103 protein-coding genes (2 of these 103 running past the window's edge) are annotated in these 114,772 nt (G+C 71.5%); 55 read left to right on the plus strand and 48 right to left on the minus strand.

Going from position 1 to position 114,772, the window contains the following annotated elements:
- A protein-coding gene (locus AB0L91_RS23960) for a methyltransferase domain-containing protein (RefSeq protein ID WP_365013375.1) crosses the window boundary here: on the plus strand, nt 1-506 show its 3' portion. The gene continues 172 nt to the left of window position 1, outside the view; only the last 506 of its 678 coding nucleotides appear in the window; the start codon falls outside the window, past its left edge; the stop codon is at nt 504-506.
- A 47-nt stretch (nt 507-553) separates the two neighbouring features.
- Here the strand turns inward: AB0L91_RS23960 and AB0L91_RS23965 are convergent, their stop codons facing one another.
- Nucleotides 554-1,774 (minus strand): DUF418 domain-containing protein, encoded by a 1,221-nt coding sequence (locus AB0L91_RS23965; protein WP_365013378.1) that lies wholly within the window; start codon nt 1,772-1,774, stop codon nt 554-556.
- A gap of 144 nt (nt 1,775-1,918) precedes the next feature.
- Here AB0L91_RS23965 and AB0L91_RS23970 point away from each other — a divergent pair, with 144 nt between their 5' ends.
- The 9 genes from AB0L91_RS23970 to AB0L91_RS24010 all read left to right on the plus strand — a co-directional run bounded on the left by AB0L91_RS23970 (nt 1,919) and on the right by AB0L91_RS24010 (nt 9,809).
- The gene (locus AB0L91_RS23970; RefSeq protein WP_365013380.1) at nt 1,919-2,326 is read left to right on the plus strand and encodes a hypothetical protein; all 408 of its coding nucleotides are present in this window, start codon (nt 1,919-1,921) and stop codon (nt 2,324-2,326) included.
- A 79-nt stretch (nt 2,327-2,405) separates the two neighbouring features.
- The gene (locus AB0L91_RS23975; RefSeq protein WP_365013382.1) at nt 2,406-3,392 is read left to right on the plus strand and encodes a zinc-binding dehydrogenase; all 987 of its coding nucleotides are present in this window, start codon (nt 2,406-2,408) and stop codon (nt 3,390-3,392) included.
- Nucleotides 3,393-3,476: 84 nt separating this feature from the next.
- Nucleotides 3,477-4,403, plus strand: a complete 927-nt coding sequence (locus AB0L91_RS23980) for an acyl-CoA desaturase (RefSeq protein WP_365013385.1) — start codon at nt 3,477-3,479, stop codon at nt 4,401-4,403.
- Between the two features lie 9 nt (nt 4,404-4,412).
- Nucleotides 4,413-4,676, plus strand: a complete 264-nt coding sequence (locus tag AB0L91_RS23985) for an acyl carrier protein (RefSeq protein WP_355275747.1) — start codon at nt 4,413-4,415, stop codon at nt 4,674-4,676.
- Nucleotides 4,673-5,569: a class I SAM-dependent methyltransferase gene (locus AB0L91_RS23990; protein ID WP_365013390.1), complete on the plus strand. Its 897-nt coding sequence runs from the start codon at nt 4,673-4,675 to the stop codon at nt 5,567-5,569. Before AB0L91_RS23985 ends, AB0L91_RS23990 begins: the two co-directional genes overlap by 4 nt.
- Nucleotides 5,566-6,807: a cytochrome P450 gene (locus tag AB0L91_RS23995; RefSeq protein WP_365013392.1), complete on the plus strand. Its 1,242-nt coding sequence runs from the start codon at nt 5,566-5,568 to the stop codon at nt 6,805-6,807. The genes AB0L91_RS23990 and AB0L91_RS23995 overlap by 4 nt, the downstream gene beginning before the upstream one ends.
- The gene (locus tag AB0L91_RS24000; protein WP_365013395.1) at nt 6,804-8,516 is read left to right on the plus strand and encodes a fatty acyl-AMP ligase; all 1,713 of its coding nucleotides are present in this window, start codon (nt 6,804-6,806) and stop codon (nt 8,514-8,516) included. Before AB0L91_RS23995 ends, AB0L91_RS24000 begins: the two co-directional genes overlap by 4 nt.
- Entirely contained in the window at nt 8,513-8,956 is a 444-nt protein-coding gene (locus tag AB0L91_RS24005) for a PaaI family thioesterase (RefSeq protein WP_365013398.1), read from the plus strand. Before AB0L91_RS24000 ends, AB0L91_RS24005 begins: the two co-directional genes overlap by 4 nt.
- 19 nt (nt 8,957-8,975) lie before the next feature.
- Nucleotides 8,976-9,809 (plus strand): alpha/beta fold hydrolase, encoded by an 834-nt coding sequence (locus tag AB0L91_RS24010; protein ID WP_365013712.1) that lies wholly within the window; start codon nt 8,976-8,978, stop codon nt 9,807-9,809.
- A 79-nt stretch (nt 9,810-9,888) separates the two neighbouring features.
- On the opposite strand, the gene AB0L91_RS24015 is transcribed toward AB0L91_RS24010, so the two are convergent.
- Complete coding sequence (locus AB0L91_RS24015) at nt 9,889-10,854, minus strand: EamA family transporter (RefSeq protein ID WP_365013401.1); 966 nt, start codon at nt 10,852-10,854, stop codon at nt 9,889-9,891.
- Nucleotides 10,855-10,933: 79 nt separating this feature from the next.
- Here AB0L91_RS24015 and AB0L91_RS24020 point away from each other — a divergent pair, with 79 nt between their 5' ends.
- Nucleotides 10,934-11,815, plus strand: a complete 882-nt coding sequence (locus AB0L91_RS24020; protein ID WP_365013403.1) for a LysR family transcriptional regulator — start codon at nt 10,934-10,936, stop codon at nt 11,813-11,815.
- 51 nt (nt 11,816-11,866) lie between these two features.
- On the opposite strand, the gene AB0L91_RS24025 is transcribed toward AB0L91_RS24020, so the two are convergent.
- Genes AB0L91_RS24025 through AB0L91_RS24040 form a run of 4 tightly spaced genes read right to left on the minus strand, consistent with a single transcriptional unit; the run spans nt 11,867 to nt 16,907 of the window.
- On the minus strand, nt 11,867-13,123 hold the full coding sequence (locus AB0L91_RS24025) for a cytochrome P450 (protein ID WP_357345356.1): 1,257 nt from the start codon (nt 13,121-13,123) through the stop codon (nt 11,867-11,869).
- Between the two features lie 30 nt (nt 13,124-13,153).
- Nucleotides 13,154-14,452, minus strand: a complete 1,299-nt coding sequence (locus AB0L91_RS24030) for an FAD-dependent monooxygenase (RefSeq protein WP_365013405.1) — start codon at nt 14,450-14,452, stop codon at nt 13,154-13,156.
- Nucleotides 14,449-15,672, minus strand: a complete 1,224-nt coding sequence (locus AB0L91_RS24035) for a cytochrome P450 (protein ID WP_365013407.1) — start codon at nt 15,670-15,672, stop codon at nt 14,449-14,451. The genes AB0L91_RS24030 and AB0L91_RS24035 overlap by 4 nt, the downstream gene beginning before the upstream one ends.
- Nucleotides 15,669-16,907, minus strand: a complete 1,239-nt coding sequence (locus AB0L91_RS24040; protein ID WP_365013410.1) for a cytochrome P450 — start codon at nt 16,905-16,907, stop codon at nt 15,669-15,671. The genes AB0L91_RS24035 and AB0L91_RS24040 overlap by 4 nt, the downstream gene beginning before the upstream one ends.
- A 211-nt stretch (nt 16,908-17,118) precedes the next feature.
- Between AB0L91_RS24040 and AB0L91_RS24045 the strand changes: the two genes are divergently transcribed.
- The 6 genes from AB0L91_RS24045 to AB0L91_RS24070 all read left to right on the plus strand — a co-directional run bounded on the left by AB0L91_RS24045 (nt 17,119) and on the right by AB0L91_RS24070 (nt 22,158).
- On the plus strand, nt 17,119-18,771 hold the full coding sequence (locus AB0L91_RS24045) for an AMP-binding protein (RefSeq protein ID WP_365013413.1): 1,653 nt from the start codon (nt 17,119-17,121) through the stop codon (nt 18,769-18,771).
- Between the two features lie 40 nt (nt 18,772-18,811).
- Nucleotides 18,812-19,600 (plus strand): ferritin-like domain-containing protein, encoded by a 789-nt coding sequence (locus tag AB0L91_RS24050; RefSeq protein WP_355275769.1) that lies wholly within the window; start codon nt 18,812-18,814, stop codon nt 19,598-19,600.
- On the plus strand, nt 19,600-20,145 hold the full coding sequence (locus AB0L91_RS24055; protein WP_365013415.1) for a PaaI family thioesterase: 546 nt from the start codon (nt 19,600-19,602) through the stop codon (nt 20,143-20,145). The genes AB0L91_RS24050 and AB0L91_RS24055 overlap by 1 nt, the downstream gene beginning before the upstream one ends.
- On the plus strand, nt 20,142-20,405 hold the full coding sequence (locus AB0L91_RS24060; RefSeq protein WP_355275772.1) for an acyl carrier protein: 264 nt from the start codon (nt 20,142-20,144) through the stop codon (nt 20,403-20,405). Before AB0L91_RS24055 ends, AB0L91_RS24060 begins: the two co-directional genes overlap by 4 nt.
- A gap of 73 nt (nt 20,406-20,478) precedes the next feature.
- Complete coding sequence (locus AB0L91_RS24065) at nt 20,479-21,312, plus strand: class I SAM-dependent methyltransferase (protein WP_365013418.1); 834 nt, start codon at nt 20,479-20,481, stop codon at nt 21,310-21,312.
- 3 nt (nt 21,313-21,315) lie between these two features.
- Nucleotides 21,316-22,158, plus strand: a complete 843-nt coding sequence (locus AB0L91_RS24070; protein WP_365013421.1) for an acyl-ACP desaturase — start codon at nt 21,316-21,318, stop codon at nt 22,156-22,158.
- Nucleotides 22,159-22,218: 60 nt separating this feature from the next.
- On the opposite strand, the gene AB0L91_RS24075 is transcribed toward AB0L91_RS24070, so the two are convergent.
- Entirely contained in the window at nt 22,219-22,680 is a 462-nt protein-coding gene (locus AB0L91_RS24075) for a PaaI family thioesterase (protein ID WP_355275778.1), read from the minus strand.
- Between the two features lie 153 nt (nt 22,681-22,833).
- On the opposite strand from AB0L91_RS24075, the gene AB0L91_RS24080 reads away from it, so the two are divergent.
- Entirely contained in the window at nt 22,834-24,060 is a 1,227-nt protein-coding gene (locus tag AB0L91_RS24080) for a cytochrome P450 (RefSeq protein ID WP_365013425.1), read from the plus strand.
- A gap of 13 nt (nt 24,061-24,073) precedes the next feature.
- Here the strand turns inward: AB0L91_RS24080 and AB0L91_RS24085 are convergent, their stop codons facing one another.
- Nucleotides 24,074-24,991, minus strand: a complete 918-nt coding sequence (locus AB0L91_RS24085) for a hypothetical protein (RefSeq protein ID WP_365013428.1) — start codon at nt 24,989-24,991, stop codon at nt 24,074-24,076.
- A gap of 74 nt (nt 24,992-25,065) precedes the next feature.
- Nucleotides 25,066-26,001, minus strand: a complete 936-nt coding sequence (locus tag AB0L91_RS24090) for a PDR/VanB family oxidoreductase (RefSeq protein ID WP_365013430.1) — start codon at nt 25,999-26,001, stop codon at nt 25,066-25,068.
- Nucleotides 26,002-26,147: 146 nt separating this feature from the next.
- Here AB0L91_RS24090 and AB0L91_RS24095 point away from each other — a divergent pair, with 146 nt between their 5' ends.
- Genes AB0L91_RS24095 through AB0L91_RS24130 form a run of 8 tightly spaced genes read left to right on the plus strand, consistent with a single transcriptional unit; the run spans nt 26,148 to nt 33,864 of the window.
- Nucleotides 26,148-27,308, plus strand: a complete 1,161-nt coding sequence (locus AB0L91_RS24095; RefSeq protein WP_357345334.1) for an acyl-CoA dehydrogenase family protein — start codon at nt 26,148-26,150, stop codon at nt 27,306-27,308.
- Between the two features lie 12 nt (nt 27,309-27,320).
- Nucleotides 27,321-27,848: a YiiD C-terminal domain-containing protein gene (locus tag AB0L91_RS24100; protein ID WP_365013432.1), complete on the plus strand. Its 528-nt coding sequence runs from the start codon at nt 27,321-27,323 to the stop codon at nt 27,846-27,848.
- Nucleotides 27,845-28,711 (plus strand): alpha/beta fold hydrolase, encoded by an 867-nt coding sequence (locus tag AB0L91_RS24105; RefSeq protein ID WP_365013435.1) that lies wholly within the window; start codon nt 27,845-27,847, stop codon nt 28,709-28,711. The genes AB0L91_RS24100 and AB0L91_RS24105 overlap by 4 nt, the downstream gene beginning before the upstream one ends.
- Nucleotides 28,712-28,720: 9 nt before the next feature.
- Entirely contained in the window at nt 28,721-29,851 is a 1,131-nt protein-coding gene (locus AB0L91_RS24110; RefSeq protein ID WP_365013438.1) for an ABC transporter ATP-binding protein, read from the plus strand.
- Between the two features lie 34 nt (nt 29,852-29,885).
- Nucleotides 29,886-31,253, plus strand: coding sequence for an ABC transporter substrate-binding protein (locus tag AB0L91_RS24115; RefSeq protein ID WP_365013440.1), 1,368 nt, complete (start codon nt 29,886-29,888; stop codon nt 31,251-31,253).
- Complete coding sequence (locus tag AB0L91_RS24120; RefSeq protein ID WP_365013443.1) at nt 31,250-32,107, plus strand: metallophosphoesterase; 858 nt, start codon at nt 31,250-31,252, stop codon at nt 32,105-32,107. Before AB0L91_RS24115 ends, AB0L91_RS24120 begins: the two co-directional genes overlap by 4 nt.
- 1 nt (nt 32,108) lies before the next feature.
- The gene (locus tag AB0L91_RS24125; RefSeq protein ID WP_365013445.1) at nt 32,109-33,062 is read left to right on the plus strand and encodes a sugar ABC transporter permease; all 954 of its coding nucleotides are present in this window, start codon (nt 32,109-32,111) and stop codon (nt 33,060-33,062) included.
- The gene (locus tag AB0L91_RS24130; RefSeq protein ID WP_355275798.1) at nt 33,052-33,864 is read left to right on the plus strand and encodes a carbohydrate ABC transporter permease; all 813 of its coding nucleotides are present in this window, start codon (nt 33,052-33,054) and stop codon (nt 33,862-33,864) included. Before AB0L91_RS24125 ends, AB0L91_RS24130 begins: the two co-directional genes overlap by 11 nt.
- Here the strand turns inward: AB0L91_RS24130 and AB0L91_RS24135 are convergent.
- The 3 genes from AB0L91_RS24135 to AB0L91_RS24145 are packed head-to-tail and all read right to left on the minus strand — an operon-like array spanning nt 33,857 to nt 36,739.
- Nucleotides 33,857-34,714, minus strand: a complete 858-nt coding sequence (locus AB0L91_RS24135) for a sterol desaturase family protein (protein WP_365013448.1) — start codon at nt 34,712-34,714, stop codon at nt 33,857-33,859. The two genes, AB0L91_RS24130 and AB0L91_RS24135, sit on opposite strands and share 8 nt — an antisense overlap.
- A gap of 4 nt (nt 34,715-34,718) precedes the next feature.
- On the minus strand, nt 34,719-35,498 hold the full coding sequence (locus AB0L91_RS24140; RefSeq protein ID WP_365013451.1) for a helix-turn-helix transcriptional regulator: 780 nt from the start codon (nt 35,496-35,498) through the stop codon (nt 34,719-34,721).
- Between the two features lie 29 nt (nt 35,499-35,527).
- Nucleotides 35,528-36,739 (minus strand): pyridoxal phosphate-dependent aminotransferase, encoded by a 1,212-nt coding sequence (locus tag AB0L91_RS24145; protein WP_355275804.1) that lies wholly within the window; start codon nt 36,737-36,739, stop codon nt 35,528-35,530.
- 93 nt (nt 36,740-36,832) lie between these two features.
- On the opposite strand from AB0L91_RS24145, the gene AB0L91_RS24150 reads away from it, so the two are divergent.
- Nucleotides 36,833-37,384, plus strand: coding sequence for a helix-turn-helix domain-containing protein (locus AB0L91_RS24150; RefSeq protein ID WP_355275806.1), 552 nt, complete (start codon nt 36,833-36,835; stop codon nt 37,382-37,384).
- Nucleotides 37,385-37,396: 12 nt separating this feature from the next.
- On the opposite strand, the gene AB0L91_RS24155 is transcribed toward AB0L91_RS24150, so the two are convergent.
- The 8 genes from AB0L91_RS24155 to AB0L91_RS24190 all read right to left on the minus strand — a co-directional run bounded on the left by AB0L91_RS24155 (nt 37,397) and on the right by AB0L91_RS24190 (nt 45,023).
- Nucleotides 37,397-38,140, minus strand: a complete 744-nt coding sequence (locus AB0L91_RS24155; RefSeq protein WP_365013456.1) for a hypothetical protein — start codon at nt 38,138-38,140, stop codon at nt 37,397-37,399.
- 20 nt (nt 38,141-38,160) lie between these two features.
- Nucleotides 38,161-39,882: an asparagine synthase-related protein gene (locus AB0L91_RS24160; protein ID WP_365013458.1), complete on the minus strand. Its 1,722-nt coding sequence runs from the start codon at nt 39,880-39,882 to the stop codon at nt 38,161-38,163.
- A 10-nt stretch (nt 39,883-39,892) separates the two neighbouring features.
- A complete protein-coding gene (locus tag AB0L91_RS24165) occupies nt 39,893-40,381 on the minus strand; it encodes a hypothetical protein (protein ID WP_365013461.1) in 489 nt (162 codons plus the stop codon).
- 12 nt (nt 40,382-40,393) lie between these two features.
- On the minus strand, nt 40,394-41,212 hold the full coding sequence (locus AB0L91_RS24170) for a hypothetical protein (RefSeq protein ID WP_365013464.1): 819 nt from the start codon (nt 41,210-41,212) through the stop codon (nt 40,394-40,396).
- Complete coding sequence (locus AB0L91_RS24175) at nt 41,197-42,213, minus strand: hypothetical protein (RefSeq protein WP_365013466.1); 1,017 nt, start codon at nt 42,211-42,213, stop codon at nt 41,197-41,199. The genes AB0L91_RS24170 and AB0L91_RS24175 overlap by 16 nt, the downstream gene beginning before the upstream one ends.
- A 194-nt stretch (nt 42,214-42,407) precedes the next feature.
- Entirely contained in the window at nt 42,408-43,691 is a 1,284-nt protein-coding gene (locus AB0L91_RS24180) for an MFS transporter (RefSeq protein ID WP_365013468.1), read from the minus strand.
- Nucleotides 43,688-44,827 (minus strand): cytochrome P450, encoded by a 1,140-nt coding sequence (locus tag AB0L91_RS24185; protein WP_357345304.1) that lies wholly within the window; start codon nt 44,825-44,827, stop codon nt 43,688-43,690. The genes AB0L91_RS24180 and AB0L91_RS24185 overlap by 4 nt, the downstream gene beginning before the upstream one ends.
- A gap of 70 nt (nt 44,828-44,897) precedes the next feature.
- Nucleotides 44,898-45,023, minus strand: coding sequence for a hypothetical protein (locus AB0L91_RS24190; RefSeq protein WP_355275822.1), 126 nt, complete (start codon nt 45,021-45,023; stop codon nt 44,898-44,900).
- 231 nt (nt 45,024-45,254) lie between these two features.
- Between AB0L91_RS24190 and AB0L91_RS24195 the strand changes: the two genes are divergently transcribed.
- The gene (locus AB0L91_RS24195) at nt 45,255-46,007 is read left to right on the plus strand and encodes a hypothetical protein (protein WP_365013472.1); all 753 of its coding nucleotides are present in this window, start codon (nt 45,255-45,257) and stop codon (nt 46,005-46,007) included.
- A gap of 66 nt (nt 46,008-46,073) precedes the next feature.
- On the opposite strand, the gene AB0L91_RS24200 is transcribed toward AB0L91_RS24195, so the two are convergent.
- From AB0L91_RS24200 to AB0L91_RS24250, 11 genes are all read right to left on the minus strand, one after another.
- Nucleotides 46,074-47,447: an acetyl-CoA carboxylase biotin carboxylase subunit gene (locus AB0L91_RS24200; protein ID WP_365013474.1), complete on the minus strand. Its 1,374-nt coding sequence runs from the start codon at nt 47,445-47,447 to the stop codon at nt 46,074-46,076.
- On the minus strand, nt 47,444-48,112 hold the full coding sequence (locus AB0L91_RS24205; RefSeq protein WP_365013476.1) for an acetyl-CoA carboxylase biotin carboxyl carrier protein subunit: 669 nt from the start codon (nt 48,110-48,112) through the stop codon (nt 47,444-47,446). Before AB0L91_RS24205 ends, AB0L91_RS24200 begins: the two co-directional genes overlap by 4 nt.
- A 34-nt stretch (nt 48,113-48,146) precedes the next feature.
- On the minus strand, nt 48,147-49,835 hold the full coding sequence (accD, locus tag AB0L91_RS24210) for an acetyl-CoA carboxylase, carboxyltransferase subunit beta (protein ID WP_365013479.1): 1,689 nt from the start codon (nt 49,833-49,835) through the stop codon (nt 48,147-48,149).
- Nucleotides 49,832-51,400, minus strand: a complete 1,569-nt coding sequence (locus tag AB0L91_RS24215) for a PfaD family polyunsaturated fatty acid/polyketide biosynthesis protein (protein ID WP_365013482.1) — start codon at nt 51,398-51,400, stop codon at nt 49,832-49,834. The genes accD and AB0L91_RS24215 overlap by 4 nt, the downstream gene beginning before the upstream one ends.
- Nucleotides 51,400-53,343: a beta-ketoacyl synthase gene (locus AB0L91_RS24220; protein WP_365013484.1), complete on the minus strand. Its 1,944-nt coding sequence runs from the start codon at nt 53,341-53,343 to the stop codon at nt 51,400-51,402. Before AB0L91_RS24220 ends, AB0L91_RS24215 begins: the two co-directional genes overlap by 1 nt.
- The gene (locus AB0L91_RS24225; RefSeq protein ID WP_365013487.1) at nt 53,340-59,639 is read right to left on the minus strand and encodes a beta-ketoacyl synthase N-terminal-like domain-containing protein; all 6,300 of its coding nucleotides are present in this window, start codon (nt 59,637-59,639) and stop codon (nt 53,340-53,342) included. Before AB0L91_RS24225 ends, AB0L91_RS24220 begins: the two co-directional genes overlap by 4 nt.
- Nucleotides 59,640-59,673: 34 nt before the next feature.
- The gene (locus AB0L91_RS24230; protein WP_355275837.1) at nt 59,674-60,279 is read right to left on the minus strand and encodes an SGNH/GDSL hydrolase family protein; all 606 of its coding nucleotides are present in this window, start codon (nt 60,277-60,279) and stop codon (nt 59,674-59,676) included.
- Nucleotides 60,276-61,526 (minus strand): NAD(P)/FAD-dependent oxidoreductase, encoded by a 1,251-nt coding sequence (locus tag AB0L91_RS24235; RefSeq protein WP_365013491.1) that lies wholly within the window; start codon nt 61,524-61,526, stop codon nt 60,276-60,278. The genes AB0L91_RS24230 and AB0L91_RS24235 overlap by 4 nt, the downstream gene beginning before the upstream one ends.
- A gap of 142 nt (nt 61,527-61,668) precedes the next feature.
- Nucleotides 61,669-63,336, minus strand: coding sequence for an AMP-dependent synthetase/ligase (locus tag AB0L91_RS24240; RefSeq protein ID WP_365013493.1), 1,668 nt, complete (start codon nt 63,334-63,336; stop codon nt 61,669-61,671).
- A gap of 87 nt (nt 63,337-63,423) precedes the next feature.
- Complete coding sequence (locus AB0L91_RS24245) at nt 63,424-64,347, minus strand: LysR substrate-binding domain-containing protein (protein ID WP_355275843.1); 924 nt, start codon at nt 64,345-64,347, stop codon at nt 63,424-63,426.
- Nucleotides 64,348-64,588: 241 nt separating this feature from the next.
- A complete protein-coding gene (locus AB0L91_RS24250) occupies nt 64,589-65,260 on the minus strand; it encodes an O-methyltransferase (protein WP_365013497.1) in 672 nt (223 codons plus the stop codon).
- Between the two features lie 276 nt (nt 65,261-65,536).
- Between AB0L91_RS24250 and AB0L91_RS24255 the strand changes: the two genes are divergently transcribed.
- Nucleotides 65,537-66,844: a lipase family protein gene (locus tag AB0L91_RS24255; RefSeq protein WP_355275846.1), complete on the plus strand. Its 1,308-nt coding sequence runs from the start codon at nt 65,537-65,539 to the stop codon at nt 66,842-66,844.
- Between the two features lie 57 nt (nt 66,845-66,901).
- Here the strand turns inward: AB0L91_RS24255 and AB0L91_RS24260 are convergent, their stop codons facing one another.
- From AB0L91_RS24260 to AB0L91_RS24280, 5 genes are all read right to left on the minus strand, one after another.
- Entirely contained in the window at nt 66,902-68,623 is a 1,722-nt protein-coding gene (locus tag AB0L91_RS24260) for an urease subunit alpha (RefSeq protein WP_355275848.1), read from the minus strand.
- A 27-nt stretch (nt 68,624-68,650) separates the two neighbouring features.
- Nucleotides 68,651-68,962: an urease subunit beta gene (locus tag AB0L91_RS24265; protein ID WP_355275850.1), complete on the minus strand. Its 312-nt coding sequence runs from the start codon at nt 68,960-68,962 to the stop codon at nt 68,651-68,653.
- 9 nt (nt 68,963-68,971) lie between these two features.
- Nucleotides 68,972-69,274: an urease subunit gamma gene (locus AB0L91_RS24270; RefSeq protein WP_110035401.1), complete on the minus strand. Its 303-nt coding sequence runs from the start codon at nt 69,272-69,274 to the stop codon at nt 68,972-68,974.
- Nucleotides 69,275-69,430: 156 nt separating this feature from the next.
- On the minus strand, nt 69,431-69,859 hold the full coding sequence (locus tag AB0L91_RS24275; RefSeq protein WP_355275854.1) for a PaaI family thioesterase: 429 nt from the start codon (nt 69,857-69,859) through the stop codon (nt 69,431-69,433).
- Between the two features lie 227 nt (nt 69,860-70,086).
- Complete coding sequence (locus AB0L91_RS24280; protein WP_365013501.1) at nt 70,087-70,788, minus strand: TetR family transcriptional regulator; 702 nt, start codon at nt 70,786-70,788, stop codon at nt 70,087-70,089.
- Between the two features lie 86 nt (nt 70,789-70,874).
- Between AB0L91_RS24280 and AB0L91_RS24285 the strand changes: the two genes are divergently transcribed.
- Complete coding sequence (locus AB0L91_RS24285) at nt 70,875-72,035, plus strand: FAD-dependent monooxygenase (protein ID WP_365013503.1); 1,161 nt, start codon at nt 70,875-70,877, stop codon at nt 72,033-72,035.
- A gap of 158 nt (nt 72,036-72,193) precedes the next feature.
- A complete protein-coding gene (locus AB0L91_RS24290) occupies nt 72,194-72,706 on the plus strand; it encodes a L,D-transpeptidase (RefSeq protein WP_355275859.1) in 513 nt (170 codons plus the stop codon).
- A 46-nt stretch (nt 72,707-72,752) separates the two neighbouring features.
- Here the strand turns inward: AB0L91_RS24290 and AB0L91_RS24295 are convergent, their stop codons facing one another.
- Complete coding sequence (locus tag AB0L91_RS24295) at nt 72,753-73,643, minus strand: MerR family transcriptional regulator (protein ID WP_365013506.1); 891 nt, start codon at nt 73,641-73,643, stop codon at nt 72,753-72,755.
- A 67-nt stretch (nt 73,644-73,710) separates the two neighbouring features.
- On the opposite strand from AB0L91_RS24295, the gene AB0L91_RS24300 reads away from it, so the two are divergent.
- Complete coding sequence (locus AB0L91_RS24300; protein ID WP_365013508.1) at nt 73,711-74,319, plus strand: maleylpyruvate isomerase family mycothiol-dependent enzyme; 609 nt, start codon at nt 73,711-73,713, stop codon at nt 74,317-74,319.
- 100 nt (nt 74,320-74,419) lie between these two features.
- Here the strand turns inward: AB0L91_RS24300 and AB0L91_RS24305 are convergent, their stop codons facing one another.
- Nucleotides 74,420-75,988 carry an MFS transporter gene (locus AB0L91_RS24305; RefSeq protein ID WP_365013510.1) on the minus strand — a complete coding sequence of 523 codons (1,569 nt, stop codon included), beginning with the start codon at nt 75,986-75,988 and terminating at the stop codon, nt 74,420-74,422.
- Nucleotides 75,989-76,117: 129 nt separating this feature from the next.
- Here AB0L91_RS24305 and AB0L91_RS24310 point away from each other — a divergent pair, with 129 nt between their 5' ends.
- The 4 genes from AB0L91_RS24310 (at nt 76,118) to AB0L91_RS24325 (ending at nt 83,730) form a co-directional block, all read left to right on the plus strand.
- Nucleotides 76,118-79,345, plus strand: coding sequence for a BTAD domain-containing putative transcriptional regulator (locus tag AB0L91_RS24310; RefSeq protein ID WP_365013512.1), 3,228 nt, complete (start codon nt 76,118-76,120; stop codon nt 79,343-79,345).
- Nucleotides 79,346-79,379: 34 nt separating this feature from the next.
- Nucleotides 79,380-79,898: a pyridoxamine 5'-phosphate oxidase family protein gene (locus AB0L91_RS24315; protein WP_365013515.1), complete on the plus strand. Its 519-nt coding sequence runs from the start codon at nt 79,380-79,382 to the stop codon at nt 79,896-79,898.
- A gap of 1,394 nt (nt 79,899-81,292) precedes the next feature.
- A complete protein-coding gene (locus AB0L91_RS24320; protein WP_365013517.1) occupies nt 81,293-82,318 on the plus strand; it encodes an alpha/beta hydrolase family protein in 1,026 nt (341 codons plus the stop codon).
- Entirely contained in the window at nt 82,315-83,730 is a 1,416-nt protein-coding gene (locus AB0L91_RS24325) for a wax ester/triacylglycerol synthase domain-containing protein (protein ID WP_365013520.1), read from the plus strand. The genes AB0L91_RS24320 and AB0L91_RS24325 overlap by 4 nt, the downstream gene beginning before the upstream one ends.
- Here the strand turns inward: AB0L91_RS24325 and AB0L91_RS24330 are convergent.
- Nucleotides 83,727-84,434: a hypothetical protein gene (locus AB0L91_RS24330; protein ID WP_355275874.1), complete on the minus strand. Its 708-nt coding sequence runs from the start codon at nt 84,432-84,434 to the stop codon at nt 83,727-83,729. The two genes, AB0L91_RS24325 and AB0L91_RS24330, sit on opposite strands and share 4 nt — an antisense overlap.
- 168 nt (nt 84,435-84,602) lie before the next feature.
- Between AB0L91_RS24330 and AB0L91_RS24335 the strand changes: the two genes are divergently transcribed.
- From AB0L91_RS24335 to AB0L91_RS24390, 12 genes are all read left to right on the plus strand, one after another.
- The gene (locus AB0L91_RS24335) at nt 84,603-85,592 is read left to right on the plus strand and encodes an iron ABC transporter permease (RefSeq protein ID WP_365013525.1); all 990 of its coding nucleotides are present in this window, start codon (nt 84,603-84,605) and stop codon (nt 85,590-85,592) included.
- On the plus strand, nt 85,589-86,704 hold the full coding sequence (locus AB0L91_RS24340) for an iron chelate uptake ABC transporter family permease subunit (protein WP_365013527.1): 1,116 nt from the start codon (nt 85,589-85,591) through the stop codon (nt 86,702-86,704). Before AB0L91_RS24335 ends, AB0L91_RS24340 begins: the two co-directional genes overlap by 4 nt.
- Entirely contained in the window at nt 86,704-87,528 is an 825-nt protein-coding gene (locus tag AB0L91_RS24345) for an ABC transporter ATP-binding protein (RefSeq protein WP_355275880.1), read from the plus strand. The genes AB0L91_RS24340 and AB0L91_RS24345 overlap by 1 nt, the downstream gene beginning before the upstream one ends.
- 71 nt (nt 87,529-87,599) lie before the next feature.
- On the plus strand, nt 87,600-87,980 hold the full coding sequence (locus AB0L91_RS24350) for a BlaI/MecI/CopY family transcriptional regulator (RefSeq protein WP_019047691.1): 381 nt from the start codon (nt 87,600-87,602) through the stop codon (nt 87,978-87,980).
- A gap of 64 nt (nt 87,981-88,044) precedes the next feature.
- Entirely contained in the window at nt 88,045-88,983 is a 939-nt protein-coding gene (locus AB0L91_RS24355) for a M56 family metallopeptidase (protein ID WP_355275882.1), read from the plus strand.
- A 315-nt stretch (nt 88,984-89,298) separates the two neighbouring features.
- Complete coding sequence (locus AB0L91_RS24360; protein ID WP_357345741.1) at nt 89,299-90,714, plus strand: DEAD/DEAH box helicase; 1,416 nt, start codon at nt 89,299-89,301, stop codon at nt 90,712-90,714.
- Between the two features lie 91 nt (nt 90,715-90,805).
- Nucleotides 90,806-91,678 carry a DMT family transporter gene (locus tag AB0L91_RS24365; protein WP_365013532.1) on the plus strand — a complete coding sequence of 291 codons (873 nt, stop codon included), beginning with the start codon at nt 90,806-90,808 and terminating at the stop codon, nt 91,676-91,678.
- 42 nt (nt 91,679-91,720) lie between these two features.
- Nucleotides 91,721-93,157: a GuaB1 family IMP dehydrogenase-related protein gene (locus tag AB0L91_RS24370; RefSeq protein WP_365013535.1), complete on the plus strand. Its 1,437-nt coding sequence runs from the start codon at nt 91,721-91,723 to the stop codon at nt 93,155-93,157.
- A 284-nt stretch (nt 93,158-93,441) separates the two neighbouring features.
- A complete protein-coding gene (locus AB0L91_RS24375; protein WP_357345251.1) occupies nt 93,442-94,797 on the plus strand; it encodes a hemolysin family protein in 1,356 nt (451 codons plus the stop codon).
- The gene (locus tag AB0L91_RS24380) at nt 94,790-95,854 is read left to right on the plus strand and encodes a hemolysin family protein (RefSeq protein ID WP_355275890.1); all 1,065 of its coding nucleotides are present in this window, start codon (nt 94,790-94,792) and stop codon (nt 95,852-95,854) included. The genes AB0L91_RS24375 and AB0L91_RS24380 overlap by 8 nt, the downstream gene beginning before the upstream one ends.
- Before the next feature lie 136 nt (nt 95,855-95,990).
- Nucleotides 95,991-96,356 carry a metalloregulator ArsR/SmtB family transcription factor gene (locus AB0L91_RS24385; RefSeq protein WP_357345249.1) on the plus strand — a complete coding sequence of 122 codons (366 nt, stop codon included), beginning with the start codon at nt 95,991-95,993 and terminating at the stop codon, nt 96,354-96,356.
- The gene (locus AB0L91_RS24390; protein ID WP_365013540.1) at nt 96,353-96,877 is read left to right on the plus strand and encodes an SRPBCC family protein; all 525 of its coding nucleotides are present in this window, start codon (nt 96,353-96,355) and stop codon (nt 96,875-96,877) included. Before AB0L91_RS24385 ends, AB0L91_RS24390 begins: the two co-directional genes overlap by 4 nt.
- Here AB0L91_RS24390 and AB0L91_RS24395 read toward each other — a convergent pair.
- Nucleotides 96,847-97,173 carry a hypothetical protein gene (locus AB0L91_RS24395; RefSeq protein WP_365013543.1) on the minus strand — a complete coding sequence of 109 codons (327 nt, stop codon included), beginning with the start codon at nt 97,171-97,173 and terminating at the stop codon, nt 96,847-96,849. The genes AB0L91_RS24390 and AB0L91_RS24395 overlap by 31 nt on opposite strands.
- The gene (locus AB0L91_RS24400; protein ID WP_365013546.1) at nt 97,170-98,345 is read right to left on the minus strand and encodes a hypothetical protein; all 1,176 of its coding nucleotides are present in this window, start codon (nt 98,343-98,345) and stop codon (nt 97,170-97,172) included. Before AB0L91_RS24400 ends, AB0L91_RS24395 begins: the two co-directional genes overlap by 4 nt.
- Before the next feature lie 191 nt (nt 98,346-98,536).
- On the opposite strand from AB0L91_RS24400, the gene AB0L91_RS24405 reads away from it, so the two are divergent.
- Together AB0L91_RS24405 and AB0L91_RS24410 are read left to right on the plus strand one after the other, a co-directional pair.
- Nucleotides 98,537-99,412: a 3-methyladenine DNA glycosylase gene (locus tag AB0L91_RS24405; protein WP_365013716.1), complete on the plus strand. Its 876-nt coding sequence runs from the start codon at nt 98,537-98,539 to the stop codon at nt 99,410-99,412.
- A gap of 99 nt (nt 99,413-99,511) precedes the next feature.
- Nucleotides 99,512-101,389 carry a serine/threonine-protein kinase gene (locus AB0L91_RS24410; RefSeq protein ID WP_365013547.1) on the plus strand — a complete coding sequence of 626 codons (1,878 nt, stop codon included), beginning with the start codon at nt 99,512-99,514 and terminating at the stop codon, nt 101,387-101,389.
- A 5-nt stretch (nt 101,390-101,394) separates the two neighbouring features.
- Here the strand turns inward: AB0L91_RS24410 and AB0L91_RS24415 are convergent, their stop codons facing one another.
- Complete coding sequence (locus AB0L91_RS24415; RefSeq protein WP_357345239.1) at nt 101,395-103,116, minus strand: BCCT family transporter; 1,722 nt, start codon at nt 103,114-103,116, stop codon at nt 101,395-101,397.
- A 224-nt stretch (nt 103,117-103,340) separates the two neighbouring features.
- Here AB0L91_RS24415 and AB0L91_RS24420 point away from each other — a divergent pair, with 224 nt between their 5' ends.
- The 3 genes from AB0L91_RS24420 (at nt 103,341) to AB0L91_RS24430 (ending at nt 106,975) form a co-directional block, all read left to right on the plus strand.
- Nucleotides 103,341-104,915 carry a hypothetical protein gene (locus AB0L91_RS24420; RefSeq protein WP_365013550.1) on the plus strand — a complete coding sequence of 525 codons (1,575 nt, stop codon included), beginning with the start codon at nt 103,341-103,343 and terminating at the stop codon, nt 104,913-104,915.
- On the plus strand, nt 104,912-105,532 hold the full coding sequence (locus tag AB0L91_RS24425) for a DUF305 domain-containing protein (protein WP_365013553.1): 621 nt from the start codon (nt 104,912-104,914) through the stop codon (nt 105,530-105,532). Before AB0L91_RS24420 ends, AB0L91_RS24425 begins: the two co-directional genes overlap by 4 nt.
- A 234-nt stretch (nt 105,533-105,766) precedes the next feature.
- On the plus strand, nt 105,767-106,975 hold the full coding sequence (locus tag AB0L91_RS24430; protein WP_365013555.1) for a molybdopterin-binding protein: 1,209 nt from the start codon (nt 105,767-105,769) through the stop codon (nt 106,973-106,975).
- A 4-nt stretch (nt 106,976-106,979) separates the two neighbouring features.
- Here AB0L91_RS24430 and AB0L91_RS24435 read toward each other — a convergent pair whose 3' ends face one another.
- The 4 genes from AB0L91_RS24435 to AB0L91_RS24450 form a co-directional block, all read right to left on the minus strand.
- Nucleotides 106,980-107,792, minus strand: a complete 813-nt coding sequence (locus AB0L91_RS24435; RefSeq protein ID WP_365013558.1) for an IclR family transcriptional regulator — start codon at nt 107,790-107,792, stop codon at nt 106,980-106,982.
- A gap of 196 nt (nt 107,793-107,988) precedes the next feature.
- Nucleotides 107,989-110,268, minus strand: a complete 2,280-nt coding sequence (locus tag AB0L91_RS24440; RefSeq protein WP_357345231.1) for a LuxR C-terminal-related transcriptional regulator — start codon at nt 110,266-110,268, stop codon at nt 107,989-107,991.
- A 73-nt stretch (nt 110,269-110,341) separates the two neighbouring features.
- Nucleotides 110,342-111,583, minus strand: a complete 1,242-nt coding sequence (locus AB0L91_RS24445; RefSeq protein ID WP_365013562.1) for an SPFH domain-containing protein — start codon at nt 111,581-111,583, stop codon at nt 110,342-110,344.
- Nucleotides 111,584-111,585: 2 nt separating this feature from the next.
- Nucleotides 111,586-112,017: an NfeD family protein gene (locus AB0L91_RS24450; protein WP_355275945.1), complete on the minus strand. Its 432-nt coding sequence runs from the start codon at nt 112,015-112,017 to the stop codon at nt 111,586-111,588.
- A gap of 142 nt (nt 112,018-112,159) precedes the next feature.
- On the opposite strand from AB0L91_RS24450, the gene AB0L91_RS24455 reads away from it, so the two are divergent.
- Complete coding sequence (locus AB0L91_RS24455) at nt 112,160-112,972, plus strand: DUF3097 domain-containing protein (protein WP_365013719.1); 813 nt, start codon at nt 112,160-112,162, stop codon at nt 112,970-112,972.
- 71 nt (nt 112,973-113,043) lie between these two features.
- Nucleotides 113,044-113,859: a hypothetical protein gene (locus AB0L91_RS24460; protein WP_355275947.1), complete on the plus strand. Its 816-nt coding sequence runs from the start codon at nt 113,044-113,046 to the stop codon at nt 113,857-113,859.
- A gap of 7 nt (nt 113,860-113,866) precedes the next feature.
- Here the strand turns inward: AB0L91_RS24460 and AB0L91_RS24465 are convergent, their stop codons facing one another.
- Together AB0L91_RS24465 and AB0L91_RS24470 are read right to left on the minus strand one after the other, a co-directional pair.
- The gene (locus AB0L91_RS24465) at nt 113,867-114,289 is read right to left on the minus strand and encodes a hypothetical protein (RefSeq protein ID WP_365013566.1); all 423 of its coding nucleotides are present in this window, start codon (nt 114,287-114,289) and stop codon (nt 113,867-113,869) included.
- Nucleotides 114,290-114,399: 110 nt separating this feature from the next.
- On the minus strand, nt 114,400-114,772 hold the final stretch of the coding sequence (locus tag AB0L91_RS24470) for a hypothetical protein (protein WP_365013569.1). Its footprint extends 479 nt past the window's final position; the window shows 373 of its 852 coding nt (coding positions 480-852); its start codon lies beyond the right edge, outside the window; the stop codon is at nt 114,400-114,402.

A 114,772-nucleotide genomic window follows, 5' to 3' on the forward strand; every position in this document is an offset into this window, starting at 1 on the left:
CCTCGACGCCCCTGGGCGGCCGCGCCCTCGTCATCGGCTGCGGATACGGCGTCGACGCCGAATTCGTTGCTGCCCAGGGCATCCGGACCACCGCGTTCGACATCTCCCCCACCGCCATCCGCGGCGCCCGCACCCGCTTCCCGCAGTCCCCGGTCACCTACAAGGTCGCCGACCTGCTGCACCCGCCCGCCGCCTGGCTCGCTGCCTTCGACCTGGTGATCGAGTCGATCACCATCCAATCCCTGCCCCCCGCCGTCCGGGAAGCCTCGATCGCCGCCATCCGCGGCTTCCTCGCCCCCGACGCCACCCTCCTGGTCATCGCCGACATCGCCACCACCCCGGCCCCCGGCCCACCCTGGCCCCTCACCCCCGCCGACATGAACGCGATAGCGACTCCCGACCTCACCCCGATCCGCGTCGAACGCCTCCCCCGCCCCGACGTCCCCGGCCGCCACCGCTGGCGCGCCGAATTCCATCGCCCGGCAGCCCAGGAAACCCGCGCCTGACCGAAGACGTCGACCTTTCGCCCGCGACGGACCACGGAACCCGGCGATCACCCGACCTGTGCGGCAGGGGTTTCGGCGGGCCGACGCCACGCCGGGATCGTCAGGTAGGTCGCCGCGCGCAGCACCCATTCGACCGGTCCGTAGGGGTGACCGCGCAGCCACCACGAGCTCAGAACCAACTGGGCGGCGAAAGTGAGCAGGCCGAGGCCGACGACGCCCAGCGGCGGGATGTCGTCGGCGAGGGCGAAGCCGTAGCCGGTGTAGACGACCATGAGCACGATCGACTGGCCGATGTAGTTCGACGCCGCCATCCGGCCCGCCGGCGCCAGGAAACCGGCGAAGCGACCGGTGCGGGCCGACTGGGCGAGGCGCACCACGACGGCGACGTAGGCGAAGGTCATGGCGGGGCCGACGAGATATTGCAGCCCGTGGATCAGGGCGGGGGCGTTCCACCAGCCCATGACGTCGGCGAAGGTCAGCGCCGAGATCGGCAGGCCGAGGCCGAACCCGAGCACCAGCGCGCGGCCCGACCAGCGACGCAGCGTGTCCGGATCCTCGAACAGGTTCCGCTTGCCCGCCGCCATCCCGAGCAGGAACATGGCCAGGCTCGGGACACCCTGGGCGAACCAGATCAGCAGCAGGAACACCGGCGCGAGCGCGGTTTGCGCCGCGAACGTGCTCGCGAAGCTGCCGGTGTAGTCGGCGGCGAGTTTCGGCAGGTCGAAGAACTCACCGAGGGCGAGAATGCTCGTCTCACCGGGCAGGAAGCTCCACACCGACCACACCGTGTAGAGCACCACCCCGGTGATGACGGCGGTCCGCGGCCGCAGTTTCCGCAGCAGGATCAGATGCAGGCACAGGAACGCGTACAGGGTGAGGATGTCGCCGATCCACAGCAGGTACACGTGCACGAGCCCGATCGCCATGAGCGCGGCGCACCGGCGCAGCAATCGCCGGGCCGGCGCGGCGCCCGCGCGTTCGGCGGCCGCGATCTGCAGGGTGAACGAGTACCCGAACAGGAACGCGAACAGCAGATAGAACCGGCCGGTGAACAGCGCGTCGACGGTGGCGCGCACCAGCTGGTCGGCGGTGCCGTCGAACAGCGACACGGGTTTGTCGCGAGGTCCGGTCGCCGACCACAGCGTGGTCGCCACGATCAGGTTGGTGATCAGGATGCCGAACAGGGCGAACCCGCGCAGGATGTCGACCTCGGCGATCCGTCGACCGGAAGATACTGCGGGCGAACGCGTTCCGAGTGCCTCAGCCATGGGGTGAGCGTAGGCGTCCGGGCGGGTCGGCTTCGTCCACCGAGCGGGCTATTTCCGCACGCGACCGGCGCCGCACCCGATCCACCCTGCGGCGTATTGACTTCCCGCACCGGACCTGTCACACGGCCCACCTAGACTGCGGGCGTGTCGCACCCCACCCCGGCCGGCCCCGAACTGGCGGCCGCCGTCGAAGCCCTGCACGCCGACCTCGCCCGCTGGCTGGGCAGCGCCGCCCCGGTCGAGGTCTTCGACCGTTTCGCGGCCGCCCAGCACCCGGATTTCACGATGGTCACCACCACGGGCGCGGTGCTCGCCAGGGACGACCTGCTCACCGGCCTGCGCGGGGCCCGCGACGCGCAGCCCGGCCTGCGGATCGCGATCACCGAGCTCGAATGCCTGCTCGACGACGGCCGCACGGTGGTGATCCGCTTCCTCGAACGCCATCTGCTCGGCGACGCCGCCACCGCCCGCCGGGTCACGGCGGTCCTGACCACCGGCGACCCGACCGGGCCGCCGCGCTGGCTGACCGTCCACGAGACGCCCCTGGCCTGACCGGCTCGCCGCGACCGCGGTGCCACAATGGGACACGACCAGGCTCGTGCAGGGACTCGCAACCACCACGGAGGCGGACATGCAGGCAGTTGTGATCGACCGGTTCGGCGACCCGAAGGACGTGCTCACCGCGCAGGAGGTACCGCCGCCGGAGCCGGGACCGGGCGAGGCGCGGATCGCGATGACGCTGTCCCCGATCCACAACCACGACCTGGCGATCATTCGCGGTGTCTACGGCTACCGGCCGCCGCTGCCCGCGATCCCCGGCACCGAGGCGGTCGGCGTCGTCGACGCGGTGGGTCCCGGCGCGGGTGGGGTGGCGGTGGGCACGCGGGTCGCCGTCGCGGGTGCGCGCGCGGCCTGGGCCGATTTCGTCGTCGTCCGGGCCGACCAGGTCGTCCCGATCCCGCCCGAGGTCCCCGACGAGACCGCCTGCCAGCTGCTGGCCATGCCGCTGAGCGCGCTGATGCTGCTCGACGATCTGCACGTACAGCCCGGCCAGTGGATCACCGTCAACGCCGCCAACGGCGCGGTCGGCCGCCTGCTCAACCTGTTCGCCCAGCAGCGCGGCGTGCGGGTGCTCAGCCTGGTGCGCGGGCCGGACTCGGTGCGGGCGCTGGAGCAGTTCGGCTACGGCCCGGTGATCGACACCGAGACCGAGGGCTGGGCGGCCCGCGCGGCCGAGGTCACCAACGGCGAACCGATCGTGCGGGCGGTGGACCAGGTCAGCGGGCCCGCGGCGGGCGCGCTGATGTCGCTGCTGGCGCCGCGGGGTGAGCTGATCTCCTTCGGCGCGCTGTCGGGTCAGCCGCTGATCATCGACACCGGCGCGGTCATCTTCAAACAGGCCGTGGTGAAAGGCTTCTGGGGCCAGCAGCGCGGCGGCGAGATCGATCGCGCCGACTACGTGCGCCTGATCACCGAACTCGTCGGCCTGGCCGCCGCGGGCACCCTGCGGCTGGACGTGCAGGCCGAGTTCCCGCTCGATCGGGCGGGCGAGGCGGCGGTCGCGTCCGAGACCCCCGGCCGCAACGGCAAGGTGGTGCTGCGCGCGGGCGCCCGCTGACCCCGCTATCCGCAAGTCCGATCCCACGATCGAAGCCCACGGCGACACCGGCCCGTGGGCTTCGCCCGTTGTTACGGTCCGACCATGACGCGAGAAGACACCTCGCCGCGGAAGAAGACGATCAGCAACCCCTACATCCACCGCTTGCAGCGCAGGCACTTCCTGCTCTTCGATGTCGCGCCGATCGTGGGCACCGTTGCCGCGCTGGGCTTCCTGTTCGTGCGGCCGTTCGGCGGCATGGAGCTCGCGCTGCTGTTCGGGATGTGGCTGCTGACCGGACTCGGCATCACCGTCGGCTATCACCGCCTGTTCACCCACCGCACCTTCCGCACCACGCCCACGGTCGCGGCCGTGCTGGCGGTGTTCGGGTCGATGGCCGGTCAGGGTCCGGTGGTGTCGTGGGTCGCGCTGCACCGGCGCCACCACGAGTACAGCGACCGCGAGGGAGATCCGCACTCCCCCAACCTCTCCGGTGACGGCCTGCGCGGGGCGCTGCGCGGGCTGGCGCACTCGCACTTCCTGTGGATGCGCCGCCACGAGTACCCGAACATCGTCCACTACGCGCCCGACCTGATCAAGGACCGGTCGCTGGTGCGGGTGGCGCGGCTCTACTACTGGTGGGTGGGGCTGGGCTTGCTGCTCCCGACCGTGCTGGGTGGACTGCTCACGCTGAGCTGGACCGGTGCCGTCAGCGGTCTGCTGTGGGGTGGTTTCGTGCGGATCTTCCTGCTCGAGCACATCGTCTGGGCGATCAACTCGTTCCTGCACATGGTCGGCACCCGGCCGTACCGGTCCAGGGAGAACAGCCGCAACGGCGGGGTGTTCGCGCTGATCACCCTCGGCGAGTCCTGGCACAACAATCATCACGCCTTCCCCGAGTCACCCTCGTTCGGATTGCACTGGTACCGGCTCGATCCCGGCTACTGGCTGATCTGGACGCTCGAAACCTTCGGTCTGGCCTGGGATCTGAAGATCCCGACGGCCGACCGCCTGGCCGCCAAACGCGCATGAGGAGCCGTCGTGGACACCAGTAGAGAAGCCATCGTCACGTGGTGCCAGGAGTATCTCGCGCAGCTGCTCGAGGTCCCGGCCGCCACCATCGACCCGCTCGCCGACTTCGACCGGCTCGGTGTCGATTCCGCGCTGGCGGTCGCCCTGCTCATCGAGGTGGAGGAGAAGTTCGGCGTCGACCTGTCGCCCGACGACCTCTACGAGAACCCGACCCTGGACGCGGTCGCCGGCCACCTGCACGAGCAGCTGACCGCGAACGCGGGCCGCCCGTGACCGAGGTGGCCGATGCCGCGCGCGCCGACGCGGCGGCCGCGGCCATCCGGCACCACTACGACATCGGCAATGCCTTCTACCGCCTGTGGCTCGACGAGTCGCTCAGTTACTCGTGCGCGATGCCCGAATCCCCCGGCGACACGCTCGAATCCGCGCAGGACCGCAAGCTCCGCCACCACCTGAGCGCGGTCGGCGCCGACCAGGCGGAGTCGGTGCTCGACATCGGCTGCGGCTGGGGCGCGGTCCTCGCGCGCGGCAGCCGCACCCACGGTGTTCCGCGGCTGGTCGGCCTGACGCTCAGCGACGAACAGGCCGAGCACGTCCGGTCGCTGGCCCTGCCCGGTGTCGAGGTGCGCACCGAGAGCTGGGTGCACTACCGGCCGGAGTCGACCTTCGACGGCATCATCTCGATCGGCGCGTTCGAGCACTTCGCGCGCCCCGACGACACCCCGGCCGCGAAGATCGCGGTGTACCGGGAGTTCTTCACCCGCTGCCGGGACTGGCTCACCGCCGACGGCACCCTGTCGCTGCAGACGATCGCCTACGGCAACATGCGCCGCGAGCAGGCCAGCACGTTCATGCAGCAGGAGATCTTCCCCGACGCCGACCTGCCGACCCTCGCCGAGATCACCGCGGCCGCCGACGGGATCTTCGAGATCACCGCCCTCACCGACGATCGGCTCGACTACGCCTGGACCTGCGAGCAGTGGGCGCGGCGGCTGCGCGAGCACCGGGCCGAGGCCGTCACGCTGGTCGGCGCGGAGACCGTCGCCCGGTACGAGCGGTATCTGAAGCTGTCGGCGCTGGGCTTCCGGATGGGCAAGCTGGGCCTGCTGCGCATCGTCGCCCGCCCCTACCCCGACACCTTCTTCCAGCGCCGGAGCCGAGGATGACGCTGTCCGCGGCCCGCCCGGCGATCCGGTTCAACCCGTTCAGCGCCGAGTTCCGGCGCGATCCGTACCCGGTGTACCGGGCGCTGCGGGAAGCACGGCCGGTACACAAGACGCTCGGCATGTGGGTGCTGACCCGCCACGCCGACGCGCGCACCGTCCTGCACGACAAGTCCTTCAGCGCGGGCCTGATCCCCCGGCTGGTGACCGAGCAGGCCCGCAGGCTCGGTCAGCCGGAGGTCGAGCGGATCGAACGGCTCGGCCGGACCTCCCTGGTGTTCACCGACAATCCCGAGCACGCCCGGCTGCGCGGCCTGGTGAACAAGGTGTTCACCGCGCGCACCATCGCGACCCTCGAACCCCTGGTGGCCGCGATCGCCGACCGGCTGCTGCGCCCGGCGGTCGCCGCGGGCGAGGCCGACGTGATCGCCGAGCTGGCCGGACCGCTCCCGGTCGCGGTGCTGTGCGAGTGGATGGCGCTGCCGCCCGCCCTGCACGCCTGGGTCGGTGGCTGGACGCACGACATCCGCTTCCTGCTCGAGCCCGGCCTGATGAAAGCCGAGGACCTGACCCGGGTGCGCACGGTCGTCGAGTTGTTCGCCGACGCGCTGGCCGAGGTGCTCGCCGAACGTCGGGCCGCGCCCGGTGACGACCTGATCAGCCGCTTGCTCGCGGCGCGCACCGCCAACGGTGACCACCTCACCGACGAGGAGCTGATCTTCGTCTGCATCATGTGTTTCGTCGCGGGCACCGAGACCACCAAGTCGCTCATCGGCACCGCCACCCTGGCCCTGCTGCGCCACCCCGACCAGGCCGCGATGGTGCGCCGGTCGCCCGACCGGCTCGGCGCCGCGGTCGCGGAGGCGCTGCGCTACGACGCACCGTTGCAGCTGACCAAGCGGCTGGCGACCCGGGACGCGGCGATCGGCGGGGAGACGATCCGCGCCGGCGATCACGTCCTGGTGTGCCTGGGCGCGGCGAACCGGGACCCCGAGATCTTCCCGCGCCCCGACGAATTCGACATCACCCGCACGCCCGGCGATCACCTGGCCTTCGGGCACGGCATGCACGGCTGCCTCGGCGGCGCACTCGCCGAGCTCCAGACCAGGATCGCCCTGGACGCGCTGCTGCGCAGGCACCCGCGCCTGTCCGCGCCGGAGGGCGAATTCGCCTGGCAGGAACACAGTTTCCTGCTCCGCGGACTCGACAGCCTGCCGGTGTCGTTCGGAGCGCGCGGATGAGCACGCCCCTGCTGCCCGAGGTCCTGCGCGAGCGCGCGCACGCCACCCCGGACCGCGTCGCCTACCGCTTCCTCGACGACACCGGCGCCGAGGCCGACCACCTCACCTACGCCGAGCTGCACGCCAGGGCCATGACGGTCGCCGCACGGCTGCGCGCGGTGTGCGCGCCGGGCGAGCGGGCGCTGCTGGTCTTCCCGCCCGGACTCGACTTCCTCGCCGCCTATTTCGGCTGCCTGTACGCGCGGGTGATCGCGGTCCCGGTGAATCCGCCGCGCCGCGCGCACGTCCAGCACGCGACCGGCTCCATCGTGCGGGACTGCGCGCCCGCCGCCGTCCTCACCGTCACCGGAGCGCTCGAGCCGCTGCGCACCGCGCTGACCCCGCTGCTGCCGCAGGCGTACTGGCTGACCGTCGACACCATGGCGCGCGCCGAGTTCCCCGCCGAGCCGATCGAGCCCGGTGCGGTGGCGTTCCTGCAGTACACCTCCGGCTCCACCTCGGCGCCCAAGGGCGTCATGGTCTCGCACCGCAATCTGGCCGCCAACCAGGAGATGATCAAGCACGCCTTCGGGCACGACAGCGGATCGACGGTGGTCGGCTGGGCGCCGCTGTTCCACGACCAGGGCCTGATCGGCAATGTGCTGCAACCACTCTGGGTGGGCGCGACCAGCGTGCTGATGTCGCCTGCCGCCTTCGTCCGCAGGCCACTGCTGTGGCTGACGGCGATCAGCGAGTACCGCGCGCATTCCAGCGGCGGCCCGAACTTCGCCTTCGACGCGTGCGTCGCCCGGGCGGCGGCCGAGCCGCTGCCCGAGCTCGATCTCACCAGCTGGCAGGTCGCGTTCAACGGCGCCGAACCGATCCGGCCGACCACGCTCGCCCGATTCGCCGAGACCTTCGCCCCGCACGGCTTCCGGGCCACCTCGCTCTACCCGTGCTACGGCCTGGCCGAGGCGACCCTGCTGGTCAGCGGCAGCGACAAGGGCCGCGGCCCGCGCACGCTGACCGTGGACACCGAGGCGCTCGGCGCGGGCCGCTACCAGCCCGCCCGGCCGGGCAAGGCGCGCACGCTGGTCAGTTCCGGCCGGGCACTGCCCGGGGAGCGCGTCCGCATCGTCGACACCGCCACGCTGCGGCCGTGCCCCGCCGGCCGGACCGGGGAGATCTGGGTGGCCGGTGACCATGTGGCGCAAGGCTATTGGCAGCGGCCCGAGGCGACCGAGGAGCTGTTGCGGGCGCGCGCCGCCGACGATCCGCGCACCGGCTGGCTGCGCACCGGCGATGTCGGGCTGATGGTGGACGGCGAACTGTACGTCGTCGGCCGGACCAAGGACATGGTGATCATCCGGGGCCGCAACCACTATCCGCACGACATCGAGGACACCGTGCAGTCCGCGCATCCCGCGCTGCGGCACGGCGGATCGGCGGCCTTCGCCTACCCCGGCGACGCGGGCGAGCGGCTGGTGGTCGTGCAGGAGCTGCGCCGCGACCGGCTCGACGCCGATCCCGCCGAGGTCATCGGGGCGATCCGCGCTGCGGTGATCCGGGAGCACGAACTCGCCGTCGGCGACCTGGTGCTGACGCTGCCGGACCAGCTGGCCAAGACGAGCAGTGGCAAGATCATGCGCACGGCGGCCCGTGCGCGGTACGCGGCAGCGGGATTCGAGGCGTGGCCGCACACCCCCGAGCAGAGGAGCCCGACCCGATGACGACCCAGGCCCCGAACCCCGATTACGCCCAGCTGGTCCCCGCCGCGGTGCTGTCCATGCCCGCCGCCGCCCATCTGGGTTTCCATTTCGGGCGGATCGAACCCGGCGAGGTCGAGATCGTGCAGCCGCACCGTCGCGAACTCACCCAGCACGACGGCTATTTCCAGGGTGGCGTGCTCGGCTCGCTCGCCGATTTCGCGGCGGGGTCGGCGGCGGGCACGCTGCTGCCGGTCGGCTGGATCAATATGACCGTCGACTACACGGTGAAGATCCTCGCCCCGGCCAAGGGCGCGACGGTGATCGCGCGCGGCCGGGTGATCAAGCCCGGCGCCCTGCTCACGATCGCCGCGGCCGAGGTGTTCTCCGTCGAGGACACCGGCGAAACCCTGTGCGCGACAGCGCTGGTCACGATGCGCAACGTGCGCGTCGCCACACCATGACCGAGAGGCTGTGATCCCGATGCCCTTCGTCGTCGTCGACCGTGTACCCCTCGCCTACACCGACACCGGCACCCCGGCGGGCAGGCCCGACGCGTCCACGGTCGTCTTCGGCCACGGATTGCTGTTCGGCGGCTGGATGTTCCGCGCCCAGCTGGCAGCCCTGCAGCGCGACTACCGCTGCGTCACCCTCGACTGGCGCGGCCAGGGCAGCACCCCGCCCACCGCCGACGGCTACGACATAGACACCCTCACCGCCGACGCCGTCGGCCTGCTCAGCGCCCTCGACACCGGCCCGGTGCACTGGGTCGGCCTGTCCATGGGCGGGTTCGTCGGCCTCCGCCTCGCCGCCCGCCACCCCGAGCTCCTGCGCTCGCTCACCCTGCTCGACACCAGCGCCGACGCCGAAGATCCCGCGAAGATCGCCGAATACCACCGCCTGGCCTGGGCCCTGCGCTGGTTCGGCCACCGCCCCGTCCTCGGCCGCGTCGCCCCGCACCTGTTCGGCCCCGCCTTCCTCGCCTCCTCTACGGGCCGGGCCACCGTCCGTGAGTGGTCGCGCCGTCTGGCCGCCACCCAGCGCGTCGCGCTCCGCGACGCCGTCCACGGCGTCACCGCCCGCCCCACGATCGCCCCCGAACTCCCGTCGATCACCGCCCCTACCCTCGTGCTCGTCGGCGCCGACGACACTGCCACCCCACCCGCCCGCTCCGACCGCATCGCCACCCTGATCCCGCACGCCGACCACCACGTGCTCCCCGCCTGCGGCCACTCCAGCTCCCTCGAACAGCCGGATCTGGTAACCGATCACCTCCGCCGGTTCCTCACCGACGTCGATTCCCCGGCCGTGCACTGACATCGACTACGAGCCGCCACACCACGATGCGGCACCGGCGAGGACCACGCCGGTGCCGCGGCCGAGTCAGCGGTTCGGCTCATCCGCTCGTCACCGAACCGCACACCGGTGACGAACTGTTCTCGGGCGAAGGAGGTTTCACGGTCGTGATCGGCTTGTCGGGGAGCTGGCCCGCCACGATCGCCGCCAGCGCGAGACCGAAGCCGACGAGCTGGATCGGGCCGAGCCATTGGCCGAGCAGAGCGGCGCCGAGGACGGCCGCGACCAATGGCGACAGCAACAGCAGGACCGCGACCGAGGTGACCGGCAGCGTCCCGAGGCCACGGAACCAGACGACATAGGCGAGCAGCCCGCCGCACAGGCCCAGCCAGAGGTAGCCGAGCGCCGCGGGCCCGTCGATGGCCGGTGGGGCGCCTTCGACCAGAGCCGTCACCGGGAGCAGGATCAGTCCGCCCGCCGTGAGCTGCCACCCGGCGAAGGCGGTGGGGCCGACGCCGGACGGCCTGCCCCAGCGCGTGGCCAGCGTGAGCCCCAGCGCCATCGCGGCCGCGCTCGCCAGCCCGGCCGCGACCCCGGCGACATCCAGCGCGGCGGCGGGTCCGAGCACGACCAGCCCCACTCCGGCGACGCCGATCGCACCCCACACCAGCCGCCGCACCGACGGTCGCTCCCCCAGTACCGGCAGCGCCAGCACCGCGACGAGCAGCGGTTGCGCCGCCGCCAGGGTCGCCGCGACCCCGCCGGGCAGGTGCTCGGCGGCCACGAACAGCAGCGGGAACGGCACCCCGATGAGGAGCACCCCGAGCACCGCGACCTTCGCCCACCACGCGCCGTGCGGCAGGGTCCGGGTGAGCGCGAGCGCGATCAGCCCGGCGGGCAGTGCCCGCAGCACCCCGGCGAAGAGCGGGTGACCGGGCGGCAGGAGTTCGGTGGTCACCACATAGGTCGTGCCCCAGGCCGCGGGCGCGAGCGCGGTGATCGCGGTGCGCGACACCCGTCCCGTACCGAGTCCGCCGGAATTCCGCTGAGCCACCGAATCTTTCACGGACTCCATCGAACCGCGCGACGATCAATGAATCCAATACATGTTTGTCACCACACCGATCGTGATTCACGATGGATGTATGGAGCTCCAGCAACTGCGCTACGTCCTCGCCGTGGCCGAGACCAACAGCTTCACCCGGGCCGCCGAGCAGTGCCTGGTCGTGCAATCGGCGCTGAGCCACCAGATCGCCCGGCTGGAGCGCGAACTGGGCGCCAAGCTGTTCGAACGGACCAGCCGCCGGGTCCGGCTGACCCAGGCGGGCGCGGCCTTCCTACCCGCGGCCCGCCAGTGTCTCGACGCCGCCGAGCGGGCGGCGGCCGAGGTGGCGGCGGCGGTCGGCGAGGTGCGGGGCAGGCTCGCGGTGGGGCTGATCCCGACCGTCGCCGCGGTCGACCTGCCCGCCGCGCTGGGCGAGTTCCGGGCCGCGTACCCGCACGTGCGGATCAGCCTGCGGGTCGGCGCCAGCGAGGATCTGGCCGCGCAGGTCGAGCAGGGCGTCCTCGACATCGCCTTCCTCGGCCTGCCGACCACGAGCAGGCCGCGCGGAGTCGCGGTCCACGAACTCGCGCGCGGCAAGCTGGTCGCGGTGGTCGCGCCGGGGCACCCGCTCGCCGGCGGACCGGCCGTCGACCTGCGCAGGCTCGCGACCGAGGTGTTCGTCGACCTGCCCGCGGGCACGGCGGGCCGGAGCCAATCGGATCTGGCGTTCGCGGCGGCGGGCCTGACCCGCGACGTCGCCTTCGAGGTGACCACCGCGGACTACATCGCGCGCCTGGTCGGCGCGGATCTGTGCGTGGCGATGATGCCCGCCGCGCACGCCCCGCAGCTCACCGGCGTGTGCGTGGTCGAGGTCACCGACGCGCCGTCCCGCGTCGAGTACGTCGTGTGGAACCGGACCGGTCGCAGCCCGGCGGCGACGGCCTTCCTCGCGGCACTGGACATCCCGACGGCACAGCCCTGACGGCACACCGCCCCGCCGGACGGACCGGCGGGGCGGTGACCGGGCGGTGGATCAGGCCGGGGTGACCGCGACCGTCAGCGATTCCAGACCGCGGATGACGACGTTCGGCTTGAACGGCGGGTTCTCCGACCGCAATTCGAGCGTCCGGACCTTGCGCAGCAGCACGTCGAGCAGGATCTCCATCTCGAGCAGCGCCAGCGGGGCACCGAGGCAGTAGTGGATGCCCAGGCTGAACCCGAGGTGCTTCTTGGCCGGGTTCATCGGGTCGGAGAAGCGGGTCATGTCGACCCGGTCGGGGTCGGCGTAGGCGGCCGGATCGTGGTTGGCCGAATTGATCAGCACCACCACGCCTTCGCCCTGCTCGAACTCGTGGCCCGCGACGGTGATCGGGCGGGTCGCGGCGCGCGTGGTGATCTGCACCGACGGGTCGAGGCGCAGCAGTTCGTCGGGGGCGACGGGCAGCAGTTCGGGCCGGTCGCGCAGCAGCTGGATCTGATCGGGGTTGCGCAGCAGGCGCAGCATGCCGGTGCCGATCAGATTGGCGGTGGTCTCGTGCCCGGCGACGAAGGTGGTGATGCAGGTGGCCAGCAGCTCCTGCTCGGTGAGCACGTCACCGCGGTCCTCGACCTGCGACAGCACGCTGAGCAGATCGTCGCGCGGGTCGGCGCGGCGTTCGTTGAGCAGCTCGCGGAAGTAGCCCATGAACCCGCGCGAGGCGGCGCTGCGGGCGGTCAGGCATTCCTCGGGCAGCGTGTAGTCGTGGTCGAAGCCGCGCGCCAGATCCTGCGACCACCGGTGCACCTGGTCGTAGGCCTCCTCGGGCACCCCGATCAGCTCGCAGGCGATGACCAGCGGCAGCGGGTAGGCGATCTTCTCGACGAGGTCGAATTCGCCCGCGGCCAGGGCGTCGTCGACGAGCTGCTCGCACAGCTGCTCGATCCGCGGCCGCAGCCGGGTCACCATGCGCGGGGTGAAGCCCTTGGTGACCAGGTTGCGCAGGCGGGTGTGGTCCGGCGGCTCCATCCACAGGAACGAGGTGGGCAATTCCTCGGCGGCGTTCTCCGGCGACACCGTCGGGTGCATCATCGCCGCTTCCTCGGCGTGGCTCCACGCCGTGGTGGACAGCACGGCCGCGCAGTCCTCGTAGCGGGTCAGCACATGGTGGCCGAGCGGGGTCTGGTGGATAGGGCCCGCCTCGCGCAGGACGCGGGCGGGGGCGTACGGATCGGCGCGGCCGTCCGGCCCGAACAGCTGGACCAGCGCGGTCTGGACCGCCTGGGCGTCGATCGGGGAAGTCGTGGAGGTCATGGGTGGGTCTCCTGGTTCTCCGGTGGGTGGTCAGGGAAGGAGGATGCGGCGCAGCGTGCCCGGCGCGGTGAGCGCGGCGGGCGGGTCGACCAGGTGGGCGACCCGCAGGAAGGTCCTGGCCACGCGCGGATCGTGGTGCGCGACGTGCTGCACCCGGCTGACGAAGACATTGGTGAGCCGGGTCCGGACCGTGCGCCTGCCCTCGACGCCGGGATGCCGCAGATCCGAGCCGGCGGCCAGCTGCCAGGCCACCTCGACCGAACCAGCGGCGGCCGCGTAGTACCGCGCGGGCAGGTCGGCCTCCCCGGCGGCGAGGCACTCGCGCAGCGCCGCGGCCTGCAGCGCGGCGACCGTCATGCCCTGGGCGTAGAGGGGATTGAAGGCGCACAGCGCGTCGCCGAGCACGAGCAGCCCGTCGGGCGGGGCGCTCTGGCGGTCGAAACGGCGCCGCACCGCGGTCCGGAACCGGTAGGGCACCGCCTCGCCGAGCGGCTCGGAGCCGAGGACGATGGTGTGGATGTCGGGGGCCGACAGCGAGGCCGCGTACTCCCGGAACCCCGCGTCGTCGACGGGCGGGTGGTCACCGAGCATCCCGGCCAGGGTGACGTGCCACCGATCGCCCTCCACCCGGACCGCACCGCCGCCGCGCCCGTTGGCGCCGGTCGAGACGATGACCGAGGCCTGTCCGCTGAGCTGGCCGGGCCGGTGCCGGAAGAAGCGCGACGCGTAGCCGAGGTCGACGTCGAGCCGTTCCTCCTCGGGCGTCTCGGCACCGATCGCGGTGAGCCACTGCGTGATCCGCGATCCGCGACCGCCCGCGTCGACGACCAGGTCCGCGACCAGGGTCTGCTCCCCCGCCGGTCCGAGGACGGTCACCGCGCGCACCCGCCGGGCATCGCCGACCAGGCCCTGCACCGTGGTGCGGGTCAGCAGTTCGATGCCGCGCAGCCGCAGCGTCCGCCTGCGCAGCACGGTCTCGAGCAGGGAGCGGGTCGCGATCACCGAGGTGAGTCCGGTCGAACCCGCCGCGAGCCGGGCACCGCCGACATACCAGCGGGTGCCGACCAGCACCTCGGCCACGGTTGCGCCGTCCGAGACCGCCTGCTCGGTGAAGCCGGGGTAGAGCTCCTCCATGACGCGCCGGCCGCGGTCGAGCAGCCCGTGCAGGTGCCAGGCCTGCGGAACACCGCGGCGCACGGTCGCTTTCGCGTCCAGCTCGTCGCGTTCGACCAGGGTGACCCGCTCGTAGGTGTCGGCCAGCACACGCGCCGCCAGGAGTCCGGCGACCCCGGCGCCGATGACGATCGCGTGCCCGCGGCGCGCGGTCACAGCGTCACCGGGAGGTGCAGGATGCCGCGGTGGATCAGGCTGGGGCGGTACACGATCGGCGCGTCGGCCAGGGCCAGCTCGGGCGCGCGGTCCAGCAGGGTGAGGATCGCGGCTTCGGCCTCGAGCCGGGCCAGCGGCGCGCCGACACAGTAGTGGATGCCCAGGCTGAAGCCGAGATGCTTGCGCGGCGGCCGGTTTCCGGTGAACCGGGTGATGTCGAAGGTGTCGGCGTCGCGGTAGACCCGCTCGTCGCGGTTGGCCGAGCCGGTGAGCACGACGACACCGTCGCCACGGCGGAAGGTGTGCCCGCCCACCTCGGTGTCGTCGAGCGCGACCCGGATCGTGAACTGGGTCGGCGCGTCGTAGCGCAGCATCTCGTCGATCGCGGGACCGATCAGCTCGGGGTGCGCGCGCAGCAGCGCCAGCTGGCCGGGGTGGCGCAGCAGGGCGAGCAGGCCGTTGCCGATCAGGTTGATCGAGGTCTCCATGCCCGCGACGAGCAGCAGCAGCGACATCCCGATCACCTCGGGCTCGGTGGGGAAACCGCCGTCCTGGCTCGCCGTGACCAGTTCGCTGAGCAGGTCGGGGCCCGGCTGCTGCTTCTTCTCGGCGATGAGCCGCGCGAAGTGCCCCATGCAGGCGATCGCGGCGTCGGTGCGGGCGCTGATGTCGTCGGGGCCGAGCAGCGAGTCGGGGTCGCTGCCCCGCGCGATCGCCAGCTGCCAGGCGCGGAAGCTGGGTCCGTCGGCGGCGTCGGCGCCGAGCAGGCGCACCGCGACCATGGCGACGGCCAGCGGCACCGCCAGATCGTCGAGCACGTCGAGCTCACCGCGGTCGAGGGCGGCGTCGACCAGCCCGTCGACCACGCGGCCCGCCAGCGGTGCCAGCTCGCCGATCGTCGCGGGGGTGAACGCTTTCGCCACGAGCTTGCGGTAGCGGCCGTGCTCCGGCGGGTCCATCCGGACGAACGAGCCGGGGATGGCGGCGGCGGTGTCACGGAACGGGCTGATCCCCGCCGCGTAGCCGTGGCCCCAGTCGGTGCCGGTGAGCACCTCGGCGCATTCCTCGTAGCGGGTCACCAGTGTCAGCGGGACATCGCCGAGGGCAAAGGGGAACAGCGGGGTCGCCTCCCGCACGCGGTGGTAGGCGGAGTACGGATCGGCGCGGTGCTCGGGGGCGAACGCGTCGAAGGTGAGGTCGGCGGGGACAGCGGTACTCATCGGCCCTCCAGGCTGATTCGCAGTTCGGACATGCCGCGCACGACCACGTTCGGGCGGTACGGCGGTTCGGCCAGCAGACGCATCCGCTCGACCCGGGTGGACACGGCGCGCAGCACGGCCTGCATCTCCAGGCGGGCCAGCGGCGCGCCGAGGCAGTAGTGCAGGCCGAGACCGAACGAGAGATGACGCTCGGGCCGCTGACCGGGCCGGTAGCGGCCGACGTCGAACCGGTCGGCGTCCGGGAAGGCCTCGGGATCGCGCGCCGCCGACCCGATCAGCACGATCACCGCGTCACCGGGCGCGAAAGTCCGTCCGGCGAGCTCGATCTCGTGCCGCGCGGTCCGGGTGGTCAGGTGCACGGGCGGGTCGTAGCGCAGGATCTCGTCGACCGCGGGCCCGCACAGCGCCGGGTCCGCGCGCAGCCGCTGGAACTGGTCGGGGTGGCGGATCAGGGCGAGCAGGCCGTTGCCGATCAGGTTCACGGTGGTCTCGTGCCCGGCAACCACGAGGATCAGCAGGGTGCCGATCAGTTCGGTGCGGGTCAGCCGCACCCGGGCGTCCTCGGCCTGCACGAGGGCGGTGATCAGGTCGTCGCGCGGGTCGCGGCGGCGCTGGGCGATCAGGTCGCCGAAGAAGTCGGTGAACGCGTGCACGGCGGAGGTGCGGGCGGCCAGTTCGACCGGGCTGAGCAGGGTGTCCGGGTCGAGGCCGCGGGCGATGTGCGCGGAGATCTCGCGGATGTGGGCGTGCGATTCGGCGGGGACGCCGAGCAATTCGCAGATCAGCGTCAGCGGCACCGGATAGGCCAGCGCTTCCAGGGCATCGGTCTCACCCTCGGCCAGCATCGCGGTGAGCAGCCCGTCGACCAGGCGCTCGGCCCGCTCGTGCAGCCCCGCCACGGTGCGCGCGGTGAACGCCTTGCCGACCAGGCCGCGCAGCCGGGTGTGGTCCGGCGGCTCCATCCACAGGAAGGAGCCGGGCAGTTCCACCTCGCTGTCACCGTGCAGCAGCTGCGGCTCCTCCGCGTGACTCCAGCGCGGGTCGCTCAGGATGGCCTGGGCCTCGGCGTGCCGGGGGACGAAGTGGACCTCGTGCGGGCCGGGGACGAACGGACCCGCGGTCCGCAGCGTCGTATAACTGCGATACGGGTCGTGGCGGCAGTGCGGGGCGACGCTCTCCAGCACCGCGATCTGCACCGGGGTCGGGTCGTCGACCGCGACATGATCGGAAGTCACCGGCAGCTCCTACGCGTCTGTGTGCGGGGATTTCGCCGCTCATCGTCACCGCCGGGGCGCCGCAAATTCGTGCGCTATTGCCTGCTCCGATCGGGCGATAGCCGAATATCTTTATCGGGCAGCGCAATTGGCCGATCGACGGTGATTATCGGCGCGTGTATTTCGGTATTCGTTCAACGCGATTTCATATGGCACTGTTGTCGTTTCCGGCATGAATTCCTCGCGTTCGGGCGAAACGCTCACCACGCTGCTGGCCGGCGTCGCCGCGGCGCATCCGCGGGTACCCGCGACATTCTGGTCGGTGTCGGAACGGGTCGACTACGCCGAGCTGTCGCTGCGCGCGCAGACCGCGGCGACGGCACTGGTCCGGCGCGGGATCGGGCACGGCGAGCCGGTCGGTGTGCTGTGCCCCAACGCGCCGGAATTCCTGGTCTCGCTCTTCGGTATCGCCGCGGCGGGTGGGGCGGCCACACCACTGCCGCTACCCGCCGGCGCCCGTGCCACGGCCGCCTACCCGGCCAAGCTCGCGGCGATCACCGCGGCCGCCGGGATGCGCACCGTGCTGGTGTCGCCGCGGTTCGCCTCGATGATCCCGTTGATCGGCGACATCGGCGTCGAGTTCGTCGACACCACCGATCTGGTCACCGAGGTCGTCGCCGACCCGGACGCGCTGCCCGACCACGGCCCCGACGACCTGGCGATCGTGCAGTTCACCTCCGGCAGCACCGCGCTCCCCAAGGGCGTGCTGCTCACCCACGCCAATGTGGTGAGCGGGTTGGCCGCGATCCGCACCGGCATCGACCTGAGCCTCGACGACCAGGGTGGCTTCTGGCTACCGCTGTTCCACGACATGGGCCTGTTCGGCACCTTGTCGGCGGTGCTGCGCGGGATTCCCGCCCACGTCTGGTCGCCATTGGCGTTCGTCAAGGACCCGGCGCGCTGGCTGAGCGAGTTCGCCTCGACCGCGACCACGATCACCGCCATGCCGAACTTCGGCTACGAGGCACTGCTCGGCGCCATCGCCCCCGAGCAGGTCACCGACTACGACCTCAGCCACTGGCGGATCGCGTTCAACGGCGCCGAACCGATCGCGGAATCGGTGGTCAGCGCGTTCTGCGAGCGGTTCGCGCCCGCCGGCTTCGCGCCGTCGACGATGTTCGGGGTGTACGGCATGGCCGAGGCCACCCTCGCCGTCGCGTTCCCGCCGCTGCTGCGCGCCCCGCGCTTCGAGTGGGTCGACCGCGCCCGGCTCGCCGATGCCGCTGTCGCCGAACCGGTCTCGCGCACCGAGGACGGCGCGCGGGCGGTCGCCTCGGTCGGCTCCGCGGTCGAGGGGATCGCGATCCGGATCGTCGATCTCGGCACCGGCGCCGACCTGCCCGACGGCCGCGTCGGCGAGATCCTGATCCAGGGCGCGCCGGTCACCGGCGGCTATCTCACCGTCGATCCGGACGCGGTCGCCGACCGCTTCGCCGACGGCTGGTTGCGCACCGGCGATCTCGGCTACCGCCGCGACGGCGAACTGTTCGTCACCGGACGCTGCAAGGACATGATCACCGTGCGCGGCGTGAACTACTACGCCCAGGACGTCGAGGCCGCCGTGCGCGATCTCGACGGCATCCACAAGGGCCGCTGCACCGCGGCCGTCGACCCCGACGGTGACGACGTGATCGCCCTGATCGCCGAGACCGAACGCACCGGCGCCGAGGCCGACGCGCTCGCCACGGCCATCGCCGCCGCCGTCACCGCCCAGCTCGGGCTCTCCGCCGTGCAGGTGCATCTCGTCGCGCCGCGCAGCATCCCCCGGACCAGCAGCGGCAAGCTCCAGCGGCTGGCCGCCCGCGACCTGATCGGCCGCCGATGACGCCGCGCCGCTCACCCCTGCGATCGAATGGGAGTGCCTAGTGCACAGCTTCGACATCTTCCGCCACTACGAACGTCTGCACTGGAAACTGAGCGACCTCGACCTGGCCGCCGTCGACCCGACCCTGGTCCGCCCGGAGTACATCACCCTCGCCAAGAGCGCGGCGATGGGCGAGTCCAATGTCATCGCGGCCGTGCACGGTTTCCTGAACGAGTTCGTCGACGACTACGACTTCTCCACCTTCGCGGTGGTGTGGGGCTACCAGGAAGTGCAGCACCACTACGCCTTCCGCTCCTGGCTGGGCGCCATCGGCGAGGACGTCGAGGACCGCGCGGTCGACGCGATGCGTGAGCCGTACGCGCCGGGCAGCACGCCCTCGGCGACGCTGGCCACCAACATCATCTCCGAGCTCACCGTCAACCACGTGTACCGCGCGGTGTCGAGCTGGGTGGCCGAGCCGGTGCTGAAGACGCTGCTGCTCAACGCCAGTCGCGACGAGGCCGGGCACGCGCGCGAGTTCATCCACTACACCACCGAGCGGCTGAAGAAGCGGCCCGAGGAGCTGCCCTCGGTGCTCGAGACGCTCTACGTCTACAGCTCCGAGGCCAAGATCAAGCACCCGGTGAGCACCTTCAAGGCGGGGATCGCCGAGCTCGGCGACCACGAGACCATCGACACCGGTTTCGAGCTGTTCCTCGAACAGGTCGCCGCCGAGGGCGAGCTGGAGGTGCTGCACGACAAGGTGCGCCGGACCTTCGCCGGCATCACCGGCCTCGACCTGTCCAGCAACGCGAAGGTGCGCCGCGCCCTCGCCGACGCCATCGCCTGATGACCGGCGGCGAGCGGCCCGGCGCGGTCGAGGTGCCGTGGTCGGTGATCCCCGACTACCACTGCTTCGGCTGTTCCCCGCACAACGCGACCGGGTTGCGCCTGACCTTCACCCCGCGCGCGGACGGCGCGCTGGTGGCCACGTTCCGGCTCGGGCGCGCGTTCGAGTCCTATCCCGGGGTGGTGCACGGCGGCCTGATCGGCGTCGTGTGCGACGAGGTGATGGGCAATCTGATCGTGCTGGCCCGCCACGTCCCCGCCTTCACCGTCTCCCAGCGCACCCGTTTCCTCACGCCCCTGCTGATCGACCGCGAATACCGCTGTGTGGCGACGCTGCCGCCCGAGCGGGCCGCCGGGCCGATCCCCGCGCACGCCGAGATCCTCGACGCGAACGACGCGGTGTGCGCGACGTCGACGGCCACCTACCAGCCGTTCGACCTGCATGCCGTCCGCGACCAGCTCACCCTCGACGACGACGAAGTCACCCTGCTCGACCACGCCCTGTCCACGTCGAACACCCTCTCCCCGAACGGAGCCCGGCCATGACCACCACCTCTGCCGACACCATCCTGCGCACGGTCACCGAGATCGCGATCGCCGAGACCGGCCTGAGCGCCGCCGACCTCACCCCCGACGCCGACCTGCGCGCCATGGCGGGCGTGGACTCGGTACGGGTGCTGCGAATGATCGCCCGCATCGAGCGCACCTTCGACATCGAACTCGAGGACGCCGACGTCTTCGGGATGTCGACCCTGGCCGAGGTCACCGCGGTCGTCGAACGGTCCGTGGCCGAGGCGTCCGCATGATCGCGTCAGGGCACGGAGGCGGCAGCACGCGTAACCACGTAGTGCCCCGCGGTCATGCGCAGGAGGATGCAGCATGACCGTCGTCGCCGATACCAATCAGCACTACGATCTCGACCCCGACATCTTCGGGCAGTTCCTCGATCCGCTGCGCAAGTACAGCTCGGCGCTCTACGCATCCGACAGTGACACACTGGAACTGGCGCAGCGCAACAAGTTGCGTTTCGTCGCCGAGCGGCTCGGGCTGCGCGGCGGCGAGCAGCTGCTCGATGTTGGCTGCGGCTGGGGTTCGCTGATCCTGTACATGGCGAGCGAGCTGGGCTGCCGGACGCTCGGGATCAGCCCGGCGCCGCGTCAGCACGACTACATCGCCGAGCAGGCGGCGGCGCGCGGCGTCGCCGATCTGGTGAGTACCCGGGTCGGGCACTTCGAACAGCTCGACCTGCCCGCCCGTGGCTTCGACGCCGTGACGCTGCTGGGATCGATCGTGCACATGCCCGACCCCGACGAGGTGTTCCGCCGGGCGCGGGGCGTGCTGCGGCGCGGCGGCACGCTGTACGTGTCGGAGAGCTGCTTCCGTAATGTGGCCACCCGCAGCGCTTTCGACGATCGCGACGGCACCGGCTTCGTCCGCGAGGACATCTTCGGCTTCGGCGAGCTGCGGCCGCTGTCGGAACTGATCGCCGCCGCCGAGAACGCCGGCTTCTCGGTGATCTCGGTCGACGATCTGACCGACCACTACCGGCGCACCATCGAGGACTGGATCGGCAATGTCGACGCCGCCGCCGAGCGCATCGACGCGCACGGCCCCGGCCTGGCCGCCAAGCTGCGCCATTATCTCGAGATCGCCAACGCGGGCTGGGGTTACACCACCAAGCACTACGCGCTGGTCTGCCGGAATGCCAGGTAGGACATGAGCACCACACCGGGGCTGTTGCCCGTGCGGGACCTGGTCGCCGCGGTGGACGGCTTTCTGGCCGCCTCCCCGGCGACCCGGGCCTGGGATGTGGAGACCGCCTTCGACTGGGCCGCCGCCGACGCGGGCAGGCTCACCGAGGGACAGCGCTCCGCGGTCCAGTTCGTCACCCTGATCGAGGACCATCTGCCCGGCTACTTCGACGTCTACCACCGGCATTTCCCGGTCGACGACACCGTGGATCTGCCCACCTTCGAACACAATCGGGAGCTGTACCACTTCACCGTGCGCTGGGCGCTCGAGGAGGACACCCACGCCAGGGCGCTGGCCCGCTACCAGGAGACGGCGGGCATCGCCGACCGCGACACCCTGCGGTCGGACCTGGCGATCGAGGGCCACAAGCCGTTCGATCTGCCCTACGACCATCCGGTCCAGTTCTTCGCCTACGCCCTGGTGCAGGAGAAGGCGACGCAGATGTACTACCAGCAGCTGCGCGACGTGGTCGCCGACCCGGTGCTGGCCGCGGTGCTCACCCGCTTGGCGCGCGACGAGGCGCGGCATTTCAGCTTCATGGCCGACGTGGTGACCCGGTATCTGCGCCACGACGGCGACGCGGTGGTGGCGCCGATCCGCGACGTCGTCGCGAATTTCCGGATGCCGCTGTCGGATACGCTGCGCGGCTACTGGCGGTGGGCGCTGCGGATCGCCGATGTCGCCGACTACGACCACACCGCCGCCTACGAACACCTGGTGAAGGTGATCGACCGCGCGGTCGACGCCCGCACCGAACCGGTCGACGAACTCATCGCCTTCGTCGAGGGCTGCCGCACCCTGGCCTGACCCACGACGTCACCGGCCCCCGCTCCCGATGGCCACGGAGCGGGGGCCGGTGTCGTCGGCTCAGTTGCCCTGGGCCAGCACCAGAATCGTGGTGGTGCCGTGGGCGATCAGCTTGCCCGCCGCGTCGGTGATGCGGCCTTCGGCGGTCGCGGTGCGCCTGCCGACGTGGACGGCGGTGGCGTCGCAGGTGAGCCTGCTGCCGTCGAGGGTCACCGCGCGGATGAAGTTCACCTTCAGCTCGAGCGTGGTGTAGGCGACGCCGTCACCGAGTTCGGTGAACACCGCGCTGCCCATGGCGGTGTCCATCAGCGTGGCCAGCACGCCGCCGTGCACCGTGAACATCGCGTTGATGGTCGCCGGATTCGGGTCCAGGTAGTACCGGGTACGGCCCTTCGACGCGCTCTCCAGCCGAATTCCCAGCGAATCGCCGACGCCCAGTTTCTCCTGCAGCCCGCGCTCGAATACCGCGGTCAATTCGGCGACCCGCCGTTCGGCGGTCGCGTCGATTTCGGTGGTGGTCATGGTTTTCCTCCCTGCGGACGATTCCTCCGCCATTCGATCAGCGCCCGGTGAATTCCGTCTTGCCACACGACATTCCATTTCGAGCTCCGATCGGCTGATCGGGATCACGCGCGGCCGATGCGCCGTCGCCCGGCCGCGCGTACCGTCGGGCAGATGGCCGACACCACCGCTGCCGCCCGCGTCGAGTCCATCGAGGCCGACTTCTTCGCCGACCCGCACGCGCACTACCGGCGCTGGCGCGCCGACGGCCCGGTCCATCGGGTCCGCTTCCCCGACGACGTCGTGCGCTGGGTGGTGATCGGCTACGCCGAAGCCCGGGTGGCCCTGGCCGATCCGCGGTTGCGCAAGGACATCGCCCACATCGACGGGATCGTGCACGCCAAGCGGGGGTCGACCCCGAGTGATCCGAATGTGGTCGCGCTGCTGAGCCATATGCTGAGCACCGATCCGCCCGCGCACACGCGGCTGCGCAAACTGGTCAACAAGGCGTTCACCGCCAAGCGGGTCGCCGCGCTGCGGCCACGGATCGAGCAGATCACCGCGTCGCTGCTGGACGCGATGGCCGAGCGCGACCAGGTCGATCTGATGGACGAGTTCGCCAACCCGCTGCCGGTCACGGTGATCTGCGAGCTGCTCGGGGTCCCCTACGCCGACCGCGACGACTTCCAGACCTGGACCAGGGCGCTGGTCACCGTCGCCGGTGAGGGCGAGGACGACGAACGCCCGGCGGCCTCGGCGGCGATGGTCGCCTACCTGGCGAACCTGGTGCGTGCCAAGCAGTCCGAGCCCGCCGACGACCTGCTCTCGCAGCTGGTCCTGGCCGACGACGACGGCGACCGCCTCACCGATCGCGAACTGGTGTCGATGGCGTTCCTGCTGCTGGTCGCCGGCCACGAGACCACCGTCAATCTCATCGGCAACGGCGTCAACGCCCTGCTGCGCCGCCCCGAGCAGTGGCGGGCCCTGTGCGCCGACCCGGCGGGGGTGCCCGCCGCGATCGAGGAGTTCCTGCGCTTCGACGGCCCGGTCGACATGGCCACCGTCCGCTACACCGCCGAACCGATCACCCTGGGCGGCACCGAGATTCCGGCCGGCGAACTCGTCTATGTGGCGCTGGCCGCCGCCAATCGCGACCCCGCCCGCTTCGCCGATGCCGACACCCTCGCCGTCGACGGCCAACCCACCGGCCACCTGGCCTTCGGCCACGGCATCCACTTCTGCGTCGGCGCGCCCCTGGCCCGTCTCGAAGCCGAGATCGCCTACACCGCCCTGCTCCACCGCTTCCCGGACCTGTGCCTGGCCGATGCCGCCGCCACCGGCCACTGGCAGACCAGCACCCTCATCCGCGGCCTCCTCGAACTCCCCGTCCGCGTGCGCTGAACGACGGCCCAGGTCAGAACAGGCTGGTCTGGGCCGGTGCGGTCACGGCGGTGATGGTGGGGTCGAGTTCGATGCGGCGGCCGATGAGCCGGGAGTCGTTGACCAGGACCAGTTCGCCGTCCCCCGCGTCGTCGGCGCAGGCGATGGTGTGGCCGTGGGCGGTGACGGCGTCGAGGACGTATTCGCCCGAGTCCTCGGTGAACTCGACGGCGTCCGCGTAGCGCCCGCGCGCGAGGATCGTGGCGTAGAAGTCCCGGCCACCGGACCACGCGGTGTCGGTGCGGGTGATGTCGTCGGGCAGGGTGCTCGCCGCGTGCGCGGCCGCGTCGGCGACGGCGGCTTCCAGCGCCGACCACGGGCGCAGCGGTTTGGTGAGGATGCGGGTCTTGGTGACACCGGCGACCGCCTGCCGCAGCCCCGCCCGCTCCGAGACGACCCGCTCCAGCTCGCGCACGTGCAGGCCGTCCGGGGAGTCGGTGATGAAGCGAGCCACCAGCGCGCCCTGCTCGAACAGCCGCCGCTGCCGCCGCACCGCCGACGCGGTCCCGACCTTGGTCATCCCGTCACCGAAATAGGCGATGTAGAGATGATGCGGCTGCGCGACGTACCCCTGCACCTGCTCGGGCAACGCCGTGATCGGCCCCCGATGACTGTGCACCACCGACCAGCCCTCGGTGATCCGGCACTGCGCACACTGCTTGCCGCTGTCCACCCGAGCCCGGCTCGGACACGCCTGCCGCCCCCGGCGCCCGGCGCCGAACCCGTGGTATCCGAGACAGAACCGACCGCCGCCGGTGAGCCGGAAGGCCAACCGGGTCCCGATCCCGGGCAGCAGCTCGGTGCCGCCGTCCTCGCGGATCAGCTCGTAGAACCACCGGCCCTGCTCGTCCCAGTGCGTCCCGCAATAGAGGGCGGTGGAGATCGCGGTCATCGGTCGAATCTACTGAACGCGCAGAGCGTTCCGCCGACCGGACGACAAACGCGGGATCGGCCGAGGACGTGCACTCAGAGGTCGAGGACCAGCACGTCGGAGGTGGCGCGGGAGACGCACAGCATCATCGTCTTGCCGCTTTCGCGTTCTTCGGCGGTGAGCAGGGAGTCGCGGTGCTCCACCTCGCCGTCGAGGACGGGGGTCTCGCAGCTGCCGCAGGTTCCTTCGCGGCACGAGGTGATGACCGCGACGCCCGCCGATTCCAGGACGTCGACGATGGAGCGGTCGGCGGCGACCCGCAGCGTCCGCCCGGACTGGGCCAGCTGGATCTCGAAGGCCTGGTCGGGGCCGGTGGACTCGACCGCGCGGGGGACGAAGCGTTCCGTCCGTACCGTGACGCTCTGTCGTTGCCCCTCGGCCTCGACCGCGGCGAGCAGCGGCTCCGGGCCGCAGCAGTACACGGTCGCGCCGGGTCGCTCGGCCACGATGTCGGCCACCGGCAGCAGGCCGGACTCGTCCTGGGGCAGCAGCCGCACCGCCGGATACCGCGCGGTGAGCGCCTCGGCGAAGGCCATGTGGGTGCGCGAGCGCGCGCCGTAGTGCAGCGTCCAGCGCGCACCGGCGCGCTCGGCGGCGGCGATCATCGGCAGGATCGGGGTGATCCCGATGCCACCGGCGACGAAGGTGTACTCGGTGGACTCGGCCAGCTCGAAGTTGTTGCGGGGCATCGAGACCGACAGGGTGGTGCCGGGCACCGCCGTCCGGAACAGGTGCGCCGAACCGCCGCGGCCGTTCGGTTCGTGCAGGATCGCGATCCGCCACCGGTCCCGTTCGGCCGGGTCGCCGCACAGCGAGTACTGGCGGACACCGGCCGCCCCCGCCGCCACGTCGATGTGCGCGCCCGGCGCCCACGCTGGCAGTTCCCCGCCGTCGACCGCGGCCAGCACCAGGGCGAATACCGCGTCGGCTTCGTCGGTGCGCTCGATCACCCGCACGCTCACGTCGGTCATGGCCATCCCCTCGCCCGCATGGTTGTCGAGTCTCACCGTGCGTGAGATCCGGCACGGTCGCCCGAGGGGCGCGGCGAGTCGATTGGACCGATCGACATTCACTATCGCCCCGCCGCCGCACCGGTGGGCCGCCCGACACTGACGGCATGACTCCAGTGGTGGAACTGGTCGCCAAGACCAGGCAGTTCGTGCAAGACCACGTCATCCCGGTGGAACGCGAGGTCGTCGTCGGTGGCCGGGTCACCGACGACGCCCTGCGCCTCGACCTGCAGAAGAAGGCCAAGGAGGCCGGTGTCTTCGGCCCGCTCTCCGATCCCGCCTACGGCGGCCTCGGCCTGGACACCAGGGCCCAGGCCGAGGTGCTCGAGGCGGCGGGCGCCAGCCTGCTCGGCCCGCTCGCGGTCAACGCCTGGGCGCCCGACGACGGCAACATCCACCTGCTCGCCGAGGTCGCGAACCCCGAACAGCGCGAACGGTATCTGGCCCCGCTGGCCTCCGGCGAGGTCCGCTCCGCCATCGCCATGACCGAGCCGGCGCCGGGCGCAGGCTCGGACCCGCGGATGCTGGCGACCGTCGCCGAGGAGACCGATTCCGGCTGGGTCATCAACGGCCGCAAGCACTTCACCACCGGCGCGCAGGGCGCGGCGTTCACCATCTGTGTCGCCGCCACCACCGACGGCCCGACCATGTTCCTGGTCGACCAGGACAATCCCGGACTGAAGATCGGCCGCCGGATGCCCACGCTGGACCACACCAGCGCGCCGGGCGGGCACTGCGAGATCGAGTTCGCCGACTGCGAGGTCCCCGAGTCCGCGATCCTGGGCGCGGTGGGCCGCGGCCTCGACCTGGCCGCGGTCCGGCTGGCGCCCTCGCGGCTGGTGTTCTGCATGAACTGGCTCGGCCTGGCCGTGCGCGCCCAGCAGCTCACCGCCGAGCACATCAGCGGCCGGTACTCGTTCGGGGTGCCGATCGCCGACCACGGTCTCGCCCAGGGCCTCATCGCCGACAACGAGATCGACATCGCCGCCTCCCGCAGCCTGATCCGGTCCACCGCCGCCACCATCGACGAGCACGGCGCCGCCTCCGCGCAGGCCCGGCACGAGGCCTCGATCACCAAGACCTTCGTCTCCGAGGCGGTCTGGCGGGTACTAGACCGCGCGGTGCAGCTGCACGGCGGTCTCGGTGTCTGCGAGGACCACCTGGTGGCCCGATTCCTGGTGGAAGCCAGGGCCTTCCGCATCTACGAGGGTCCGTCGGAGGTGCTGCGCGGGTCGATCGCGCGGCGCGTCCTGCGCGGACCGCGCTGAGAGGACACCCCCATGACCACCCGCAGCATCGCCGGATTCGGCGCCGCCTACCCCGCCCTCGACTTCGACGCCGTCGACTACGACTACCTGCGCGACGCCTCGCAGGCCCTGGTGCCGTTCGGCGCGCACGTCGGCACCAGGATCACCGAGATCTCCCCCACCCGGTCGGTCGTCGAGATCCCGGCCGAACCGGTGATGTGCAACCACATGGGCACCGTGCACGCAGGCGCGCTGTTCACCGCCGCCGACATCGCGGGCGCCGCGGCCTTCGTCGGCGCGGCGGCGCACCGGCTGTTCACCGTCGACCGGCTGGTCCTGCGCGGCGGCACCGCCGCCTACCGCAAGCCCGCCCGTGGCCGCATCCGCGCCGTCGCCACCGTCGACGCCGACGGCCTGGCCGCTGTCCTGGCCGCGACCGAGTCCACCCGGTTCGAGCTGTCCGGCCGCGCCGAGCTGCTCGACGACAACGACGTGCTCACCGCCGAATTCACCTTCGACTACGTGTGCGATGTGCGCATCGCCGGAACGGACGCGTCATGACCACGACCACGCCCGACGCCACCACGATCGAGACCGCCGACGGGGTCCGCTTCACCGTGCGCTGGCTGGCCGCCGACGACCCCACCGCCTTGGTGGTGCTGATCCTGCCCGCCATGGCGATGAAGGCGCGCAACTACCAGTCGCTGGCCAAGGCCCTGCACGCCACCGGCCTCTCGGTGGCGACCTGCGATCTGCGCGCGCACGGCGAGGCCGAGCCCGCGCTCGGAGAGCACACCGACTTCGGTTACCGCGAGATGCTCGAAATCGACCTGCCCGCCATCGTTTCCGCGGTCAACGGGCGGTTCCCGCAGGCGCCGCTGCACCTGTTCGGGCACAGCCTGGGCGGTCAGCTCGCGCTGCTGTTCGCCGCCGCCGAACCCGAGCGCGTCGCCGGGGTCACCGTGATCGGCACCGGCACCGTGTTCTGGTGGGCGTTCGGCCCGCGCCGCTGGTTCGAGGCGCTGAGCCAGATCCAGTGGATCGGCCTGGTCTCGCGGGTGAAGGGGCATTGGCCCGGTGGCGTGCTGATCCCGGCGCCGATGCCGGGCGGGGTGATGGTCGACTGGTCGATCCACTCGCTCACCAGCTACTACCGCCCCAGCGGCAGCAAGCGCCGCTACAACACGCTGCTGGCGAACATGACCCTGCCCGTGCTGGCGATCTCGCTGTCGCAGGACGTGCTCGGCCCCAAGTCCAATGTCGACTTCCTGGTCTCGCGGATGCCGTCCGCCGCGGTCACGCAGTGGCACCTCGACGAGAACTCCGCGGTCGCGCACCTGGACCACTTCACCTGGCTCAAGGACGCGCCCGCGATCGCGGCCGGCGTGTCGCAGTGGATCACCGCCGGCACCGCGCCGGCCTGAAGGAGAGACGTGGCACGACTGCAGATCGAAGCGGTGTCGAAGAAGTTCGACACCGACTACGCGGTGCGCGAGGTGAGCCTCGACATCGCCGACGGCGAATTCATGGTCCTGCTCGGCCCCAGCGGCTGCGGCAAGTCCACCCTGCTGCGGATGATCGCCGGGCTGGAGGAGCCGAGCGAGGGCCGGATCCTGGTCGGCGGCAACGATGTCACCGACGCGGCGCCGCAGCGTCGCGACCTGGCGATGGTGTTCCAGAGCTACGCGCTCTACCCGCACCTGTCGGTCGCCAAGAACATCGGGTTCCCGCTGCGGGCCCGGCGCACGCCGCGCGCCGAGATCGCCCAGCGGGTCGCCGAGGTGTCGGCCACCCTGGAGTTGTCCGCGCTGCTCGACCGCAAACCGGTCGCGCTCTCCGGTGGCCAGCGCCAGCGCGTGGCCCTGGCCCGCGCGATGGTGCGCGACCCCGGCGCGTTCCTGATGGACGAGCCGCTGTCGAACCTGGACGCCAAGCTGCGCAGCGCGACCCGCGCCGAACTGATCGCCCTGCACCAGCGACTGGGCGCGACATTCCTCTACGTCACCCACGACCAGGTCGAGGCGATGACGATGGCCTCGCGCATCGCACTGCTCAACGAGGGCCGGGTCGAACAGTGCGGCACTCCCGCCGAGCTCTACGACCAGCCACGCTCCACCTTCGTCGCCGGGTTCCTCGGATCACCGCCGATGAACCTGTTCCCCGCGGTCGTCTCATCGCGCGGCGGTGCCCTGCGGGTGACGGCCGACGGTGTCGACGCCGCGCTCGGCATCACCGACGAACTCGACACCGCCACCGCCGTGATCGCCGGCATCCGCCCCGAGCGCCTGCGCATCGACGCCACGGCGGGCGCGGTGCGCGGCCGGGTGCGGATGGTCGAGAACCTCGGCAGCGAGGAGTTGGTGCACCTCGACGCGGGCACGACCAGCCTGTGCGTGCGCGCGCCGCGCCCGGCCGGGGTGCACGTCGGCGAGGACATCGCCGTGCGGGTCGACCCCGCCGACATCCACCTGTTCGATCCCGACACCGGCCTGCGCCTGACCTGGCAAGCGCCGCAACCGGAGTCGATCCCCAGCCAGGACGCGGCTGCCGTGCCCGTCCCCTGAGTCACCGCACGAACCGTTGATGAGGAGAACCACCATGAAACGCACCCTGCCCATCCTGGGCGTGGTGTTCACCACCGCCGTCGCCCTGAGCGGCTGCGGTCTGGGCGGCACCGTGTCCTCGGACACCACGACGACCGCGCAGATTCCGGAGCTCGCGGCCGACCAGCAGGTCTCGATCGTGTTCGAGTCCTACAACTACGGTCTCGCCGGCGCCTGGACCGACACGTTCAACGCGCTGATCGCCGACTTCGGCAAGAAGTACCCCAACATCAAGGTCACCGCGCAGAAGCCGCAGGGCAACAGCCCGAACCCGGCCACCGACACCATCTCCAGCATCCAGAACCAGATGGTCGCGGGCACCCCGCCCGACGTGGCCCAGCTCGGCTTCTCCGACCTGGACTTCACCGTGCACCAGCTGCAGGCCAAGCCGCTCGACACCCTGGTCGGCAAGCAGGAGGTGGCCCGCAACTTCGACGGCAAGCACGCCTACGCCCCGCGCGCCCGCGTCCTCGACGACTGGGACGGCCACACCTACGGCGTGCCCTTCGTCTTCTCCACCCCCGTGCTGTACCTGAACGCGTCGCTGTTCACCGAGGCCGGGCTGGATCCGGCCAAGCCGCCCGCCACCTGGGCCGACGTCGCGACCGCGTCGAAGCAGATCGTCGACCGCACCGGGAAGGGCGGCGTGTACATCGACTGCCTCACCAAGACCGCCAAGGACTGGTGCTTCCAGTCGCTGGTGCGGTCCAACGGCGGCCGGGTCATCTCCGAGGATCGCCGCACCCTCACCTACGCGGCCGCTCCGGTCGTCGAGGTGACCAAGATGGCGCAGGACCTGGTGACCACGGGCAGCATGCCCAAGCTGAACCAGAAGCAGGGCTACGAGGCCTTCGCGCGCGGCGAGATCGGCATGATCCTCGAGACCAGCGCCATCCAGGGCACCTTCGTCACCGGCGCCAAGGACAAGTGGGACCTGCAGTCGGCGCCGATGCCGTCCTTCGCAGGCAAGCCCACCGTGCCCACGAATTCCGGTGCGGGCCTGCACATCCTGTCCAACGATCCGGCCAAGCAGCGCGCCTCCTGGGAGCTGATCAAGTTCCTCACCAGCGAGGAGTCCTACATCAAGATCTCGCAGAACATCGGCTACCTGCCGCTGCGCACCGGACTGCTCGACCAGCCCGACGGTCTCAAGGACTGGGCCGCCAAGAACCCGCTGCTGAAGCCGAACGTCGCCCAGCTGGGCAGCATGGAGCCCTGGGTCTCCATGCCCGGCAACAACTACCTGCAGATGCGCGACGGCATGATGGACGCCGTCGAGGCCGTCGTGTTCCAGGGCAAGGACCCCCAGTCCACGCTGACCGCTGCGCAGGCAGAGGGCACCAAACTCCTGCCGGTCGCATGAGCGATCTGACCATCGTCCAGCTCACCGATACCCACCTGCGCCCGGCCGGTGAGCTCGTCCACGGTGTCGTCGACACCGACGCGAACCTCACCCGGGTGCTCACCCACCTGCGCGAGGCCGGGCAGCACGTCGACGCCCTGGTGCTCTCGGGTGACCTGTCCGACAACGGGTCACCCGAGGCGTACCGGCGGCTGCGGGCGGCCGTCGAACCGGTCGCGGCCGAGATCGGCGCCGAGATCGTGTACGTCATGGGCAATCACGACGAACGCGCCGCCTTCGGCGAGGAGCTGCTGGATCTGGCTCCCGGCTCGGTGGACACCTCGCTGCCGCACGATCGCACCGTCGAGGTCGCCGGCCTGCGCATCATCGCGCTCGACAGCACCACGCCGATGCGGCACGAGGGCAGGCTCGAACTAGAGCAGCTGGCCTGGCTGAGTGTGCAGCTGCGCACGCCAGCCCCGCGGGGCACCGTGCTGGTGCTGCACCATCCGCCGCTGCCCTCCCCCGTCGCCACCGCCGACTTCCTCAAGCTCGAGGACGCCGACCGGCTGGCGGAGGTACTCGCGGGGTCCGATGTCCGGATGATCCTGTGCGGGCACAACCATCTGACGGCCGCCGCGTCGGTCGCGGGCATCCCGGTGTGGATCGGGCCCGCGCTGTCGTACCGGATCGATCCGATGCCCCCGGCGGGCAGGCACCGCGGATTCACCGGATTCGGCTACAGCCGGATCGATGTGGTCGGCACGACCGTGCTGGCCACCGCGATCGAGGCGACCCCGGCCACCGCGGTCTACGACCGGCCGGAGGCCGAGGTGCTCGAGCAGCTCGCGGCGATCGCCGCGCGGACGCGGTGACATGTTCGTCATCGACGACAGGCAGGACCCGGCGCAGGCGGCGTTCATCGCCCCTGCGGCGGGTCCGCGCCGGTTCACCCGGCGCAAGGCGCTGCGCCTGATCGCGCCCTATCTGTATCTGGCGCCCGCGGTGGTGCTGCTGGTGGTATTCACCTACCAGCCGCTGGTGCAGGCGGTGCAGCTGTCCACGGTGTCGTGGAACCTGCTACCGACCGCTCCGATGAAGGCGGTCGGCACCGCCAATTACTCGCGGCTGCTGGATCTTCCGGCGTTCTGGGGCTCGCTGGGCCGGACCGCGACGCTGATCCTGGGCCTGCTGCCGTTCACGGTGGTGCTGCCGGTACTGATCGCGCTGGCCAGCCGGAAGGTGCAGGGCCGGGCCCGCACCGTCTATCAGGCGCTGGTCTTCGCGCCGTTCCTGGTCGCGCCGGTCGCGGCGGCGGCGGTGTGGCGCTGGCTGCTGCATCCCGGGTCCGGATTCGTCGACCAGCTGGTCGATTCCGGCCGCAACTGGGTCTACGACGCGTCCACCGCGCAGGCGGTGATCGTGCTGATCACCGGCTGGCAGCTGCTCGGTTTCGCGGTGCTGGTGGTGTGGGCCGGTCTGGCGGGCATCAGTGGCGACTACGGCGAGGCCGCGCAGGTCGACGGCGCGACGCCGGGACAGATCCGGCGCTGGATCACGCTGCCGCTGCTGTCGCCGACGCTGCTGTTCCTGGTGCTCACGACCGTGCTGCTCAGCCCGACGCTGTCGTTCCCGCTCATCGACTCGATGACCCAGGGCGGGCCGTCGCAGGCCACGACCAACATCTACTACCTGCTCTGGGACTACGCGTTCCACAGCTTCGACGCCGGCCTGAGCGCGGCGGCGGGTGTGCTGTTGTTCGTCGGGTTCGGCGCGCTGGCGGCCGTGCTGGTCTGGATCTCGGAAAAGGTTGCCGTTCATGATGATTGATCGTCTCCGCCAGGCGGGCAGCCACCTGCTGCTCGCCGGGACGGCGCTGGTGTGCGTGTTCCCCATCTACTGGTTGTTCGCCACCGCGCTGCGCAGGCCGCAGGACGTCACCTCGCTGTCGCCGCTGCCGTGGCCGCTGTCGATCGACAACTACCTCGACGCGGCGCACAAGGTCGATGTCACCGGCTTGATCGTCAACACGTTCGTGGTGGCGATCCTGTCCGCGGCGGGCCAGCTGCTGATCGCGCTGCTGGCGTCCTACGCGTTCGCGATGTACACCTTCCCGCTGCAGCGGCTGATGTACCTGGCGTTCGTGGGCGTCTGGCTGGTGCCGTTCCAGGTCACCATGCTGCCCAACTACATCCTGCTCAACCGGTTGGGGCTGATCAACACGCTGATCGGCTGCGTGCTGCCGACGCTGTGCTCGGCGCTGGCGGTCCTGCTGTTGCGCCAGCACATGAACGCGTTCCCGAAGGAGCTCGTCGCCGCCGCCAAGATCGACGGCCGGTCCTCCTGGGCGATCCTGTGGACGGTGGTGGTGCCGAATCTGCGTCCCGCCCTCGCCGCGCTGGGCATCCTGCTGTTCATCAACGCCTGGAACGAGTACTTCTGGCCCGCGGTCGTGCTGCGTCAGTCCAACGATGTGCTCCAGCTCGGTCTGCGCAGTTTCATGGGCACCGAGGGCGACCAGTGGGGGCCGATGATGGCGCTGGCGAGCCTGGCGTGCCTGCCGGTTCTGCTGCTGTACCTGGTGTTGCAGCGCCACATCGTCAACGCCTTCGTCCGGTCGGGTCTCAAGTGAGGCGGCGGAAGGGCGCGATCAGCTGGTCGAGGTAGCCGACCGGATAGTCGGGGTGTGCTGCCATGCCGAGCTGGTCGGAGCTGAACCGGCGGCCCGGATCGTAGCTGTAGGTGCGCAGCAGGTGGTCCCAGAGCAGGGTGAACAGGCCGAAGTTGACGTCGCCGACCCCGGCCCATTTGAGGTGATGGAAGCGGTGTCCCTCGTTGAGGGCGAGCACGTACTTCAGCGGCCCGACGCGGTAGTCGGCGTTGGAGTGCTGGAGCAGCAGCTGGACGGCCACGGCCAGGGCCAGCGCGGCGGCGACGTCGACCGGCAGGCCCAGCAGGATCAGCGGGGCCACGCCGGCGGCCATCTCGGCGGTCTGGTGCAGCGGGTGCTTCATCAGGCCGTTGAGCCCGTAGAACCGGGTGACGCTGTGGTGCACGGCGTGGAAGCGCCACAGCACCCCGATCTTGTGACTGGCCAGGTGCACCAGGGTGATTCCCGCGTCCGCGATCAGGACGGCGAGGACCACCTGGAGCACGAACGGCCAACTACCCGGCCACACGCCCGGCGCGGGCACGATCGCGGCGAGCAGCGGGATCACCGCGACGCTCACCAGGATCAGCGTCTCGTTCACCACGGCGTGCACCCGGTCGCGGACGCTGTCGGCCTGGGTCCCGTTCCAGTCCGGTTCGTACGGGATCACCCGTTCGACCGCGAACGAGGTGGCGATCGCCACCGCGAGCACGAGCAGCAGCCAGGGTTTCGGGGCGTTGGCGGCGGCGAGGGCGATGCCGATGCCGTTGAGCCCCACCAGCATCCACGGGACGTATCCGTAGCGGGCGAGGCGGCGCACAGTGAGCTTCATGCCCTCAGCCTGGGCGCCGGTCCCCGGTCGGCGCTTGAACGATTCGGCTGCCGCCGATCTCCCTGACCAGCGCGCCGGTCAGGGCCGACGGCGGCAGGCCGAAGATCTCCCGGCAGGTCCGGGTGAGGTGCGCGCTGTCGGCGAAACCGGTCGCGTGCGCGATCGTGGTCAGATCCCGCCCGGCCCGCGCGAGCTCGGCGGCGTTCATCAGCCGCAGCCACAGGATGTAGCGGCGCAGCGGCAGCCCGACCTGGGCGGTGAACAGGTGGGTGAGCCGGCTCGCCGACAGGCCGACGACGGCGGCGACCTCCCCGGTGCGCACCGGTCCGCGCGCCACCATCGCGGGCAGCGCGGCCACCGCGGCCACGACCGCCGGATGTCGCGCGCGGGCGGCGCCACCGCCCGCCGCCGCGAAGGTGGTCAGCAGGTCGTCGACGAAGGCCGCCGTCGAGGCGATCCGCCGGGCGGGGTCGCGCAGGGCGGGGCCGCCGCACCAGCCCGAGGTCGCGACCCGCAGCACCGCCCCGCGACCGGCCGGGGAATCGGGGTCGAGGAACACGACGATCCCGGTCGCACCGCCGGTGTCGATGCGGTGCTCGGTGTCGGGCGGGATCACGATCTCGGCCCCGGTGTGTGCCCGGCCGTCGCCGTCGACCACGGTCACCGGCGCGTCGGCCACGACGATCTGCACGGCGTGATGGGCATGGCTCCGGGTCCCGCCGATCGTTCCGGTGAAGGCGAGCACGCCGGGACGGAGCACCGCCCCGGCACCGTGCCAGGCCACCTCGCTCCCGGCACCTGGCACCCGAGGTGTCACTGCCGGTAGGTCGCCAGGAAGCGGCCGATGCGCTCGATGATGGCCTCGAGCTCGTCGGCGTGCGGCAGGGTGACGATCCGGAAGTGGTCGGGCCGCGGCCAGTTGAAGCCGGTGCCCTGGACGATGTGCAGCTTCTCCTGCAGGAGCAGATCGAGGACGAACTTCTCGTCGTCGTGGATGCGGTACATGTCCAGATCGATCCGCGGGAAGGCGTAGAGCGCGCCCTTCGGCTTCACGCACGAGACACCGGGGATGGCGTTGAGGGCTTCCCAGGCGCGGTCGCGCTGCTCGCGCAGGCGCCCGCCGGGCAGGGTGAGGTCGTAGATGCTCTGATGCCCACCGAGCGCGGCCTGGATCGCCTGCTGCGCCGGCACATTCGCGCACAGCCGCAGTCCGGCGAGCATGGTCAGGCCCTCGAGATAGCTCGCGGCGTGCTGGGTGGGCCCGGAGACCACCAGCCAGCCCGAACGCAGGCCGGCGGCGCGGTAGTTCTTCGACAGGCCCGAGAAGGTCAGGCACAGCAGGTCGGGGGCGAGCGAGGCGACGGCGGTGTGCTCGAGATCGTCGTAGTAGATCTTGTCGTAGATCTCGTCGGCGAACACGACCAGGTTGTGCCTGCGGGCGATCTCGAGGATCTCGCGCAGTACCTCCGGCGGGTACACCGCGCCGGTGGGGTTGTTCGGGTTGATCAGCACGATGGCGCGGGTGCGGTCGGTGATCTTGGCGGTGATGTCGGCCAGGTCGGGGTACCAGTCGGCGCCCTCGTCGCACAGGTAGTGCACCGGGGTGCCGCCGTTGAGGGCGGTCGCGGCGGTCCACAGCGGGAAGTCCGGGGCGGGGACCAGGACCTCGTCGCCGTTCTCGAGCAGCGCGGTCATCGCCATCATGATCAGCTCGGAGACGCCGTTGCCGAGGAAGACCTCCTCGACGCTCACGTCGTCGACGCCCAGCGTCTGGTAGTACTGCACCACCGCGCGCCGGGCCGAGAGCAGGCCCTTCGACGAGCTGTAGCCGGTGGAGGTGGGCAGCGTCCGGACCATGTCCTGCAACAGATCCGGGGGCGCGTCGAAGCCGAAGAGCAGCGGGTTGCCGGTGTTGAGCTTGACGACGTGATGCCCCTCGGCCTCGAGCCGAGCCGCCTCCTCGGCGACCGGGCCGCGGATCTCGTACGACACTCCCGACAGCTTGCTGGACTGTTTGACCTGCATGAACATCCCTCCGAGGCGTGGTTGCCGCACACACTACTTGGTATTTCCAAGATTTCACTTGGTTTTTCCAAGCCCATGGTTAAGGTAGTACATGTGCCACGCCGAAGCTACGCCCACTACTGTTCGGTCAGCCGCGCCCTGGATCTCGTCGGCGACCGCTGGACCCTGCTCGTGGTCCGCGAACTGACCGCGGGCCCGCGCCGCTACAGCGATCTGCTCGCCGATCTCCCCGGGATCAGCACCGACATGCTGGCCACCCGGCTCAAGGACCTGGAGCGCGACGGCATCCTCGTCCATCATCGCAACGGGATGCGGTCCAGCTACGAGCTGACCGACTCGGGCCGCGCCCTGCGCCCGGTCCTCGACGCCCTGTCCGCCTGGGGCGCTCCCCTGCTCGGCGATCGCGCCCCGACCGATGCCGTGCGCGCGCACTGGCTGGCGCTGCCGCTGGGCCACGCCGTCGCCGAGCTGGTCCCCGCGGGCACGGTCACCGTGCACATCGGCGAGACCGTGCTGCACTACGTGATCACCGCCGACGGCGTCACCCACCACGACGGTCCCGCGTCGGCCCCGGACCGCGAACTGCGGCTGGAGCTGGCCGAGGCCACCGAGATCGCCACCGGCGCCCGCTCGCTGACCGGCTGACGGCGGTTCCGGTCAGTCCCCGGCGACCGAGAGTTCGGCGCAGGTCGCCGCATCCGGTGCGGTCTCGGCCAGGAAGACCGTCTGCGCGGTCATCCGGAACCCGGACATCCGCTCCCGGAAGACCTCGATCGACTCCTCCGGGTGCACCGAGTCGATCACCGCGTGCGGCCCGAAGGCGTTGAACTGGTGGCTCACTCCGCGCGGGATCTGCATGTCCACGAACGAGCACGGCGGCACGATGAGGTTGTAGCGGGTCCGGTGCTGCCCCGGCGGCAGGTCGGGCAGGTCGTCGGTGAACTGGTCGGGCCGGAACGGGGTCACGCCCTCGACGTGGGTGACCTCGAACGGGGACAGGCTGCTGACCCGGATGTAGGTGCCGGGTCCGGTCATCATCCGCACGAAGCGCAGGCCGGTGTGCAGGTGCATCCGCGAGCACATCCCCCGCTCGGTGACGTCGTAGAAGTCCATCAGGTACCGGTCGGCGAAGAAGCCGTCGAAGGGCTTCTCGATCATGTAGACGTCGCCCTCCTCGAAGGTCTGCGCGCGGACGACGCCGTCGGCGTCGGGGGTGGTCGCGGCGTGGACGGTCGTGGCCGTGCGGACGATCTCGGCGAAGGTCCGCACCACTACCAGCGCGACCTCGGCGGGCAGACTCGCCACCGGGGTCACCGTGTTGCGGCCCGCGTCGGCGAAGTTCGCCACGTCGTGGATCTCGTTCTCGTCGTCCGCGGCGTGCTTGATCCTCGGTGCGGCCATACGGTGGTGACTCCTCGCGCTCAGGTGACCTCGAAGGCACGCAACCACAGTTCCAGCGACAGCACCAACCACAATTTGCCGCCCTGGCGGGGCAGCAGCGCGCCGTCGCCACGCAACCAGGCGCGGATGGTGTCCTCGCGGAAGAGCCCGCGCGCCCGGGCGGACCGGCCGAGCAGCAGCTCGTGCCCGAGATCGCGCAGCGGACCGGCCAGCCACTGCTGCACCGGTACCCGCATGCCGCTCTTGGGCCGGTCGACGATGGTGGCGGGCAGCAGGTCCCGGACGGCTTCCTTGAGAATCCATTTCTCGGTGGCGCCGGCGAGTTTGAGCCGCGGCGGGACCCGGAAGGCATGGTCGATGACGGCGCGGTCGAACAGCGGCGCCCTGCCCTCCACACCCGCCGCGGCGGTGAGCCGTTCGACCTTGGTGAGAATGTGGTGGGCACCCTTGGTACGCAGGTTCGTGTGCAGCAGCTGGTTGAGCAGGCTCGTCATCGGCCCCTGGGTGAGCAGGGGCGTGAGCAGGTCGGTGAGCGGCGGAGCGCCGTCGAGTGCGGCGAGCGCGTCACGGCTGAGCAGGACCGGCAGGTCACCGAGGCATTTGCGGTAGCTGTCGAGGTAGGCGGCGGCGCGGGCCACCGGGTTCGGATCGTCGCGGGTGAGTTCGAAGATCAGCATCGGCAGGTTCTTGGGGCCGCCGAAGACCGGGTCACCGCCCTCGCCGTTGAGGACCACGCGCGCGCCGTCGGCCGCGGCGGCCTCGGCCAGCAGCAGATTGGGGACGGTCAGCGGATCGCCGACGGGACAGTCGAGCAGGGCCACGGTGTCGGCGAGGCGAGCCGCGACGGTCTCCCCCGGCACGGTCAGCACCCGGTGCTCGGTGTGACAGTGCGCCGCGACCAAGCCGGAATAGGCGAGCTCGTTGGGCGTGGTGCCGGTGAAGGCGATGGAGTAGGTCCGGACCGGCTGGTCGTGGCGCTTGGCGGCCAACGCGGTGACCAGGCTGCTGTCGATCCCGCCCGAGAGCAGCACGCCGACCGGCTCGCCCGCGGGCAGACGCCGCGCGGTCGCGTCGTCGAGCAGGGCGCGCAGGGTCAGCGCGTGCTCGGCGGCGGGCAGGTCGTCGACGGATTCGGCGGGCTCCCAATAGGTTTCCTCGACCGAGGTACCGTCCGGGCGCAGGCGCAGGCAGCGGCCGGGCAGCGCCTCGTGCACGTCGCGGAAGAAGGTCTCCCGGCCGGGCAGGTAGGCGAAGGTGAGGAAGGAGCGCACGGCGGGCAGGTGCAGTCCGGTGCGCAACGCGGGCCAGTTCGCCACGGCGCGAATCGATCCCGAGGCCGCCCACGCGTCACCGGCGCGGGCGTAGAACAGGGTGCGGGTGCCCACGTGGTCGCGGACCAGGACCAGCTCGGGGCCGTCGGTGATCGCCAGCGCGAACATGCCGTCCGCCCTGGCGATGCCCGCGGTGCCGAACTTCGCGTAGAGGCGCAGCAGCAGGTCGCCGTCGGCGCAGTCCGGTGGCGGCGCGTCGGCACCGAGCGCGGTGCGCAGCCCCCGCGCGTTGAACAGGGTGACCGCGCCGACGGCGTGATACTCCCCTGCGGTGAAATGCCCTGCCGCCGCACCGGATCCGGCGAGCAGGCCGAGGGCGCTTCCGGTGCCCACCGCGACCGGGTCGCCGCCGACGGCGCGGACGGCACCGGCCGGATCGGCGGGGGTCAGGAAGGCGCACCAGCGCGACATCAGTACTCCCTCATCCGAAGTCGCCGCCGTCGTCGCCGGAGTCGTCGCTCCAGGTGCCGTAGTCGTCGGAACCGCCGCCGCCGGAATCGCTCGACGAGGACGCCGCCGCCTGCCTGCGCAGTTCCTCTTCCTCGGCCGCGGAGAGGAACTCGGGCGGCATCACCAGCGCGCCGAGCAGCGCGCCACCGGCGACCGCGGCGAGGATGGTGCCGACCCGGCCGCCGAAGGAGGAGCGGTTCACGGTGAGGACGCCGTCACCCCACAGGGTGCGGCCGTAGCCGGATTCCCGGCCGTAGAGCACCCGGCCGTCGGCATAGGTCCGCTTCACCAGGGTGCGCCCCAGCGGTTCGTCGCGGCCGGAGCCACCGCGGTCGTCCCGCCACGATACGAAACCCGCTCCGCGCGTGCGCCATTCGCGGTGGCCGTCGGAGTAGTGCCGGTGCACGGTGCCGTCGGCGAGGAGTTCATCGGTGTAGGTGACGTGCTGTCGCACCGACATGGTCCGGTCCTTTCATGCGGTGGGCCAGGTGAGGAAACCGGTGGTGCGCAGGCGATTCCACTGCGTCGCGGTGTCGCGGATCCGCACCTCGCGGACCAGCCGGTGCACGGTGCGCAGCAGGGCGGCGGGTCGCACCGCCGCGAGCTCGACGCCGCGGCCGTGGCGCAGCCAGTCCTGTTCCCACGGATCGACCACGGCGTCGATGGCGCGGGGCGCGTGTGCCGACCGGTGGGTGGCGTGCAGGGTGCCCGCCTGCCGGGGACGCAATCCCAGGGGAACCACCCGGACGCCGTCCGGGATCGGGGTCAGCGCGCGCACGCGATCGGGAAAGGTCAGTCCGTGCGGGGTCGCGTCGTGGAGCAGGAACACCGCCGACCGCTCGACCAGCGTCAGCATGCCCGCCACGCGCGGGTCCAGCGGCAGTTCGTCGGCGCCGACCACCGGGCAGGCGGATTCCATCGGAATGCCGTTGGCGCGCAGCATCTGGGCGATCTCGGTGGATTCGCACACCAGCAGCCGGGGCAGGCCGTAGTCGAACAGGTCCGGTTCGGTGGTGTGCCGACCGGCGGGCCGGGTCCGGGGCGGTTCGGGTGCGAGCAGGCCGGGTACCGGACCGTGCGCGGCCAGCGCGGCGCGAAAGTCCGGGTAGCGCACGGGAGCCGGGACGGTGAAGGCGGGGCGGCGGAGCCCGCGCGGCAGCGGCAGCAGGACGCGGCAGACCTCGTAGTAGAGCTGGCGCTCGGTGAATCGCAGGTCGCCGGGCGCACCGGCCCGTCGCACCGCGATCCGCACCGCCCGGCGCAGGACCGCCGAGGTCACCGGGTCGGCCACGTCAGGAACCCCACCGCCGCGGCGCGCCGCCGATCCGGATCCAGCGCCCGCTCGACCCGATCCACCGCGCTGCCCAGCGCCGCGAGGAGGGCGGCGGGTGGCACCGACGCCAGGGGCGTCTGCCAGCCGTCGGCCAGCCAGGCGCGTTCCTCCGCCGTCAGTCGCTCGCCGCCGATCCGGGCCAGGTCGTCGGCGGTGGGCCTGCCCTCGCGCAACCGTATCGCCTTCGCCTTGCCGAGCACCGCGCGCGGGGCGAGCCCGACCGGGACCACCCGGGCGCCGAGGGCGGCGCGCGCGGCGGCGACGTAGGTGATACCGGGGACGCTGGCGTCGTGCAGGACCAGCACGGGGACACCCGGCGGCAGCTGATCGATCCGGCCCACCGGCGCCATACCCCAGAGTCCGGCGACGTTGTTGGCCGAAAGACAGGTCAGCACAGTGCTGTCCGGGCACAGCACCGCGAATCGCGGGCGGGCGGGCACGGGCGGCAGCGGGGTCCGGCCATCGACCGAACCCGCGGGCGGCGCACCGTAGACCTGGATCCACCGGGCGACCACGAACTGCTCGAATCGGGCGTAGGTGACCGGCATCGGTACCAGGGTGGTCGCCAGATACCGGGGCCGCAATGCGGTCAACAGGACGTTCACCCCCACCAGTGCGGCCACGCCCGCGCCGAGCGCGAGGGCCCAGTAGACGAGCCCGGTGACGGCGAGCGCGAAGATCACGATGCCGAGCGCGATCGAGATTCCCATCCGAATGCCGAAGAACGTCTGCCCTGGGTCGCGGAGGCGGCCCCGCGCCGCGGCGTACCAGAGTTGCGGCAGCGTGTAGCGCAGGTTCCGCCCGTCCCCGAGCCGGTCGATCAGCCTGCGCATCCGGAGGTCGTGCAGCCGGAACGGGCTCTCCTTCGGTTCGAGCGCGAACAGCCGGCCGCATTTCGCGCAGGTACGCTTTCCGCGTTCGCGGTGCAGCACGTTCTTGCCGCAGTGCGGGCAGATCATCGCGCGTCGACCTGTCCGCCGACGCCACGACCCGGCCCCGCGGCCCGCTCGATCCTCACAGGTACGGCATACCGGATCCACCGGAATTCCGCGACCGCACCACACGAACCGCCGGTGACGTCCCGGCCAATTCGGACGATGCCACCGAATGCCTTCGATCCCGGCCGGATCGGTCCGGCCGTGCTGGCAGGGCTTCAGGCGGGCTCGAGCACCGGCCCGGCCTCGGTGGCGGTGGCCGCCGGTTCGCGGCCGGGCAGCCCAGCGGCGACGAGGGCGCCGAGCCCGAGCACCGCGACCACCAGGACCCACACGGCGGTGGCCGAGGCGTGCGCCGCGAGCACGCCCGCCGCCAGCGCGCCGACACTGCCGCAGATCCGCAGGGCGAGCGACTGGACCGACAGGACGGTGGCGCGTTCCCCGGCCGTCGCGGCGCGGTGGGTCAGCGTGTCCAGCAACGGTTCCGGCGCTCCGAGCGCGAGGTAGACGCCCACATAGCCGGCGGCGACCACCAGCAGCAGCGGGGTGCCCAGCGCGGCGACGGCGACCGCGGTCAGCACCAGCGCGAGGACCACCGTGCGCCGGACGGACCCGAGCAGCCGCGTCAGCGTGGGCGAGGCCGCCGAACCGGCCGCCATCGCGAAGCCGCCGAGCGCGGTGAAGACGGCGAAGGCGCCGACGGCCCGGCTGTCCCCGCCGAGGCTCGCCGCGATCTGCAACGGCGCGAGCAATTCGACCGCCGCCAGCACGACACCGATGACCCCGCACAGCACCGTGATGCGGCGCAGCACACCGACGCGGGCACAGGTGCCGATGCCGACCCGCACCGTGCGCGGGATATCGGCGAGCACGGCGCGGAGATCGGCGCGCGGACGGCGGACGGTCTCCCCGACCCAGGCCAGCTGGACCACGATCCGGACCACGATGACGCCCGCGGCCGCGAGATAGGGCAGGGAGAGCGCGAGCACCGGCCCGGCCCCGGCCGACGGCAGCGGGGCCAACGCCGCCAGCGCGCCACCGGCCAGCGCACCGACGGCGAGGGCGATCGACCCGGCGGTGCGGCCGTGCGCGAACGCGGACGTGAGATCCACGTCCTCGTCCACGGCGTGCACGGCGTCGACGTACCAGGCCTGCAGTGGCCCGGAGTCGAGCGCCCGGCCTGCGGCCTCGAGCAGGATCCCGGCCCCGAGGACGAGCACACCGGTGCCGATCCCGAGCGAGACCGTCGACACCAGGAACAGCAGGGAGGCGGCGATCAGCACCGGGCGCCTGCCGACGACATCGGCGAGCCCGCCGGTCGGCAGTTCGAGGGCGGCGGCGGTCAGACCGTAGGCCGCGAGGAGAGCGCCCATCGTCGCCATGTCGATCCCGCGCGCGGCCAGCAGCAGGATGAGCACCGGGGCGCAGAGCCCGGTCGGCAGCCAGCCGAGGACGTTCAGCACCACGTAGCGACGGGTGAGGGTCGGGATGGTCGCGCTCACGCGATGGCCTCCGGGCGGGAGTCGAGGACGGTGGTCGGGAGCGCACCGGGGCGCTTGCTGAAGCGATTGCGGTGCCAGCGCACCTCGGTGACGGGAACGGCGAGCCGCAGCTCGGACAGGCGCGGGAGCAGGACCCCGAGCAGGACCTGCGCCTGCTTGCGGGCCAGGGTGGCGCCGGGGCAGTAGTGCGGGCCGTGTCCGAAGGCCAGATGCTTGGTGTCGGCGCGGGTCGGATCGAGGCGATCGGGATGGTCGAAGCGGTCCGGGTCGCGATTGGCGGCGACCAGATCCACCACGACGGCGCTGCCCGCCGGGATGACGATGTCACCGATCGGCACATCGTCCAGGGCGAACCTGGTCCAGGTGCCCTGGGTGGGGGTGAGGTAGCGGAACAGCTCCTCGACGGCCGTCGGCAGCGATTCCGGCCGCCGGGCCAGCGCGCACTGGAGCCGGGGCGCCATCAGGAGGGTGAAGACGGACATGCTGACGAAGCTGACCGTCGTCTCGTAGCCCGCGACGATCATCAGCGCGGCCGTGCCGACGGCTTCGGCGTCCGAGAGCAGGCCCGCGGCTCTGGACGCGGCGAGCTCACTGCTCAGGTCATCGGTGGGCTGCTCGCCCTTGGTGGCCAGCAGTGCGGCCAGGTAGGTGTCCAGGGCGGCGGTGCCCGGCTCGCTGACCTCGGGATCGGGCATGGTCGACGCCTCGGCCCACGCGAGTACTCGGTCACGGTCGGCGTCCGGGACCCCGAGCAGGTCGCAGATCACGGAGAACACCAGCGGAAGCACGAACTCGGCGACCAGGTCGCCGCCGCCGCGCGCGAGCAGCGCGTCGAGCAGGCCGGTGGCCCGCCCCCGCATGCGCTCGACGGGGTCGTCGTAGCGGCGCGGCGTGAGCGTGGGCGCCACCGCGCGCCGGAGCCGGGTGTGCCGCGCCCCGTCGCACATCTGCATGCTCGTGCTGTGGCGCTGCGTCGCCGCGGGCTGCGCGGCGATATCCGCGTGCCGGTCCGCCCCGTTGGCCGGATCATTCGACATCCGCCGGTCCGCGAGCAGCTGGAGCGCGGCGTCGTATCCCGTGACGAGATATCGGTTGTCCGCCAGCGCGCGGACAGATTCGATATGTCTGACGCTCAAAGGAATTCCTGCCTTCACGGTCTGGGGGCGAAGCCGAGTGCCTCGCCCCCGGCGACGGCCGAACGGGCGATCAGTACCGGTAGGCGTAGATGTGAGAGGACCGATCGGCATCGTCCGCGGGGAGCGCGAAGAGTGCCTCGAGCGCGTCCAGCTCGCGAGCGATTTCGGTGTCGAGGAGTTCGATGGTGGTGTGCATTTCTTTGTTCCCTTTCTTCGTTTCCGTCGCCGTGTGCGTCGGTAGTTAAAGTCTCGGGAATTACGGCGCATCCGAATAGAAACCCTGGGGTGCGGAATTCATCACCCCCTTTCGGGCACTGGATTGACGGAATGCGTTAACCCGGCGGCGACAGGCCACGATCGCGCCGGTGGCCGTGCGGGTACCGACGCCCTACGATCGGAATCCGGAACAGGAAGGCCGCGAATCAGCATGCCCGCTCTGCAGCCCGCCGGGCCCGGCGATCGGCCCGAAACGGCCGTCCTCGCGCCCGCTCCCCCGCCGCCCGATCGCCCCGGCCCGGTCCTGCTCGTCGCCGGTGCGGTCGCGCTGGTGGTGGTGCTCCTCGCCGGGGTGGCGATCGGCGTGGTCATCGGCCGTCACAGCACCCCCACGGCCGGTCCGGCGGCGGCACCGCCGGGACCCGCGAGCTACTCGACGGACACCGTGCGCGATGCGTGCGCGCTGGTGGACACCGCGCCGTTGATCCGGTGGGCGTCCGCGCCACGGCGCGCACCCACCCACGAGGAGGTCCGCGAGCCTACGGGTCAGGGCTACGACACGCTGGATTGCCGTGTCTACTACGGGCATTCGATCAGCGCCGGGTCGCCCACGAACACCGCGGACCTCTGGATCCGGGTCGAGACGACCGACGGCACCACCGTCGACGACCTGGCCGCCAGGAAGGTCGTCGACGCCCGGCTGCTCGGCGAGTCCGAGCTGGCGGATCTGACGTCCGGGGAGTCCACGGGGATCGGCACTTACAGCTACTGGCGGCACGCCGCCGACAAACATGGTCCCAGCATCGACGACGAATACCTCTTCGACGTACTGGACGGAAATCTCTCGGTGCTGGTCGTGCTCAGCCGTACCGGGCCACCGGAATCGCGCGTCGGCAGAACGGAATTCGACGCTGTCGCCCGGTCCCAGGTTCAGCGGATTCTCGACAGCCTCCGACGGAAATAGTGGCGAAATGCTCCGCCCCCGACGCTCCCGTGCGGCTCGCCGGGGGCGGCACCGACCGCCCGGTCGTCAGCGGGCGCCGGCGGTGGCCGGGGCCGTGAAGGTGCCGATGAGGGCGGTGTCGTGGGTGGCGGCGCGGAAGCGCGGGTGGTCGAGGATGTCGTGCAGGAAGTCGGTGGTGGTGGCGACACCGGTACCGGTGATGGTGGTCTCGGCGAGGGCGCGGCGCATCCGGGCGATGGCGGCGGGGCGGTCGGGAGCCCAGACGACGACCTTGGCGAGCAGCGAATCGTAGTGCGGGGGAATCGCATAGCCCGGCCGGACATGGGTGTCGACCCGCACGAACTGACCGCCGGGCAGCGCGCACTCGACGAGCGTGCCCGCCGCCGGGGCGAATTCGCGTTCCGGGTCCTCGGCGTTGATCCGGCACTCGATCGAGACCCCACGCGGGCGCAGGTCGGCGGGCAGGGCCAGCGGTTCGCCCGCCGCGATGCGCAGCTGCTCGGCGACCAGGTCGACGCCGGTGACCATCTCGGTGACCGGATGCTCCACCTGCAACCGGCAGTTGACCTCCATGAAGTAGAACTGCTCGTCGGGGCCGAGCAGGAACTCCACGGTGCCCGCGCCGACGTAGCCCGCCGCCGCGCAGCCGCGCACAGCCGCGGCGCCGATCCGCTCGGCGAGCTCGGCGGACAGGCCGGGGGCCGGGGATTCCTCCACCAGTTTCTGGTGCCTGCGCTGCAGCGAGCAGTCGCGCAGGCCCAGGTGCGCGACGGTGCCGTGGGTGTCGGCCAGGATCTGCACCTCGACGTGCCTGGCCGATTCCAGATAGCGCTCCAGATAGAGCCTGCCGTCGCCGAAGACCGCGGCGGCCGATGCCCTGGTGTGCTGCCAGGCGGCGCCGAAGTCGTCGCCGTCGCGCACCACCCGCATGCCGCGGCCACCGCCACCGGCGACGGCCTTGATGATCACCGGGTAGCCGATCTCCTCGGCCAGCGCCCTGGCCGCGTCGGCGTCGTCGATCGGGTCGCGGCTGCCGGGCAGCAGCGGCAGACCCGCGTCGGCCATCAGCGCCCTGGCCGTGGACTTGTCGCCCAGCCGCGCCATGACGGCGGGCGGCGCGCCGATGAACACGAAGCCCTCCGCCTCGCACACCTCGGCGAAATCCGGGTCCTCGGAAAGGAATCCGTAGCCGGGGTGGATGGCGTCGGCGCCGGTGGCGCGGGCGGCCTCGATGATCGCGGGGATCGACAGGTAGCTGCGTTTGGCCGGGGCGGGGCCGATCTGCACACGCTCGTCGGCCAGTCGCACCGCCGTCGAGTCCCGGTCGGCGGCCGAGTGCACCGCCACCGTCGCGATGCCGAGTTCCCGGCAGGTGCGGATCACCCGGACCGCGATCTCGCCGCGATTGGCGATCAGCACCTTGCGCAGCGCGCGGGTCACCGCAGCGCCTCGAACACGATCAGCGGCTGGCCGTGCTCCACGGCGTCACCGTTGTCGACGAGCAGTTCGACGACGACGCCCTCCTTGGTCGCGGTGACCGGGATCATCAGCTTCATCGCCTCGATGATGCCGACCTGCTGACCGGCCCGGACCGGGTCACCGGCCGAGACAAAGGGCGCCGCACCGGGTTCCGGGGACCGGTAGAACACGCCGACGGTCTCCGCGGTCAGGCTGAAGGTGTTCGCGGCCGCGGCGGCGTCGGCGCGCACGGCCGGGGCGGGAGCGGGCGCCACGGCGACCGGGGTGACGAGCGAGAGGTGGCCCGCCGTGTCGGTGCCGCCGTCGTGGCCGGCGGCGGGCGCCGAGGCCGGGCGGTCGTCCCAGGTGATGCGCAACAGCACGGGGCCGTTGGCGACGGTCACCGAGGTCGGGGCCGACGCGGTGGCGCGCACGGACATCGCGTGCCGGGTGAGCACCGCGAGGCTGTGATCGGCGTCGGTGGCGCTCACCGCGCGCTGGGTGGTTTCGCTGGTCGCGGACTCGGACATCGGGTCTCCTGGCTCTCGGTGCGGGCGAGTCGAAGGGTCGGGCCGGGCGGTGCCGACCGGGAACTGCAGGCCGTGCCGCAGCACCGACAGCGGGTTGCGGATCAGGAAGTCGGCCATCGGTTCTCCCGGGAGGCTGGTAGGGCGAGCGGGGTCATCGGGTCGCCGGACTCTCCGGACGAGCCAGTCCGTAGGCCCGGAACCGGCTGTGGCGCTGGGCCAGCAGGTCGGCGGTCGGCCAGGCGCGCAGCTCGTGTACGGCCTGGCGCACCGCGCGCCGCAACAGCGCGGCGGCGCCGACGGGGTCGCGGTCGGCCCCGCCCTGCGGCTCGGGAACGACCGCGTCGGCGATGCCCAGTTCCAGCAGCGCGGCCGCCTCCACGCGCAGGGCCGCGGCCGCGCGTGGTGCGGCGGCCGGGTCCTTCCAGAGGATGGCGGCGCAGCCTTCGGGGCTGATCACCGAGTAGACCGCGTTCTCGCACACCAGCACCCGGTCGGCCAGCGCGAGCGCGAGCGCTCCCCCGCTGCCGCCCTCGCCGGTGATCACGGTGACCACCGGAACGGGCAGGCCCGCCAGCAGTTTCAGCGATTCGGCGATGGCGACGGCCTGGCCCTGCTCCTCGGCCTCGATGCCGGGATAGGCGCCCGCGGTGTCGACCAGCGCGACGACCGGACGGCCGAGCTTGGCGGCCAGCCGCAGCACCCGGGCGGCCTTGCGGTATCCTGCGGGCGTCGGCATGCCGTAGTTGCGTTCGGTCAGCTCGGCGCCGGTGTGGCCCTTCTGGGTCCCGAGCACCACGACCGGCAGGCCGTCGAGCCGGGCCAGGCCCGCGATCATGGCCGGGCAGTCCGCCGACATCCGGTCGCCGTGCAGCTCGACGAAATCGTCGAAGGCCGACGCCAGGTAGTCCAGGGTGGTCGGCCTGCCGAGCTGGCGGGCCGCGCGCACGCAATCCCAGGAACCGCGCGCGGCGAGCACGGCCGGGTCGGTGATGACGGCGTCGTCGTCACCGGGTTCGGTGCGGCGCAGCGGGCGGGTGGTCATCGCGACCAAGCGCGACAGCCGGGCGCGCAACGCCGAACGGTGGCAGATCATGTCCACGATGCCGTGCTCGAGCAGGAACTCGGCGGTCTGGAAGCCCTCGGGCAGGGTCTGGCCGATGGTCTGCGCGATCACTCGCGGGCCCGCGAAGCCGAGGCGCGCACCGGGTTCGGCGATGATGATGTCGGTGGAGGTGGCGAAGGAGGCGGCCACGCCGCCGTAGGTCGGGTCGGTGATGATCGAGACGGTCAGCACGCCCGCGTCGTCGAGGCGGCGCAACGCGCGGCTGGTCTTGGCCATCTGCATGAGCGCGAGAATGCCCTCCTGCATCCGCGCGCCACCGGAGGCGGTGACTATCACCAGCGGCGCGCGGTCGGCCAGCGCCGCTTCGGCGGCGGCGGTGACCGCCTCGCCGACCGCGCTGCCGAGACTGCCGCCGAGGAAGCGGAAGTCCATGACCGCCAGCACGATCGGCGTCCCGTCGACGGTGCCGCGTACACACCGGATCGCCTCGGGCAGACCGGTCGCCCGGCGCGCCTGCTCGGCCCGTTCCGGGTAGGGCTTGGTGTCGACGAAGCCGAGCGGGTCGGTGACGGTCGCCGCGGTGGCGATCGGCCGGGCCGAATCCTCGTCCAGGAGCAGGTCGATGCGCTGATCGGCGGTGAGCATGCCGTGGTCGTCGCATTCGGGGCAGACCCGTTCGGCGCGGTCGTAGCGTTTGACGTAGATCACCGCCTGGCAGGCCGGGCACAGCATCCAGGCGGTGCCGGTGGTGGCGGTTCCGGTCTCGACGATGGTCATCGGTCCTCCAGCGGGCGTGGGACGTAGCGGGCACTGGCAGCGGGCAGCCGGACCCCCGCGGTCCGCAACTGGGCGACGCGGGTCAGGTAGGCGGCGCCGTACATGAGCTGGCCCGCGATATCGGCGACGGCGCGGTTCTCCGGCGCGGCCAGGTAGGTGCCCGCCGCCCAGGTGTTGAAGGCGCCCATCGCGGGTCCGCACCAGATCTGGTAGTCGGCGACCCGGTCGGCCTCGCCGCGAATGCTCCAGCCCGAGGACAGGCCGAGGTACCAGCGGAACACCAGCGCCATCTTCGCCTTCGGGTCCTGTTCGGCGCCGGTGAGCTGGGCCGGGTCGCGTTCGGTGAAGTACCGCACGCACTCCTGCCACACCTCGTCGAGCGGCCTGCGGAACAGCGTGGACTCGAGCTCGGCGCGCAGCGTCGCGGGCAGGGCGTCGAGGCCGTCGTAGGCGCGGTAGGTGTCGTAGAGCCGCTGGGCTCTAGCGGCGAACATGGTGCCGCGCCGCAGCACCTGGACCTGCACGCCGAGCTCGAACATGTCCGAGGACGGCGACATGGCGCAGTCGGCGAATTCGGCCCGCGCCAGCAGGGTCTTGGTGGCGCCGCACTGCGCCGCCTCGACGGCCGACTGATTGACCGAGCCGGTCACCACGTAGGCGGCGCCGAGCCCGAAGGCCGCCGCGACGGCGTCGGGGGTGCCGATGCCGCCCGCAGCGCCGATGCGCACCCGGTCGGCCCCGACGACGGTGGCGGCCAGACGATCTTGGGCCGCGATCAGTTCGGGCAGCAGGACCGTGAGCGGCCTGCGGTCGGTGTGACCGCCGGAATCGGCCTCGGCGGTGATGTCGTCGGCCATCGGCACCCGCTCGGCCAGGCGGGTCTGTTCGGCGGTGATCCGGCCCGCGGCGACGAGCTCGCTCAGCAGTCGGGCGGGCGCGGGCCGCAGGAATAGCTCGGCCACCTCGACCCGGGACACCTTGGCGATCACCCGGTGCCCGATCACGATGCCGCCCTGCCGGTCGACCGCGAGCCCGGCGGCGCGGTAGCGCACCACCTCGGCGGTGAGATCCATGAAGGCCGAGGCCTCCACGCAGCGCACACCGTGGCGCAGGCAGGCGTCGATGATGGCGCGTTCCAGCGCGGGTTCGCTGGGACTGTGGATGAGGTTGCAGGCGAACGGTGCTCCGCCCAGGTCCCCGGCCAGCTCGCCCAGCGCCGCGTCGACCGCGGCGGGCGGGACACCCGCCGCGCCGTAGGCGGCCAGATACCCGTTGCGCGCCATGGCCTTCACCAGGGCGGGCGAGGCGATGCCGTTGGCCATCGCCCCCGCGGCGTAGGCCGCGCGGACACCGTGGGCCGCGCGGAACGCACTGTCGCCGAGGCGTTCCGGCGGCAGCGGGGCGACGGCGGCGAGCACCTGGGACCCGGCCGCCACGGCCTGGTCGGCGGTGGCGCCGACCAGGCCGTCGGCCCGGACGATCCAGACGGGGGCGTCCAGATCGAGCAGCAGCGCGGTGATCTCCGCGGCGGTGCTCGCCACCGCGGCGGTGCGCATCGTGGTCATCACGCTCCCCGATCGACGAGTTCGACGGCCAGATCGGTGACTTCGTAGATCCGCAGGCCCGGCTTCCACAGCGAGCCCTCGACCACCGCGGTCACGCCGTGCGGACCACGGCGCAGCTCCTTGATGTGCGCTTCGAGTTCGACGGTGCCGTCGGTGGGCAGGAACTGGCCGCGGTAGCGCCAGCTGAACGCGATGTCGGCCGGGATGCGGAACACCGGGTCGGTCATGCCCGCGGTGTGGCCCGCGTCGACGAGCCATTCCTGGACGGCGTGGATCACCGACTCCACCCCGAGCGAGCCGGGGATGACCGGGTCGAGGTGGAAGTGGCGGGCGAAGAACCAGTCGTCGGGGTCGATGGCGCGCAGCGAATGCAGGTAGCCCGCACCGTGTTTGCCGCCGCCGTCGACGACCTCGACGCGGTCGATCAGGGTCAGGGCGCGACGCGAGCACAGCGGCGCGGAGGGGTCGGCGCGGCGGGCGGCCACGTCGATCGTCCGGACCCGGGCCCCCGGGTTCTCGGCCAGCCAGGACGGGGCGGGACGGCCCGCGTCCAGGCCGGTCTGGTTGGCCAGGGCCTCGTCGCTGAAGTAGCCGAACATGGTCTCGCCGGCGTAGAACGGCTCGCCGTCGACGCTGAGCGTGTAATCGAAGGTCTGCAGCGAGGATCCGGGCAGGATCGTCGTCGACAGCATCCGCGAGGCCTGCTCGATCGTGCGGTCGCGCAGGTCGACCTGCCGCAGCACGGTGGCCGTGCCGCCGAGATTGCGCAGGCTCAGGGTCACGCCCGGCTGGGTCAGGGTGGGCCCGGCGTAGTAGCCCATGAGCAGCGCGGCCTGGAGCGAGGTCTCCATGTAGACGAAGTGCGGCATGGAGTCGTTGGCCGTGTCGGCGTAGTACCAGGAGTCGGCGGGCGAGTCGTACTCGGTGGTGTAGGACGCGGCGTCGAGAGTGCCACGGGCACCGTCGAAATCGCGGACCCGGTCGACCAGGAGCAGGCCGCCGGTGGGCAGGCGGGTCGCGCGCACGCCGGTGTACTCCGCGAACTCCGGGCCCATCGCGATCGCCTGGTCACCGCGGGCCAGGTGCGTCATGTGGAACTCGTTGAGCAGCAGGCTCGGAACCGCCTGCCCGGGGCCGACGCCCGCACCCGCGGGCTCGGCCACGGTGACCCGCACGGCCACGCTCGGCTCGCCGCCGGCGAAGCTCGCGGTGGCGGCGACGTGCGGGCGGGGCACGAGATCCAGGGCGGTGACGACGAGCTCCACCGTGCCCCGGTTCGCGCCGGACACGGCCGGGGTCGCCCCGGTCAGCGTGCTGCCCGACAGGCCGAGGTGCATGCCGGTGAACAGGGCGAACACCTCGGCCGCCTGGCGCGCGGCCGCGCCGGGCGCGCCCTCGTAGCGGGCGACGACACGTCCGTCGCCGGTCCCGCCGTAGAGCTCGATCGACTCGATCTCGGTGAGTACCAGTGGTTCTCCGGCGGCCAGTCGTGCGGCCTGCACGACGCCGTCACGCTGGTGGCCGGGCCCGAAGACCTCGGCGACCGCACCCTGCGCCAGCAATTCCAGTGCCGCGCGGTCGAGCTGGGTCCGCCCGGTGCGCGCCAACGGCTTGAACGCGCCCTCCCTGGCGACAATCCCCGCGACGGCCGAGGTCATCGGCAGGTGGTCGCCGGCCGTCCCCGTGGCGCGCTCCCACAGTGCCCGCTGGAGCGCGACCTGCGCGCCGAGCGCCGCTCGGTGGGCGGCGACGAGGCCGGTGCGCAGCTCGCCGATCGGGCCGAGGCCCGAATCGGTGACCGGCGCAGCGGAGTACCGCACGATCTCGGAGGTGGGCGCGGGCGGCGCTGCCTGCGCGGTGGGCGTCGGGGCCTGCGGGACCTGGCGGGCGTCTACCGTGCCGACCGGGTCGAAGGCGATGCCGTCGAAATCGAGGACTGTCATCGGGTCCACTCCCTCACCGAGGTCTGGAACTTCTCCGTCAGATCGGGCGTCGTGAGGACGGTGACGTCCGAGAACCGCTGCAGCACTGTGCCGTCGGTGGCCAGCGCGGTCGCGTCGATGCGGGCTTCGAGCCGCCCGGCGCGCGGGTTGTCGACCACCAGGACGAACGGATCGGTGGTCGGCAGCGGGTGGTGATAGTCGATCCGGCCGACACCCAGCGGCAGGCAGGCCGCGCCGAGCAGTCGGTGGCCGAGCACCGGCGGGCCCTGCAGGATCAGGTCGGCGGCGACCGGATCGTGCAGGCGACCCGCGTAGGCGCCGTCGGCGACGGGGCCGGTGGGCAGGAAACACTCCAGCACGATCGCGGTGTCGCTCTCGGACCGGAGGGCGCGCAGGCCCTGCAACGCCGGTGCGTGGAACTGCACGGCGTCGGTGTAGATCCGCTGGGCATCGGTGCCGGGACCGGCCACGATCGCCTGGTTGCCCGCCGCCTCAGGTCCCGCCGCGAGCAGCAGGGTCGCCCGGAAGTGGGCGGCCTTGTCGCCGAAGACGGTGGCGCGCACCGCGGTACGGCCGTCGACATCTGCGACTGGTTCGAGCTCGAGTTCCAGCGCGGTGACCGGATGATCGAACACCAGGCCCTTGAGCACCTGGTAGTCGCGGACCCCGATCACGGTGCGGCCCGGCCTGGTCCGCTCCGCGAGATTGATCATCGCGCCGAGCCCGAAGGTCGCGGGCAGCACGATGTGCTCCCCGATCCGGTGCGCGGCGATCACGGGTTCGTCGACGAGCCCGGTGACGTCGCGGCGGGCCCGTACCGGCGCCGCCGGGCGTTCGCCCGTCGACAGCGCGGTGGCCGCGCCGACCAGCAGGACCGGTTCGGGCCTGCGCGCGGTGGTGAACTGCGTGGTGAACGCGGCGGCGCCGGCGGCGGGGGCCAGCAGCGGGATTCCGCGCGCGCGGAAGTACTCACGCAGGTCGTCGGTCACCATGCCGCCGTCCCAGGCGCCCCAGTCCAGCGCGGTGACGCGATGGCCGGGATGCCTGCGCCGCCAGCTCACCGCGAAGCGGCACAGCGCCTCGTTCGCGGCGGCGTAGTCGGCCTGCCCGGTGTTGCCGAACAGCCCGGCCACCGAGGTGAACAGCACCAGGTCCCGCGGCTCGCCCACCGCGGCCAGCACGGCGGCGAGGCCACCGAGCTTGGGGCGCAGCACGCGGCCGATCGAGTCCGCCGTCTTGTCCGGGATCAGGGAGTCGGCCAGCACGCCCGCTCCGTGCACGACACCGGTGACGGTGTCGCGCCACGGTGCGATTGCCGCGGCCAGCGCGGTCGCGTCGGTGGCGTCGACCGCGAGGTACTCGGCCCGGTCGCCGAGGGTGGCCAGGGTCGCGCGGATCTCGCGGATCGCGCGGATCTCCCCGCACGCCCGGTCGATGTCCTTCGGCGTGACCCCGGTCCCGGCCAGCGCGCGCACCGCGGCGGGCTTGAGATCGCCGTCGGCGATCCCGGTGGCCCAGGCCGGCTCGTCGGTGAGCTGGGTGCGGCCGAGCAGGACGAACCGCGCGGCGCTGTGCTCGGCGAGGGCGAGCACGCAGGTGGCGGTGACGCCCCTGGCCCCGCCGGTGACCAGCAGGACGTCGTCGGCGGTCAGCACCGACGGCGCGAACTCCGCTGCGGCGCTGACGATCTCGGTGGTGGTGGCACCCCGGTGCCCGCTCGGCACCGGGGTGCGGCGGCGGCCGGAGCTGTCGACGCCCACCTCGACGGTGTCGATCGCCGCGTCGCACAGTTCCTCGAGCACGATCTGCGCCACCCGTCCCGGCGTCGCCGCGGGGGCGATGTCGAGCGCCCGGCAGAACAGGCCGGGTTCCTCGGCGGCCAGGGTCTTCACCAGACCGCCGAGGCCGCCGAGCAGCGCGGGCACCGGTTCGGCGTCACCGAGCAGACCCAGGTGCCCGTCGAGCCGGGTGACGGTGACATAGCCCGCCCTGGCCGTCGCCCCGCGCAGCGCGGGCAGCACCCGGCCGCTGACCAGGATCGCCTCGGTCAGGATGCGTTCGGCCTGCGCCCATTCCGAGGCCACGCCTGCCACGACCACGCACACGTCCGCCGGTCCGGTCACGGCGTCGGCCGCGCCGACCCGCTGGACGGTCCAGCTGCGTTCGCGCAGTGCCTCTTCGATCGCCTCGCCGTCGGTTTCGGCGGAGTCGTCCAGGCAGACCACCAGTGCGCGACCCGCCGGGCGATACGGGTCGACCGCGAGATCGACCGGCGCCAGCTCGACGAGTTCGACGACGTGCCGCGGCGTTTCGGCCGCGGCCTCAGCTTTTGGGTGGACATCACCCCCGGCCAGCTCGGCCACGATCTGATCCAATGAACGGAGGGTGCCGAGTTGCTCGGGGCCGAGACTGGGCAGGTTCGGAAACCGTTCCTGCAGTGCGCCGATCACCTGGACCCGCTTGATCGAGTCCACGCCCAGATCCGCTTCCAGGTCCATGGTCGGATCGACCATCTCGACCGGGTAGCCGGTTTTGTCGGCGACGACTTCCCGCAGCGCCTGCCGCAGGGTGTCGGCGGTGGCGGCACCGGCGGCCGGGGCGGCCTCGGCGCCGGCGGGCGCGGCGGTGGCGGGCACAGCGGGAGCGCTGTCCGCGGTGGGGGCACTGTCCGCGGTGGCGAGCAGGTCCGCGATCTGATCCAGCGTGCGCAGGGTGCCCAGCTGCTCGGGGCCGAGGCTGGGTAGCGACGGGAAGCGCTCCTGCAGCGCGCCGATGACCTGCACGCGCTTGATCGAGTCGACGCCGAGGTCCGCCTCGAGATCCATGGTGGGGTCGACCATCTCGACCGGGTAGCCGGTCTTGTCGGCCACGACCTCGCGCAGCGCGGCGCGCACGGCGTCACCGGTGATCGCACCGGCGGGCACGGCAGCGGGCTGGGCGACGACCGCGGCGGGCTGGGCGACGACCTGCGGCGCGGCAGCCGGAACCGCCTGGGGAGCACCACCATTCGTCACCGGAGCGGCCGGGGAGGCGTGCCCGTTGGTCGGCGCGGGAGCCGGCGCCGCGATCGCGGGCACGGCGGGCGCGGCGGTGATCGCCCGCGGGGCAGGACGGGTGGCGGCCACGGTGCGGGTGCCGGAGACCGGCGCGCCGCCCTCGAGCTCGGCCAGCTGCGCGAGCACGTCACTGGCCCGCGAGTGGCTTTCGCTGATGGCGATGCCGTGGTCCTTCACCGCCTCGATGGCGCGCAGGGTGTTCTCGTCGAGCGTGCCGTTGCTCAGCGCGCCCGCGAGGCCGCGGGCCAGGTCGAGCTGCCCGTCCAGGTACTGCCGGTGCGTGTCGAGGTGCTGCACCAGGGCGGTGTCGAGCGAGTCGGCCGTCCGGTACTCGGACGGGCCGGGGGCGGGGATGGTCACGAGCTGTTCCTCCACGATCGGTGGCACCACAGGCTGGTGCGGGGATGCGGGCACCTCGAGGTGCACGCGGTAGCCGTCGGACAGGGCCGCGGCGTAGGCCTCGCGACGGCTGTCGGGCACGTATTCGGGGGCCGACAGGGTGACGGTCATGCGATTGCCCGCGGCGGCGGGCCGCTGGTCCTCGGTCGCGGCATAGCGGTTGATGCCGGTGATCTCGACGCCGAGGACGGCCAGGCGCACCGCGGCGCGCTTGAGGGCGACGTCACCGTTGCCGATGGGGCCGGTGTCGGTGGCGAAGGCGATCACGTCGTCGCCGAGGGTGCGGCGCACCAGCGAGGTGAGCACCTGCTTGGGGCCGCATTCGACGAAGACGGTGCAGCCGTCGGCGTGCATGGCGCGCAGCGCGTCGACGAACTCGACCGGCTGGCTGAGCTGGGCGGTGAGCGTCGCCCGGTTGGCGGCCACGTCGGCGCCGTAGGACGCGCCCGCGGTGTCGGCGTAGACCGGAGCGTCGGGCTCGGTGATGTCGACCTCGGCCACGGCGGCACCGAATTCGGTGACCGCGTGCGCGACGTAGGGCGTGTGGAACGCGGCGGCCACCGGCAGATCGCGGGTGGCCCAGCCCTTCTCGGCGCTGCGCGCGGTGAAGGCGGCGATCCCCTCGGGCCCGCCGCCGACCACGATCTGGTCGGGGGCGTTGTGGTTGCAGATCCACACGTCGTCGAGATCGGCGAGCACCGCGGCGATGTCCTCGCGCGGTGCGTTGACGGCCACCATGGTGCCCGCCTCGGCATCGTCGGCGACGGTCATCGCCTCGCCCCTGGCCCGGGCCAGGGCGAAGAAATCCTCGGTGCTCAGCGCGCCCGAGGCCCACAGCGCGGTCAGTTCACCGAAGCTGTGGCCGAGGTAACCGTGCGCCCGCAGACCGAACTCGGTCAGCACGCGGAACTGGCCCGCGGCGAGCGCACCGATCGCGGGCTGCGCGAATTCGGTACGGCGCAGGGCGGTTTCCTGGTCGGCGCGCGCCTGCTCGGTGAACGCGGGCGGCGGGAAGACCACCGCGCCCACGCGCCGCGCGGCACCGGCGAAGGCGGCGTTGGCGGCGTCGAAGGCCGCGCCGACGGGCGGGTTGTTGAGCGCGGTGTCCAGGCCCATGTCCACGTACTGGCTGCCCTGGCCGGCGAACAGCACGCCGACCTTCGGTGCGGGCAGCGCGGCGGCACGGAAGTACACGCCCTCGGGGTGATCCCAGTGCGCCGCTTCGGGATTGCGCACCATCTCGTCGACGGCCAGCGCGCGCAGATCGGCGGCGGTGTCGGCGTCGACGGAGACGAAACCGATCCGGGCGTGGCCGGCGGGGATGTCGCCGCCGTCGGTGCCGGGGGTGCTGCGCACCACGTCGATCAGGCCCGCCACGTCCGGCGCGTGCCACAGGTGGGCCCGCGGCACGCGGTGCAGCACCGGGCCGCGCTCGCCGTCGGCCTCTTCGAGCACGAGGTGGAAGTTGGTGCCGCCGAAGCCCATCGCCGAGGCGGCCGCCCGGCGCACCGGACGCTGCGGGTCGCGCACCCACGGCCGGGTCCTGGTGTTGACGTAGAACGGGGTCGCCGTCGCGTCGACCTCGCTGTTGGGCGCGTCGACATTGATCGTCGAGGGCAGGACCTTCTGGTGCAGGGCGAGCGCGAGTTTCATCACGCCCGCGGTGCCCGCGGCGCCCTTGGTGTGCCCGATCTGCGACTTCACGCTGCCCAGCGCGGCGAACCCGGTCTCCGAACTGGCATCGGCGAGCAGGCCTTTGAGCGCGGTCAGCTCGGTCTTGTCGCCGACCGCGGTGCCGGTGGCGTGCGCCTCGATCAGCTCCACGTCGGCGGGCGAGCACTCGGCGTCGGCGTAGGCGCGCTCCAGCGCCACCCGCTGACCGGCGGCGACCGGGGCGTAGATGCTCTTGGCCCGGCCGTCGCTGGAGGAACCCAGACCGCGGATCACCGCGTAGATCCGGTTGCCGTCGCGGCGGGCGTCGGCGAGCCTGCGCAGCGCCAGCATGGTGATGCCCTCACCCAGCAGGGTGCCGTCGGCCTCGGCGGAGAACGGGCTGATCCGGCCGCTCGGCGACAGCGCGCCGACCTTGCTGAAGCACAGGTAGATGAAGATCGAGTTCTCGGTGTCGACGCCACCGGTGATCATCATGTCGGCGCGGCCGTCCTGCAGCTCGGCGATCGCGGTGCGGATGGCGGCCAGCGAGGCCGCGCACGCCGCGTCGACGGTGCAGTTGATGCCGCCCAGGCCGAGCCGGTTGGCCACCCGGCCCGCCACCACATTGGCGAGCAGGCCGGGGAAGGAGTTCTCCTCCCACGGTGCGAAGGCGGCCACGAAACGGCGCGAGATCTCCGAGACGTCGCTGTCGGACAGGCCGACCGACCGGGCCGCCTCCTCGAGCACAGGGGTGGACAGGCGCGCGGCCAGCGGATGCATCAGCGGCACCGGGCCGGTGGTGCCCAGCACCACGCCGGTGCGCGCCGGGTCGTACCACTGCGAGCCGGTCGCGCCCGCGTCGACGAGCAGATCCCGCGCCACTCCCAGGCTCAGGGTCTGCATGGTGCTGGTGACCTCGAGCTGGTTCGGCGGCATGCCGAACTCCAGCGGGTCGAACTCCACCTCGGGCAGGAACGCGCCGCGGCGCGAATAGGTCTTGTCTGGCACCGAGCGATCGGCGTCGTAGTAGTCGTCCAGGCTCCAGCGCGACGCGGGCACCTCGGAGGTGCAGTCGACGCCGTCGATGATGTTCTGCCAGTACTCGCGGTGGGTATGTGCCTTGGGCAGCAGACCCGACATCCCGACGATGGCGATCGGGTCGCGGGCCAGACGTCGTTCGTCCGTCACGTAATTTCCTCTCGAAAACGGGCAGTCGCGAAACTCAAGCGGCGACAGTGGTGGCGGTGGTCGACGAGATCAGTTCGGCCGCGGTGGCGGCGAAGAGGCGGTGACCCGCCGGACTGGGGTGCAGACCGTCGGCGGTCCACACCTCCGGCCGGGCCCAGTCGGGGTGCGCCGCGATATCCAGCAGCAGGGTGCCGGTGTCGGCGGTGACGCGGGCGAGTACCTCGTTGGCGACGGCGAACCGCTCGCGCAGCAGCGCGCGGAAGCCGTCGGGCACGGGCAGCCGGGCGGGGATGTCGGGGTAGGTCGCGGTGAACACGGTGGCCTTGCCCGCCCGCAGGGTGGTGAAGATGGTGTGCAGGTTGTCGGCGAAACGGGCCTCGTCGTACGCGCTGACCAGGTCGTTCACGCCGACAACCACACCGTAGAGGCCGGCCCGGGCGCTCGTCGCCGCCGCCAGCTGACCCGCGACGACATCACCGGTGGTGGCGCCGTGGGTGCCGAAGTTGCGAATCGTGGCGGGGCGCAGGCCGAGCTGGCCGCCCAGCCGCGACACCCAGCCCCGGTAGCCGCCCGCCGCGGCCGGGTCGCCCCGGCCCTCCACGAAGCTGTCGCCGAGCGCCGTCAGGCCGGCCGCGATCACGCCGAAACTCCGGTATTCACCACATGCCGGTCGGCGACGGGGAAGTTCACCTCTTCGTAGAGCGCGGCCAGCTCCTCCTCGCCGAAGAACTTGTCCGGCGGGTACAGCCCGGCGATCAGACCGAAGAACTTCTTCGAGTAGTGCTCGCTGCGGCTCGCCGCGCGGAACACCGAGTCGTAGTACGGCGTCAGCGTGAGGTCGGAGATCGACTGGGTCAGCTCGTAGGTGCTGGCGCTCTGCGCGTCGCGCTCGCGCTGGTACTCCGGCATGGTCTCCTCGAACGGACGGACCCCCGAGAGGCTTTCGTGCACCAGGTCGGCCAGCAGCTGGCTGTACTTGAAGGCGTCGGTGATGCCCCAGCCGGTGAACGGGTCCTTGTGGTAGCCGGCGTCGCCGACCAGGGTCCAGCCGGGACCGAAGGACTGGCGCCGGTAGTTGTCCGGGTACAGCATCGGCCGGAACGGCTCGACCCGCTTGCCGGTGTCGCGCAGGCGCGCGCCGATCTCCGGGTCGACCTGGTCGACGATCTCCTGCAGGCCGGCGTCGGGATCGGTGCGGAAGTCGCGGAAGCGGTCGCGCTTGCGCATCACCGCGACCAGGGCCAGGCCGTCGTTGGTCGGCCAGGAGGCGAACTGCTGCTCACCGAAACCGGTGCGGTGGTGCATGCCCCAGTCCACGCCCTCGTAGTACGAGTAGTAGACGAAGCAGGCCGCGGGCGAGCCCTCGTAGGTGGCCGCGCCGACCTCCTTGGCGACGATCGAGTTCGAACCGTCCGCGCCGACAACCAGTTTCGCGCGGAACTCCTGCTCGGGGCCCTCGCCGACACGGCCGCGGATGCCGGCGACTCGGTCGCCGTCACGCAGCAGCCCGGTGACGGTGAAGCCCTCGATCAGCTCGGCGCCGGACTCCCCCGCCGCGTCGACCAGGATCTTGTCGAGCACAGTGCGGCGCGGGCAGTACACGGCGTCGATGCCGTCGGCCGACGGGTCGGCCATGCCCGGGATCTCGATGTCGGTGTAGGTGAAGTTGAGGTGGCGGATCGGCGGGCAGCCGGTGGCCACGACGGTGTCGAGCAGACCCCAGGACTTCAGAAAGCCGAGGCCGGCCTGGTGGATGTAGTGCGTGGACGGGGTGTCGCTGGGAAAGGTCGCGCGATCCACGGCGAGCACCCGGTAACCCTGACGGGCCAGCAGCATGGCCAGGGGCGAGCCCGCGACCCGGGTTCCGACGACGATGACGTCATACATGATGTGATCACTTTCGGTGGTCGAATTCCGATTTCGAGTCTGTCGCCGGTGTATTGCGGAAACCACTGCGGGCCACCGCAATTCATCGGCCGATCGGTCCCGGCTATCGTCGGCGGGACGGCGGGGGAAATTTCGCGTCGCGTTACCCGCGCGACACGTACAGCTGATTTATGTCCGCGGAATAGGTGTCGGCGATCGCGGCTCTGCGCAATTTCAGCGACGAGGTGAGCAGGCCGGCGTCGACGGTGAAATCGCCGTCGACGACGCGGAATGCGCGAATGGATTCCGCGCGCGACACCAGGGAATTGGCGTCGTCGACGGCGGCCTGGATCTCGGTGGCGGGGTCGGTGTCGGGGTGGTCGATCTGCCACTTGGCGGCGCGGTCGGCGTCGAGGGTGACCAGCGCGGTCACGAACGGACGCCCGTCACCGACGACCATGCAGTTGCTGACCAGCGGGTGCAGCCGGATCCGGTCCTCGAGCAAGGTCGGGGCGACGTTCTTGCCGCCCGAGGTCACCAGGATCTCCTTCTTGCGCCCGGTGATCCGCAGGTGACCGTCGTCGAGTTCACCGATGTCGCCGGTGTGCAGCCAGCCCTCCTCGTCGACGGGCCGCTGATCGGCCGCCCCGCCCCAGTACCCCGGCGAGACGTGCGGCCCGCGGACCAGCACCTCGCCGTCGTCACCGATGCCGACCTCGGTACCGGGAATCGGGCGCCCGACGGTGCCGAGCCGGTTGGTCTCCGGCGCGCTGACGGTGACCGCGGTGGCCGCCTCGGTCAGGCCGTAGCAGTTCAGGATCACCACGCCGACCCCGGCGTAGAAGCCCGCCGTGGTGTCGTCCAGCGACGCGCCGCCGGAGATCACATGGCGCAACTGCCCACCGAAGGCGGCCGCCACGGCATCGTCCGCCGGGGTCGGCGCCGACCCCTCGGCCAGCAGCGCGAGTCCGCGTTCGACCGCCGCCGCCTCCTGCTCCTCGGTGAGCAGGGCGCGGGTGTGCTTGCGGATCTTCTCCAGCGCGTAGGGCACCAGCGCCAGGAAGGTGGGACGCAGCCGGGACAGGGCGGGCACCAGGTCGGGGACGCCGGGCAGCAGGTGGGTGCGGCTGCCGCCGTAGAGGCAGGCGAACAGGATGGTCTGGCCGAACACGTGCGAGAGCGGCAGCGCCAGCGCGGTCGTACCGTCGAACAGCGTGCCGGTCTGGCGGGCGGTGTTCGCCGCGGTGACGTACATGTTGCGGTGGCTGATCATGCAGCCCTTGGCCAGACCGGTGGTGCCGCTGGTGTAGACGATCATCGCCAGGTCGCCTGCGCCGACCGCGGCGAGCCGCGCGTCGAGCTCGGGGTGCTCGGCGCCCAGGGTGGACCACGCGCCGAGCTCGTCGAACGACCAGACCTCGCCGTCGGCGCCCGCCGAGGTCAGCCGGACCGCGTCGTCGGCGGTCTCGGCCGCGAAGAAGCGGCTGCCGCTGTCGCGCAGGATGTGTTCGATCTGGGCCGGCGAGGAGGTCGGGTACACCGGCACGATCACCGCGCCGATCGCGACGGCGGCGCAGTCGAGCAGCGCCCACTCCAGGCTCGTGCGGCCGAGCACGGCCACGCGGTCACCCGCGGCCACCGCTCGGTCGAGCAGGGCCGAGGCGAGCGCGCGGACGCGGGTGTCGAGGTCGCCGGTGGTCAGCTGGGTTCCGTCGACGGCACACAGGGAATGGCGCGCGGGGTCACGCCGTGCCGCTTCGGAAACAATCTCATACAGACTGGAACTATCGGATGGAACGAATCCGTTCGCGGTGACAGACACTGTGTTCACGATTTGAATTCTTCACGGCGGCAACCATTCCCGTCGCCGCCGCCATCGCTGTTCCTACCGTGCGAGAGTCATGTCCTATCGACGGGTTCACGCCGACAATGCCCGGACATCATCTATCTGTGCCGATTCGATGCATTCCAGGAACAGCGACACGGCGGGGTTCGGCTCGTCGGCACGCCACACCGCGTGCAAATCCAGTGTCGGCACCGGATCGAACAATTTCACCGCCACCGAGCTGCTGCCCGCCACACCCATTCCCATCGAAATCGCCCGTGGTAGCGAGGCGAACCCGACCAGTGGACGGACCGAGACCATGTGCGCGGTCGCGCCGGGGTCGTCGGCCGAATGCGTGACATTGAGCGAGATCCTGGTCTCGGCGGCCGAGCGCAGGATCGTGTCGTACATCGCGGGACACTGCTCGCGCGCGAACAGCACACAGTCCTGACTCTGCAATTCGGCGAACGGCACTCCCGGCCGGTCCGCCCACCGATGTCGGCGGCCGACGACGGCCACCAACGGAACCCGGTGCAGCAGACGGCGATACCGGAAGTCCGCGGTACTGGGATGACCGTAGACCAGGGCCAGATCGAGTGATCCGTCGGCGAGGCCGGCCAGCTGGGGCCCGGTCCGCTTCTCCCACAGCGACACCACGATGTCGGGGTGTCGTTCGGTCATCCTGGTCAGCGCCTCCGGCAGCACGTGTCTGCTGGCTGGCAGGTTGTAGCCGATATTGAGGCTACCAGCGCGACCTTCGGCGGTCGCCTTGGCCGCCTGGGCGGCACGGTCGAGCTGGGCGACGATCTGGCGGGCCTGGAGTTCGAACTCCCGCCCCGCCGGGGTCAGCCGCACCTCATGGGAGTTGCGGGCGACCAGTTGGACGCCGAGCGATTTCTCCAGCTTCTGCAGCTGGGCACTGAGACTTGGTTGGGTCAGATGGAGGCGCTGCGCTGCGCGACCGAAATGCAACTCTTCGGCGATGGTGATGAACGAAACGAGGTGTCGGAATTCCATGACGCCGGGCTCCTTCCGAGTACCACCACGCTATCGAGGCCGGATAACCCGTGATGAATACCGATCGCCCAGAAGTCGCCGTGCGCGTTGCCGGTGGGTGAACCCGCCCCGGACACGGCGTGGCCGACCCGGCGCGCCGCGGACCGGCACCGAAACACCAGGCGCGCCAAGGCCTGCCACGGAACCGCTCACTCTACCGCGCCGCGGCGGCCTTGCGGAAGGTGTGCACCCGGCCCAGTACTCAGGACTCCGGCCCGTTGACGACCGCGTAGGCGAAGCCGTCCCAGCCCTTCGAGCCGACCGTCTGCAACACCGTCGCGTCCAGGCTCGGCTCGGCGGCGAGCAGTTCGACCAGTTCGCGGCTGGCGCGCACGTTGGGATCCTCGGACTGCTCGTCGGCCAGCCCGCCGCGGCGCACCACATTGTCGACGATGATCACCGAGCCGGGGCGGGTCAGCCGCAACGCCCACTGCACGTAGTTGGCGTTGTTGATCTTGTCGGCGTCGATGAACACCAGGTCGAACGGTTCGGTCACGTCCTCAGCGACCTCGGGCAGCGTGTCCAGCGCTGCGCCGACCCGGATGTCCACCCTGGCCCCGACCCCGGCCCGGTCGAGGTTCTCCCGCGCGACCTTGGCGTGGCGCGGCTCGAACTCGAGGGTGACCACGGTGCCGTCGTCGCCGACCGCCCTGGCCAGCCATTCGGTGCTGTACCCGCCGAGGGTGCCGATCTCGAGGATCCGGCGCGCGCCCGCCGACCGGGCCAGCAGGTGCAGGAACTTGCCCTGCGGGGGCGAGACGTCGATCGCGGGCAGTCCGGCCTCCGCGTTCGCGGCGAGGGCGGGCGCGCCGTCGTCGCCCACCAGCGCGTCCACGATATAGCGGTCGACATCGGCCCAGTCGTTGTCCGTCATGGGCGCCAGTGTGCCACCCTCGGCGGTCCTCGGCGCGGACTCGACCGCGTGGGGAGCTGGATGTCCCGCTCCCACAGGCCCACTCGGCGCCCGGCCCGGGTCACCGTCCGCGGGTCGGCGCAGATCCCGCCGTTTGGGCCGACCCGAGGTTTCCGGCGTGCGGTAACAGTGTTACCGTTCGGTTGGTCGCCGCGGCGTGACGTGCGTCATGATCTACCTCCGCCGCGACTCAGGACACAGCCGCAGCGGTGCGGCGGTGGCATCGATGGGAGTGGTATGCAGCAAGCACGATCGCTGGCGCGCCGGGCGGCGGTGACCGCACTGGCCTGCCTGGCCGCGGTGGCCGGATCCGGGGTGGTCGGCACGCAGGTGGCGGCGGAGCCGGTCAGCGCGTTCTACGTGCCGCCCGCGGAGATCCCGCAGACCCCGGGCGCGATCGTGAAGACCCAGCCGATGACGATCCTGGCGACCCCGCCGACCGCGGCGGGCTGGCCGACCCAGGCCCAGCACGTGATGTACACCAGCCGGTTGCAGGACGGCTCCCCCGTCGCCGTCTCCGGCACCTACATCGAGCCGAAGAACCCGTGGCAGGGCGCGGGCCCGCGGCCGACCGTGGTCATCGGCCCCGGCACCTCCGGCCAGGGCGACCGGTGCGCGATGTCGGTGGCCTTCTCGACCGGTGTCTCGGTGACCGCCGACCCGCTGGGGCTCTCGGCGAACCAGGAGCTGCCGTCCTCGGCGGTGTGGAGCGCGCTCGGCGCGCGGGTGCTGATCACCGACTACATCGGCCTCGGCACCCCCGGCATCCACACCTACGCCAACCGGTTCGAAAGCGGCCACGCGATCCTCGACGGCGCCCGCGCCGCCAACGCGCTCGCCGGGGTCGGCCCCGAGACGCCGCTGGTGCTGTGGGGCTACTCGCAGGGTGGCGGTGCCACCGCCGCGGCCGCGGAGATGGCGCCCAGCTACGCGCCGGAGCTGAATCTCAAGGGGACCTGGGCCGGTGGACCGGTCGCCGACCTGTCGGCCATCCTGACCCGCATCGACGGCGCCCTGATCGGCGGCGCGATCGGCTTCGCGGTCAACGGCATGCTCGCCCGCTACCCCGAACTCCAGCAGGCCGTCGATCGGGTGACCAGCCCGCAGGGCCGGGCGAAGCTCGCGACCCTGAGCGACTCGTGCGTCGCCGACCTGATCACCTATCACCCGTTCATGAAGACGAATTCACTGACCGTGGACGGGCGTTCGCTCACCGAACACCTCGCCGAGCTGCCCGAGGCCGCACCGGTGCTCGCGGAACTGCGCATCGGCAGCACCGCGCCCACCACCCCGGTGCTGATCACCAGCGGCCGCAACGACGACACGGTCCCCTACGGCCAGGCCCGCCGCCTCGCCGAGGACTGGTGCGGCCAGGGCGCCACGGTCACCTTCCGCACCAACGAACTGCCGCCGATCCTGCCCGGCACGACCATCCCGAACCACTTCGGTCCGGAACTGATCGACGGCTTCGGTCCCGACAACGCGGTGACCTACCTGCTCGACCGGCTTGCCGACAAGCCGGTCGGCGGCTGCTCGTTCGACTGAGCGCCGCACGGCACCGGGGGCCCGCAACGGCGCGGGCCCCCGGTGTCGTCTCCGGACTCAGAACAGGAAGTAGCGCTGGGCCATCGGCAGTTCGGTGGCCGGTTCCTCGGTCCACACCTCGCCGTCGACGCGGACGGTGAAGGTGTCGGGGTCGACCTCGATCCGCGGCATCGCGTCGTTGCGCGGCATGTCGGCCTTGGTGACCCGGCGGACGTTCTTGACCGGCGCCAGCTTCCGCCGCACGTCGAGCCGGTTCGCCAGCCCGTCGTCGATGGCCTGCTCGGAGACGAAGTGCAGCGAGGTGGCCGCCGCGGCGGGGGCGGCGGCCCCGAACATCGGGCGTGGCAGCACCGGCTGCGGGGTGGGGATGGAGGCGTTGGCGTCGCCCATCGCGGCCCAGGCGATCATGCCGCCCTTGAGGACCGCGTGCGGGCGCACCCCGAAGAACGCGGGCTCCCACAGCACCAGATCGGCCAGTTTGCCGACCTCCACCGAGCCGATCTCGTCGTCGAGCCCGTGCGCGACCGCCGGGCAGATGGTGTACTTCGCGATGTAGCGCTGCACGCGGGCGTTGTCGGCCGCGCCGTCGCCGGACAGGGCACCGCGGCGGCGTTTCATCACGTGCGCGGTCTGCCAGGTACGCATGACCACCTCGCCGATGCGGCCCATGGCCTGGGAGTCCGAGCCGATCATCGAGATGGCGCCCAGGTCGTGCAGCAGGTCCTCGGCGGCGATGGTGGACGGGCGGATCCGCGATTCGGCGAAGGCCAGGTCCTCGGGGATCGACGGGCTCAGATGGTGACAGACCATGAGCATGTCGAGGTGCTCGTCGAGGGTGTTGACGGTGTGCGGCCGGGTCGGGTTGGTGGAACTGGGCAGCACGTTGAGATACGAAGCGACGGTGATGATGTCGGGCGCGTGCCCGCCGCCCGCGCCCTCGGTGTGGTAGGCGTGGATGCCACGCCCGGCGATGGCGGCCAGGGTGTCCTCGACGAAACCGGCCTCGTTCAGGGTGTCCGAGTGCAGCGCCACCTGCACGCCCGCGGCGTCGGCGACGGTGAGGCAGGCATCGATGGCGGCGGGCGTGGAACCCCAGTCCTCGTGCAGCTTGAAACCCGAAGCGCCGGCGCGCAACTGCTCCCACATGGATTCCTGGCTGACCGTGTTGCCCTTGCCGAGCAGCACGATGTTCATCGGCCAGTGGTCGAGCGCCTCCAGCATCCGGGCCAGGTGCCAGGAGCCGGGGGTGACGGTGGTGGCCTTGGATCCCTCGGCCGGGCCGGTGCCGCCGCCGATGAGCGTGGTGATGCCACCGCCGAGCGCCTCGTCGAGCAGCTGCGGACAGATGAAGTGCACGTGACAGTCGATGGCGCCCGCGGTGAGGATGCGGCCGTTGCCCGCGATGATCTCCGTCGACGGGCCGACGACCAGGTCCGGGTGCACACCCGACATGGTGTCGGGGTTGCCCGCCTTGCCGATACCGCAGACGCGGCCGTCGCGGATGCCGACGTCGGCCTTGATGATGCCCCAGTGGTCGATGATCACCACACCGGTGATGACGGTGTCGGGAGCGCCGTCGGCGCGGGTGGCGCGGGACTGGCCCATCGATTCGCGCAGCACCTTGCCGCCGCCGAAGACGGCTTCCTCACCGGCGAGACCCGGTCCGCCGCTGCGGTCCTCGGTGATCTCGATGATCAGGTCGGTGTCGGCGAGCCGGATGCGGTCGCCGGTGGTCGGCCCGAACAGTTCGGCGTAGCGGGCGCGGCTCAGTTCGGTCATCGGTTCTCTCCCGAAGAGGTCGTGGACTCACGCATCGAGACGGCCCGGCGGGTTCGCGCTGATCCCGTACACCTCGCGGGTGCCGGCGATCGGCACCAGCGAGACACGTTGCGGCAGACCGGGTTCGAAGCGGACCGCGGTGCCGGCGGGGATGTCGAGGCGGTGGCCGTGCGCGGCCGCGCGGTCGAAGTCGAGGGCGGCGTTGGCCTGCGGGAAGTGCACGTGGCTGCCGACCTGGACGGGGCGGTCGCCGGTGTTGACGACGTCGAGTTCGACGCGCACGGCGCCCGCGTTGAGTTCGATCGTGCCCTCGGCACAGAGGTATTCACCGGGAATCATGGGCGTCGCCTATCCGATCGGGTGGTGCACGGTGACGAGTTTGGTGCCGTCGGGGAAGGTCGCCTCGACCTGCACGTCGTGGATCATCTCCGGAACGCCGGCCATGACGTCGTCACGAGTGAGCACCGAGCGCCCCGAGGACATCAGCTCGGCCACGGTCCGCCCGTCCCTGGCGCCTTCGAGCACGTGATCGGTGATCAGCGCGACCGCCTCGGGGTGGTTGAGCTTGAGTCCCCGCGCCTGCCTGCGGCGGGCCAGTTCGGCCGCGTAGCTCAGCAGCAGCCGTTCCTGCTCGTGCGGCGACAGGCGCATCGGGTCTCCTCACGGATCGTGGTCAGGTGTCCGACATTCTGACACGCCCGACGCGCCCCTGCCCGTCCACCCGACACGGTTCCCGACCACCCGGTCTCCTCCGCGCGCGAACCCGCCGAGCCGGGCGTTATCCCCGGCATTCATGACTATGGGGGGTCAGGCGGCGAGGTTCTGCAGGCGGACCTGACCGCGGGCGACGGTGCGGCCCTCGGCGTCGGTGATCACCACGACCCAGAGCTGCTGGCTGCGGCCCCGGTGGATGGGGGTGGCCTCGCCGGTGAGCACGCCCTCGCGGACCGCGCGCAGGAAGTCGGTGTTGTTGTTGACGCCGACGACGGAGCCGCGCTCGCCGAACCAGACGCCGGCGCCCACGCTGGCCAGGGTCTCGATCACGGTGCAGTAGACGCCGCCGTTCTGGATGCCCGCGGGCTGGTGCAGCTGCGGACGCACCTCCCATTCGCCGCACACCCGGTCGGGGCCCACCTCCGTGTAGCGCAACCCGATCAGATCGGTGAAGGTGCCTTCGCTGGCCTTGGTCATCAGCTCCGGGGTGATCGCGGCCAGGGACAGGGTGTTGTCGGTCATACGCTCCGGTCTACACCATCGGATTCCGCGGCCGACACCCCGGGAGACGAAGCGGCGGACCCCGTCACAGGGACGGAGCCCGCCGCGGCAGGAATGAGGGGGTCGACCGCAGCCCTCGGGACCACCGGCTCATCCATACGCCGAGATGAGCATAGGTCAGGCTTACCTAAGTGGTCAAGCGCCTCGCCGATTCGTCTCATTCGTCTCAAAAATAGTCTCATAATTTCCTATTTGAGATACCGATACACCGTCGCGCGCGAGACGCCGAGCACGGCGGCGATCTCGGTGGCGCTGCGCTGCTCGACCTCGCTCATCCGGCGCGCGGCCGCGATGCGCTCCGCGTCGAGCGCCGCGGGCCGCCCGCGCGGCGCGGCCACCGGAACCACGGCCTCGGGATAGAGCAATTCGACCCCGGCCAGCACTTCCGCCCGCAGGTCGGCGGGCGATTCCTCGGCGAACAACACCACCGGGTCGCTGAGCGCGCCCAGCGCCTGCGCCGCCCGCACCCGCTCGGCCAGCGCCGGACTCGGGCCCGCGACGAGCCGGTTCGCCGCCAGCATCGTGGTACGGAACCGCTCGAAGATCGCGCCGGGCGCGGCGAGCGCCAGGTCGTTCACATTGAGCCGCAACAGATACCGGTACTCCAGGAACACCTCGAGCAGCCCTTCCAGGACCTGCCGCCTGGCCGTGCGCGGATCGGGATGGGCGGCGTCGGCGACCGCCCCGGCCATCGCGACGAGCAGCGGCTCGGCGAGCCCGGCGAGGATGTCGTATTTGCTCGGGAAGTGGTAGAGCACACCGGCCTTGGAGATGTTCAGCTGATCGGCGATCGCGCGGACCGTGGTGCGGTGGTACCCGTGCGCGCCGAACAGCTCCATGGCGACGGCCAGGATGCGCTCGCGCGTGCCCGGCGTCTGCTCGTCCGTCATCGGAACATCCTAGCGCCTTGACTGACCGGGGGTCAGGAATCTACCGTGAGGACTGACCGCAGGTCAGTTCTACGAGGAGAGTCGCCATGCCGACCAGTCCACGCATTCTCGTTTCCGGTGCCGGTATCGCCGGTCCCACCCTCGCCTGGTGGCTCGCCCGGCACGGCGTCGCACCCACCGTCGTCGAGCTCGCCCCCGCGCCGCGTCCCGGCGGCAACGGTGTCGACCTGCGCGGTGCCGCCGTGCGCATCGCCGACGCCATGGGCGTGCTGCCCGCGGTGCGCGAGCTCGCCACCGACATCCGGCAGCTCACCTTCGTCGACGCCGACGGCAGGCGGGTCGCGGGCATGCCGACCAGCACGTTCAACGGCCCCGACGACCTCGAGGTGATGCGCGGCGACCTCGCCCGCGTCCTCCACGAGGCCACCGCCGACGACGCCGACTACCGGTTCGGCGACGCCGTCGCCTCGATCACCCAGGACGAGGCGGCCGTCCAGGTCGAGTTCACGAGCGGGACCAGCGCGGAGTTCGACCTGGTCATCGGCGCGGACGGGTTGCACTCGCGGGTGCGCGAGCTCGCGGTGCGCCCGGAATCGGAGGCCGCCTATCCCCTGGGCCTGTGCTTCGCCACCGCCGCCGTCGACCCGGACTTCGGCACCGCGCGGGAGGTGACGCTGCACAACGCACCGGGCCGGGTCGCCGGGGTCTACCGGTCCGGCAGACACGCGAGCGCCCAGGCGTTCTTCGCCTTCCGTACCCCGCGCGAGCTCGCCGTGCCGCGGGACCAGCAGGCACAGAAGGAGCTGTTGCGCAGCCACTTCGACACCGATGCCTGGCGGGTCGGCGCCCTGGTCGACGCGGCGACCGCCGATCCGGGCTTCTACCTCGACGCGATCACCCAGATCCGGATGCCCGGCTGGTCGCGCGGGCGGGTCGGCCTGGTCGGCGACGCCGCCTACTGTGCGACGCTGCTGTCCGGCGCCGGCGCGTCACTGGCGATCGAGGGCGCGCACCGGCTGGCCACCGAACTCGCCGTCGGCGACGGGCATCGGGCCGCGTTCGCCCGCTACGAGCGGGTCTTGCGGGCCACCGTGCGCGCCCGGCAGCGGTCGGTCGGGGCGAGCAGCGCGATGCTGATCCCCAGCTCGCGCACCGCCATCCGGCTGCGCGACCAGTTCACCCGGCTGATGGTGTTGCCGCCGTTGGCCGCCCGGGTGTTCCGGCCGGAGCGCGCGCGGGCCGCGTGACGGCGCGCCGGAGACGGCCGCCTGGGCTTGCTCAACACGATCGCAATACTCCATGATCACACGTACCTCTATGTTTCCGAGGCTTGTGTCGATGTTGAAAGCTCATGTTCTGGGCGCACGACGGCCAGGGGTGGGCGCGGCGAGAGAGGCAAGATTTCGTGAGTAGTAGTCGTATCCCCCGCTGGGCCGCGCAGGCGGCCCTGTGCGCGGCCGTCGCCGGAGCCGCCGTCGCGGCGCCGGTGCAGGCCGAGCCGCTGTGGCCCGGCGGTCCCGATGTTCCCGGTGTTCCGGCGATCATTCCCGCGCCGCCGCCGGAGCCGGTGGTCGCGCCGTGTAGCGAGAAGGCGCGCGCCTGCCTGCAGCTGTCCACCAACAACGCCTGGCTGATGGACAACGGCAAGGTGACCTTCGGGCCGAGCCCGATGTCGCACGGCCGTCCCGGCTACGAGACCCCGCCCGGGGTCTTCAAGGTGGCGTTCAAGAAGCCGTTCCACTGGAGCACCCTGCACAACGCGCCGATGGAGTACGCGGTCTTCTTCAACGGCGACATCGCCTATCACATCGGGCCCACCGAGGAGCAGTCCCACGGCTGCATCCGGCTGACGCCCGAAGGCGCGAAGGCGCACTACGAGTGGCTGGAACCGGGCGACATCGTCGAAGTGGTTCCCTGAGCCGTCGTGACCCGAAGGGGAGGCCGGATCATCGGCCTCCCCTTTGTCATGCCACGGCGACGGTGAGCGCGTCGAAGAGCCAGAGGTGGGCCGCGCCGGAGGTCACCGTGTCGCCGGCGAGGGCGGCGGTGAGCTGCCAGTACCGACGGACGTCGGCGGTGTCGGCGGTGTCGGCCAGCAGCCGGCGCCGGAAGGCCGGGGTGTCGGCCAGGCCGCGCGCACCCGCGTGGATGTCGACGTAGTGGTCGAGTTCGGCGCCGGGCGCGGGCGCGCGGCCCGCGGCGACCGCCGGTGCCGCGGTCAGGCAGGCGTCGGCCACGTCGAGGAGCAGGCGGCGCTCGTCGCGGACCCCCGGGGTGCCGCGGTGGCGGATGGTGTCCGACATCGCCATCGACAGTGCCGGATTCGCCACGAGCGCAACGAGTTCCGCGTAGGCGAGCAGGTGCTCGGGTGGGGCGTCGAGAGTGGGTTCGGGGACGTTCATGTCGAGGAAGTCCTCGATCAGCGGGCGCGGTAGCGGTGCCAGCTGACGGCGCCAGAAGGTGCCAAGGGTGGCCCGGGCCGTCGACGGATCCGCCACGGCGGCAAGCAGATCCAGCGCCGCGGGGGCGGCGTGCTCGACAGCGGCGAGAAGCGCGCGACGGTGGCTCAACGCCGCGAACTCGGCGTCGACGGCGGCACGTTCGGTGGCGATCACCTCCGCGATCGACCGGGTGCCCGAGAGAACGTCGGCGATGGCGGTCAGCCCGATGCCGAAGGCGCGCAACCGGCGCAGCAGTCGCAGGCGATCGACCGCGGCCCGGTCGAACACCCGATGCCCGGCCGCGGTGCGACGCACCTCGAGCAGGCCCTCGTCGCAGTAGAACCGGATCGTGCGGACCGCGACGCCGGTCCGGGTCGCGAGTTCGCCGATCGTCATCGGTGTGCTGTCGGTCACAGTCACTGGCACCTCCACCTCGGTGGAGTTCCTACGGTACCGACGACACCCCAGCGAAGGAGGACCCATGACCACCCGAACTTCCCGTACCGACGACGCGATCTGGGCGGCGGTCGCCGTCGAACGCGCCACCCTCGCCGACCTGCTGGCCGACCTGCCCGAATCCGCATGGGACACCCCCTCGTTGTGCACGGGCTGGCGGATCCGGGATGTGGTGGCGCACCTCGTGCTGACCACCCGGGTGACGATCGGCTCGCTCCTGGTGAACCTGATCCGGGCCCGCGGGAATCTCGACCGGCTCATCCACGACACCGCCGTCCGCCTCGCCGACCGGATGTCGACCGCCGAACTGCTCGACGCGCTGCGGTCCACCGTCGACTCACGAATCACCCCGATCGGGACGACACCGACCGACCGGCTGATGGATCTGCTGGTCCACGGACAGGACATCGCGGTCCCCCTCGGCGTCGACCGCGTGATGCCGACCGCGGCGGCACAGTGGTCCTTGGAACGCGTATGGGCGATGGGCACCCCGTTCCACGCACGCACCCGCCTGGCCGGCTACGCCCTCACCGCAACGGATACCGGGTGGCACACGGGCACCGGCACACCGGTCACCGGGACTGCCGCCGAGCTGCTGATGATCGTCACCGGCCGGACATCACCGGATCACTGACGACGCGGCGATCCGCGATGCCGAACTGCTCGGCACCGCGGATCGTTGTGTGGTGGTGGCATGGTGGGCCGACGGTCGGCTCGACCACGAACGCGCCGGGCTACGCCGCCACCACGTCCCGGTCGCTCGCGGCGGGATCATCCTCCACCGCACCAGAATCCGGCACGGACGTGGCACCTGCCGGGATCCGGCGCAGCAGCGCGACGGCCAGGACCGCACCGGCGGCGGACAGGACGGCCGCGGTCCACGCGGCGGCGTTGAGGCCGTTGGTGAACGCCTCGCGTGCGGCGGCGACGACCGACTCGGCGACGTCGGCGGGCAGGGAGTCGGCCGACTTCAGTGCCCCGGGCAGGGTTTCCGCGGCCTCGCCCGTCGACTCCGACATCCCGGCGCGGTACACCGCGGCACCGACGCTGCCGAGCAGTGCCACACCGAGCGCGACACCCAGGTCGCTGGCCGTGCTGTTCACCGCCGAGGCGGCGCCCGCCTTCTCCGCCGGGGCGGCACCGATGACCAGGCCGGGGATCAGCGCCATGGCCGGGGCGATACCCGGGTACAGGACGTAGAAGCCGACGATGAGCAGCGGCAGACCCGCGACGCTCTCGACCTGGGTCAGCACCAGGTAGCCGACCGTCGACACCGCCAGACCCGCGGCGATCAGGTACGCGGGCCGGACCCGACGGGCGAGCGCGGGAGTGACCGTCGAGACGATCACCAGGCCGATCGCGGCGGGCAGGATCCACAGCCCGGCCGCCAGCGGCGACTGGGCGGCGACCAGCTGCAGATACTGCGTGAACAGCAGGTACACCCCGCCCAGCGCGATGGCCGCGAGCATGTACACGCCCAGCGATCCGCTGAAGGTCCGGTTGGCGAACAGCCGCACGTCGAGCAGCGGGTCGGCCAAGCGCAGCTGCCTGCGGACGAAGACCACCGCGAACAGCACCCCGGCGAGCAGGGTCGGCACCGACGTGGCGGTGGGTCCGGCCTCGGCGAGCTTCTTCACGCCGTAGACGAACGGCAGCAGCGCGGCCAGCGACAGCGCGACACTGATCGGATCGAGCCTGCCCGCCGCGGGCGCCCGGTACTCGGGCACCAGCACCGGCACCGCGAGCACGACCAGCAGCATCACCGGCACGCCGATCAGCATGGACGCGCCCCACCACAGCGAGGCCAGCATCAGTCCGCCGAGCAGCGGGCCGAGCGCCACCCCGGCCGACACCGACGCCGCCCACAGACCGATGGCGGTGGCCCGCTGGCGATCGTCGCGGAACATGGTGGTGATCAGCGACAGGGTGGCCGGCATGACGGCGGCGGCGCCCAGCCCCATCAGCGCCCGCGACGCGATGAGCAGTTCGGGACCGGGCGCGAAGGCCGCGAGCACCGAGGCGACGCCGAACAACGCGGCGCCGGCCAGCAGCAGCCTGCGGCGGCCGAGCCGGTCACCCAGCGTGCCCATGGTGACGAGGAACCCGGCCATCACGAAGCCGTAGATGTCGTTGATCCACAACAGCTGTCCGCTGCTCGGTGCCAGATCGGCGGCGATGTAGGGGGTGGCCAGGAACAGGACGGTCATGGTGAGGAACAGCAGCACCGTCGGCAGGAGCAGGACCGCCAGTCCCAGCCACTGGCGGGTGCCTGCCCGCTCGGGGATTTCGGTGAACGCGGACATCAGGAGGATTCCCTTCGAGGAGGAGGCGAACGAGACCCACCGTGCCGAGCGGCCCTTCGGGAACCCTTCGGATCGACTCCGGATCGCCTCGAGGCCGCCGCGTCCGCCCCGCCGTTTAGGGTGGGTGACATGCGTTTCGGGGTGCTCGGGCCGGTGGCGGTGTGGACCGACGACGGGCAGCCGGTCCGGGTGCCCGAGCTCAAGGTGCGGGTCCTGCTGGCCGCACTGCTGGTGGAACCGGGCCGGATCGTGCCCGCCGACCGGCTCGTCGAGGACCTGTGGGGCGGCGCGGCGCTGCCCACCCATCCGGCGGGATCGTTGCAGACCCGCGCGTCCCAGCTGCGCCGGGTGCTCGGCGACGCCGAGGACGGCGGCCGCGACCTGCTGGTCTCGCGCTCCCCCGGCTATCTCCTCGACGTTCCCCCCGGCGCGGTCGACACGCAGGTGTTCCAGGACCTGCTGCGCCGGGCGCGCACCGCCGACGACGCTACCCGCGCGCCCCTGCTGGCCGAGGCGCTGGCGCTGTGGCGCGGCCCCGCCCTGGCCGACCTCGCCGACCACGACTTCGCCCGGATCCCGGTGCTACGCCTCGAGGAACAGCGCCTCACCGCGACGGAGGACTATGCGCGAGCCAGGATCGCGCTCGGCGACCACGAGCAGGTGGCCGACGAACTGGGCGCGCTCACCGAGGAACATCCGCTGCGGGAACGGCTGCGGGCCGCGCACATGCTCGCGCTGTACCGCTCGGGCCGCCACGGCGAGGCGCTGGACTCGTTCCGGCGCCTGCGCGAGCACCTCGCCGAGGATCTCGGCCTGGATCCCAGTCCCGAGCTCACCGCGCTGCATCGTGCTGTGCTGGAACAGGATCCGGCGCTCGGCGCGCCGACCCGGCCGCCGCGGGCGACTCCGGTCACGCCCCGGCCCACGCTACCGGTTCCCGCCACCGCGTTGATCGGGCGTGCGGACGATCGCGCCGGGATCGAGGCCCTGCTCCGGGCCGAACGACTCGTGACGCTCACCGGTCCGGGCGGCGTCGGCAAGACCCGCCTCGCGCTGGCGGTCGGCGCCGATCATCCGGCCCGCGACGGCGTGCTGTTCGTCGAGCTGGCCGGGCTGTGCCTCGGCGCCGAGCCGGACAGCGCGCTGACCGCCCTCACCGAGGTGGTCGCCGCGGCCTTCGAGGTGCGCGACGACTCCGCGGGGACCAGCCCGTTCCCGGTGCCCGACAGCGGAACCCAGCTCGCCCGGCTCGCCGAGGCGGTGCGGGCCAAGCGGGCACTGCTGGTGCTGGACAACGGCGAGCACGTCGCCGACGCCGCCGCGGCACTGGTCGCGCGGCTGCTCGGCGCGGCCCCCGACCTGCGGGTGCTGGTGACCAGTCAGGTCCCGCTGAACATCGCGGGCGAGCACCTGTGGCCGGTCGCGCCGCTGCCGGTGCCCGCCGCGGAGGGAACCACGGCCGAGATCGAGAAGTCGCCTGCTGTCAGGCTTTTCACCGATCGGGCCCGCGCCACCACCCCCGGTTTCGCCGTCACCGACGCCAATGCCGCCGTAGTCGCGACCATCGTCGGCCATCTCGACGGCCTGCCGCTGGCATTGGAGCTGGCGGCGACCCGGGTCCGCGCGCTGGGCGTGCACACCCTGGCCGAGCGGATCGAGGACCGGTTCACGCTGCTCTCCGCCGGGTACCGGGATGCCCCCGATCGGCAGCGCACGCTGCGCGCGGTGATCGACTGGAGCTGGGAACTGCTCGACGAGCCCGAACGCGCGGTGCTGCGCAGACTCGCGGCCCACGCCGACGGCGCCACCCTGGAATCGGCCGAGACCGTCTGCGCGGGCGGCCATGTCGACAGCATCGACGTCGCGGAACTGCTCGCCCGCCTGGTCGACCGCTCGCTGGTCATCGCGCCCGCCGCCGACGCCAGGCCCCGCTATCGGCTGCTGAAGTCGGTCGCCGCCTATGGCGTCGACCGCCTGCGCGACAGCGGCGAGGAGACCGAGACCCGCCTGCGTCATCTCGCCTACTACCGCGCGCTGGCCGAACGCGCCGACGAGCACCTGCGCACCGGCGACCAGCGGCGGTGGCTGGCCCGGCTCGACGCCGAATCGGCCGACCTGCGCCGCGCGCTCGAGACCGCCAGGGCCGCGGGCAGATCCGACGACGCGCTCGGTCTCGTGAACGCGCTGGCCTGGTATTGGGTGCTGCGCGGGCGGCTCGCGGAGGGCATCCGGTCGATCGGTATCGCGCTGGCGGTGCCGGGCGAACCCGGTCCGGCCGCACGGCGGATCGCGCTGCTGTGGCGCGGCGCGCTCGAGCTCGGGCGCGGCCGCACCGTCGAGACGCTGCCCGCCCTCGGCGAGCGGCCCGCGCCGGCGGAGCTGCGGGCCCGCTGGTATCTCGCGCACGTCCACACCGGGTTCGCCGCGCGCCACGACATGGACAGCGCCGCCGAGCTGCGCACCGCCTTCGCCGACGCCGGTCAGGACTGGGGTGTCGCGGCGGCCTCGGCGTCGCTGGCCAGGGACGCGTTCGCACGCGGTGAGCTGACCGAGATGCGCGGGCACGCCGAACGCAGCCGGGATCTGTTCACGCGGGTCGGCGACCGCTGGGGGCAGGGCATCGCGGGCTTCCTGCTCGGCAATCACGCCGAGGTCGTCGGCGATCTCGACACCGCGCGCGCCGAGCACCGGGCCGCGCTGACGACCGCCGAGGAGCTCGGGCTGTGGACCGAGGTGGGTGAGCGGCTCACCTCGCTCGGCCGGATCGCGCTGCTGCGCGGGGACTTCGAGCACAGTGCCGAACTGCACGAACGAGCGCGCCGGATCGCCGTCGACCAGGGGCATCTGGTCGGGGAGGAATCCGCGGAGCTCGGACTCGGCCTGGTCGCGCGGCGCCGCGGCGATCTCGCCGCCGCCCGCACGCACCTCGGCGCCTGGCTGGATTGGCATCTGCGCGCGGGCTCCCAGTTCGGCGCGGCACTGATCCTCGCCGAACTGGGCTTCACCGCCGAACTCGCGGGCGACGCCGCCGAGGCCGAACAGCTGCACCGTCGCGGCCTGGACGCGGCGCTGCGCACCGGCGATCCCCGCGCCCACGCGCTCGCTCTGGAGGGACTGGCAGGCGCCCGCGCGCTGGCGGGCGACGCCGAGCAGGCCGCTCAGCTGCTCGGCGCCGCCGAGTCCCTGCGTCGCGCCACCGGAGCGCCCCTGCCCGAGGCCGAACGCGGCGATGTCGACCGGATCGCGGCGCGCGTCCGGGCCGAGCTGGGCGCCGACGGACTGGCGGCCGCGGTCGCGCACGGCCGGACCGCCGACCCGGCGACCCTCGTCGCGGGGGCGACCTCGAGCCGATCCTGAGTCGGTCCGAAGTCCGCCCGGCCACGGTGGACCCATGAGTACCAACAGTCGCACCAGGTCGACAGTCCAGAGCTTCGCCGATATCAAGGCCGATTTCGACGCCATCGTCGGCTCGATCAACTACGCCACGATGACCACCGTCGACGCCGCCGGGCGCCCCCGGTCCCGGGTGCTGATCCCGGTCTGGGAAACCGGCGGCGAGGTGCCGACCGGGTGGCTCGGGACCTATCGCACGCCGGTGAAAGCCGCGCACATCGCGGGGAATCCGCATGTGACGTTCTCGTATTGGAGTCCGGCGCAGAACACCGTCGCCGTGGATACCGTCGCCGGCTGGACCGACGATCCGGACGAGCGCGCGCACGTGTGGGACCTGTACCGGCACGGGAGCCCGCCCGGCGCCGGCTATGACCCCGGCCAGTTCTGGCAGGGCCCGGACGACCCGGCGTTCCAGGTGCTTCGCCTGACGCCGTGGCGGATACAGGTGCTGCGCGGCCGCGATCTGGTCAGCGGGATTCCGGCCCGCATCTGGCGCGGTTCACTCCAGGGGGATTGACGGCACCGACGGCGAACGCGGCCGTTCGCCGTCGGAGCTGACGGGACTGGACGTCGGTACAGGTCACGGCGCGATCCGTTGTGACGGACACCAAGACACTCCCGGTAGTTCCACCAGGAAGGATGTGGGGTCGAATTTCGCGAATCGGGCGATTTCCTTGCCGAGGGAAATGAGCGGGGCTACGTTACCCACATCACAGCAGAGGAGATCTGATTGTGATCCACATCCCGGCCGACGGGTCCTCCATTTTCCGGCGGGATGCTCACCAATCATGCAAGGAGATTCACCATGGGTTCGCTGACCGAGATAATGATGGCCGCCATTGCGGGATTGGGTTCCATGGTCGAGGGTGATGGGCTCCTGGCGGTCTTCCTCGGCTCCGTCGAGGCATTCTTCCCGTAAAACGACCTCGCCCCGACACCCCCGTCCGGCTCACTGACGAGTCCGGTATCCATCTCACCGAAGGACAATGCACATGGGATCTCTCTACGAATTGATGCAGACCGGCGCAGGCAGCCTGAGCGACGCTGTTCTGCCTTTCATCCAGGCCCTGATCACCGTCAGCGGCGGTACGCCGACGCCAGGTAAGTAACACTCGGCCCGACAGCGCGGGGGTGGACCGTTCACGGTCCACCCCCGCGACAGATATATAGCCAGACAGAATGATCAACCACCACTGCACAGGGTGAAACAAGAGGATACCCAGACACGATGGAACCCCCGAAAAATGGGGGCTGGCGAACAATTCGACAGGGAGATAGTCGCTGCAACCGCAGGTCAAGGCACACATGGCAACGCCCGCGGCAATCGCCGAGCAGCTTCCAGAAGGAAAGAAATAAATGAACGAATCAGCGCGAGTGAAACAGTGGGTTGCCACACTTCGGAACCAGAGCTAGGTTACCGGCATCACATCGACCACAGATTGTGATGACCACCCGCGGAGAGGGATCTCCCTCTCTTCGGGCATGACAACAGCGCAAGGAGATACTTCATGGGCTCGTTCGATGAGCTGCTACTCGGTGTACTGGGCGGAATGGCTTCCGCGAACCAGGGTGACCTTCTGCTCGAGACCTTCCTGGGCTCCGTCGAAGCTCTCTTCCCGTAATCCGATAACACCCGCAGGAGTAAGACATGGGTTCCCTCTACGAAATGTTCGCCACCGGCATGGCCAGTCTCGGCGATACCACCCTGCCCCTCGTCCAGGCGCTGATCTCCCTGAGCGGTGGCACGCCCATCGGCGGCTGACCCACCCCTGACCTCAGGTTTCTCGACAATCAAGCAAGGAAGCCTTCTTCCCGTAGCCCGATCAACCGCCGCACCAGCGGGGGCCGGCCGTCGTCCGGCCCCCGCACCGCCCGAGAAGTCAGCAGGCCCGCATCACCATGAACAACGACATGCTCCGCGCCCTCCTGTCGGCCGCCTGTGTCGTGGCGCTCGCCGCGACACCCGTGTTCGCCGACACCGGGCAGGCCGCGGCCGCCACCGGCGCCCGCCTGGTGAGCCGGACCCAGTCCGGCCAGGTCGCCGACATCAGCGTCTACTCCCCCGCCATGGACCGCACGATCGCCCTGCGCGTGCTGCGGCCGGCCGACACCTCGACCCCGGCACCGACGTTGTACCTGCTCAACGGCGCGGGCGGCGGCGAGGATTCGGCCAACTGGCCGGGGCAGACCGACGCGGGCGGGTTCTTCGCCGACAAGCACGTCAACGTCGTCATCCCGATGGAGGGCGCGTTCAGCTACTACACCGACTGGCTGCGCCCCGACGAGAAGCTCGGGAAGAACCTCGAGAACAACGGCCGCAACATGTGGACGACCTTCCTCACCCAGGAGCTGCCACCGGTCGTCGACGCGACCTTCGGCACCACCGGCGTCAACTCGCTGGCGGGCATCTCGATGGCGGGCACCTCGGTCCTCGACCTCGCCATCCAGGCCCCCGACCTGTACCGCAGCGTGTCCGCCTACAGCGGCTGCGCGATGACCAGCGACCCGATCGGCCGGGGCTTCGTCTCGCTGGTGGTGCGGATGGGCGGCGGCGACGTGGAGAACATGTGGGGCCCGGTCACCGACGCCGCCTGGCGCGAACACGACCCCTTCGTCCAGGCCCACCGCCTACCGGATATCCCGATGTACATTTCCGCCGGAACGGGTTTGCCCGGAATTCACGACACGCTGCAGAATCCGCGAGTTCATATCAACGGAAAGAATCCGACTTCCATTCTGACGAATCAAATGCTCGTCGGCGGCGGCATCGAAGCGGCGACCATGTATTGCACAGCGAATTTGGCCCAGCGCACCCAGCAGCTCGGCCGCACGAATATCACCTACAACCTCCGGCCGACCGGAACTCACTCGTGGGGCTATTGGGAAGACGACCTGCACGCGTCGTGGCCGATGATGGCGACGGCGCTGGGCCTGTGAGCGCCGAACTCCGGGTCGGCACCGAGCAGCTGCGCCCGCGCGACGCGGTGTTCGTCTACGACGAGACCGACCGGCACCTGTCGAACGTCGTCGGGGTGTATCTCGCCGACTCCGCGGGCCGGGCACCGCTGACCATCGGCGAGGTCTTGGACTGGGTGCGCGCGAGCATCGGGCACGCGGCGCTGTTCCACCGTCGGCTGCACCGCGTGCCGATGGACCTGGATCTGCCGTACTGGGTGCCCGATCCGGCCATGTCGGTGCGCGACCACGTCTCGCTGGAGCGGCCGGGCACCTGGGACGACGCGCGCGCCCGGATCGCCGAGATCACCGCCACGCGGATGGATCTGACGCGGCCACCGTGGCGCATCCATGTGCTCGACCGCGTCGACGGGGTCCCGGCGATGCCGGGCCCGACCACCATCGTGGTGCTCGCGTTCCATCACAGTGCCGGCGACGGCGTCGCCACCCGCGTGCTCGAGCAGCGGCTGTTCGGCGCCGACCCGGCGCCGGCGATCCGGCTCGACGAGCCGCGCCCACTGATCCGGGCGATCCGCACGAGCGCCGCGCTTCCGCTGCGGCCCGCGCGGTTCGTCGGCGGATTGCGGCGCGCCCGCGCGGCGCAGGACGAACTCCGCGCACTGGTCGACGCGGGCGCGATCCACGAACCGGTGGCCGAACGCCCCGCGACCCGCTTCAACCGGGATATCCACGCGGAGCTCACCTTCCACCTGATCGCGCTGCCGATGCCGGAGGTGTTCGCCGCGAAAGCCGCGGCGCCACAGCGGGTCACGATCAACGACCTGATGCTGACGACGATCGCCGGCGCGCTGGCCGCCTATCTCGCCGAGCACGACGAGACGCCCGACGGCTCGCTCGCCGCGATGGTGCCGATGTCGATGCGCGGTGTGGCCGACTGGGATTCGGCGAATCAGCTCAGCCAGATGATCGTCGACCTGCACACCGACCTCACCGATCCGCTCGCCCGGCTGGCCGCGGTCCGGCGGTCGGCGGGCCTGGCCAAGCAGCGGACCACCGACCCGGTGGTGCGGCGCGGTGACCGCCGGGTGGAGACCGCGCCCGCGCTGCTGCTGCGCGCGGCCGGATGGGCCAGGGCGCAACGGCGTTTCGACAACGCGGCGACGGTGCCGCTGTGCAACACCACCATCAGCAATGTGCCGCCGGTGACCGACAGCCTGGTCTTCTGCGGGCGGCCGATCCGCCGGGTGGTCGGCGCGCTGCCGATCCTCGACGGCGACGGCCTGCGGCACCTGATCACCTCGCAGGGTGACGACATCGTCATCGCGGTCACCACGAATCCGGGGATGATGCCGGACCCGGAGCACTACGGCGAACTCGTGCTGCGGTCGTTCCGTGAACTCGCCGCGGCGGTCCGCACCGCGACCGGCCCTTAGCGTTGCAGGCAGCTGGTCCGGCGCACCGGCAGACCCCGGTCCTCGAGCGCGCCGAGCAGCAGCTGGCCACGCCGGGCGCCCGCGGTGGCGTCGGTGCGGGCCAGGTCGGGCACGTAGGTCGCCGCGCCGATGACGGATTCGCCGACCAGCGACCAGAACCGGCGCGCGGGCAGGCCGGAGCAGCGGGTGAGCACCGACTGCAGCGGAATCAGCGAGGACGCGCACCGCTGGGCCAGCCAGACCGCCATCGCCGCCTCGCAGGGCAGCGCGACGGCGTCGCGCTCGTCGACCTCGGGGTCACCGGCGACGACCCGAATCGTGGTGTCGGACAATCCCGCCCAGTCGATGCCACCATCGTTGTCATGATGGATCCAGAGATTGTCCCGGCCGGGATCCCAGGCCCGGCCCGCCATCACGAACAGCGCCGTCACCCGGCCGACGACCGCGTGGATGAGGGCGGTCGCCACCACCTCGGCGGCGATGTCGTCGTTGATCATCTCGGCGGCGTGCCTGCGGTACATGAGCTCGACGCGGCCCTCCGACAGCCCGTTCGGCACATGCCACCAGCGGCGCTTTCCCTGACCGGCCATCGCCGCCACGGCATAGACCCGCGGATGTTCGGGTTGCAGCGATTGCAACCGGGCACACGCGCGATCGAACGCGGCGGTGCTGCGGGACGTGGCGGTGGTGACGGGCTCGGGCATCGAACCTCCTCGAACAGTGGGTTCCCGTGACGATGATGTCTCGGAACATAGGTTAGGCTTACCAGACTTCACAAGTCGTGTCCGGATTCGAGTCAGGAGAAGTTCGTCGCCGTGATCCACCCTGGCACCGTCAGACGTCGTCGTCTGACCGGGCTTCTTCTGCTCGTCTTGCTGCTCACCGTCGCGGTGGTGGCGAGCATCGCCATCGGTACCCGCTCGCTCGCACCGGCCACGGTGTTCGACGCCGTCACACACGCTCTCGGCTGCGACGGCGGCCCGTTCCGATGCCCGGCCCGCTCCACCGCCGAGGAAATCGTGCGTGAGCTACGTCTGCCGCGCACCGCGTTGGCCCTGGTCGCCGGGATGGCGCTGGGCATCGCGGGCGCGCTCATCCAGGGGTATACCCGGAATCCGCTCGCTGATGCCGGTTTGTTGGGACTGAATGCCGGCGCGGGATTCCTGGCCGCGCTCAGCATCTATCTGTTCGGCTTCACCGCGCCGAGCCAGTACATCTGGTTCGCCTTCGCCGGGTCCGCGATGGCGGGCATCATCGTGTTCGGGGTGTCCTCGATCGGCGGCGGCAAGGCGAGTCCGCTGAGCCTGGTGCTCGCGGGCGCGGCGGTCACCGCGTTCCTGCAGGCGATGACCAATGCCGTGATCGTGCTCGACAACGCCGCGCTCGACACCTACCGGTTCTGGGTGGTCGGCACGGTGAACGGGCGCGAAGGCGGGGTGTTCTGGCAGGTGCTGCCGTTCCTCGTGGTCGGGATGGCGATGGCGGTCGCGGCGGCGCCCAGCCTGAACCTGCTCAGCCTCGGTGACGACGTCGCGCGTGGGCTCGGCGTCGATGTCGGCCGGGCGCGGGCGTTCGGCCTGTTCGCGGTGGTGCTGCTCAGCGGCGCCGCCACCGCGGCCATCGGGCCGATCGCCTTTCTCGGGCTGGTGGTGCCGCATATCGCGCGCACGATCACCGGGCCCGACAACCGCTGGCTGATCCCCTACTCGGGACTGATCGGCGGACTGCTGCTGCTGGTCGCCGACATCGCGGGCCGGGTGGTCGCCCGGCCGGGCGAACTCCAGGTCGGCGTGATGCTCGCCGCGATCGGCGCGCCGTTCTTCATCGCGCTGGTGCGCCGCAAGAAGTTGGTGACGCTGTGAGCACACTCGAGACGGACACACCCACCGACGCGGGCGCCGCGCTGCGCAAGGTGCGGCCCGCGCTGCGGATCGGGCCGGTGTCGCTGGTGTGGCGACCGGTGCTGCTGGGTGCCGTGCTGGCCCTCGCGGCGCTGGTCTTCGCGCTGTTCTGTCTGGATATCGCCGTCGGCGAGACCAACATCCCGCTGAGCCGGGTCCTCGACGTCCTCGGCGGCGGTGGCACCCGATCGCAGCGGTTCATCATCATCGAGTCGCGGCTGCCGCGGGCGCTGACGGCCGTGGTGGTCGGCGCCGCCCTCGGCCTGTCCGGCGCGCTCATGCAGTCGATCCTGCACAACCCGCTGGCCGGGCCCGATGTCCTCGGAATCACCACCGGTGCCAGTGTCGGCGCCGTCGCGGTGCTGGTCGGCAGCGGCGGCGCGACCACCGGGCTGATCGCCACGGTCGGCGCGCCGCTGGCCGCGCTCACCGGCGGCCTGCTCACCGCGATCGTGATCTATCTGCTCGCCTGGGGGCGGGGCCGGGCCGGGGAACGCGGGGTCACCGGCTTCCGCCTGGTCCTCATCGGCATCGGCGTCAACGCGGTGCTGATGTCGGTGATCAGCTGGCTGCTCACCCGGGCCAGCCTCACCGACGCCGCGCGGGCCCAGCTGTGGCTCACCGGCTCGCTCAACGCCGCGGACCTGGCCAGGGTCGTGCCCGCGGTGCTCGCGCTGGCCGTGGTGACCGTGATCGCGCTGATCTCGGCGCGGACACTGGCCGCGCTGCGCCTGGGCGAGGAGTCGACCCGGGTGCTCGGCGTGCGCATCCAGGCCCAGCAGGCGCTGCTCATCGGCGCCGCGGTGGTGGCGGCGTCGGTGGCCACGGCGGCCGTGGGGCCGGTCGGCTTCGTCGCGCTCGCGGCGCCGCAGATCGCCAGGATGGCGCTGCGCACGCCGGGTGAACCGCTCATCGCCTCGGCGCTGACCGGCGCCGGGCTGGTCGCCGCGGCCGATATCATCTCGCGCACACTGCTTCCCGTAGAACTGCCCGTCGGCATCGTGACCGCCGCGCTCGGCGGGCCGTTCCTGCTCTACCTGCTCGTCCGCATGAACCGGAAGGCCACGCTCTGATGACCAGCCCCGCCCATCGCCTCGCCGCCGACGGCGTCTCCCTCGGCTACGGCGAGCGGGTGATCGTCGACGAGCTGAGCCTCGACATCGCGCCCGGCGTGGTCACCACGGTCATCGGGCCCAACGGGTGCGGCAAGTCGACGCTGCTCAAGTCGCTGGGCAGGCTGCTGCGCCCCCGCGACGGGCAGGTCGTGCTCGACGGCAAGGCCATCTCGACGATGAAGACCAAGGACGTCGCCCGGGTGATCGGCATGCTGCCGCAGACCCCGGTCGCCCCCGAGGGCCTCACCGTCGCGGATCTGGTCGCCCGCGGCAGGCACCCGCACCAGTCCTGGCTGCGGCAGTGGTCGGCCGACGACGAGACCGAGGTCGCCGCCGCGCTGGCCCAGACCGGCATCGCCGACCTGGCCGAGCGCACCCTCGACGAGCTCTCCGGCGGCCAGCGCCAGCGCGCCTGGATCTCGATGGCCCTGGCCCAGGGCACCGACATCCTGCTGCTCGACGAGCCGACCACCTACCTCGACCTCGCGCACTCGCTCGAGGTGCTCGACCTCGTCGACCGGCTGCACGCCGAGTACGGGCGCACCGTGGTCATGGTGCTGCACGATCTCAACCTCGCCATCCGCTACAGCGACGAGCTCGTGGTGATGTCGGCGGGGCGCATCGTGGCGCGGGGCAAGCCCGCCGACATCGTCACCGCCGAGCTGCTCGCCGAGGTGTTCGGGCTCGAGGCGACCGTCCTCACCGATCCGGTCTCCGGGCGGCCGATGATCGTCCCGATCGGCACCCGGCACGTGCACGGCGCCGACGGGTATGACGAATGACACACCAGCAAACCCCCCGTTACGACAATCTGTAGTACGCATCTTTGTCGTTGAGTCCGTAAAATTGTGGGATGGCAGGACTCGGCGAACTCGAAAAAGCGGTCATGGACCAGTTGTGGTCGGCCGACGAACCGCAGACGGTGCGGCAGGTCCACGAAGCACTGGCCGCACGGCGCGAGCTCGCGTACACGACAGTGATGACCGTGCTGCAGCGGCTGGCGAAGAAGGATCTGGTGGTGCAGCGGCGCGATGATCGCGCCCATCGATACGCACCGGTACACAGCCGCGACGAGCTCGTCGCGAGCCTGATGGTCGACGCGTTGCAGCAGGCCGACGCGGCGGGCAGCCGCGCCGCCGCGCTGGTGCACTTCGTGGAACAGGTGGGCAAGGACGAGGCCGATGCCCTCAGGGAGGCGCTCGCCAAGCTCGAATCCGACGAGAAGAGCAGCTAGACTCCCTGGCGGCTCTCACAACGACGTGAGCGCCCCTGGTCCCACAACGCAGTGAGCAGAGTCGATGAACGCAACCGCGGCAGTCTTCGCCGGTCTCGCCTTGCTTCTCGCAGGGCCGGTACCAGCGCTGCTCAGTCGCGCGACCTGGGTGCATCGATCGCCGCGCGCGGCCCTGGTGCTGTGGCAGGCCATCGCGCTGGCCGCCGTGCTCAGCGCCTTCGGTTCCGGGCTGGCCATCGCCAGCCTGCTGCTCGTCCCCGGCCCCGACGGTAGGCCGACCACCTCCCCCACCAAGGAGATCGACGCGCTCGGTCTGCCACTGTGGACGATCTACGTGCTGGTCTTCGCGCTGACCCTGATGATCGGCGCCCGGCTCATCTTCTCCATCGTGCGCGTCGGCGTGCACACCCGTCGCCGCAGGTCCCGGCATCGCATGCTGGTCGATCTGCTGGATCAGAGCGGGCCGGTCCGCCGCGCCGCCGATATCCGCGTGCTCGCCGCGACCGAACCCATCGCCTACTGCCTGCCCGGGCTGCGGCAGCGGGTGGTGCTCAGCGAAGGCACGCTGACCAGCCTCGACGACGCCGAGGTCACCGCGATCGTCAGCCACGAACGCTCGCATCTGCGGGCCCGCCACGACCTGGTGCTCGAGGCGTTCACCGCGGTCCACGAGGCGTTCCCCCGGGTGGTCCGCAGCAAGGCCGCGCTCGGCTCGGTGAAACTGCTGATCGAACTGCTCGCCGACGACTCCGCGGTCAAGGTCACCGGCCCCAAGCCGCTGGCCCGCGCGCTGGTCGCGTGTGCGAAGTCGACTGCGCCGCAGGGCGCGCTGGCCGCGGGCGGACCGACCACGCTGATCCGCATCCAGCGGCTCGCGGGCCGCACCGGCGACGTGAGAGTCGCCACCGCCGCGTACCTCGGGTCGGCGGCCATCCTGGTCGTGCCGACGCTCGCCGTCGCGGTGCCGTGGTTGCAGGAGCTGAACCGGCTCTTCCGCGGCTGACCTGGCGATTCGCCGCCCTTGTCCGCGCCGGGACGGCATCCGGCCCGGCCGCCCGAGCCGCCACCCGACCCCCTCGCACAATCATCGCTACAAACGGTCGTCTGACCAGCGCGTTTACCCACGTGCCACCGATCCCGCCTATCCTGGGAGATCGGTCCTTCCTGCTGGGCCGCACCCCGTGCACGCCCTCGGCGTATCCGGGTCATCGGCGCCGGTCATCTTCCAGCGCGATGCGCAGCCCAACGAAAGGCCATTTTGTCTTCCTCTTCGCGTCCCGACGCCACCTTCGCCGACCTCGGTCTGCCCGTCGCACTGGTGCAGACCCTGCGCAACGCGGGCATCGAGAAGCCCTTCCCCATCCAGGCCGCCACCATCGGTGACGCCCTCGCCGGCCGTGACGTGCTCGGCCGCGGCCCGACCGGCTCGGGCAAGACCCTCGCCTTCGGCCTGCCGATGCTGGCCCGCCTCACCGGCGCGTCCGCCAAGCCGGGCCGCCCGCGCGGCCTGGTGCTGGTCCCGACCCGCGAACTCGCCTCGCAGATCGAGCGCGCGCTCGACGAGGCCGCGCTCTCGCTCGGCCTGCGCGTGGCCTCCGTCGTCGGCGGTGCGCCGATCAAGCGCCAGGCCGACCGGCTCGCGCGCGGCGTCGACCTGCTCATCGCCACTCCCGGCCGCCTCGACGACCTGATCAAGCAGCGCGCCGCCGACCTGTCCGACGTGACGATCACCGCGCTCGACGAGGCCGACCACATGGCCGACATGGGCTTCCTGCCCCAGGTCACCCGGCTGCTCGACCGCACGCCGAAGGACGGTCAGCGCCTGCTGTTCTCGGCCACCCTCGACGGTGACGTGGACAAGCTGGTCAAGCGGTACATGCACCAGCCGGTCACCCACTCCACCGCGCCGCCGGAGGCGTCGGTGACCACCATGTCGCACCACCTGCTCTACGTGCGCGACAAGAACGTCAAGCGCTCGGTCGCCACCGAGATCGCCGCCCGCGAGGGCCTGACCATCATGTTCGTGCGCACCAAGCACGGCGCGGACCGGCTGGCCAAGCAGCTGCGCGGCGCCGGTGTCGCGGCGGGCTCGCTGCACGGCGGCAAGGCGCAGAACAACCGCACCCGCACCCTGGCGGCGTTCGCCGACGGCTCGGTGCCGGTGCTGGTCACCACCGATGTCGCCGCGCGCGGCATCCACATCGACGGCGTCTCGCTGGTCGTGCACTTCGACCCGCCCGCCGAGCACAAGGCCTACCTGCACCGGGCCGGGCGCACCGCGCGCGCCGGCGAGGAGGGTGTCGTGGTCACCCTCGTCACCGACGAGGAGCGCAAGGACGTCGCCGCGATGACCCGCAAGGCCGGTGTGCAGACCGACGGCGTCGAGGTCCGCCCCGGCGACCGGAAGCTGGTGGAGATCACCGGTGCCCGGAAGCCCAGCGGCATCGCGCTGGCCGCGCCCGCCGCACCGGCTCAGGCCGCCGCGCCCAAGTCGGCGACCGGTGGCCGCTCGCGCCGTCCCCGCTCCGGTGGCGCACCGGCGGGCGAGGCCGCGCAGGGCCACAGCCGTGGCGCGGGCGCACCGCGCCGGGAGCGTCCGGCGGGCGAGTCGCGCGGCCGCAAGCCCGCGGGCACCGGCGGACACGCCCGCAGCGGCGACACGCCGACGAATTCGCGTCGTCGAGCCGCGCGTCCGGCGGCTCCGGCCACCCGCCGCAACCGCACGGCAAACTGAATCACCGCGTGGCCGAACCGATTACGGTTCGGCCACGCTGCCGTCCTGGCGCCTCCCGCCGACATCGGGTTCCGGCTGCCACACTGACCTGGTGACGAACCGTTCGATCGCCGCGATCGTGTGCGCCGTCGTCGCCGCGATGCTGTTCGCGGTGTCGTCGGTGGCGCAGCAGCGGGCGGCGGCCGCGGTCCCGGGGAACGCGTCGCTGGTGGGCTCGCTGCTGCGGAACAAGCGGTGGTGGGCGGCGATCGTCGGCGATATCGGCGGGTACGGCATGCAGGTGCTCGCGCTCGCCTTCGGCGCGGTGCTGGTGGTCCAGCCGATCCTGGTCAGCTCGCTGGTCTTCGCACTGCCGCTGTCCGCGCGCTTGAACCATCAGCGGATCACCGGGCGGGCCGCCGTGACGGCGCTCGTCCTGGTGACCGCGCTCGTCCTGTTCCTCGTCATCGGTGATCCGACCGCGGGCGAGCAGACCGCGCCGCTGCGAGAGTGGCTGGTGCCCTTGGTGATTCTGCTGGGCATCGTCGCGGTCGCGACGCTGGCGGGGTTCCTGGTCCGCAGCCCGGCCGAGCGGGCGCTGGCCCTCGGACTCGCCGGCGGCGCGCTGTTCGGCCTGGCCGCCGCGCTCACCGACCGCGTGGTGACCCTGTTCGGTGACGGGCCGGGCAGCGTGCTCACCGGCTGGCAGACCTGGGCACTGGTCGGGGCCGGGCTGCTCGGCTTCTATCTCCAGCAGCGGGCCTACCAGGCCGGACCGCTGTCCGCCTCGCTCCCCGCGGCGGCGGTGGCCGAACCACTGGCCGCCGCGTTCCTCGGCCTGACCGCTCTGAACGAGCAGCTGCGCACCGACGGCCTCGGCCTGGTGGCCGTCGTGACCTGCGTCGTCGTGATGTGCGTGGCCACCGTCGTACTGTGCCGGTCGCAGGCGGCGCCGCTCACGGGGGCGGCCGACACCGCGCACTGAGGTGCCGCCCACGACCCACCTCACACGGCTATCATCGAACGAGTGCGATTTCTTCCGGGACCCCAGCCGCCGTATGACCTGACCTACGACGACATCTTCCTCGTCCCGAACCGGACGGATGTCGCGTCCCGGTTCGATGTGGACCTGGCCAGCGTCGACGGGTCCGGCACCACCATCCCCCTCGTGGTCGCGAACATGACCGCCGTCGCGGGCAAGCGGATGGCCGAGACCGTCGCCCGCCGAGGCGGACTCGTCGTGCTCCCCCAGGATCTGCCGATCCCCGCGGCCGCCGACACCATCGCGTTCGTGAAGAGCCGCTCGCTCACCGCCGACACCCCCGTCACCCTCGACCCCGACCACTCGGTGTCCGACGCGGTGGCGCTGATGCACAAGCGCGCGCACGGCGCGGTCGTGATCGTCGAGGACGGCAAGCCGGTCGGGGTGGTCACCGAGGCCGCCTGCGCCGATGTCGACCGGTTCGCACGGCTGCGCGAGGTGGCGTTCACCGATTTCGTGCAGGCCCCCGTCGACGAGTCGCCGCGCGATATCTTCGACCGCCTCGCCGAGGCGCACGCCCAGCTCGCCGTGCTCACCCACACCGACGGCACCCTGGCCGGCGTGATGACCCGCACCGGCGCGATCCGGGCTGGCATCTACACCCCCGCGGTCGACGCGAACGGCAAGCTGCGGGTCGCCGCCGCGGTCGGCATCAACGGTGACGTGGCCGCCAAGGCGAAGGCGCTGGCCGAGGCGGGCGCGGACGTGCTCGTCATCGACACCGCGCACGGCCACCAGGCCAAGATGCTCGAATCGCTGCGCGCCGTCGCCGATCTCGGGCTCGGCGTGCCGCTCGCGGCGGGCAACGTCGTGTCCGCCGAGGGCACCCGAGACCTGGCCGCGGCGGGCGCGAACATCATCAAGGTCGGTGTCGGCCCCGGCGCCATGTGCACCACCCGCATGATGACCGGCGTCGGCCGCCCGCAGTTCTCGGCGGTGGCCGAATGCGCCGCGGCGGCCGCGGAACTCGGCGTGCACGTGTGGGCCGACGGTGGCGTGCGGCACCCGCGCGACGTCGCCCTGGCGCTGGCCGCCGGCGCGTCGAACGTGATGATCGGCTCCTGGTTCGCCGGCACCTACGAATCGCCCGGCGACCTGCGCGTCGACCGCGACGGCAATGCCTACAAGGAGAGCTTCGGCATGGCTTCCAAGCGGGCCGTCGCCGCGCGCACCGCCGCCGACAGCGGCTTCGACCGGGCCCGCAAGGCGCTGTTCGAGGAGGGCATCTCCAGCTCGCGGATGCGCCTTGACCCCGAGCGGCCCGGCGTCGAGGATCTCATCGACCACATCTGCTCCGGCGTGCGCAGCTCCTGCACCTACGCCGGCGCCCGCTCGCTGCCGGAGTTCCACGAGCGCGCCGTGCTCGGTGTGCAGTCCGCGGCCGGATTCGCGGAGGGGCGCCCGCTGCCCAGCGGCTGGTGACCACCGACAGACAGCGGCCGATCGGGACTCCGGTTCCGGTCGGCCGCCGTCGCTTCGCCCCGCGCCGCTGACACATCATCGATGCGGACCGATTACTATGGAGTTGCCGATCTCGGCAGCGCTTTTCTTCCCCACCCCGAAAGGATCCAGTTGTCACCCGCGTCCAAGGGCGCCACACAGGAGGGTTCCTCTACGGAGCCGGGTGACCAACCCGGCGTCCTCCTTTCCGCAGCGTCCGTTCGATCTCTCGATCTCCCCACGGCATCACCCGGGTGGTGCTGAGGATGTCCATCGTTCTGACCGTGCTCAGCCTGCTCGGCTTCATCGCTCTCACCCTCGGCACCGCGCTCTTCGTCGCCGCCGAGTTCTCCCTCACCGCACTGGAACGCAGCACCGTCGAGGCCGCGGCCCGCGAAGGTGATGTCCGCTCCCGGCTGGTCAAGCAGGCCCACCACACCCTGTCCTTCCAGCTCTCCGGCGCGCAGCTCGGCATCACCATCACCACCCTGATCACCGGCTTCATCGCCGAACCCGTGCTGGCCCGGCTGCTCGATCCGGTGCTGGACGCGGCGGGCCTGAGCCCGAACGCCGCGCACGGCGTCGCCCTGGTGGTGGCGCTGGTCCTGGCGACCTCGCTGTCGATGATCTACGGCGAACTCGTGCCGAAGAACATCGCCATCGCCAAGCCGATGGCCACCGCCCGGCTCACGGCGGGCCCGATGATCTGGTTCTCGGCCATGTTCAAGTGGCTGATCCGGTTCCTCAACGGCGCCGCCAACTGGATCGTGCGCAGGCTGGGCATCGAGCCCGCCGAGGAACTGCGCTCGGCCCGCTCACCGCAGGAGCTGGGTTCGCTGGTGCGCACCTCCGCGCTGCGCGGCGCGATGGACCAGCGCACCGCGCAGGTCATGGATCGTTCGCTGGAATTCGGTGAGCGCAGCGCCGAGGACCTGATGACACCCCGGGTGAAGGTCGAGTCGCTCAACCGCGACGACACCATCGCCGACCTCATCGCCGCCTCCGCCCGCACCGGCTACTCCCGGTTCCCGGTCATCGACGGCGATCTGGACAACGCGCTCGGCGTCGTGCACGTCAAACAGGCGTTCACCCACCCGGCGCATCTGCGCAAGCAGATCCCGTTGAGCAAGCTGGCCGTCGCGGTGCCGATCGTGCCGGCCAGTCTCGACGGTGACGACGTGATGGAACGGGTCCGCGCCGACGGCATGCAGGTCGCGCTGGTCGTCGACGAGTACGGCGGCACCGCGGGCATGGTGACCATGGAGGACCTCATCGAGGAGATCCTGGGCGACGTGCGCGACGAGCACGACGAGGAGGAACGCGATGTCCGCCGGGTCTCCGACGGCTGGGACTGCTCGGGTCTGATGCGCATCGACGAGGTGTCGCGCGCGACCGGATACGAAGCGCCGGAAGGCGAATACGAAACGCTGGGCGGTCTCGTGCTGACCCAGCTCGGCCGGATCCCGGCCACCGGCGACGAGGTGGTGCTGCCCGAATCCCGCGGTTCCGGCGGCGGCTGGATCGCCAGGGTGGAACGGATGGACGGGCGGCGCATCGACCGGGTGCGCTTGATCCCGGTCGACGCGGCGCACCTGGCGGCACGGGAGCACAACCATGGGTGACCTGTTCGGAATCGTGCTCACCGTGGTCCTGCTGGCGGCCAACGCGTTCTTCGTCGCCGCCGAGTTCGCGCTCATCTCCGCACGCCGCGACCGGCTGGAAGCGCTTGTCGCACAAGGCAAGAAGAACGCGAAGACGGTCATCGAGGCGGGTGAGAACCTGTCGATCATGCTGGCCGCGGCCCAGCTCGGCATCACCATCTGTTCGATCCTGCTCGGCCGGGTCGGCGAACCCGCGGTGGCGCATCTGCTCGAGGGCCCCTTCGAGTTGCTCGGCATGCCCGATCAGCTGCTGCACCCGATCTCGTTCACGCTCGCGCTGTCGCTGGTGGTGATCCTGCACATCCTGCTGGGCGAGATGGTGCCGAAGAACATCGCGCTGGCCGGGCCGGAACGCTCGGCCCTGCTGCTGGTACCGATCCACCTGGTGTGGTTGCGGATCGCGCGCCCGCTCATCGCGCTGTACAACTACCTCGCCAACCTCTCGCTGCGCATGCTGCGGGTGGAACCGAAGGACGAGCTCGACGCGACGGTCTCCACGGTGGAGCTGGCCGAGATGATCGGCGAGTCCCGCTCGGAGGGGCTGCTCGACGAGGAGGAGCACCGCAGGCTCACCCAGGCGCTGGGGACCTCGGAGCGGATCGTCGGCGATGTGATGGTGCCGCTGGCGCAGGCGCGCTCGGTGCCGTTGCGCGGTAACGGCACCACCCTCGGCGATATCGAGGCCGCGGTCGGCGAGACCGGGTTCTCGCGGTATCCGGTGCGCGCCACCGACGGGTCGCTGGTCGGCTATCTGCACGTCAAGGACGTGCTGGACAAGGTCGCCGACGACACCGCCGGACCGGAGACGCAGATCCCGCGGACCGATATCCGCCCGCTGCCCACGGTCAGCTCCGGCACCACGCTGTACGAGGCGCTGGCCCGCCTGCGCCGCACCAACAGCCACCTGGGCCGGGTGGTGGACAGCCGGGGCAATACGGTCGGCGTCGTGGCGCTCGAGGATCTGATCGAGGAGTTCGTCGGTACCGTGCGCGACGGTACCCACCGCCTCGCCGAATGAGTTCCGTGACAACGGATCTCGCGCACAAGTAGGCCACTCGGACACGGCTCGACCATTCGGTCGGGCCGTTTTCCGTTCCACCACCGGACCTCGTGCACCCTTGACTAATTGGTAACCCATGAGTTACCAATTAGGAGTGGATGTGTTCGAGGCTCTGGCCGACCCGGTACGCCGCGACCTGCTCGTGCGGCTCGCCGATTCCCCGGCGCGCGTCGTCGACCTCGCCGCGGACCACCCCATCAGCAGGCCCGCGATCAGCAAGCACCTGCGTGCCCTGACCGAGGCGGGCCTGGTCGAGGCCGAGCCACACGGCCGCGAACGTCACTACCGCCTGGCCCCGGCGGGACTCACCCCGCTGTGGACCTACCTGGAGCAGCTGCGCCCGGCCCGCCCGCCGATCCCGGAGCACGCGCTCGACGGCCTGGACCTCGAGGTCCGCCGCACCACCCGCGAGCGCAGGGCCACCCCCGGCGCCGCTACCGACAAGGAGCAGACAGCATGACCATTCCCACCGCGACCGGCCACCGCCGCGACTACGCCGACGGCACCTACTGCGAATGGACGCGCACCTTCCGCGCCCCGATCGAGGACGTCTGGGCGGCCGTCACCGAGCCGGAACGGCTCGCGCGCTGGCTCGGCACCTGGACCGGCGACCCGGCCGACGGCGAGGTGAAGTTCCAGATGCTCTTCGAGGGCGAGATGCCCGCCGAACGCTTCCACATCGACGAGTGCGACGCCCCGCGCCGACTGCGGATCACCACCTCCATGCCCTACGACGGCGAGAACCCCGAACACTGGCAACTGCGCCTCGACCTCACCGAGGACGCGGGCGTCACCACGCTCACCTTCGCCCAGAACGTCCCCGACCCCACCATGGCCGAGGGCGTCGGCCCCGGCTGGGACTACTACCTCGACCGCCTGGTCGCCGCCGAGACTGACCGCGATCCGGCCACCGTCGTTTTCGACGAATACTTCCCGGCCCTGTCCGAGCACTACCGCAAGGAATTCGGCCTCACCGCCTGATCACCGGCTCCCAGGTCACCGGCGACCCCGGCGTCTCCTGTCCGATCGCCGGGCAGGAGGCGGGCCAGCGCCGACGTCGCGATGCGGTAGACGAACACCGCGGGCACGACGACCAGGAGCACCACCCGGAGCCCTACGGCGAGGGCGGCGAGGACCACGAAGCCCGGGCCGAGGCCGTCCGGTGAGCCGAAGCCCTGTCGCGCGGACAGGGCTGTCACCACCCAGCGCAGGGCGAGGTAGGCCACGAGCAGGACGGCCGCGATGCCGAGCAGCCTCAGGTCGGCGCGTCGCCTCATCGGGCCAGCTCCGGTCCGGAGGTCAGGAAGGCGAGCAGCAGGGCGTTGCCGATCACGCCGCCGGTCGCGAAGCGCGAGCGGGTGCCGCTGCGCACCGGCAGACCGAAGAGGTCGGTGGTGCGATAGAGGCGGGTGAACAGGTCGCGGTGGCCGAAGGCCCGGGCCGGAGCGAGGGCGAAACCGGTGGCGGCCACCGAGATGCCGAGGACCAGCGGGCCGCTGTCCATGTCGCCCGAGCCGCTGTAGCCGTCGCCGTATTCGTCGATGGCGCCGAAACCGAGGACGCCGCGTTCCTGGCGGAACAGCCCGCTCGCCAGCTCGGCGGCGAGCGCCCGATCCGCGAAACCGGCGAAGTACGCCGCGAGTCCGGTTCCCGACGCGCGGGGGGCGTCGTGGGCTCGCCCGTCGACGCCCATGCGCTGGATCACCAGTCCGGTGGCTCGGTCGAGCTGGACCGCGCGGACCCGATCGGCCCAGTGCGCGATGACCGCGGCGTGGTCGGCGCCGGTCACCCGGCCGTGGACGGCGATCGCGGCGGCGACGGCGGCCACATCGGTCGGGTAGGCCTCGCCGGGAAAGGTGTCGAGCAGCCCGGTCGGCGAGGCGAGCAGCCGCCGTTCGAGCGCGGCGATCACCGCGTCGTGCTGGACCGCGAGGTCGGCGGGGAACGCCGGATCGACCAGCCGCGCCAGCCCGAGCGCGAGCGCGGGATAGGACAGGTAGGCGTGGCCGTCGGCGCTGTCGAGCTCGGCCAGCCCGTCACGGCCGTACCAGGCCGAGGTGAACTCCGCCCGCATCTGGGGCAGCAGACTCTTGACCGCCGCGCGGGTGATCACCGGGGCGTAGCGCTCCCGCCAGTCGGGATGGGCCAGGCACAGCTGCGCCAGTCCCTGCGCGGTCATCTGGTGGACGAGCAGCCCCCACATGCCCGCGATCCCGTCTCCCCCGCCGGTGGCCCGCCGATGATCGTCGGCGGCCTCGAACGCGACCAGCTCCTCGGCGAGCGCGCGCGCCGGTCCCTGATCACCGCGATACCAGGCGTCGGCGTCGCGACCACACCACCACCGCGGCAGCAGACACCCGACGACCACCGCCATCAGCAGCGCGATCACCACGATGAGCGGACCGCGATACCGCTCCCCTCGGCGCACCCCGCCGCCCGAACTCCCCATATCCCCGAAGGTACCTGCGCGGCAGGGGTTCCCACCGTGGTCTACCGTAGCCGTATCGACCGGACGGGGAGCCGGAGCTCCGGCGAGAAGCGCCGTCGCCGACGTGGGGTTCGGGGTGGATCAGGCACGCCGGGCCGGTGCGGGAGAATAGCCGGGTGAGCGCGCACGACAACCCAGACCGAGCGCTCGACCTGCGGATTGTGCCCGCGGTCGAGTGGCGGGAACGCGCGCGGGCACATCGGGACCGCCTCGACGAGCTGGTCGGGCCCTACCTCGAACGTCGCGCGGCGGGCACCACCCACCCGGTCGTGGATTTCCTCTTCACGTACTACGGCAACAAGCCCGCGCAGTTGCGGCGCTGGCATCCGGGCTTCGGCATCGCGCTGAGAGACGCGCGCGATTACGCGGGGGCCCGGGGCTATCACCAGGTGGACGCCGATACCTATACCGCCGATCCGGCGTACCTGGCGAAACGACGCGACACGATCGTCTTCGTCGACCGGCTGCTCGGCGCCACCGCGCAGCGCCCCACCCACCTGTCGTGCTTCGGACTCCACGAGTGGGCGATGGTCTACCGCACCGACGACGTCCGCCATCAGCAGGTGCCGCTGCGCCTGGGGCACGCGGGCACCGACGAGGTGGTCGAGTCGATGTCGTTGCGGTGCACCCACTTCGACGCGTTCCGCTTCTTCACCCCCGACGCCGTCGGCCGTAACGCCGAACCCCTCACCCGGGCCGACCAGGTGCAGCGGGAACAACCCGGCTGCCTGCACGCCAACATGGACCTCTACAAGTGGAGCTTCAAGCTAGCTCCGCTGATTCCCTCCGATCTCCTGCTGGACTGCTTCGAACTCGCCTGCACCGCACGCGAACTCGATATGCGCGCCAGCCCGTACGATCTGCGCGCGTTCGGCTACGAGCCGGTGCGCATCGAAACACCCAGCGGCCGCGCCGACTACGTGCGGGCGCAGGCCGCGGTGGCCGAGGCGGCCGACCTCCTGCGCACCCGGCTGCGGCGCGCCTGCGCCGAGCTGTCGACCGCGCTGGAGACGCGCACGCCGCACTGATCGTCGGCGCCGCGTGGCCGTCGCGGGCAATGCCGGTGTACTACATTCTTTCTCGGTCGCGGCGTGGCGTGGCGGGGACGGCGATCGAAGGAGTGGGACGTGCCGTTGGCAGCGGGGGCGGTATTCGCCGGATACACCATCGAGCGCATGCTGGGCGCGGGCGGCATGGGCGTCGTGTACCTGGCGCGGCATCCCCGGCTCGACCGCCGGGTCGCGTTGAAGGTACTCAACGACTCGTTCGCCGCCGACCCGCACGCCAGGGCCGCCTTCGACCGCGAGGCCGCGGTGGCGGCGGGCCTCGATCACCCGAACATCGTGGCGGTGCACGACCGCAGCGCCCCGGACGATGCCGCGCTGTGGCTGGCCATCCGCTATGTCGACGGTGGCGACGTCGCCGCGGTGATCGACGCCGCGCCGAGCGGCATCGCCGTCGACCGGGCGGTGCGGCTGCTCACCGACGCCGCCCACGCCCTCGATTTCGCGCACCGCAACGGGGTGCTGCACCGTGACGTCAAACCGGCGAACCTGCTGGTCGAAAACGATCCGCGGCACGGGGAACGCGCCCTGCTCACCGATTTCGGCATCGCCAGGTCGCTCGACGGGACCCAGACCCGATCGGGGGTGTCGGCGACCCTCGCCTATGTCGCACCGGAACGGTTCTCCGCCGAGCCGACCGACCATCGCGCCGACATCTATTCGCTCGGCTGCACCCTCTACGAGCTCCTCACCGGGAAGAAGCCGTTCGACGGCCGAGACGACTACGCGCTCATCGGGGCCCATCTCAACGAGCAGCCCACGCCACCCCGCGACCGTCGCGGCGACCTCCCGGCCGGGTTGGACGCCGTCCTGACCACGGCATTGGCGAAGCGGCCCGCCGATCGATTCCCGACCTGCCTCGCCTTCGCCGACGCGGTGGCGCGGGCGGTGGCTCCGGCGGCGCCGACCGTTGTCCGCGGCGAGGCCCGGCCCACACCGCGGCCACCGGCCCGCACCGCGCGCCGCGGCACCGCGAGCACCGCCCGACCGGTCGCGACCACCCGGACAGCGCCCATCGTCGTCGCCCGGCCACGCCCCGGGCTCAGCGCTCCGGTGAACGCGGTCGCGTTCAGCCCCGACAGCGCCGTGCTCGCCACCACCGCCGACGGGCCGGACGGCGACGGTCACCTCCAGCTCTCCGACGCCCGCACCGGCGCGCCGATCGGTGCGCTGCTGCGCGACACCGACATCCCGATCCAGGCACTGGCTTTCAGCCCGCAGGGCACGTTGCTCGCCGCCGGCGGCGACGGTGTTCAGCTGTGGGATCCGCGCGCCGGGCACGTCGTGCAGCGACCGGTGCTGCACCGCCCCGACCTGGTCACCGCACTCGCGTTCGGACCCGAGGGCACCGTGCTCGCGATCGGAACCTGCCGTGGGCGCGTCGAGCTGTGGAACACCCGGACGGCGAGCCCGATCGGGCCGCCGATCACCGGGCGGATCACCGAGGTGAACTCCGTGGCGTTCGGTCCCGACGCCGCGCTGCTCGCGATCGGGGGCACCTCCCCGGTGTGGAAACGCAGGCCGGTGCAGGTGTGGCGACCGGCGATCGGCGAACCGGACAGCCGGGCCCTACCCGGGCTCCCGTCCAAGGTCACCTCGGTGGCCTTCAGCCCCGACGGAGCGCTGCTCGCCGTCGGCGGCGGCGACGGCACCGTCTGCCTCCTCCACCTCGACCCCTCGGCCCGCGCAATCCAGCAGACCTGGATCCACTCGCACACCGACACGGTGCAATCGGTGGCCTTCAGCCCGGACGGCGCCCTGCTGGCGGTCGGCGGCGACGACGCGCTGGTCCGGCTCTGGGACGTCCGGACGGCGCAGCCGTACCGCGCGCCCCTGCTGTGTCCGGCCGACACGCTCGCGTTCAGCCCCGACGGCACCCTCCTCGCGACCGGTGGCGCCGGGCCTACCCACCTGTGGCAGGTCGGCAACCTGCCGGACTGATCGGGTCAGCGCGCGGCCACGCCGCCCTGCTCGTCGTCCTCAGTGGGCTCGGTGACCAGGGCGAAGTCGCCGTCGTGCTGTTCGGTGCCCTTGTCCACGGCGATCTCGACGAGTTCGATGCCACGGTCGGCGCGGACGATCAGCGGGTCTTCGCGCAGGTCCTTGTAGAGCGAGACGCACATCGCGGCCATCACCACCAGGAACGGCAGCGAGACCACGGTGGTGAGCGCTTGGAGACCGGTGAGCGCGCCCCCGAGGTCGTCGGAATCAGCGATGACCAGCATGATCGCGGCGACGGCGCCGGTCGCGGCGCCCCAGAAGATGACGATCGGGCGGGACGGTTCGATGCTGCCGCGTTCGGACAGGGTGCCCATCACGATCGAGGCCGCGTCGGCGCCGGAGACGAAGAAGATGCCGACCAGGATCATCACGACCACCGTGGTGACCGAGGTGAGCGGGTACTGGTCGAGCAGGTGGAACAGCGCGAAGTCCGAATCGACGGTGCCGTTGGGTTCGGTGAGATCGCCGTGCTCGGCCTGTTCGGCGATGCCGGCGCCGCCGAAGATCGCGAACCACAGCAGGCTGACCGCGCTCGGTACCAGCAGCACGCCGGTGACGAACTGGCGGATGGTGCGGCCGCGGCTGATCCGCGCGATGAACATGCCGACGAACGGGGTCCACGAGATCCACCAGGCCCAGTAGAAGATCGTCCAGCTCGACAGCCACTGCTGCATCGCCTCGTCACCGGCGCCGGTGCGCGACGCCATCGTCGGCAGCATTTCCACGTAGTCGCCGATGGAGGTCGGCACCATGTTCAGGACGAACAGCGTCGGCCCGGCGACGAAGACGAACGCCGCGATCGCCAGCGCCAGCACCATATTGATGTTGGACAGCCACTGGATGCCGCGTTCCACCCCCGAGACCGCCGACAGCACGAACGCGACGGTCAGGCCGGAGATGATGGCGACCAGGCCGACCTTGCCGATGCCGTCGATCCAGCCGTTGAACTCCATGCCCGCACCGATCTGCAGGGCGCCGAGACCGAGCGAGGCCGCCGACCCGAACAGGGTCGCGAAGATCGCCATCATGTCGATGGCGCGCCCGCCGATCCCGTCGGCGTGGCGGCCGAGCAGCGGCCGGAACACCGCGGAGATCAACTGCGAGCGGCCTTTCCGGAAGGTGCCGTAGGCGATGGCCAGGCCCGCCACCGCGTAGATCGCCCACGGGTGCAGCGTCCAGTGGAACAGCGTGGTGGCCATGGCGACCTCGGCGGCCGCCGGAGAACCGGGTTCCGCAGTGTGCGGTGGCGGAGTCACGAAGTGCGACAACGGTTCCGCCACGCCCCAGAACATCAAGCCGATGCCCATGCCCGCGCTGAACATCATCGCGATCCAGGAGACGGTGCGGAATTCGGGCTTCTCGTCGTCGGCGCCGAGCGGGATCCGGCCGTATCGGCTGACCGCCAGCCAGATCACGAAGACGACGAAGGTCGTGGCCACCAGGACGAACAACCAGCCGGTATTGGTGATGACCCATTTCTGCGCGGTGCCCGCCGCCGAGGCCAGGCTCTCGTCGTCGAGCACGCCCCAGGCGACGAAGGCGAGGGCGCCGATCGCGGTGGCACAGAAGACGAACAGATCGATCCGGGACTTCCCCGGCGATCGACCGGCTATCGGGCTCCCATCCGCGTCCGCGTCACCGGACCTGCCTACGACATCGTTCGACATGGAATCCGAGTCCTTTCCGGTCGCGGAAGACGGCCCTGACAGACACGCAGTCGTAACGCAGGCAACCGTACAGCGTTCCTCCGCCCGGATGGGGGACCCGACTCGCCGGTCGAGCGGCCGTTCGGCGAAATCGCCCCCGCGGCGGGGTCGCCCGACTTACCATCCAAAGCAGCGGACTGCTGTCTGAGTCAGTTCGGGTCGCGGGGCATGATCGGGAGGCAAGGATGCGCGCACGGTCGGGACGGTCGGTCCTGCGATTCACGGCGTCGGCCGCGGTCGCGGTGCTGGTGGCGATGGGGGTGCCCGCGGGTTCGGCGGCGGACCCGTTCGCCGATCTCACCGGTGCGGTGCAGGAATTCCTCGATGTCGGACGAACCTCGGTGCCGCGCGCCGACTGTGGGCCGGGCTCGCTGCCCGAAACCGGGATGCAGGGCGACGTGCCCGCCGGTGACCGAGACAGTGGGCGCAGCACGCAGGGGTACCGCTGCAATATGTCGATGGTCGGCAACTATCAGGGGCGCGGCGCGGGCATCACCTCGACCAGTTTCGAGCACTGCGCCTATATGGGCACGTTCTTCCCCGGCAATATGCTCAGCGAGCAGCAGGGCGTGCAGGTGCTCGACGTGTCCGATCCGGCGAATCCGCGGCGTACCGCGACGCTGACCGAACCCGCCATGCTGGCCGGGACCTGGGAGACGTTGAAGGTCAACACCACTCGCAAGTTGCTGGTCGGTACCGGCGTCCCGGTCGGGATCGGCGCGGGCTATCTGTCGGTCTACGACATCTCCGACTGCGCGCACCCGCGACTGCTCAATCCCGGCACCGGCTCGAATCTGCTGATGCCGCTGCCGATCACGACACACGAGGGCGGCTTCTCCCCCGACGGGCGCACCTACTGGGCCTCCGGGATCGCGCCGGGATTCCTGAGCGCGATCGATCTCACCGACCCCGCGCAGCCGCGGGTGGTCTGGCAGGGGCTGACCGGCATCGAGGCGCACGGCCTCGGCGTGAGCCCGGACGGGAACCGGCTCTACATCTCCGCGCTCGGCGGTTTCACCGTGCTCGACGTGAGCGCGGTGCAGCGGCGCGACCCGAATCCGCAGGTGCCGCACCTGGGCCGGACGTTCTGGACCGACGGATGGGCCACCCAGCACAGCGTGCCGGTGACCTACGACGGCGTGCCGCACGTCTTCACCGTCGACGAAGGCGGTTCCGGCGGCGTGAAGCTCATCGACGTGTCCGTCGACGGTGACCCCACCATCAGGGCGAAGATCAAGCTGGAGATCAACCTCCCGCACAACATCGACTCCAATGTCGGGTCGTCCATGGGCGGTTCGGCGTTCTCCTACGAATCGCACTACTGCGCGGCCGATCGGCCCGACGATCCGACCGCCCTCGCGTGCGGGTGGATCTCGTCGGGGATCAGGGTGTTCGACGTGCGCGATCCTGGCGCGATCCGGGAGATCGCGTATTTCAATCCGCCCGCCAGGACCGGCCGCAACCTGGAGGTCTGGAACTCGCCGCACGCGCTGGCCTCGATCGTCGGCGTTCCGGTGATGAGCGCGCCCGCGGCGCTGCGGGCGATGGCCGAGGGGCTGTTCGATCCCGCGCAGGTGCTCACCTCGCGCGCGGGCGATATCGCCTTCGGCGACATGTCGAGCGACTGGTGCTTCTCGCCACCGGAGTGGCGGGGCGATCAGCTCTATGTCGCCTGCTCCGACAACGGGTTCATGGTGTTGCAGCTCGACAACGCGGTGTATTCGCCGCCGGCGGATCAGCAGTCCACGGTGGGGTCGTGAGGACGGGTCGCGTGCTGCGGGTCGCCGCGCTCGGCTCGGCCGCGCTGTTCCTGCTGGTGCTCGGCGCGGCCCTGCGGCCGCTGCTGATCGCCGAGAGCGCCACGCCCGCACCGGTGCTCGACGCGGTCGAGCTGGGTTTCGTCCAGGACATGACCGCCCACCATCAGCAGGCGCTGATCCTGGTCGAACGGCTCGACCCCGCCGCCGATCCGTCCGTGCGCAAGATGGCCGACCAGATCGCCGACGTCCAGCGGGTGGAGATCGGCACCCTGCTCGGCTGGACCCAGCTCGCGGGCGCGGCCCCGACCTCCGCGCGACCGATGGCCTGGATGGCGAATTCCAACGGGCACCACCATGATTCGACGGCGGGGATGCCGGGCATGGCCACCACCGCCGACCTCGACGCCCTGTCCGCCGCGCGCGGCGCCGACGCCGAAACCCTGTTCCTGCAACTGATGTATCGCCACCACTCGGGCGGCGTCACCATGGCCCGCGCCGCCGACGCCCTGCTCACCTCCGGTCCGGTGAAACAGGCCGCCCGCGCCATGGCGCAGTCCCAGAGCCAGGAGATGGGCTACCTCGGGATGCTCCTGGACGCCCGGGGAGTCCGCCCCTGAACCACCCGGCGCCGTCGGCGTCCCGTCGCTACGATGCGCTCGGGCCCGGCCACGGAGCGTCCGGGTCGATGGCGGTCCGTCCGACGGTGATGTGTCCGAATCCGCACGAGCGCGGCCCGGACCGGGTGAGCACAACGTCATCGTGGGGCAACTGCCCAGAAAATCGCAGGCAATGGCTGATGCGGACGATGTGTCGGATTGCCGGTGAATTGTGGGCGGAGGCTGGACGTGGTGGTGAGCGCGCGAGCGGGCGTGGTTGTTCCGGCCGTGGGATGTGGGCTGGCCGAGGTGCGGGCCCGGATCGCCGCGCGCCTGCTGCCGATCGGCGTGCGCGAGCTACCCGTGGCCGACGCGATCGGCGCCACCCTGGCCACCGCGCTGACGACCGGCGGCCCGCTCCCCCGGGTGGACAGCGCGGCGATGGACGGCTACGCCGTCGCGGGCCCTGGGCCGTGGTGGAGCCTCCACCAGCAGGTCAGGTACGCCGGACGCAACTGCTCGGTGGTGCTCGCGCCCGGTGAGGCGGTGCGCATCGCCACCGGCGCCGCCACCCCACTCGGCACCACCGCCACCCTGCGCGACGAACACGTGGTGACGACCACCGTCTCCGGCAAGCCGGTGGTCATGCGCGCGCCCGGCGCCCCCGTCCGTGACGACACCCGCCGCCAGGGCGAGCACTGGGACAGCGGGGTCCAGCTGGCGAGCGCGGGCACGCGGGTCTCGGCCGCGCTGGCCTCCGCGGCGCTGAGTGCCGAAGCCGAGACCGTCACGGTGCGTGGTCCGCTGCGCGCCGACGTGGTGATGACCGGCGACGAGATCCGCGCCGTCGGCCCGCTCGGCGCGAACGAGACCAGGGACTCGCTCGGCCCGGTGCTGCCCCAGTTCCTGCGCTGCTGCGATATCGAGAGCACCGGGCTGTGGCATCTCGCCGACGGCGAAGACCTGCTGCGCTCCTGGCTGACCCTGAAATCCCACGCCGACCTGGTGGTGATGGTCGGGGCGACCGGGCGCGGCGCGGCCGACCACCTGCGCGCCCTGCTGGCCGACCTGGGCGCCCGGATCGTGGTCGAGCGCGCCGCCATCCGGCCGGGCGGTTCGACCCTGGTGGCCCAGCTCCCCGACGGCCGGGTGCTGCTCGGCCTGCCCGGCAACCCGTTCGCCGCGATCGCGGCCCTGCTCGCCATCGGCCCCGCCGTCGTCGACGCCCTCACCCAGCGCACCCCCGGACCCACCATGTGGGGCAGGCTCTCGGACGCGGGCGTGCTCGAGGGCGCCTCGACCCGGCTGGTCCCCATCCAGCAGCAGACCGGGGGCGTGTGGCGCAGTACCGGTCCCGCGCACACCCCCCACCTGGCCGGGCTCATCGGCTGCCAGGCGCTCGCCGTCCTCCCGCCCGGCACCGGCCGGGGCACGCTGGTCGAACTGCTGCCGCTCCCCTACTGATCCCCTAGTGCCAGCGGCCGTACCGGGGAAAGACCGCCCGCGCGGCCTCGTCGGCGACCTCGACGAGAATGCGCGCCAACCGGCTCGTCCCGGGCGCGCGCGCCCCACCGAGCCGGCCCGACAGGGACAGCGCGGCGACCGCGCCGGGCACCCGGCCCCGGATCGGCACCGCCACGCACGCCACCCCGACGACCGACTCCTCGCGATCGACGGCGATCCCCTGATGAGTCCGGACGCGATCGAGTTCCCGATGCAGCTCGGCACGGCTGCTGATCGTGCGCGGTGTCCGCTGCGGCAGCCGCTCCCGGAACGCCAGTTCCACGACGCTCGGTTCCAGCGTCGCGAGCAGCGCCTTCCCGACGGCGGTGCAGTGCGCGGGCATCCGGCCGCCGAGCCGGGTGGGGATGCTGTCGCAGGACCGGCCCGTCGCCTTGTCCAGGTAGAGGACTTCGGGGCCGTCGAGCACGCCGAGGTGGCCGACCATCCCGGTCCGCTGACACACCTCGTGCAGCAGCGGGCTCACCGCGTCCCTGATCTCGTTGTGCTCGACGGCGAGCCCGCCGACCTCGAGCGCCCGCGTCCCGAGCCGGTACCCGCCCGGCGCGTGCGCCAGCCAGCGCAGCCGGACCATCTGATCGATGATGCGGTGCACGCTCGAGCGCGGCAGCCCGGTCCGGTCGGCCACGTCGAGCAGCGTGCGGACCGGATCCGGCCCGTCGAACGCGTCCAGGATCAAGGTCATCCGATCGATCATGGAGGACGGCGGCGGACCGCTCTGCTGCGCGGACCGGGGCTGGACGAGCACGTCGACCGTCATGGGTCACCTCATTTGCCTAGCGATGGTGTCCCCCATCACACTGCCGCCCCGGCGACGCGCGGGAATCGCGGAAACTACGGAGATCCCCCGTCGACTACGGATATTTCCGCGCCCGCCGGGATCCGGTCCCACTCAGTGGTCCGCCGGGGCCGCCCAGCGGGATGGTCCGGCCCTGGTCACCGCGGAGATGCCACCGTCAGAGGGTGTTCCGGCTGACCCAGGCGGCGACCTGGGTGCGCGAGGTGAAGCCGAGTTTGGTGAGGATGTGGTCGACGTGGCTCTCGGCGGTACGGATCGAGATCACCAGCTCCTGCGCGATCCGGCGATTGCCGTAGCCCTTCGCGATCAGGCGCGCGACATCGCGTTCCCGCCGGGTCAGCACGTCCAGCCCGCCGGGCGCGGCCGCCGGGACCGGGGGCGGCGCGGTGTCCATCGCGTAGTCGACGGCGTCGTCGAGACTCAGCGCGGCGCCGGCGTCGAAGCACGCGGCGAACTCCTGTTCCCCCAGCGCGGCGAGGACCTGATCGCGCACCCGTTGCCCGATGAGCTGGGTCATCGCGTGCGCCAGCCGTTGCGAACTCCCCTGGCGGACAGTCGATGCCGCCCCCATCAGGCGGGCGGCGCGCACCGGGTCGCCGTCGGCGGCGGCCGCCCAGGCCAGGCCGTCCACACTGGTGGCGAGCCACGCGCACCGATCGAAGAGCCGGAACAACTCGATCGACCGGCGCAGCGACGTGACGGCGCCGCGCTGGTCACCGTCGCGCCACTGCTGGGTGCCGACCGCCCAGTACGCGAGACCGCCGAGCAGGTGCGAGCCGTGTTCGGTGGTCAGCGCCAGCAGCCGCTCGGCCATGGCACCGGCGAGCGGGTCGTCCAGGGCCAGCGCGCAGACGGCGGCGAACGCCAGGCTCTCCATCTCCACCCGGGGGTGCGCGCACTCGTGCGCGCTCACCGACGCCGCCACCGAGATGTCGAGCGCGTCGCGCAGCTCGCCCGCGCCGAAGGCCAGGACCGCCCCCGCCATCGCGGCCTCGGCCCGCACGTCGGCCGACCCGGATTCGGCCGCGATCTCGGTCCCGGCCCTGGCGAACTCCGCCGCCGTCTCGGTGTCGGACAGCATCGCCGCCATCACCGAGCTCACGGTCAGCGCCCTGGCCCGGTCGACCGTGCGCTCGGTGTCCTTGGCCAGCGCCTCGGACAGCCAGCGATACCCCTCCAGGAGGAAATGACAGTGCTCCCAGAACGGCCACAGCTCGGTCGCGATCTCCAGCGCGCGCCGGGCACCGGCCGGATCGCCGAGTGAGAATTGCAGTGCCGCACGGAGATTCGCGTGCTCCCGGCTGAGGTCGCGGAACCAGTCGACGTCGGTGCCGCTCCAGTAGTCGGTGCGCCCGCGGCACGCGAGCCGGTAGTAGTACTCGCGGTGACCGACCCGGACCGCGTATTCGGCACCCCGGGCCCGCAACCGGTCACCGGCGAACTGCCGCAACGGCTCGAGCATCGAATACCGCCCCGCCCCGTCGACCCCGGGACCGTAGGCCAGCACCGACTTCTCCACCAGCCCGGTCAGCGCGGCCAGCAGCGCGTGTGGCGCGTCGAGCAGGCAGACCGCTTCGGCGGCGTCGAGGTCGAAGCCGCCGGCGAAGACCGACAGCTGCTCCCACAGCAGTTGCTCGTCGGGCGTGCACAGGTCATAGCTCCAGCGAATCGCCGAGGCCAGGGTCTGCTGGCGGTGCGGGGCGGTCCGCAATCCGGTGGTGAGCAGGCCCATCGCGTCGTCGAGCCGGGTGAGGACCTGCTCGGGGGTGAACATCCGCATCCGCAGCGCCGCCAGTTCCAGCGCGAGCGGGATGCCGTCGAGCCGCAGGCAGATGGCGGCGAGGGTCGCCGCGTTGGCCGGGGTCCGCCGGAAGGCCGGGTCCGCCGCGGTCGCGCGGTCGACGAGCAGCCGGGCCGCGGGACTGTCGAGGTCGCCGGAGGCGGGATCGGGCACCGACAGCGGCGCGACCGGCAGGACCTGCTCGCCCGGCACACCGAGCGGCTCACGGCTGGTGGCGAGGATGCGCAGTCCGGTCGTCGCGGGAATGATCCGGTCCGCGAGCGCCGCGCACGCGCCGATCACGTGCTCGCAGTTGTCGAGGATCAGCAGCAGGTCCCGGTCGGCCAGGAAATCGGTGAGGACGGCCAGCGGCGCGCTGGTGTCGTCACGCAGGCCGAGCTCCCGTGCCACGGTCGAGGCGACCAGGTTCTGATCGCTGACGTGGGCCAGTTCGACCAGCCACACCCCGTCGGGGAAGGCACGCTGCACGGTCTCGCCGACCCGCCTGCTCAGCCGGGTCTTGCCGACCCCACCCACCCCGGTCAGCGTGAGCAATCGGGTACCGGCGAGCAACTGCTTGGCCGCCGCGACATCGTCATCGCGGCCGACGAAGCTGGTCACTTCCGCCGGGAGGTTCCCGGACACACGCCTGCCCACGCCCGCTACTTTCGCACGCGCGCCGAGCCCGGTGGCGGCTTTCGGCACACTCGCGGACAGGCGGTCCCCGACCTCAGCTGTGCTGCGGCGGCTGCCAGGGGCGACCGTACGGATCGTCCGGGCGCGGCGCGGGCGGCTGCTGCGGGGGTACGTTCGGCGGCGGGGTCGGCAGCGACGGGGGTTCTACCGGCGCAACGGTTTTCGGCCGCGGCGGCTCGAAACCCTCGACGGGGGTGCGGGCCGTGGCCTCCGCGGCGCGCACGGCCTGCTCGATCTTCGGGTCCGAGGCCGTCTCGAACCAGTCGGCGACATCGGAGTCGTCCTCGATCTTGACCGGCGGGTGTTCCTCGGTGGACGGCTCGTAGCGGAACACCCCGTCCTCGCCCTTGGTGGCGAAGTTCTGGGCAAAGCCCTCGAGCGCCTTGCCGAAATCGCTGGGCACCAGCCACACCTTGTTGGCGTCGCCGCGCGCCACCATCGGCAGCGTCTGCATGTACTGGTAGGCCAGCAGCTCCGGCGTCGGCTTGCCGTTCTTGATGGCCGCGAACACCTTCTCGATGGCCTTGGCCTGACCCTGCGCCTGCAGGTACGAGGCGGCCCGTTCACCCTGCGCGCGCAGGATGCGGCTCTGCCGCTCACCCTCGGCCGACAGGATCGCCGACTGCTTGCCGCCCTCGGCGGCCAGGATCTGGGCCTGCTTGGCGCCCTCGGCCGTCTTGATCTGCGATTCGCGGGTGCCCTCCGCGGTGAGGATCATCGCCCGCTTCTCGCGGTCGGCCTTCATCTGCTTCTCCATCGATTCCTGGATCGACGGCGGCGGATCGATGGACTTGAGCTCGACCCGGGCCACGCGCAGGCCCCAGCGGCCGGTCGCCTCGTCGAGGACGCCGCGCAGCTGGTTGTTGATCTGGTCGCGGGAGGTCAGCGTCTCCTCCAACGTCATGCCGCCGACCACGTTGCGCAGCGTGGTGACGGTGAGCTGCTCGACCGCGGCGATGTAGTTGCTGATCTCGTAGACGGCCGCCTGCGGGCTGGTGACCTGGAAATACACCACCGAGTCGATCTGCAGGGTGAGGTTGTCCTGGGTGATCACCGGCTGCGGCGGGAAGGACACGACCCGCTCCCGCAGGTCCACCTTGGCGCGGACGCGGTCGGCGAACGGGACGAGGAAGGTGAGCTGACCGGACACGGTGCGCGAATAGCGCCCGAGCCGTTCGATCACCGCCGCCTCGGCCTGCGGGACGAGAGCGATCGATTTGAAGACCACCACCACGACCAGCAGGACGAGGACAGCGGCCACGATCAAGGCAACCATTACTAGGGACCCTTCCAGACGACGGCGGTCGCGCCGTCGATCTTCATCACGTAGACGGTCACGCCGGCGTCGTACACTTCACTCGGGTCCAGCGGCCGCGCGGTCCAGACCTCACCGCCGAGCTTCACCTGACCCGAATGCGCCGCGACCTGTTCGAGGACGAGCGCCGACTTTCCCGGCAGCGCATCGACATTCGTCGGAATCGGGGGCGGGGAACCGAACTTGCGCCGCAGCACCGGGCGCACCCCGAGGAACAGCACGCCCGCGACCGCGCCGAACACCAGCGCGTCGCCCCACAGGGGTAGGTCGGCCGCGGCGCTGACGCCGGCGGTACCCAGCGCGGCGACACCGAGCATGAGCAGCGTGAGATCCCCGGTGAGCATTTCCGCCGCCGCGAGGACGATGCCCGCGATCAGCCAGACTATTGCGGCCACCATCCCAGACTAGCCGCGATCACGGCTTTCCGGGCGGGCTCGCCGACCCTGGGGGCGATCATGGCGTTCAACCGCTTTCGCGCGCCGCTGCCGCCGTCACAGGGCCCGCGCCTCTAAGCTCGGCCTGGTGAGTGGGCGTGACATGTACGGCGGCGATATCTATTCCGGGCACCAGCGAACCAGGAAGACCCCGGTGCCGAAGGTGAGCGCCGACCGCGATCTGGTCGTGGAGGACGCGGCGAGCGGATTCTGCGGCGCGGTAGTCGGTTTCGACCGCAGCTACGACGGCGACTTCGTGAAACTCGAGGACGGGCGCGGCGCGGTCCGGCTGTTCGCGCTGCGCGAGGCGGCGTTCCTGATCGACGGCAAACCGGTCACCCTGGTGCGGCCCACCGCGACCGCGCCCCAGCAGCCGACCCGGTCGGCCTCCGGGTCGACGCGGGTCGAGGGACTGCGCGCCCGGGTGGCTCGGACCAGCCGGATCTGGGTGGAGGGCGTGCACGACGCGGCCCTCGTCGAGCGTGTGTGGGGCCACGATCTGCGGGTGGAGGGCGTCGTCGTCGAGCATCTGGAGGGCCTCGACAATCTCGGCGCGAAACTGACCGAGTTCGCGCCCGGCCCCGGCGCCCGGGTGGGCGTGCTCGTCGACCACCTCGTGACCGGGTCCAAGGAGACCCAGCTGACCACCGGGCTCGGCCCGCATGTGCTGGTGACCGGGCACCCGTTCATCGATGTGTGGCAGGCGGTGCGGCCCGCCGCGGTCGGGATCGGGGCCTGGCCGACAGTGCCGCGCGGCGAGGACTGGAAGACCGGGATCTGCGCGCGGCTGGGCTGGGGAACACCGCAGGAGGGCTGGCGCCGCGTCTACAACGCGGTCGACTCGTTCCGCGATCTGGAGGCGCCGCTGATCGGCGCTGTCGAACGGCTCATCGACTTCGTCACCGAGCCCGAGTAAGTCCACCCGCAGGTCAGACAGGCCCTCAGTGCCCGCACACGATTCCGAGCAAACCTTTATGCTCGATGATTATGTGCTCTCCCAGTGCCACGCTGACGCTGTGGGCCGGCTCCTGGCTGGCCGGTACCAGCGCGCCCGACGACCTCCTGGAGGCACTGCACGCCTGGGCGGCGCGGCACACGCTGGCCGCGGGCGACCCGGTCACCGGCGGGCGCACGGATCTGCCGTGGACCTCGCGTGGCGAGGCCGCCGGCACCGGAGTCATGCCGCTGCTCAAGGTGATCCGCGAAGCGATGGCGCCCGAGGGCGCGCAGCTGCGCCTGGTGCTGCCCGCCCCCGGTGACGTGCGCGGCCTGCCGGTCGGCACCGCCTTCGCCGCCGACGCGATCGACGCCGAGGAGGGCCTGCTGCTCGGGGTGCCCGGCGAGCAGGGCACCGGCCTGATCCCGCAGTGGGACGACGACGAGACGCTCCAGTGGACCGTGTACAGCGTCGACGTCCCGCACGTCAGCGGGCCCGACATGTCGCTGGGGGAAGCCGAATACACGATGCGCGAGGCCGTCCGCGACGCCGCCGACGCGCTGATGCAGCTACACACCACCGCTGTCGGCACCGGCGACGCCGACCCGCGCGAACAGATCGAAGCGCAGCTGGCGGCGTACTCCCGGCACGCCTACCCCGACTCGATCCCGTTGCGCGCCAAGCGCATTCTCGACACCGCCGACCATGTGGCGGCGATCCTCACCGTCGCCCAGCACGAACCAGCCTCCGCGCCGACCTCGGCCAGCGCGATCGGCGCGCACGAGTCGCTGCTGCGGCCGCTGTGGAACACGATCAGGGAGGCCCGGCTGGTGGCGGTGCACGCCGCCGCCGGTCCCCCGCGCTAGCCGCCGGTCAGCGCCGGTAGGGCTGCTGGTACTGCGGCTGGCCCTGGTAGGGCGCGTACTGCTGCGGATACGGCATCGGCTGCTGGGCCGGATACGGCTGCGGGTACTGCGCCTGCGGGTACTGCGGTGGATACGGCTGCGGGTATCCGTGCGGCTGCTGGTACTGCTGCTGCGGATACGGCTGGGGCGGGTACGGCTGCTGGTACTGCTGAGGCGGCAGTTGCTGCGGCGCACCGGTATTCGAGCCGCTGCTGAGCTTGCGGATCACCACGATCGCGACGATCACCACGACGATGATCAGGATCGTGATCCACAACCAATCGGGCAGGCCGATGCCGACGCTGGTTCCCCCGCCGCCGCGGCGGGCCAGCACCGCGACCGGCGCGGACGCGAGCGTTGGTGCGGTCGCCGGCATTGCGGCATGAATCATCGGGCCTCCCCGTCTCGAACACCACCTTCCCTCGAAGGTCTGCGCGCAGATGCTAGCGCAGCGGCAGGCCGAAGTGGCAAGCGCCGGTTCGGAATCCGCGCACCCCGTGCTCAGCGGCAATCGTGGGCGGGCGGGACGGCTCCGGGCGGGAAGAAATCGATCCGGTTGGCATCCGATCGCGGCAGCAGGAAGGCCACCCCGCCGTCCCGATTCCACGACTCCGGCAGCAGCAGGTACTGGTTCCCCGACTGCAGAACGAGTTTGAGACCGTCGTAGCGGAAGGGATAGGCGGCGTCGGACGCCGGGCACGTGAGTTCGGTGACGCCGGGCGCCGCCAGGCCGAGACGTTTGTCCGCGTACACCGAGACACTCGGCTGATCCGCGAACTGCTCGACCTGCTCGATCGCCCGGCCGGTACCGACCGCCGCCGAATAGTCGGCGACCGCCCAGAACAAGCCGACCCCCACCAGTACAAACACCGCG

It is taken from the genome of Nocardia sp. NPDC051833 (genome assembly GCF_040681225.1).
In the GTDB taxonomy this organism is placed as follows: domain Bacteria; phylum Actinomycetota; class Actinomycetes; order Mycobacteriales; family Mycobacteriaceae; genus Nocardia.

What these genes read in the sequence shown, in the direction of transcription:
- AB0L91_RS24235 (WP_365013491.1), bottom strand. Translation starts at nt 61,526, where the DNA reads ATGTATGACGTCATCGTCGTCGGAACCCGGGTCGCGGGCTCGCCCCTG.
- AB0L91_RS24020 (WP_365013403.1), top strand. Translation starts at nt 10,934, where the DNA reads ATGGAGCTCCAGCAACTGCGCTACGTCCTCGCCGTGGCCGAGACCAAC.
- AB0L91_RS24010 (WP_365013712.1), top strand. Translation starts at nt 8,976, where the DNA reads ATGCCCTTCGTCGTCGTCGACCGTGTACCCCTCGCCTACACCGACACC.
- AB0L91_RS24165 (WP_365013461.1), bottom strand. Translation starts at nt 40,381, where the DNA reads ATGTCGGTGCGACAGCACGTCACCTACACCGATGAACTCCTCGCCGAC.
- AB0L91_RS24390 (WP_365013540.1), top strand. Translation starts at nt 96,353, where the DNA reads ATGACCATTCCCACCGCGACCGGCCACCGCCGCGACTACGCCGACGGC.
- AB0L91_RS24130 (WP_355275798.1), top strand. Translation starts at nt 33,052, where the DNA reads ATGATGATTGATCGTCTCCGCCAGGCGGGCAGCCACCTGCTGCTCGCC.
- AB0L91_RS24195 (WP_365013472.1), top strand. Translation starts at nt 45,255, where the DNA reads ATGCCCGCTCTGCAGCCCGCCGGGCCCGGCGATCGGCCCGAAACGGCC.
- AB0L91_RS24160 (WP_365013458.1), bottom strand. Translation starts at nt 39,882, where the DNA reads ATGTCGCGCTGGTGCGCCTTCCTGACCCCCGCCGATCCGGCCGGTGCC.
- AB0L91_RS24465 (WP_365013566.1), bottom strand. Translation starts at nt 114,289, where the DNA reads ATGATTCATGCCGCAATGCCGGCGACCGCACCAACGCTCGCGTCCGCG.
- AB0L91_RS24310 (WP_365013512.1), top strand. Translation starts at nt 76,118, where the DNA reads ATGCGTTTCGGGGTGCTCGGGCCGGTGGCGGTGTGGACCGACGACGGG.
- AB0L91_RS24375 (WP_357345251.1), top strand. Translation starts at nt 93,442, where the DNA reads ATGTCCATCGTTCTGACCGTGCTCAGCCTGCTCGGCTTCATCGCTCTC.
- AB0L91_RS24045 (WP_365013413.1), top strand. Translation starts at nt 17,119, where the DNA reads ATGAATTCCTCGCGTTCGGGCGAAACGCTCACCACGCTGCTGGCCGGC.
- AB0L91_RS23980 (WP_365013385.1), top strand. Translation starts at nt 3,477, where the DNA reads ATGACGCGAGAAGACACCTCGCCGCGGAAGAAGACGATCAGCAACCCC.
- AB0L91_RS24190 (WP_355275822.1), bottom strand. Translation starts at nt 45,023, where the DNA reads ATGCACACCACCATCGAACTCCTCGACACCGAAATCGCTCGCGAGCTG.
- AB0L91_RS24205 (WP_365013476.1), bottom strand. Translation starts at nt 48,112, where the DNA reads ATGGCCGACTTCCTGATCCGCAACCCGCTGTCGGTGCTGCGGCACGGC.
- AB0L91_RS23995 (WP_365013392.1), top strand. Translation starts at nt 5,566, where the DNA reads ATGACGCTGTCCGCGGCCCGCCCGGCGATCCGGTTCAACCCGTTCAGC.
- AB0L91_RS24435 (WP_365013558.1), bottom strand. Translation starts at nt 107,792, where the DNA reads ATGACGGTCGACGTGCTCGTCCAGCCCCGGTCCGCGCAGCAGAGCGGT.
- AB0L91_RS24000 (WP_365013395.1), top strand. Translation starts at nt 6,804, where the DNA reads ATGAGCACGCCCCTGCTGCCCGAGGTCCTGCGCGAGCGCGCGCACGCC.
- AB0L91_RS24125 (WP_365013445.1), top strand. Translation starts at nt 32,109, where the DNA reads ATGTTCGTCATCGACGACAGGCAGGACCCGGCGCAGGCGGCGTTCATC.
- AB0L91_RS24055 (WP_365013415.1), top strand. Translation starts at nt 19,600, where the DNA reads ATGACCGGCGGCGAGCGGCCCGGCGCGGTCGAGGTGCCGTGGTCGGTG.
- AB0L91_RS24265 (WP_355275850.1), bottom strand. Translation starts at nt 68,962, where the DNA reads ATGATTCCCGGTGAATACCTCTGTGCCGAGGGCACGATCGAACTCAAC.
- AB0L91_RS24400 (WP_365013546.1), bottom strand. Translation starts at nt 98,345, where the DNA reads ATGGGGAGTTCGGGCGGCGGGGTGCGCCGAGGGGAGCGGTATCGCGGT.
- AB0L91_RS24065 (WP_365013418.1), top strand. Translation starts at nt 20,479, where the DNA reads ATGACCGTCGTCGCCGATACCAATCAGCACTACGATCTCGACCCCGAC.
- AB0L91_RS23965 (WP_365013378.1), bottom strand. Translation starts at nt 1,774, where the DNA reads ATGGCTGAGGCACTCGGAACGCGTTCGCCCGCAGTATCTTCCGGTCGA.
- AB0L91_RS24220 (WP_365013484.1), bottom strand. Translation starts at nt 53,343, where the DNA reads ATGACAGTCCTCGATTTCGACGGCATCGCCTTCGACCCGGTCGGCACG.
- AB0L91_RS24155 (WP_365013456.1), bottom strand. Translation starts at nt 38,140, where the DNA reads ATGGCCGCACCGAGGATCAAGCACGCCGCGGACGACGAGAACGAGATC.
- AB0L91_RS24075 (WP_355275778.1), bottom strand. Translation starts at nt 22,680, where the DNA reads ATGACCACCACCGAAATCGACGCGACCGCCGAACGGCGGGTCGCCGAA.
- AB0L91_RS24420 (WP_365013550.1), top strand. Translation starts at nt 103,341, where the DNA reads ATGCGCGCACGGTCGGGACGGTCGGTCCTGCGATTCACGGCGTCGGCC.
- AB0L91_RS24080 (WP_365013425.1), top strand. Translation starts at nt 22,834, where the DNA reads ATGGCCGACACCACCGCTGCCGCCCGCGTCGAGTCCATCGAGGCCGAC.
- AB0L91_RS24145 (WP_355275804.1), bottom strand. Translation starts at nt 36,739, where the DNA reads ATGCAGGTCAAACAGTCCAGCAAGCTGTCGGGAGTGTCGTACGAGATC.
- AB0L91_RS24395 (WP_365013543.1), bottom strand. Translation starts at nt 97,173, where the DNA reads ATGAGGCGACGCGCCGACCTGAGGCTGCTCGGCATCGCGGCCGTCCTG.
- AB0L91_RS24315 (WP_365013515.1), top strand. Translation starts at nt 79,380, where the DNA reads ATGAGTACCAACAGTCGCACCAGGTCGACAGTCCAGAGCTTCGCCGAT.
- AB0L91_RS24460 (WP_355275947.1), top strand. Translation starts at nt 113,044, where the DNA reads ATGTGCTCTCCCAGTGCCACGCTGACGCTGTGGGCCGGCTCCTGGCTG.
- AB0L91_RS24275 (WP_355275854.1), bottom strand. Translation starts at nt 69,859, where the DNA reads ATGACCGACAACACCCTGTCCCTGGCCGCGATCACCCCGGAGCTGATG.
- AB0L91_RS24120 (WP_365013443.1), top strand. Translation starts at nt 31,250, where the DNA reads ATGAGCGATCTGACCATCGTCCAGCTCACCGATACCCACCTGCGCCCG.
- AB0L91_RS23975 (WP_365013382.1), top strand. Translation starts at nt 2,406, where the DNA reads ATGCAGGCAGTTGTGATCGACCGGTTCGGCGACCCGAAGGACGTGCTC.
- AB0L91_RS24270 (WP_110035401.1), bottom strand. Translation starts at nt 69,274, where the DNA reads ATGCGCCTGTCGCCGCACGAGCAGGAACGGCTGCTGCTGAGCTACGCG.
- AB0L91_RS24025 (WP_357345356.1), bottom strand. Translation starts at nt 13,123, where the DNA reads ATGACCTCCACGACTTCCCCGATCGACGCCCAGGCGGTCCAGACCGCG.
- AB0L91_RS24250 (WP_365013497.1), bottom strand. Translation starts at nt 65,260, where the DNA reads ATGACGGACAACGACTGGGCCGATGTCGACCGCTATATCGTGGACGCG.
- AB0L91_RS24455 (WP_365013719.1), top strand. Translation starts at nt 112,160, where the DNA reads ATGTACGGCGGCGATATCTATTCCGGGCACCAGCGAACCAGGAAGACC.
- AB0L91_RS24350 (WP_019047691.1), top strand. Translation starts at nt 87,600, where the DNA reads ATGGCAGGACTCGGCGAACTCGAAAAAGCGGTCATGGACCAGTTGTGG.
- AB0L91_RS24090 (WP_365013430.1), bottom strand. Translation starts at nt 26,001, where the DNA reads ATGACCGACGTGAGCGTGCGGGTGATCGAGCGCACCGACGAAGCCGAC.
- AB0L91_RS24135 (WP_365013448.1), bottom strand. Translation starts at nt 34,714, where the DNA reads ATGAAGCTCACTGTGCGCCGCCTCGCCCGCTACGGATACGTCCCGTGG.
- AB0L91_RS24100 (WP_365013432.1), top strand. Translation starts at nt 27,321, where the DNA reads ATGACCACCCGCAGCATCGCCGGATTCGGCGCCGCCTACCCCGCCCTC.
- AB0L91_RS24260 (WP_355275848.1), bottom strand. Translation starts at nt 68,623, where the DNA reads ATGACCGAACTGAGCCGCGCCCGCTACGCCGAACTGTTCGGGCCGACC.
- AB0L91_RS24215 (WP_365013482.1), bottom strand. Translation starts at nt 51,400, where the DNA reads ATGACCACGATGCGCACCGCCGCGGTGGCGAGCACCGCCGCGGAGATC.
- AB0L91_RS24380 (WP_355275890.1), top strand. Translation starts at nt 94,790, where the DNA reads ATGGGTGACCTGTTCGGAATCGTGCTCACCGTGGTCCTGCTGGCGGCC.
- AB0L91_RS24355 (WP_355275882.1), top strand. Translation starts at nt 88,045, where the DNA reads ATGAACGCAACCGCGGCAGTCTTCGCCGGTCTCGCCTTGCTTCTCGCA.
- AB0L91_RS24285 (WP_365013503.1), top strand. Translation starts at nt 70,875, where the DNA reads ATGCCGACCAGTCCACGCATTCTCGTTTCCGGTGCCGGTATCGCCGGT.
- accD (WP_365013479.1), bottom strand. Translation starts at nt 49,835, where the DNA reads ATGACCATCGTCGAGACCGGAACCGCCACCACCGGCACCGCCTGGATG.
- AB0L91_RS24005 (WP_365013398.1), top strand. Translation starts at nt 8,513, where the DNA reads ATGACGACCCAGGCCCCGAACCCCGATTACGCCCAGCTGGTCCCCGCC.
- AB0L91_RS24070 (WP_365013421.1), top strand. Translation starts at nt 21,316, where the DNA reads ATGAGCACCACACCGGGGCTGTTGCCCGTGCGGGACCTGGTCGCCGCG.
- AB0L91_RS24255 (WP_355275846.1), top strand. Translation starts at nt 65,537, where the DNA reads ATGCAGCAAGCACGATCGCTGGCGCGCCGGGCGGCGGTGACCGCACTG.
- AB0L91_RS24280 (WP_365013501.1), bottom strand. Translation starts at nt 70,788, where the DNA reads ATGACGGACGAGCAGACGCCGGGCACGCGCGAGCGCATCCTGGCCGTC.
- AB0L91_RS24330 (WP_355275874.1), bottom strand. Translation starts at nt 84,434, where the DNA reads ATGCCCGAGCCCGTCACCACCGCCACGTCCCGCAGCACCGCCGCGTTC.
- AB0L91_RS24305 (WP_365013510.1), bottom strand. Translation starts at nt 75,988, where the DNA reads ATGTCCGCGTTCACCGAAATCCCCGAGCGGGCAGGCACCCGCCAGTGG.
- AB0L91_RS24300 (WP_365013508.1), top strand. Translation starts at nt 73,711, where the DNA reads ATGACCACCCGAACTTCCCGTACCGACGACGCGATCTGGGCGGCGGTC.
- AB0L91_RS24105 (WP_365013435.1), top strand. Translation starts at nt 27,845, where the DNA reads ATGACCACGACCACGCCCGACGCCACCACGATCGAGACCGCCGACGGG.
- AB0L91_RS24245 (WP_355275843.1), bottom strand. Translation starts at nt 64,347, where the DNA reads ATGGAATTCCGACACCTCGTTTCGTTCATCACCATCGCCGAAGAGTTG.
- AB0L91_RS24085 (WP_365013428.1), bottom strand. Translation starts at nt 24,991, where the DNA reads ATGACCGCGATCTCCACCGCCCTCTATTGCGGGACGCACTGGGACGAG.
- AB0L91_RS24320 (WP_365013517.1), top strand. Translation starts at nt 81,293, where the DNA reads ATGCTCCGCGCCCTCCTGTCGGCCGCCTGTGTCGTGGCGCTCGCCGCG.
- AB0L91_RS24445 (WP_365013562.1), bottom strand. Translation starts at nt 111,583, where the DNA reads ATGGTTGCCTTGATCGTGGCCGCTGTCCTCGTCCTGCTGGTCGTGGTG.
- AB0L91_RS24035 (WP_365013407.1), bottom strand. Translation starts at nt 15,672, where the DNA reads ATGAGTACCGCTGTCCCCGCCGACCTCACCTTCGACGCGTTCGCCCCC.
- AB0L91_RS24060 (WP_355275772.1), top strand. Translation starts at nt 20,142, where the DNA reads ATGACCACCACCTCTGCCGACACCATCCTGCGCACGGTCACCGAGATC.
- AB0L91_RS24175 (WP_365013466.1), bottom strand. Translation starts at nt 42,213, where the DNA reads ATGATCTGCCCGCACTGCGGCAAGAACGTGCTGCACCGCGAACGCGGA.
- AB0L91_RS24345 (WP_355275880.1), top strand. Translation starts at nt 86,704, where the DNA reads ATGACCAGCCCCGCCCATCGCCTCGCCGCCGACGGCGTCTCCCTCGGC.
- AB0L91_RS24095 (WP_357345334.1), top strand. Translation starts at nt 26,148, where the DNA reads ATGACTCCAGTGGTGGAACTGGTCGCCAAGACCAGGCAGTTCGTGCAA.
- AB0L91_RS24115 (WP_365013440.1), top strand. Translation starts at nt 29,886, where the DNA reads ATGAAACGCACCCTGCCCATCCTGGGCGTGGTGTTCACCACCGCCGTC.
- AB0L91_RS24415 (WP_357345239.1), bottom strand. Translation starts at nt 103,116, where the DNA reads ATGTCGAACGATGTCGTAGGCAGGTCCGGTGACGCGGACGCGGATGGG.